General features: G+C 72.1%; 93 protein-coding genes and 1 riboswitch. Of the genes, 51 read left to right on the top strand and 42 right to left on the bottom strand.

From position 1 onward, the window contains the following. Window positions 1-134 precede the first annotated feature (134 nt). The 6 genes from glcE to D3A59_RS11345 form a co-directional block, all read right to left on the bottom strand. A complete protein-coding gene (gene glcE / locus D3A59_RS11370) occupies window positions 135-1,232 on the bottom strand; it encodes a glycolate oxidase subunit GlcE (RefSeq protein WP_119155046.1) in 1,098 nt (365 codons plus the stop codon). Window positions 1,233-1,332: 100 nt separating this feature from the next. Further along, on the bottom strand, window positions 1,333-2,841 hold the full coding sequence (locus D3A59_RS11365) for an FAD-linked oxidase C-terminal domain-containing protein (RefSeq protein WP_119155045.1): 1,509 nt from the start codon (window positions 2,839-2,841) through the stop codon (window positions 1,333-1,335). A 173-nt stretch (window positions 2,842-3,014) separates the two neighbouring features. After that, the gene (locus D3A59_RS11360; protein WP_119155044.1) at window positions 3,015-3,434 is read right to left on the bottom strand and encodes a hypothetical protein; all 420 of its coding nucleotides are present in this window, start codon (window positions 3,432-3,434) and stop codon (window positions 3,015-3,017) included. Window positions 3,435-3,554: 120 nt separating this feature from the next. Beyond that, entirely contained in the window at window positions 3,555-4,763 is a 1,209-nt protein-coding gene (locus tag D3A59_RS11355) for an FIST signal transduction protein (RefSeq protein ID WP_119155043.1), read from the bottom strand. A gap of 100 nt (window positions 4,764-4,863) precedes the next feature. Beyond that, window positions 4,864-5,628 carry a PhaM family polyhydroxyalkanoate granule multifunctional regulatory protein gene (locus D3A59_RS11350; RefSeq protein ID WP_119155042.1) on the bottom strand — a complete coding sequence of 255 codons (765 nt, stop codon included), beginning with the start codon at window positions 5,626-5,628 and terminating at the stop codon, window positions 4,864-4,866. Window positions 5,629-5,708: 80 nt separating this feature from the next. Beyond that, window positions 5,709-6,194: a retropepsin-like aspartic protease family protein gene (locus tag D3A59_RS11345; RefSeq protein WP_157991492.1), complete on the bottom strand. Its 486-nt coding sequence runs from the start codon at window positions 6,192-6,194 to the stop codon at window positions 5,709-5,711. Window positions 6,195-6,414: 220 nt separating this feature from the next. On the opposite strand from D3A59_RS11345, the gene D3A59_RS11340 reads away from it, so the two are divergent. The 8 genes from D3A59_RS11340 (at window position 6,415) to D3A59_RS11305 (ending at window position 15,059) form a co-directional block, all read left to right on the top strand. After that, complete coding sequence (locus D3A59_RS11340; RefSeq protein ID WP_157991491.1) at window positions 6,415-7,560, top strand: DUF3108 domain-containing protein; 1,146 nt, start codon at window positions 6,415-6,417, stop codon at window positions 7,558-7,560. Window positions 7,561-7,637: 77 nt separating this feature from the next. Further along, on the top strand, window positions 7,638-7,922 hold the full coding sequence (locus D3A59_RS11335) for a BTH_I0359 family protein (RefSeq protein WP_119155039.1): 285 nt from the start codon (window positions 7,638-7,640) through the stop codon (window positions 7,920-7,922). 58 nt (window positions 7,923-7,980) lie between these two features. After that, entirely contained in the window at window positions 7,981-9,180 is a 1,200-nt protein-coding gene (locus tag D3A59_RS11330) for an aminotransferase class I/II-fold pyridoxal phosphate-dependent enzyme (protein ID WP_119155038.1), read from the top strand. Then, the gene (locus D3A59_RS11325; protein WP_157991490.1) at window positions 9,177-9,872 is read left to right on the top strand and encodes an alpha/beta fold hydrolase; all 696 of its coding nucleotides are present in this window, start codon (window positions 9,177-9,179) and stop codon (window positions 9,870-9,872) included. Before D3A59_RS11330 ends, D3A59_RS11325 begins: the two co-directional genes overlap by 4 nt. Then, window positions 9,869-10,609, top strand: a complete 741-nt coding sequence (locus D3A59_RS11320; RefSeq protein ID WP_119155036.1) for a methyltransferase domain-containing protein — start codon at window positions 9,869-9,871, stop codon at window positions 10,607-10,609. The genes D3A59_RS11325 and D3A59_RS11320 overlap by 4 nt, the downstream gene beginning before the upstream one ends. Further along, window positions 10,606-11,244 carry a dethiobiotin synthase gene (gene bioD, locus D3A59_RS11315; RefSeq protein WP_119155035.1) on the top strand — a complete coding sequence of 213 codons (639 nt, stop codon included), beginning with the start codon at window positions 10,606-10,608 and terminating at the stop codon, window positions 11,242-11,244. Before D3A59_RS11320 ends, bioD begins: the two co-directional genes overlap by 4 nt. Window positions 11,245-11,248: 4 nt before the next feature. Beyond that, window positions 11,249-12,598 carry an adenosylmethionine--8-amino-7-oxononanoate transaminase gene (gene bioA / locus D3A59_RS11310; protein WP_119155034.1) on the top strand — a complete coding sequence of 450 codons (1,350 nt, stop codon included), beginning with the start codon at window positions 11,249-11,251 and terminating at the stop codon, window positions 12,596-12,598. 145 nt (window positions 12,599-12,743) lie between these two features. After that, window positions 12,744-15,059 carry an ATP-binding protein gene (locus D3A59_RS11305; RefSeq protein WP_119155033.1) on the top strand — a complete coding sequence of 772 codons (2,316 nt, stop codon included), beginning with the start codon at window positions 12,744-12,746 and terminating at the stop codon, window positions 15,057-15,059. 28 nt (window positions 15,060-15,087) lie between these two features. Here the strand turns inward: D3A59_RS11305 and D3A59_RS11300 are convergent, their stop codons facing one another. Genes D3A59_RS11300 through D3A59_RS11285 form a run of 4 tightly spaced genes read right to left on the bottom strand, consistent with a single transcriptional unit; the run spans window position 15,088 to window position 20,323 of the window. Next, window positions 15,088-17,046: a hybrid sensor histidine kinase/response regulator gene (locus D3A59_RS11300; RefSeq protein WP_119155032.1), complete on the bottom strand. Its 1,959-nt coding sequence runs from the start codon at window positions 17,044-17,046 to the stop codon at window positions 15,088-15,090. After that, the gene (locus D3A59_RS11295; protein WP_119155031.1) at window positions 17,039-17,494 is read right to left on the bottom strand and encodes a response regulator; all 456 of its coding nucleotides are present in this window, start codon (window positions 17,492-17,494) and stop codon (window positions 17,039-17,041) included. Before D3A59_RS11295 ends, D3A59_RS11300 begins: the two co-directional genes overlap by 8 nt. Before the next feature lie 7 nt (window positions 17,495-17,501). Further along, window positions 17,502-19,748 carry an ATP-binding protein gene (locus D3A59_RS11290; protein ID WP_119155030.1) on the bottom strand — a complete coding sequence of 749 codons (2,247 nt, stop codon included), beginning with the start codon at window positions 19,746-19,748 and terminating at the stop codon, window positions 17,502-17,504. Then, the gene (locus tag D3A59_RS11285; RefSeq protein WP_119155029.1) at window positions 19,745-20,323 is read right to left on the bottom strand and encodes a biliverdin-producing heme oxygenase; all 579 of its coding nucleotides are present in this window, start codon (window positions 20,321-20,323) and stop codon (window positions 19,745-19,747) included. Before D3A59_RS11285 ends, D3A59_RS11290 begins: the two co-directional genes overlap by 4 nt. Window positions 20,324-20,552: 229 nt before the next feature. Here D3A59_RS11285 and D3A59_RS11280 point away from each other — a divergent pair, with 229 nt between their 5' ends. Then, a complete protein-coding gene (locus tag D3A59_RS11280; RefSeq protein WP_119155028.1) occupies window positions 20,553-21,605 on the top strand; it encodes a homocysteine S-methyltransferase family protein in 1,053 nt (350 codons plus the stop codon). Window positions 21,606-21,655: 50 nt separating this feature from the next. On the opposite strand, the gene D3A59_RS11275 is transcribed toward D3A59_RS11280, so the two are convergent. Then, window positions 21,656-22,318, bottom strand: a complete 663-nt coding sequence (locus D3A59_RS11275; RefSeq protein ID WP_119155027.1) for a YiaD family glycine zipper/OmpA-like lipoprotein — start codon at window positions 22,316-22,318, stop codon at window positions 21,656-21,658. A gap of 184 nt (window positions 22,319-22,502) precedes the next feature. Between D3A59_RS11275 and D3A59_RS11270 the strand changes: the two genes are divergently transcribed. The 4 genes from D3A59_RS11270 (at window position 22,503) to D3A59_RS11255 (ending at window position 29,245) form a co-directional block, all read left to right on the top strand. Then, a complete protein-coding gene (locus tag D3A59_RS11270) occupies window positions 22,503-22,736 on the top strand; it encodes an HP1242/YdcH family protein (protein WP_119155026.1) in 234 nt (77 codons plus the stop codon). A 178-nt stretch (window positions 22,737-22,914) separates the two neighbouring features. Next, window positions 22,915-23,025, top strand: a riboswitch (S-adenosyl-L-homocysteine riboswitch). Between the two features lie 56 nt (window positions 23,026-23,081). Further along, window positions 23,082-25,817 (top strand): methionine synthase, encoded by a 2,736-nt coding sequence (gene metH, locus D3A59_RS11265; protein WP_119155025.1) that lies wholly within the window; start codon window positions 23,082-23,084, stop codon window positions 25,815-25,817. A 109-nt stretch (window positions 25,818-25,926) separates the two neighbouring features. Beyond that, entirely contained in the window at window positions 25,927-27,690 is a 1,764-nt protein-coding gene (locus D3A59_RS11260; protein WP_119155024.1) for a DUF1800 domain-containing protein, read from the top strand. 19 nt (window positions 27,691-27,709) lie between these two features. Then, complete coding sequence (locus D3A59_RS11255) at window positions 27,710-29,245, top strand: DUF1501 domain-containing protein (RefSeq protein ID WP_119155023.1); 1,536 nt, start codon at window positions 27,710-27,712, stop codon at window positions 29,243-29,245. Window positions 29,246-29,257: 12 nt separating this feature from the next. Here the strand turns inward: D3A59_RS11255 and D3A59_RS11250 are convergent, their stop codons facing one another. Next, complete coding sequence (locus D3A59_RS11250; protein WP_119155022.1) at window positions 29,258-30,799, bottom strand: YifB family Mg chelatase-like AAA ATPase; 1,542 nt, start codon at window positions 30,797-30,799, stop codon at window positions 29,258-29,260. A gap of 274 nt (window positions 30,800-31,073) precedes the next feature. On the opposite strand from D3A59_RS11250, the gene D3A59_RS11245 reads away from it, so the two are divergent. From D3A59_RS11245 to D3A59_RS11180, 14 genes are all read left to right on the top strand, one after another. Beyond that, window positions 31,074-31,790 carry a TorF family putative porin gene (locus tag D3A59_RS11245; protein WP_240636030.1) on the top strand — a complete coding sequence of 239 codons (717 nt, stop codon included), beginning with the start codon at window positions 31,074-31,076 and terminating at the stop codon, window positions 31,788-31,790. Window positions 31,791-31,851: 61 nt separating this feature from the next. After that, on the top strand, window positions 31,852-32,190 hold the full coding sequence (locus D3A59_RS11240; protein WP_119155020.1) for a P-II family nitrogen regulator: 339 nt from the start codon (window positions 31,852-31,854) through the stop codon (window positions 32,188-32,190). A gap of 13 nt (window positions 32,191-32,203) precedes the next feature. Continuing rightward, window positions 32,204-33,616: an ammonium transporter gene (locus tag D3A59_RS11235; RefSeq protein ID WP_119155019.1), complete on the top strand. Its 1,413-nt coding sequence runs from the start codon at window positions 32,204-32,206 to the stop codon at window positions 33,614-33,616. A gap of 176 nt (window positions 33,617-33,792) precedes the next feature. Continuing rightward, window positions 33,793-35,088, top strand: coding sequence for a glutamate--cysteine ligase (gshA, locus tag D3A59_RS11230; RefSeq protein WP_119155018.1), 1,296 nt, complete (start codon window positions 33,793-33,795; stop codon window positions 35,086-35,088). 22 nt (window positions 35,089-35,110) lie between these two features. Next, window positions 35,111-35,776: a response regulator gene (locus D3A59_RS11225; protein WP_119155017.1), complete on the top strand. Its 666-nt coding sequence runs from the start codon at window positions 35,111-35,113 to the stop codon at window positions 35,774-35,776. Then, a complete protein-coding gene (locus D3A59_RS11220; protein ID WP_119155016.1) occupies window positions 35,757-37,193 on the top strand; it encodes a sensor histidine kinase in 1,437 nt (478 codons plus the stop codon). The genes D3A59_RS11225 and D3A59_RS11220 overlap by 20 nt, the downstream gene beginning before the upstream one ends. A 97-nt stretch (window positions 37,194-37,290) precedes the next feature. Next, entirely contained in the window at window positions 37,291-38,280 is a 990-nt protein-coding gene (locus tag D3A59_RS11215) for a Bug family tripartite tricarboxylate transporter substrate binding protein (RefSeq protein WP_119155015.1), read from the top strand. A gap of 10 nt (window positions 38,281-38,290) precedes the next feature. Continuing rightward, complete coding sequence (locus D3A59_RS11210) at window positions 38,291-38,767, top strand: tripartite tricarboxylate transporter TctB family protein (RefSeq protein ID WP_119155014.1); 477 nt, start codon at window positions 38,291-38,293, stop codon at window positions 38,765-38,767. Next, a complete protein-coding gene (locus D3A59_RS11205) occupies window positions 38,767-40,278 on the top strand; it encodes a tripartite tricarboxylate transporter permease (RefSeq protein ID WP_119155013.1) in 1,512 nt (503 codons plus the stop codon). The genes D3A59_RS11210 and D3A59_RS11205 overlap by 1 nt, the downstream gene beginning before the upstream one ends. Before the next feature lie 93 nt (window positions 40,279-40,371). After that, complete coding sequence (locus tag D3A59_RS11200; RefSeq protein WP_119155012.1) at window positions 40,372-42,291, top strand: potassium transporter Kup; 1,920 nt, start codon at window positions 40,372-40,374, stop codon at window positions 42,289-42,291. Window positions 42,292-42,370: 79 nt separating this feature from the next. Next, on the top strand, window positions 42,371-43,321 hold the full coding sequence (gene gshB / locus D3A59_RS11195; RefSeq protein ID WP_119155011.1) for a glutathione synthase: 951 nt from the start codon (window positions 42,371-42,373) through the stop codon (window positions 43,319-43,321). Between the two features lie 103 nt (window positions 43,322-43,424). Continuing rightward, a complete protein-coding gene (locus D3A59_RS11190) occupies window positions 43,425-44,531 on the top strand; it encodes an S-(hydroxymethyl)glutathione dehydrogenase/class III alcohol dehydrogenase (protein WP_119155010.1) in 1,107 nt (368 codons plus the stop codon). 136 nt (window positions 44,532-44,667) lie between these two features. Continuing rightward, window positions 44,668-45,528 (top strand): S-formylglutathione hydrolase, encoded by an 861-nt coding sequence (gene fghA, locus D3A59_RS11185; RefSeq protein ID WP_119155009.1) that lies wholly within the window; start codon window positions 44,668-44,670, stop codon window positions 45,526-45,528. A gap of 36 nt (window positions 45,529-45,564) precedes the next feature. Further along, window positions 45,565-47,466 carry an ABC-F family ATP-binding cassette domain-containing protein gene (locus tag D3A59_RS11180; protein ID WP_119155008.1) on the top strand — a complete coding sequence of 634 codons (1,902 nt, stop codon included), beginning with the start codon at window positions 45,565-45,567 and terminating at the stop codon, window positions 47,464-47,466. A 25-nt stretch (window positions 47,467-47,491) separates the two neighbouring features. Here D3A59_RS11180 and D3A59_RS11175 read toward each other — a convergent pair whose 3' ends face one another. The 3 genes from D3A59_RS11175 to D3A59_RS11165 form a co-directional block, all read right to left on the bottom strand. Next, window positions 47,492-48,256 (bottom strand): hypothetical protein, encoded by a 765-nt coding sequence (locus tag D3A59_RS11175; protein WP_119155007.1) that lies wholly within the window; start codon window positions 48,254-48,256, stop codon window positions 47,492-47,494. Window positions 48,257-48,410: 154 nt separating this feature from the next. Beyond that, the gene (locus D3A59_RS25355) at window positions 48,411-48,626 is read right to left on the bottom strand and encodes a hypothetical protein (RefSeq protein WP_157991489.1); all 216 of its coding nucleotides are present in this window, start codon (window positions 48,624-48,626) and stop codon (window positions 48,411-48,413) included. Between the two features lie 256 nt (window positions 48,627-48,882). Beyond that, a complete protein-coding gene (locus tag D3A59_RS11165) occupies window positions 48,883-49,362 on the bottom strand; it encodes a c-type cytochrome (RefSeq protein WP_119155005.1) in 480 nt (159 codons plus the stop codon). A 180-nt stretch (window positions 49,363-49,542) separates the two neighbouring features. On the opposite strand from D3A59_RS11165, the gene D3A59_RS11160 reads away from it, so the two are divergent. From D3A59_RS11160 to D3A59_RS11105, 12 genes are all read left to right on the top strand, one after another. Beyond that, complete coding sequence (locus D3A59_RS11160; RefSeq protein WP_119155004.1) at window positions 49,543-50,214, top strand: cytochrome b/b6 domain-containing protein; 672 nt, start codon at window positions 49,543-49,545, stop codon at window positions 50,212-50,214. A gap of 45 nt (window positions 50,215-50,259) precedes the next feature. After that, window positions 50,260-50,754: a GNAT family N-acetyltransferase gene (locus tag D3A59_RS11155; protein WP_119155049.1), complete on the top strand. Its 495-nt coding sequence runs from the start codon at window positions 50,260-50,262 to the stop codon at window positions 50,752-50,754. A gap of 61 nt (window positions 50,755-50,815) precedes the next feature. Further along, window positions 50,816-51,724 carry an SMP-30/gluconolactonase/LRE family protein gene (locus D3A59_RS11150; protein WP_119155003.1) on the top strand — a complete coding sequence of 303 codons (909 nt, stop codon included), beginning with the start codon at window positions 50,816-50,818 and terminating at the stop codon, window positions 51,722-51,724. Window positions 51,725-52,031: 307 nt separating this feature from the next. Beyond that, window positions 52,032-52,526 carry an ATP synthase subunit I gene (locus D3A59_RS11145; protein WP_119155002.1) on the top strand — a complete coding sequence of 165 codons (495 nt, stop codon included), beginning with the start codon at window positions 52,032-52,034 and terminating at the stop codon, window positions 52,524-52,526. A 12-nt stretch (window positions 52,527-52,538) separates the two neighbouring features. Continuing rightward, window positions 52,539-53,414 carry a F0F1 ATP synthase subunit A gene (gene atpB, locus D3A59_RS11140; RefSeq protein WP_119155001.1) on the top strand — a complete coding sequence of 292 codons (876 nt, stop codon included), beginning with the start codon at window positions 52,539-52,541 and terminating at the stop codon, window positions 53,412-53,414. Window positions 53,415-53,489: 75 nt separating this feature from the next. Continuing rightward, complete coding sequence (atpE, locus tag D3A59_RS11135; RefSeq protein WP_119155000.1) at window positions 53,490-53,741, top strand: F0F1 ATP synthase subunit C; 252 nt, start codon at window positions 53,490-53,492, stop codon at window positions 53,739-53,741. 52 nt (window positions 53,742-53,793) lie between these two features. After that, window positions 53,794-54,264, top strand: coding sequence for a F0F1 ATP synthase subunit B (locus D3A59_RS11130; RefSeq protein WP_119154999.1), 471 nt, complete (start codon window positions 53,794-53,796; stop codon window positions 54,262-54,264). A 2-nt stretch (window positions 54,265-54,266) separates the two neighbouring features. Continuing rightward, window positions 54,267-54,800: a F0F1 ATP synthase subunit delta gene (locus D3A59_RS11125; RefSeq protein WP_119154998.1), complete on the top strand. Its 534-nt coding sequence runs from the start codon at window positions 54,267-54,269 to the stop codon at window positions 54,798-54,800. Window positions 54,801-54,916: 116 nt separating this feature from the next. Beyond that, the gene (atpA, locus tag D3A59_RS11120) at window positions 54,917-56,455 is read left to right on the top strand and encodes a F0F1 ATP synthase subunit alpha (RefSeq protein WP_119154997.1); all 1,539 of its coding nucleotides are present in this window, start codon (window positions 54,917-54,919) and stop codon (window positions 56,453-56,455) included. A gap of 123 nt (window positions 56,456-56,578) precedes the next feature. After that, entirely contained in the window at window positions 56,579-57,448 is an 870-nt protein-coding gene (gene atpG, locus D3A59_RS11115; RefSeq protein ID WP_119154996.1) for a F0F1 ATP synthase subunit gamma, read from the top strand. A 49-nt stretch (window positions 57,449-57,497) separates the two neighbouring features. Beyond that, a complete protein-coding gene (gene atpD, locus D3A59_RS11110) occupies window positions 57,498-58,898 on the top strand; it encodes a F0F1 ATP synthase subunit beta (protein WP_119154995.1) in 1,401 nt (466 codons plus the stop codon). Between the two features lie 95 nt (window positions 58,899-58,993). Then, window positions 58,994-59,410 carry a F0F1 ATP synthase subunit epsilon gene (locus D3A59_RS11105; protein WP_119154994.1) on the top strand — a complete coding sequence of 139 codons (417 nt, stop codon included), beginning with the start codon at window positions 58,994-58,996 and terminating at the stop codon, window positions 59,408-59,410. A 199-nt stretch (window positions 59,411-59,609) separates the two neighbouring features. Here the strand turns inward: D3A59_RS11105 and D3A59_RS11100 are convergent, their stop codons facing one another. The 5 genes from D3A59_RS11100 to D3A59_RS11080 form a co-directional block, all read right to left on the bottom strand. Continuing rightward, complete coding sequence (locus tag D3A59_RS11100) at window positions 59,610-61,457, bottom strand: putative bifunctional diguanylate cyclase/phosphodiesterase (RefSeq protein ID WP_119154993.1); 1,848 nt, start codon at window positions 61,455-61,457, stop codon at window positions 59,610-59,612. Beyond that, a complete protein-coding gene (locus tag D3A59_RS11095) occupies window positions 61,454-62,266 on the bottom strand; it encodes a substrate-binding domain-containing protein (protein WP_157991488.1) in 813 nt (270 codons plus the stop codon). Before D3A59_RS11095 ends, D3A59_RS11100 begins: the two co-directional genes overlap by 4 nt. A gap of 206 nt (window positions 62,267-62,472) precedes the next feature. Beyond that, window positions 62,473-62,994, bottom strand: coding sequence for a TPM domain-containing protein (locus D3A59_RS11090; RefSeq protein WP_119154991.1), 522 nt, complete (start codon window positions 62,992-62,994; stop codon window positions 62,473-62,475). A 19-nt stretch (window positions 62,995-63,013) separates the two neighbouring features. After that, entirely contained in the window at window positions 63,014-63,970 is a 957-nt protein-coding gene (locus D3A59_RS11085; protein ID WP_119154990.1) for a TPM domain-containing protein, read from the bottom strand. Between the two features lie 12 nt (window positions 63,971-63,982). Next, window positions 63,983-64,594, bottom strand: coding sequence for a LemA family protein (locus D3A59_RS11080; protein ID WP_119154989.1), 612 nt, complete (start codon window positions 64,592-64,594; stop codon window positions 63,983-63,985). Between the two features lie 161 nt (window positions 64,595-64,755). Between D3A59_RS11080 and hemE the strand changes: the two genes are divergently transcribed. The 3 genes from hemE to D3A59_RS11065 all read left to right on the top strand — a co-directional run bounded on the left by hemE (window position 64,756) and on the right by D3A59_RS11065 (window position 69,183). Further along, window positions 64,756-65,853, top strand: a complete 1,098-nt coding sequence (gene hemE / locus D3A59_RS11075) for a uroporphyrinogen decarboxylase (protein WP_119154988.1) — start codon at window positions 64,756-64,758, stop codon at window positions 65,851-65,853. A 489-nt stretch (window positions 65,854-66,342) separates the two neighbouring features. After that, window positions 66,343-68,394: a primosomal protein N' gene (locus D3A59_RS11070; protein WP_205665168.1), complete on the top strand. Its 2,052-nt coding sequence runs from the start codon at window positions 66,343-66,345 to the stop codon at window positions 68,392-68,394. 84 nt (window positions 68,395-68,478) lie between these two features. Further along, window positions 68,479-69,183, top strand: a complete 705-nt coding sequence (locus D3A59_RS11065; protein WP_119154987.1) for a response regulator transcription factor — start codon at window positions 68,479-68,481, stop codon at window positions 69,181-69,183. A 3-nt stretch (window positions 69,184-69,186) separates the two neighbouring features. Here D3A59_RS11065 and D3A59_RS11060 read toward each other — a convergent pair whose 3' ends face one another. The 11 genes from D3A59_RS11060 to D3A59_RS11010 all read right to left on the bottom strand — a co-directional run bounded on the left by D3A59_RS11060 (window position 69,187) and on the right by D3A59_RS11010 (window position 82,993). Further along, on the bottom strand, window positions 69,187-70,239 hold the full coding sequence (locus tag D3A59_RS11060; protein ID WP_119154986.1) for a glycosyltransferase: 1,053 nt from the start codon (window positions 70,237-70,239) through the stop codon (window positions 69,187-69,189). 14 nt (window positions 70,240-70,253) lie between these two features. Beyond that, entirely contained in the window at window positions 70,254-71,636 is a 1,383-nt protein-coding gene (locus tag D3A59_RS11055; protein WP_157991486.1) for a glycosyltransferase family 4 protein, read from the bottom strand. Window positions 71,637-71,661: 25 nt separating this feature from the next. Then, entirely contained in the window at window positions 71,662-74,334 is a 2,673-nt protein-coding gene (locus D3A59_RS11050; protein WP_119154984.1) for an ATP-binding SpoIIE family protein phosphatase, read from the bottom strand. 49 nt (window positions 74,335-74,383) lie between these two features. Beyond that, window positions 74,384-74,722 (bottom strand): STAS domain-containing protein, encoded by a 339-nt coding sequence (locus D3A59_RS11045; RefSeq protein ID WP_119154983.1) that lies wholly within the window; start codon window positions 74,720-74,722, stop codon window positions 74,384-74,386. Between the two features lie 64 nt (window positions 74,723-74,786). Further along, window positions 74,787-75,101, bottom strand: coding sequence for an Hpt domain-containing protein (locus D3A59_RS11040; protein ID WP_119154982.1), 315 nt, complete (start codon window positions 75,099-75,101; stop codon window positions 74,787-74,789). After that, window positions 75,082-75,483 carry a response regulator gene (locus tag D3A59_RS11035; protein WP_119154981.1) on the bottom strand — a complete coding sequence of 134 codons (402 nt, stop codon included), beginning with the start codon at window positions 75,481-75,483 and terminating at the stop codon, window positions 75,082-75,084. Before D3A59_RS11035 ends, D3A59_RS11040 begins: the two co-directional genes overlap by 20 nt. Before the next feature lie 17 nt (window positions 75,484-75,500). Further along, window positions 75,501-76,967, bottom strand: a complete 1,467-nt coding sequence (locus tag D3A59_RS11030; RefSeq protein WP_119154980.1) for an ATP-binding response regulator — start codon at window positions 76,965-76,967, stop codon at window positions 75,501-75,503. Between the two features lie 118 nt (window positions 76,968-77,085). Further along, entirely contained in the window at window positions 77,086-79,206 is a 2,121-nt protein-coding gene (locus D3A59_RS11025; RefSeq protein WP_119154979.1) for a putative bifunctional diguanylate cyclase/phosphodiesterase, read from the bottom strand. Between the two features lie 280 nt (window positions 79,207-79,486). Further along, window positions 79,487-80,971 carry a catalase gene (locus D3A59_RS11020; RefSeq protein WP_119154978.1) on the bottom strand — a complete coding sequence of 495 codons (1,485 nt, stop codon included), beginning with the start codon at window positions 80,969-80,971 and terminating at the stop codon, window positions 79,487-79,489. Window positions 80,972-81,179: 208 nt separating this feature from the next. Further along, window positions 81,180-82,160, bottom strand: coding sequence for an AEC family transporter (locus D3A59_RS11015; RefSeq protein WP_119154977.1), 981 nt, complete (start codon window positions 82,158-82,160; stop codon window positions 81,180-81,182). A 65-nt stretch (window positions 82,161-82,225) separates the two neighbouring features. Next, complete coding sequence (locus D3A59_RS11010) at window positions 82,226-82,993, bottom strand: phosphatase PAP2 family protein (protein WP_119154976.1); 768 nt, start codon at window positions 82,991-82,993, stop codon at window positions 82,226-82,228. A 143-nt stretch (window positions 82,994-83,136) separates the two neighbouring features. Between D3A59_RS11010 and D3A59_RS11005 the strand changes: the two genes are divergently transcribed. From D3A59_RS11005 to D3A59_RS10990, 4 genes are all read left to right on the top strand, one after another. Next, a complete protein-coding gene (locus D3A59_RS11005; RefSeq protein WP_119154975.1) occupies window positions 83,137-83,634 on the top strand; it encodes a YsnF/AvaK domain-containing protein in 498 nt (165 codons plus the stop codon). 101 nt (window positions 83,635-83,735) lie between these two features. Then, window positions 83,736-85,298 (top strand): DUF2382 domain-containing protein, encoded by a 1,563-nt coding sequence (locus tag D3A59_RS11000; RefSeq protein ID WP_240636029.1) that lies wholly within the window; start codon window positions 83,736-83,738, stop codon window positions 85,296-85,298. Between the two features lie 285 nt (window positions 85,299-85,583). After that, window positions 85,584-87,650 (top strand): ATP-dependent helicase, encoded by a 2,067-nt coding sequence (locus D3A59_RS10995; protein WP_240636028.1) that lies wholly within the window; start codon window positions 85,584-85,586, stop codon window positions 87,648-87,650. A 242-nt stretch (window positions 87,651-87,892) separates the two neighbouring features. Continuing rightward, window positions 87,893-91,801, top strand: a complete 3,909-nt coding sequence (locus tag D3A59_RS10990) for a PAS domain-containing protein (RefSeq protein WP_170162335.1) — start codon at window positions 87,893-87,895, stop codon at window positions 91,799-91,801. 24 nt (window positions 91,802-91,825) lie between these two features. Here D3A59_RS10990 and D3A59_RS10985 read toward each other — a convergent pair whose 3' ends face one another. The 3 genes from D3A59_RS10985 to D3A59_RS10975 form a co-directional block, all read right to left on the bottom strand. Continuing rightward, window positions 91,826-92,869, bottom strand: a complete 1,044-nt coding sequence (locus D3A59_RS10985) for a 2Fe-2S iron-sulfur cluster-binding protein (RefSeq protein WP_119154972.1) — start codon at window positions 92,867-92,869, stop codon at window positions 91,826-91,828. A 14-nt stretch (window positions 92,870-92,883) separates the two neighbouring features. After that, the gene (gene hcp, locus D3A59_RS10980; RefSeq protein WP_119154971.1) at window positions 92,884-94,554 is read right to left on the bottom strand and encodes a hydroxylamine reductase; all 1,671 of its coding nucleotides are present in this window, start codon (window positions 94,552-94,554) and stop codon (window positions 92,884-92,886) included. Between the two features lie 161 nt (window positions 94,555-94,715). Next, complete coding sequence (locus D3A59_RS10975) at window positions 94,716-95,399, bottom strand: Crp/Fnr family transcriptional regulator (protein ID WP_240636027.1); 684 nt, start codon at window positions 95,397-95,399, stop codon at window positions 94,716-94,718. A 125-nt stretch (window positions 95,400-95,524) separates the two neighbouring features. Between D3A59_RS10975 and kefF the strand changes: the two genes are divergently transcribed. The 3 genes from kefF to D3A59_RS10960 all read left to right on the top strand — a co-directional run bounded on the left by kefF (window position 95,525) and on the right by D3A59_RS10960 (window position 100,120). Next, complete coding sequence (gene kefF / locus D3A59_RS10970; protein ID WP_119154969.1) at window positions 95,525-96,151, top strand: glutathione-regulated potassium-efflux system oxidoreductase KefF; 627 nt, start codon at window positions 95,525-95,527, stop codon at window positions 96,149-96,151. Between the two features lies 1 nt (window position 96,152). Beyond that, entirely contained in the window at window positions 96,153-97,961 is a 1,809-nt protein-coding gene (gene kefC / locus D3A59_RS10965; RefSeq protein WP_119154968.1) for a glutathione-regulated potassium-efflux system protein KefC, read from the top strand. A 65-nt stretch (window positions 97,962-98,026) separates the two neighbouring features. Beyond that, on the top strand, window positions 98,027-100,120 hold the full coding sequence (locus D3A59_RS10960) for a PAS domain-containing protein (protein WP_119154967.1): 2,094 nt from the start codon (window positions 98,027-98,029) through the stop codon (window positions 100,118-100,120). A gap of 57 nt (window positions 100,121-100,177) precedes the next feature. On the opposite strand, the gene D3A59_RS10955 is transcribed toward D3A59_RS10960, so the two are convergent. Together D3A59_RS10955 and D3A59_RS10950 are read right to left on the bottom strand one after the other, a co-directional pair. Then, entirely contained in the window at window positions 100,178-101,680 is a 1,503-nt protein-coding gene (locus D3A59_RS10955; protein ID WP_157991485.1) for a vWA domain-containing protein, read from the bottom strand. A 217-nt stretch (window positions 101,681-101,897) separates the two neighbouring features. Then, complete coding sequence (locus D3A59_RS10950; protein WP_157991484.1) at window positions 101,898-102,893, bottom strand: hypothetical protein; 996 nt, start codon at window positions 102,891-102,893, stop codon at window positions 101,898-101,900. 591 nt (window positions 102,894-103,484) lie between these two features. Between D3A59_RS10950 and D3A59_RS10945 the strand changes: the two genes are divergently transcribed. Further along, on the top strand, window positions 103,485-104,492 hold the full coding sequence (locus tag D3A59_RS10945) for a cytochrome-c peroxidase (RefSeq protein ID WP_119154964.1): 1,008 nt from the start codon (window positions 103,485-103,487) through the stop codon (window positions 104,490-104,492). Window positions 104,493-104,520: 28 nt separating this feature from the next. Here D3A59_RS10945 and D3A59_RS10940 read toward each other — a convergent pair whose 3' ends face one another. Further along, the gene (locus D3A59_RS10940; protein WP_119154963.1) at window positions 104,521-105,909 is read right to left on the bottom strand and encodes an AAA family ATPase; all 1,389 of its coding nucleotides are present in this window, start codon (window positions 105,907-105,909) and stop codon (window positions 104,521-104,523) included. A 94-nt stretch (window positions 105,910-106,003) separates the two neighbouring features. Between D3A59_RS10940 and D3A59_RS10935 the strand changes: the two genes are divergently transcribed. Continuing rightward, window positions 106,004-107,386, top strand: coding sequence for an SLC13 family permease (locus tag D3A59_RS10935; protein ID WP_119154962.1), 1,383 nt, complete (start codon window positions 106,004-106,006; stop codon window positions 107,384-107,386). A gap of 21 nt (window positions 107,387-107,407) precedes the next feature. Here the strand turns inward: D3A59_RS10935 and D3A59_RS10930 are convergent, their stop codons facing one another. The 5 genes from D3A59_RS10930 to D3A59_RS10910 form a co-directional block, all read right to left on the bottom strand. Continuing rightward, a complete protein-coding gene (locus D3A59_RS10930) occupies window positions 107,408-108,163 on the bottom strand; it encodes a DNA/RNA non-specific endonuclease (protein WP_119154961.1) in 756 nt (251 codons plus the stop codon). A 150-nt stretch (window positions 108,164-108,313) separates the two neighbouring features. Then, window positions 108,314-109,810 carry a GntP family permease gene (locus tag D3A59_RS10925; RefSeq protein WP_119154960.1) on the bottom strand — a complete coding sequence of 499 codons (1,497 nt, stop codon included), beginning with the start codon at window positions 109,808-109,810 and terminating at the stop codon, window positions 108,314-108,316. A gap of 10 nt (window positions 109,811-109,820) precedes the next feature. Beyond that, on the bottom strand, window positions 109,821-110,855 hold the full coding sequence (locus D3A59_RS10920; RefSeq protein ID WP_119154959.1) for a patatin-like phospholipase family protein: 1,035 nt from the start codon (window positions 110,853-110,855) through the stop codon (window positions 109,821-109,823). A gap of 121 nt (window positions 110,856-110,976) precedes the next feature. Next, complete coding sequence (locus D3A59_RS10915; RefSeq protein WP_119154958.1) at window positions 110,977-111,546, bottom strand: YceI family protein; 570 nt, start codon at window positions 111,544-111,546, stop codon at window positions 110,977-110,979. A gap of 51 nt (window positions 111,547-111,597) precedes the next feature. Then, window positions 111,598-112,206 (bottom strand): YceI family protein, encoded by a 609-nt coding sequence (locus D3A59_RS10910; protein WP_119154957.1) that lies wholly within the window; start codon window positions 112,204-112,206, stop codon window positions 111,598-111,600. Window positions 112,207-112,236: the final 30 nt, after the last annotated feature.

The raw sequence follows: 112,236 nt of genomic DNA, 5'->3' as shown, positions 1-112,236 counted from the left end.
TTCGGCCGCCTCGCCTTCGGGCGTGCCTTGGAATTCGGGGGCCAGTGCGGTTTGCATGGGAAGAGGAGGTCCGGTCGGTGGGAGGGGGCGATGCGCGGCCCGCGACAGCCGCGGAGCCGCGCCCTGGGGCGGGTTCAGAGGTCCGGGCCGAGCCGTCCGGGGTTGAAGATGCCGGCCGGGTCGAAGGCTCTCTTCAGCTCGCGGTGGATGCGTGCGAGCACCGGCGAGAGCGGCGTGAACACGCCGGCTGCGCGGTCGCGCGCATGCCACAGCGTCGCGTGGCCGCCGAGCGCGCGCGCGGCCTCGCGCACCGCGTCGGCCGGCATGCCCGTGCACAGCCAGCGCTGCGCGCCGCCCCACTCGATCAGCTGCTCGCCCGGGAGCTGCAGCGGCGGTGCGGTCTGAGGCAGCGACAGGCGCCACAGCGCCGCGCCGGCATTCACCGCGGACATCGCGCCAGTGAAGAAGGCGTGCCGCTGCTCTCGCAAGGACAGCCAGAGCGGCGCTGCCTGCGCGGGCCCGAGCGTCTCGCCGCCGAGCTGCGCCACGGCCGAGGCCACCGCCGCCTGCGCGCCGCGCAGCCGCAGCACCAGCGTGCCCTTCCACCAGGCGCTGGCATTGAGCGGCAGCGGGCGGCCCGCCCACTCGTTGAGCGTGCGCAGCGCCGTCGCCTCCTTCATCTCGAAGCGCAGCGTCGCCTCGGCGGGCGCCACCGGCAGCACCTTGAGCGACACCTCCAGGATCACGCCGAGCGTGCCCATCGAGCCCGCGAGCAGGCGAGAGACGTCGTAGCCGGCGACGTTCTTCATCACCTGCCCGCCGAAGCTCATCACATCGCCGCGGCCGTTGAGCAGCGTGGCGCCGAGCACGTAGTCGCGCACCGCACCGACCGCAGCGCGCGAGGGGCCGGAGAGGCCGGCGGCGACCATGCCGCCGACGGTCGCGTCGGCGCCGAGGTGCGGCGGCTCGAAGGGCAGGCACTGGCCCTTGTCGGCCAGCGCCGCCTCGAGCTCGGCCAGCGGCGTGCCGCAGCGCGCGGTCACGACCAGCTCGGTCGGCTCATGGCTGACCACGCCGCGCAGGCGCGTCACGTCGAGCGGCTCGCCCTGCGGCGCCCCGCCGTGGAAGGCCTTGGTGCCGCCGCCGCGGATCTGTAGCGGTGTGCCGTTGGCCGCGGCCTCGTGCACGCGCTCGACGAGGGAGAGCAGAAGGGGATCGATGTCCTGTTTCATGGGGGTCTCACGAGGAGGGCTGAGGTGCGGGGCAAGGTGCGGCAGGCTCAGCCGTGCGTGCGGCGTTCGTGGAGCGGCACCGGCACGGCTTGTCGGCCGCTCAGAATCGCTCCAGCTCGGGGAAGGGCAGCAGGCCCTTCTTCACATGCATCTTTCCGTACTCGGCGCAGCGGTGCAGCGTGGGGATCACCTTGCCGGGGTTGAGCAGCTCGTGCGCGTCGAACGCGCGCTTGAGCGCCATCATCTGCTCGCGCTCGGCGGGCGAGAACTGCACGCACATCGAGCTGAGCTTCTCGATGCCCACGCCGTGCTCGCCGGTGACGGTGCCGCCGAGCGCCACGCTCGTCTCGAGGATGTCGGCGCCGAACAGCTCGCAGCGGTGCAGCTGGTCGGGGTCGTTCGCATCGAACAGGATCAGCGGGTGCAGGTTGCCGTCGCCGGCGTGGAAGACGTTGGCGCAGCGCAGCGCGTACTTCTTCTCCATCTCCTGGATCGCCAGCAGGATGTCCGCGAGGCGCTTCCTCGGGATAGTGGAGTCCATGCACATGTAGTCCGGGCTGATGCGCCCGGATGCCGGGAAGGCGTTCTTGCGCCCGCTCCAGAATTTCAATCGCTGCGCCTCGTTCTCGCTGACCGAGATCGCGGTCGCGCCGCTGTCCTTGAGCACCGCGACCATGCGCCCGATCTCCTCCTCCACCTCCTCGGGCGTGCCGTCGCTCTCGCACAGCAGGATCGCCTCGGCGCTGAGGTCGTAGCCGGCGCGCACGAAGTCCTCGACCGCGGCGGTCATGGGCTTGTCCATCATCTCCAGGCCCGCCGGGATGATGCCCGCGGCGATCACGGCGGCCACCGCGTCGCCGGCCTTCCTCACGTCGTCGAAGCTCGCCATGATGCAGCGCGCCAGTTGCGGCTTCGGCACCAGCTTCACCGTCACCTCGGTGACCACGCCCAGCATGCCCTCGCTGCCGATGAAGACCGCCAGCAGATCGAGCCCCGGTGCGTCGAGCGCGTCGCCGCCGAGCTCGAGCGGCTCGCCTTCCACGGTGTAGCCGCGCACCTTGAGCACGTTGTGCACCGTCAGGCCGTATTTGAGGCAGTGCACGCCCCCGGAGTTCTCGGCGACGTTGCCGCCGATGGTGCAGGCGATCTGGCTGCTCGGGTCGGGCGCGTAGTACAGCCCGTAGGGCGCGGCGGCCTCGCTGATGGCGAGGTTGCGCACGCCGGCCTGCACGAGCGCGGTGCGCGCGAGCGGGTCCACCTTCAGGATGCGGTTGAACTTGGCGAGGCTGAGCGTGACGCCCAGCGCGTGCGGCATCGCGCCGCCGGACAGGCCGGTGCCCGCGCCGCGCGCGACCACCGGCACGCGAAGCTGATGGCAGGTGCGCAGCACGGCCGCGACCTGCTCCTCGGTCTCGGGCAGCGCCACGGCCATCGGGATCTCGCGGTAGGCAGTCAGCCCGTCGCATTCGTAGGGCTTGGTGTCCTCGCCGCGCCACAGCAGCGCGTGCGCGGGCAGCACGCCGCGCAGCGCCGCGACCACCTGGGCCTGGCGCTGCCGGCGTTGTTCTTCGGTGCTGCTCGCAGCAGCGGGGGGCAGGGGTGCGTTCATGGGGAGGCAGCCGGTGGTGCCGGCCCCCGGGGACCGGCACGAGTGAGCGTCGGCCGGCACTGTAACTCCGCCCGGCCCCTTGCCCGGGGTTCCCGCAGGTATGCAGGCGTCATTTCAGTCGTGACCGCGACATGCGCAAAGGCTGCGGCCCGCCGCCGGCGAGCCGCGCAACATCAGCGGCGATGCCCCCCCCGGGCGCCGGGCGGATGCGCCGCGGCGGGCACCATCACCAGCGGAGGCGAAGCCAGCCGCATGCGCTCCATCGCGAGTTCGGCGTCGACGCGCTCGCGGTGCATCACCAGGCGGTTGAGCCGCTCGTTCACCGCATCGTGCGCGGCGCGCAGTTCCGCCCGCCGCGCCGCGGCGACCGCCGGGTCCTCCGCCGGGAAGGTCCAGGTCTGCTCGAGCACGTTGTCCTCGCCGCCGTAGGGGATGCGGTCCGTGAGCAGCAGCGTGCCGTCGGGCTGGCGCTGCTGGTAGACAGTGCGATGGGAGGGGCCGCCCGGGTCGGCCGCCGCCACGCTGCCGCATGCCAGTGCCAGGACGGCACCGGAACACAACAGCGCGCGGGAACGGGTGTGCAGGATGTTCATGCCCCGTGGAGCCCGGGCCCGGTGCGCCGGTTCCTCGGGCAACGGCGTTTCTTCCCAGGCGTTACCGCACTCACACTTCAGTGCGAGAAAGTAACGCCGGGTAACACACGTTTCAGGGGGTCAGGCGGTGAAAACCGTGAGCACGCCGGTGTAGCCGTAGAGGTGGTGGCGCGCGATCTCGCCGCCGGCGAAGAAGCCCACCAGCGGCACGTCGCCGAGCGCATGGCGCACGAGCTGCAGCTCGGCGCCGGGGCTGCCGAAGTGCGGCCCGCCGCGGCCGGAGCAGCTGACGTAGATCGCGCCGGAGATGCCGCGGGCCGGATGCGGCGCGGCATCGGCCCCTTCGCCGGACAGCGCGAGCGCCGTCTCGAGCGGCACCTCCTGCGGCTCGAGCTCCTCGCGGATCTCGGCGCAGATGCGCATCAGGTCGCGCCGCGCCGCGTCGGCGTGGCGGCGGCAGAACGCGAGCTGCATGCCGGGCTCGGGCCGGTCGGCCACCGCGATGCCGTAGCGGTGCGGGTCGATGCCGATCAGGTGCCGCACGCGCACGTCCTCGCCGAACTGGCCGCGCCGGATCGCGCCGTCGTCGCCGCCGTCGAACAGGCCGACGAGCGTGGTCTGCAGCTTCGGCAGCGCCTCGCGCGGCTCGGCCCCCTCGAGGCCGAGGTCGGCGAGCAGGCAGCCGAGCGCGGGCTCGCCGTCGAGCGTGGCGATCACGTTCTGCTCGACCTCGGTGATCGTGCGCGCCGGGCCGACCGGCTGGCAGCCCTGCGTGACGCGCGACAGCAGCGCCACCTCGGGCGAGAACGCGACGCCCGACAGCCCGCCGTGGAAGACCTCGTCGGCGATGTGCAGCGTGCGGGTGCGGGCCGCGGCGAGCCCGCCGAACAGGTAGCCGGTGGCGGTGCGCGTCGCGAGCTCGCCGACGAGCTCGGCCATGTCCGGCGTCGTCGGGTCGGCGTGCACCTGCGCGGTGTGGGCGGCGAAGGAGGGCGGCAGCGGCTGCACGCCGGAGAAGACGCGGAACTGCTCCGCCGGGATGTCGCCGAGCATCAGCGCGAGGCCCGGCTCGTCGAAGTACTCGACACCGTTGGCCGACACGCCGACGCCGACCGTGCCGATCCAGTGCACGCCGGGGTAGTGCGCATGCAGCCGCTCCAGCAGCGCGGGCGCGTGCACCGCGTAGTGGTCGGTCAGGTAGACCCAGCCGATCGTCGGCCTCAGCTGGTAGGGCGGCGCGCGCCGCAGGCCCTCGAGCTGGGCGATGGCCAGCGTGAGCGCCATCTCCCATTGCGGGTGCGTGGCGTGCGCATGCGGAAACAGCGTCATGCACCGAGTGTGCCTCAGCGCTGCGCCCCCCGGGTCGAGGGGCCGGGCCGGGCTCAGGGTCTTGTCGGCCCCCCGGCGTGCCGGCCGGGGAGGTGTCGCCTCACGCCTTGGGCGGGCGGGTCGCGGACTTCGCCGCGGCGGTGGCCTTGCGCGGGGCGGCACGCTTGCGCGCCGCCTCGGGCCCGGCCTCCGCAGGGGCGGGCGTCCCGGCGGCTTCTTCCGGGGGCGGCGCGGGCATCGTCGCCGCCAGGCCCTGGCGCAGCGCCTGCTCGGCGGTGCTGAAGGACTGCTTCACCAGATCGCCGGCGAAGCGGGTGGCGGCCTGGGCGGCGGCCTGCGCGCCGGGGTCCTGCATCGCCTGCGCGGCCAGCGCCGAGAACTGCTGCGACAGCGCGCCCCACCACTGCATCGGGTCGACCATCGGCGGTGCGCTGCCGGGAGGCGTCGCGGCGGCGGGGGCCTCGGCGGCTGCCGGGGCGGCAGCGGGCGCGGCGGGCGTGGCAGCCGCCGGAGCCGCGGCCTGCGGCGGCGTGAAGAAGGAGGCCGCGGCGCTCGCCGCCTGCGGCGGGATCGTCATCGCCTCGCGCAGCGCGTCCATCGGCACGTTCATCGTCTGCAGCGTGCTGAGCGTCATGCGCTGCACCTCCATCGCCTGGATCGTGGTGCCGATCATGCGGGCGTTCTGCTCCAGCCAGAACTGCACCGTGCGCAGCTCGGCGATGCGCTTCTCCAGCTCCGCCGGGTCGAGCGTCGGCGCGACCCACTGGCCGAAGTTCGGCATCGCCGCGTTGGCGTTCTTCATCAGGCTCTGCAGGAAGTCGAAGCCCGGCACCATCTTGCCGAGGTCCTGGAAAGCATCGCTCATGGGTCGGTTCTCCTGGGGTGGCCGTGCGACGCACAGGAACGCGCCGCGGCTGCAGCACATTTTGCACGGCTTGCGGCCCCTCAGGGCGCCCCGCGCGCCTCCAGGCGCAACACGCCGCCGTCCTGGCTCCAGCGCAGCCGCGACAGCACGTCCATGCCGAGCAGCGGCGCATGCAGCCGCTCCAGCACCGCGACCCGCAGCCCGCGCACCTCGACGCCGCCCTCGAGCGAGATGTCGGCCTGCGCGATCGATCCCGTCACCACGCCGCCGGCGGTGCGCGAGCGCACCTGCCCCTGGCTCGGCAGGTCGAGCTCGTCGGCGAGCGCCTGCGGCAGCACCGTCGTCGTGGCACCGGTGTCGACGAGGAACTCCACCTCCCGGCCGTTGACGCGGCCCGGCCAGTGGAAGTGGCCGTCGGGCGCACGGCGGATCTCGATCGCGTCGCCGCGGATCTCGATGCGCGACTGCGCCTGGCGCCGCTCCAGCACCTGGAAGCCGAGGAAGGCCAGCGTGCCGAGCAGCAGCCAGACGGTGAGGATCTTGAGCGTGCCGGGAAAGTCCTGCATGCCGGCCATCCTAGCCGCGCGGAAGGACTCCCGGCCGGCAGGGCGGCACGCCCGATGCTCGTCGGCCCGGGTGTTCACCAATCCCGAGGCGGGCGCCGGGGCAGCGGAAAGTGGTGCAATGGAAAGGCTGCGGGCCGCCCGACGCGGCGCAGGCACCGCGCGGCGGCCGTGCCTGCCATTGCGGAATCCGCCCCGCCCTCCCGCAGCGCCTCACGGACCCATGACCCCGAGAAATCCCGCGCCTTCCCCCCAGGGCCCGCACCGCGGCCCGGCCCGCCTGCTCGTCGTGCTGGTGGTGCTGGCCGCGCATGCGGGACTGATCGCCTGGCTCGCGCGCTCCGGCCGCGAGCCCTCCGCCCCCCGCGCGCCGTCCGCCGCACCGCGCGCCATCGAGACCCGGGTGCTGGCGGGCGTGCCGCCAACCGTCCCGGTCCCCGCGCCGGCGGCCGTGCCCGCCGCGCCGATGCCAATACCGACACCGACACCGACGCCGCCTACCGGAGCGCGTGTGGCGCCTGCGATGCCGCCCGCCGAGACCCCGGCTGCAGAACCGGTGCTCGTCGCGGAGCCGCCTGCCGTTCTCGTTCCCGCGCCCGCGGGGAGCGCCGAGGTCGAGCTGCTGCCGGTCGCGGCCGCCGGCGCCGCCGCATCGGAGCCGGCCGCGTTGCAGCCGGGCACGGCAGCGACGCAGGCGCCGGACGCATCCGTGGTTCCGCTCTATCCGACCCGGCTGCCGCCGGCCTTCACGCTCGCCTACGCGTTCCGCCGCGGGCCGCTCGGCGGCTCGGGCGAGCTGCGCTGGCGCCCGGGGCCGGACTACCTGCTGCAGCTCGAGGGCCGCGCGCCGATCCTCGGCACCGTGATCGCCCAGACCAGCCAGGGCGCGGTCGACGCGCACGGGCTCGCGCCGCAGCGCTTCACCGACCGGCGCCTGCGCCGCAGCGAGCAGGCGGTGAACTTCCAGCGCGACGCCGGGCTCATCAGCTTCTCGGGCCCGTCGACGACCCATCCGCTGGTGCCCGGCGCGCAGGACCGGCTGAGCTGGATGCTGCAACTCGCCGCGATCGGCGAGGCCGCGCCCGGGCGCGTGCGCAGCGGCCGGGTCGAGCTCTTCGTCGTCGGCGCGCGCGGCGACGCCGACGTCTGGTCCTTCCGCAGCGCGGGACAGGAGACGCTGACGGTGGGCGGCCAGCCGCTGCAGACCGTGCAGCTGCTGCGCGAGCCGCGCCGCCCGCACGACACGCGCGTCGAGGTCTGGCTCGCGCCCGACGCCCACCACCTGCCGGTGCGCGCGCGCCTGACCGACAGCAGCGGCGAGGCCTTCGAGCTGATGCTCGAGGCGCTGCCCGCCCAGCTGCGCAAGTGAGCGCGGACCCTCTGTTTTCCGCGGGTGGCTTGAAAGTTGCTCATTCCTCCTCACATGGCAGTCAACGGAGGTATGACATGCAGATGCTCTACAACTCGGACAGTTTCGCGGTGGTCGAATTCGAGGTCCCGGCGGCGAGCGCGGCCGACCAGGACACCGAGGAGGACGCGGGCCTGACCCGCGGCGGCTACGAGATCGTCGACAAGTTCGCGCGCAAGGAGATCTACATCGAGGGCGCGATGGCCGAGAGCTTCAAGGAGGGCGTCGAGGCGCTGATCGAGACCTCGCCGACCGTCGAGGAGATCGACGCCTACATCGAGCGCTTCTCGTCGCTGATGCACCAGCCCGTCGTGCTGCACTGACGCCGGCCGGGGGCAATCGGTTCGCGGCGGGCGCCGGGGTGTATCCTGCGCGCCCGCCATGTCCCAAGAAGTCACTTCTCCCGCACCGTCCGCCCGCGCTCCCGACGACTGCTACGCGGCGCACAGCCTCTCGCTCGAGGCCGCCCACCTCCGGCGGCGCCTGCGGCCCTCGCGACCGCGCGGACTGGTGGCGGATTTCTCCCACAACGACTACCTCGGGCTGGCGCGCTCGCCGGCCCTGGTCGAGGCGGCGGCGCGTGCCGCGGCCGAGCACGGCGTCGGCGCCACCGGCTCGCGGCTGCTGTCGGGCAACCTCGAGATCCACGAGGCGCTCGAGCGAAGCATCGCGCAGGCCAAGGGGACCGAAGCCGCGCTGGTGTTCGCCACCGGCTACCAGGCCAACGCGGCGGTGCTCGCCGCGCTGCTCGACGCGAAGGTGCTCGGCGGCGAGCCGCGCGTCTACACCGACCGGCTGATCCACGCGAGCCTCCACCATGGCCTGCAGCTCGCCGGCGTGCGCCAGCAGCGCTTCCGCCACAACGACCTCGCGCACCTCGCCGAGCTGCTCGAGCGCGACGCGGCGCTGCCCGGCGCGCGCTTCATCGTCAGCGAGACCGTGTTCGGCATGGACGGCGACCTGCTCGACATCGACGCGCTCGTCGCGCTCGCCGACCGCCACCGCGCCTTCCTCTACCTCGACGAGGCGCACGCCACCGGCGTGCTCGGCCCCCGCGGCCACGGGCTCGCGGCCGGCCGCATGCGCGCCGCGGACGGGCGCTCGCGCGGCGTCGCGATGGGCACCTTCAGCAAGGGGATCGGCGCCGCCGGCGCCTACGTCGCCTGCAGCCTCGCGGTGCGCGACTACCTGCTCAGCCGCTGCGGCGGCTTCGTCTACTCGACCGCACCGTCGCCGGCCGTGGTCGGCGCGGTGCAGGCGGCCTGGGAGCTGCTGCCGGGCCTCGACGCCGAGCGCGCGGCACTGCAGGCCGCCGCGGCGGACCTGCGCGAGCGCGTGCGCGCGCTCGGCTACGACACCGGGACCTCGCAGACGCACATCGTGCCGCTCGTCGTCGGCGACGAGGCGCGCGCGCTCGCGCTGCAGGCCTTCCTGCAGCAGCGCGGGCTGCTCGCCTCGGCGGTGCGCCCGCCGACGGTACCCCCGGGCACCGCGCGGGTGCGCATCGCGCTCGCCGCCTCGCACACCGCCGCGCAGGTCGATGCGCTGGTCGCGGCGCTGGCCGAATGGGCTCGGGCATGAGCGCCGCGCTGCGCGCCGATGCGCCCCTGGGCTTCGTGCTGCACCCGGGCTGGGGCTTCGCGGCCGACGCGCTCGCGCCCTGGGCCGGGGCGCTGGCGCGGCGCTGGCCGGAGGCGCCGGTGCTCGCCTGGGAGCGGCCTTATTTCGGCGCGGCGGCGCGGCCCCGGCCCGCGGACGAGGTCCGCTGGATCGGCATCGGCCACTCCTTCGGCCACGCGCTGCTGCGGCAGGCGGAGCTGCCCTGGCAGGGCCTCGTCGCGCTGCACGGCTTCAGCCGCTTCTGCCGCCGCCCGCAGCAGCCGCAGGGCACGCCGCCGCGGCTGCTCGACGCGATGCGCGCGCGGCTGCAGGCCGAGCCGCAGGGCGTGCTGGCCGACTTCCATCGCCTCTGCGGCAGCGAGCGCCAGCCGCCCGGCCTCCCGGACGTCGCGGCGCTCGACGAGGACCTGCTCGCGCTGCGCGAGCTGGACCTGGCGCCGGCGACCGTGCCGCTGCTCGCGCTGGCGAGCCGCGACGACGCGGTGGTGCCGGCCGCCCTGAGCGAGGCCTGCTTCGCGGGCCGCGCCGAGCTGCGCTGGCGCGACGGCGACCACTGCGCCTGGCTGCGTGCGGCCGACGAGGGCGTCGCGCAGCTGGCGGACTGGCTCGCCGGGCTGCCGTCCCGGGACTCGGCCTGCGGGGCGCCGCGATGACGGACCGCGTCGGCCAGCGCTTCGCCGCCGCCGCGGGCCGCTATTCCGAGCATGCCCGCGCGCAGGCCGAGGCCGCGCAGGCCTTCGACGCCTGGCTCGCCTTGCAGGCCGGCGCGGCCGCGCCGCGCCGCATCGTCGAGCTCGGCTGCGGCACCGGCTTCCTGACCGAGCGGCTGCGGCGGCGCCATCCCGGCGCGCGGCTGCTCGCCACCGACATCGCGCCCGGCATGGTGGCGCAGTGCCGCGCGCGGCTCGGGGGCGGCGAGGGCCTGGAATTCGCGGTCTGCGACGCGCGCCGCGCGGCCTTCGAGCAAGCCGACTGGCTCGTGTCGTCCTTCTGCTTCCAGTGGTTCGACGACCTGCCGCAGGTGCTCGCGCAGCTGCTGCCGCAGGCACGCGTGCTCGCCTTCAGCGTGCCGATGGACGGCTCCTTCGCCGGCTGGCGCGACGCGCACCACGCCGCCGGGCTGGAGTGCGGGCTGCGGCAGCTGCCGCGCTGGGACGATTTGCGCGCGGCCTGCGACGCGCTCGGCGCGCGCCGCGTCGTCGCGGAGCGCATCACGATAGACGAGCCGCATGCCGACGGCCTGTCCTTCGCCCGCGCGCTGCGCGCGATCGGCGCCGACACGCCGCGCCCGGACCACCGCCCGGTGCCGCTGCGCGCGGTGCTGCGCGCGATGGAGGAGGGCGGCTACACCGCCAACTACGAGGTCGGCTTCTTCTGGATCGAGCGATGAAACATGTATTTGTCAGCGGCACCGACACCGACGTCGGCAAGACGGTGCTGTCGGCGTGGCTCGCCGCGCAGTGGCCGGCCGACTACTGGAAGCCGGCGCAGAGCGGCACCGTCGACGGCAGCGACAGCGAGCGCGTCGCGCAGCTCGCCGGCGCGCGCTGCCATCCCGAGGTCTGGCGGCTCGCGGCGCCGCTGTCGCCGCACCGCGCCGCCGAGCTCGAGGGCCGCGAGCTCTCGCTCGCCGACGTGCCGCCGCCGCCCGCGGCCGAGCGCCTCGTGATCGAGGGCGCGGGCGGGCTGCTCGTGCCGCTCAACGGGCGCGAGCTGATGATCGACCTGGTCGCGAGGCTGGGGGCGCCGGTGCTGCTCGCCGCGCGCAGCGGCCTGGGCACCATCAACCACACGCTGCTGTCGCTCGAGGCCCTGCGCGCGCGCCGGCTGCCGGTGCTCGGCGTCGTAATGCTCGGCGCGCCGGACGCGGCCAACCGCGCCGCGATCGAGCACCACGGCCGCGTGCGCGTGCTCGCCGAGCTGCCGCGACTCGAGCCGCTGACGGCCGCGCGGCTGCGCGCCGAGCCGCTGCCGGCGGCGCTGCGCGAGGCGCTCGACGCGCTGCCGGGCGTCGTGGAGGCCTGACGCGATGGACTCGCAGGAGCTGCTCGCGCTCGACCGCGCCCACTGCTGGCACCCGTTCACGCAGGCGCAGACCGCGGCCCCCCCGCTGCTGATCGAGCGCGCCGCGGGGGCGCACCTCTTCGCCGCCGACGGCCGGCGCTACTTCGACGCGGTGTCGAGCTGGTGGGTCAACCTGCACGGCCACGCGCACACGAGGATCGCCGAGGCGATCGCGCAGCAGGCGCGGCAGATGGAGCAGGTGATGTTCGCGGGCCTGACGCACGCGCCGGCGATCGAGCTGGCCGCCGCGCTCGCCGCGCGGCTGCCGCCGCCACTGCAGCATGTCTTCTTCAGCGACAACGGCTCCACCGCGATCGAGGTGGCGCTGAAGATGTGCGTGCAGTACTGGGCCAACCGCGGCCGGCCGCGCCGCCGTTTTCTCTCGCTCGAGGGCGGCTACCACGGCGACACCTTCGGCGCGATGGCCGCCGGTCGCTCCTCGGGCTTCTACGGGCCCTTCGCCGACTGGCTGTTCGAGGTCGACGTGCTGCCCTGCGCGCACGGCGCCTGGGACACGCCGGACGCGGATCTCGAGGCCGCCGAGCGTGCGGCGCTGGCCGCGCTCGACGCCTACCTGAGCGCCCACGGCGACGAGCTCGTCGCCTTCGTGCTGGAGCCGCTGGTGCAGGGGGCTTCCGGCATGCGCATGCAGCGCGCCGCGCACGTCGCGGCACTCGTGCGGCGCGTGCAGGCCGCGGGCGTGCCGGTGATCTTCGACGAGGTGATGACCGGGTTCGGGCGCACCGGCACGCTCTTCGCGTGCGAGCAGGTCGGCGTTGCGCCCGACATCATCTGCCTCTCGAAGGGCCTGACCGGCGGCTTCCTGCCGATGGGCGCGACGGTGGCGCAGCCGCATCTCTACGAGGCCTTCCTCGGCGAGTCGGTCGAGCGCGCGCTGCTGCACGGCCACTCCTACACCGCCAACCCGCTCGGCTGCGCAGCAGCACTCGCGTCGCTGCGCGTCTTCGACGAGGAGGCGACGCTCGCGCGCATCGCCGCGCAGGGCGCGCTGCACGAGGAGCTGCTGCGCGAGCTGGCCGCCCACCCGCTCGTGCGCGCGCCGCGGCGCTGCGGCAGCATCGCGGCCTTCGACCTGCGCCTGAGCGACGCCGGCTACGGCTCCTCGGCCGGGCAGTGGCTGCGCGAGCGCATGCGCGAGCGCGGCGTGCTGCTGCGCCCGCTCGGCACCAGCGTCTACTTCATCGCGCCCTACTGCAGCAGCGAGGACGACTTCCGCGCCGCCTATGCCGCGCTGCGCGAGGTGCTCGACGCCTGGCCGCGCGGCGCGCCGGCCGGCGCCAGCGAGCATTTCTGAGGGCTCGGCGGGCTCCGGCCCGCCGTAGCCTGCGTTCGCGGGGCGGGCAGGCCCCCGCGGAAGCCCCCATCTTGCGAAGGCACTCGCTGCTGGTCCAAGATCGCCCCGACTCGCCCCGCCCCGGGGCCCGGATCGGAGGTGTTCGATGTCAGGACTCGCCGCTGACCACCGCGCCGACCCGCAGGGTCGGCTGTCTCCCGGCCTGGCCCATGCGCCGGTGCTCGACCGCATGTGCTCGCACTTCGTGCTGACGCTCACGCTGCGGCAGGCCGGACGCTTCAACCCGCGGCGCGACTGCAATGCGCTGCTGTCCTTCGTCGGCCGCCACCTCGTCTGGCCGCGGCCGGTGCTGTCGCGGCTGCGCGCCTTCCTCGTGCGCCGCTGCGCCGGCAACGAGCACTGGAAGGGCCACGAGCGGCTCGACGACGCGGACTTCCTCGAGCAGCACGGCGTCTGGCGCGGGCCCTACGAGGAGAGCACGCTGTTCTTCTTCCTCGACGAGTACGTGAAGGACGCGCCCAAGGACCTGCTCGCGGTGCTCGGCGCGAGCTGCGACTGGCTCGGCCGCAGCCTGCGCCAGCAGTCCACGCTGGTGCAGAAGAACATCGACGCGCTCGGCGGCCTGCTGCAGCTCAATCCGGCCGAGCGCGCGCTGCTGCTGTACGGCACGCTTGCGCGCTACCAGCGCGAGCTGCGCGGGCTGCTGGTCGAGTTCAAGGTCGCCAACGCGCAGGAGGCCTACGCGGTGCTGGCCGAGGTGGCGGGGGTCGATGCCCGCGAGCTCGGCGAGGCGCTGCGCGCCGGCTCGCGCCTGGAGCGCATCGGCATGATCGAGAACCTGATCTCCGAGCACAACATCACCGACCTCGCCGACCTGATGAAGGTCTCCGACCAGCTGCCGCCGGTGCTGATGCGCGAGTACCGCGACCCGGCCGACCTGATGGCGGTGTTCACGCGCCCGGCCGCGCACACCGAGCTGACGCTGGCCGACTTCGCCTACGTCGCCGAGGACGCTGGCATGCTGGTGGCGCTGCTGAGGAATGCGGTGGCGAGGAAGGAGGCCGGCGTCAACGTGCTGCTCTACGGGCCGCCCGGCACCGGCAAGACCGAGCTCGCGCGCGTGATCGCGCAGGCCGCGGGGCTGGAGCTCTACGAGGTCGAGTACGCCGACCGCGACGGCAACTCGCTGTCCGGCCGCGACCGCTACCGCTCGCTGCAGATCAGCCACGTGTTCCTCAAGGGCAGCCCCAGGGTCGCGCTGCTGTTCGACGAGGTCGAGGACGTGTTCCCGCCGCTGTCGACCGACACCGCGCAGCTGATCGCCCGGCTCGACAGCAGCGACGGGCCGCCGAGCGGCTCGGTCAGCGGCAAGGCCTGGGTCAACCAGATCCTCGAGAGCAACCCGGTGCCGGTGATCTGGGTGACCAACCGCATCGAGCAGATCGACCCGGCCTTCCGTCGCCGCTTCCAGTACCACCTGGAGCTGAAATCGCCGCCGCCGGGCGCGCGCGAGGCGCTGGTGGCGCGCGCGCTCGCCGGCGTGGAGGTCGGCCCCGAGTTCGCGGCCAGGCTCGCGGCGCGCCGCGGCCTGACGCCCGCGCAGATCCGCACCGCGGTGCGCTTCGCGCAGCTCGCGGGCGGCGAGGGCACTGCGAGCGCCGAGGCGCTGATCGAGCGCCAGCTCGGCAACGCCGACCGCGCGCTCGGCGGCGCGAGCCGCGAGCGCGGCGCGCGGCCGGTGGTCACGCGCTACGACCTGGGCCTGCTGAACACCGAGTCGCGCTTCGAGGTGCCGCGCATCGTCGAGGCGCTGCGCCTGCGCGGCCACGGCTGCCTGTGCTTCTACGGGCCGCCGGGCACCGGCAAGACGGCGCTCGCGGAGCACATCGCGCACGCGCTCGGCCAGCCGCTGCTGGTGCGCCAGGCGAGCGACGTGATGAGCAAGTTCGTCGGCGAGACCGAGCAGAACATGGCGCGCATGTTCGCCGAGGCCGAGGCCGAGCAGGCGGTGCTGCTGCTCGACGAGGCCGACAGCTTCCTGCGCAGCCGCCGCCGCGCCGAGCGCAGCTACGAGGTCAGCGAGGTCAACGAGATGCTGCAGGGCATGGAGCGCCACCGCGGCGTCTTCATCTGCACGACGAACCTGTTCGACGAGCTCGACGAGGCGGCGCTGCGTCGCTTCACCTTCAAGATCCGCTTCCGGGCGCTCACGCCCGAGCAGCGCGAGCGCATGTTCGTCGCCGAGGCGCTCAGCGGCGACGCGGCGCGCCTGAGCGACGAGCAGCGCAGCCGGCTGCGCCAGCTCGACGCGCTCACGCCGGGCGACTTCGCAGCGGTGCGCCGCCAGGTCGAGATCCTCGCGGTGGAGTTCGAGCCCGACGAGTTCCTGTCGCAGCTCGCCGCCGAGCACGCGGTCAAGCCCGAGGCGCGCACGGCGCGCGCGGTCGGCTTCCTGCATTGAAGCGGGCGCAGGACCCGCGCGACGAGGCTCAGGCGGCGCGCGACACGCGGCCGGTGAGCTCGAGCAGCGCGTGGTGCAGCGTCATCGGGTCGATCGGCTTGGTCAGGTGCGCGGCGAAGCCCGCCTCGCGGCTGCGGCGCAGGTCCTCGGGGCTGCCGTAGCCGGTCAGCGCGATCGCCGGGCAGCGGCCCTGCAGCAGCCGCACGACGTCGAGCCCGCTGCCGTCGGGCAGGCCGATGTCGCTGACCACCGCGTCGAAGCCGCGCTGCGACAGCCGCAGGCGCGCCGCGGCGACGGTGGCGGCGGTCTCGACCCGGTGGCCGAGCGTCTCGAGCAGCAGCGCCAGCGCCTCGGCCGAGTCGGGGTTGTCCTCGACGATCAGCAGCTCGATCGGCTGCGTGGTGGAGGCCGGCTCGGGCCCGCGCTCGTCCGAGGCGGCACGCTCGGCGGCCTCGCGCACCGGCAGGCGCAGCTCGAAGCAGGCGCCGAGCCCCTCGCCGTCGCTGCGCACCTGCAGCTGCCCGCCGTGGCTGTGCGCCAGGCCCTGGGCGATCGACAGCCCGAGCCCCAGGCCGCCGAAGCGCTTGGACACCCGCGGGTCGGCCTGCTCGAAGGGCGTGAAGATGCGCGGCAGCGCGTCGGCGTGGATGCCGATGCCGGTGTCGCTGCAGCTCAGCACGATGCCGCCCCCGTCGGGATTGCGGCTCGCCAGGCGCACCTCGCCGCCCGCGGGTGTGAACTTGACCGCGTTGCGCACCAGGTTCCAGACCACCTGCTGCAGCCGCGCCTCGTCGCCGAGCACGCCGCTGTGCCGCGCGGCGAGGTCGAGAGAGAGCCTCAGGCCCTTGTCCTGCACGTCGGCGGCGCACATCTCGACCACCGAGCGGACCACGACGTGCAGGTCCACCGGGCGGTGCTCCAGGTGCAGCTTGCCGTGGCCGATGCTGTTGAGGTCGAGCAGGTCGTCGATCAGCCGCGCCTCCAGCGACACGTTGCGCCGGATCATCGCCAGCAGCGGGCGCAGCCGCTCGGGCAGGCCCTCGCTGCGCTCGAGGATCTGCACCGCGGTGCTGATCGGCGTCAGCGGCGTGCGCAACTCGTGCGACAGCACCGCGAGGAAGCGGTCCTTGGCCGCGTTGGCGCGCTCGGCCTCCTGCACCGCCGCCTTCAGCGCCAGCGCCGCCTGCCGCGCCTCGGTGTTGTCGCGCACGATCTTCGAGAAGCCGGTGAGCCGCCCGTCGTCGCCGTAGAGCGCGGTCGTCACGCCGGTGCCGAAGAAGCGGCGGCCGTCCTTGCGCTGCAGCCAGCGGTCGTCGCCGGCGCGGCCGGTCTCGGCCGCCTCCCGCAGCTCGGCCTCCATCGTGCCCGCGGCGCGGTCCTCGAGCGTGTTGATCAGCTGCACCGGCTGGCCGCGCAGCTCGCCGGGCTGGTAGCCGAGGATCTGCGTCGCCGCGCTGTTGCAGTCGCGCACCCGCCCGTCGGCGTCGAGCAGCAGCACCACGTAGTCGCGCAGCGACTCCACCACGCGGCTGTAGGTGCGGTCGGCCTCGCGCAGCGCGCGCTCGACCTGCAGCCGCTGCTGCCGCTCGTGCACCTCGCCCATCGCCCGCTCGATCGCGAGCGGCAGCCGCGCCATGCGCGTCTTCATCACGTAGTCGGTCGCGCCGAGCTTGAGCATGTCCACCGCGTGCTCCTCGCCCATCACGCCCGAGACGAAGATGAAGGGCGTGCCGGACGCGAGGCGCTGCGTGCACGCGAGCGCCTCGGTGCCCGAGAAGTCGGGCAGCGAGAAGTCGGACAGCACGATGTCGAAGACGCGCTCGCGCAGCGCCGCCTCGAAGGACGCGCCGTCCTTCACCCAGTGGACATCGCAGTCGAGGCGGGCGCCGCGCAGCCGCTCGACGAGCAGCTCCGCGTCGAGCGGGTCGTCCTCGAGCAGCAGCACCGCGAGCGGGCCGGCGGGGAGGCGGGTGATCGTTTCAGTCATGGCGACGGACCCGCAGCGAGCCGGGTGGCGGTTCGTTGAGCACGGCCCAGAACATGCCGAGCTCGGAGATGGCGCCGACGAACTGGCGGAAGTCCACCGGCTTGACCACGTAGGCGTTGACGCCGAGCTGGTAGCTGCGCAGCAGGTCCGACTCCTCGTGCGAGGACGTCAGCATCACCACCGGCAGGCTGCGCATCGACTCGGTGCCGCGCACCGCCTCGAGCACCTCCAGCCCGTTGACCTTCGGCAGCTTCAGGTCGAGCAGCACCACCGCCGGGTTGCCCTCGGGGCGGCCGGCGTATTCGCCCTGCCGCGTCAGGTAGTCGAGCGCCTGGGCGCCGTCGCGCGTGACAACCACGTCGTTCGCGAGCTGGCTCTTCTCGAGCGCGTGCAGGGTCAGCTCCAGGTCGCGCGCATCGTCCTCGACGAGCAGGATGGGTTTCAGCATGAGGGGCTCAGGGGGCGGCCGCGGGGCCGTGGAATTTGGGTAGCGTGAAGGAGAAGGTGGCGCCCTGTCCGGGCTCGCCGTGGGCCGACACCGAACCGCCGTGCCGCTCCACCACGCGCCGCACGTTCGCCAGGCCGATGCCGGTGCCCTCGAACTGCTCGGAGCTGTGCAGCCGCTGGAAGACGCCGAACAGCTTGCCGGCGTACTTCATGTTGAAGCCGATGCCATTGTCACTCACCAGGATCCGGTGGAACTGCGCGTCCTCCTCGGCGTGGACGCGCACCACGGCCGGGTCGCGGCCGGCGGTGTACTTCTCGGCGTTGGCCAGCAGGTTGCGCAGCGCGAGCTCCATCAACACCGGGTCGGCCCAGACCGTGGGCAGCCGCTCGATCTCCCAGCGGATCGCGCGCGACGCGCTCTCGCGCCGCAGCTCGCGCACGATCGTGGCGACCACGAGATCGAGGTCGACCATGCTGCGCCGCAGCGACGCGCGGCCCATCTTCGAGAAGCTCAGCAGCCCGTCGACCAGCAGCCCGGCGAAGCGCGCCGCGTCCTGGATGTGCTGCAGGTAGCGGCTCGCGCGCTCGTCGGGGTGCGCCGCCTGCAGCTCGAGCAGCATGTCCGAGTAGCCGGCGATGTGGCGCAGCGGCGCGCGCAGGTCGTGCGAGACGGAATAGGAGAAGGACTCCAGCTCCTTGTTGATGCGCCCGAGCTCGCCCGCCATCTGCGCCATCTCCTCGGCGCGCTTGAGCACGATGCGCAGCAGCGCGTGGCGCAGCTCCTCGGTGGCGTCGCGCTCGGTGGCGAGCCACGGCAGGCTGCGCTCGCGCACCTCCTCGTGCCAGGTGGCGAAGCTCAGGCGCGGGTGCAGCCGCCCGTGGTGCTCGGGCTGCACCGGCTTGCGCGGGTCGCCTGCCCAGTCGATCGTGCGCCGGACCTCGGGGCGGAACCAGATCACGAGGTGGCGGTGCACCTGCGACAGCGACAGGCTCAGCACGCCGCTGGCCTGCGCGACGCAGTCCGCAGCTGCGGGATGCAGCTCGGCCAGCCGGTCGGTGGCGAACACCTCCTCGCCCTGCGCGAGCAGCCAGTCGGCGAGCGCCAGCACCTGCGGCTGCGACGGCGTGTCGCCGACGAGCACGCAGCGCTCGTCGAGCACGATCGCGGCGCCGCCGGCCGAGCCGAAGCGCAGCAGCTCCCGGGGCGCGTCGGCCAGGTGCTCGAGCGAGCCGTCGGTGTCGGCCAGCGCCGCGAGCAGCGACACGACCAGGCCGCGCAGCTCGAGCCGCCGCGCCGCCTGCGCCCGGTCCTCGTGCGCCTCGATCTGCAGCGACACGATCTCGCCGAGGTGCTCGCAGGCTGCGCGCAGCGCGTGCGGCAGGTGCCGCGGCGCGTGGTCGTGGCAGGAGATCAGGCCCCAGAGCCGCCCGCGCACGATCAGCGACACCGACATCGACGCGAGCGTACCCATGTTGCGCATGTACTCGAGATGGACCGGCGAGACGCTGCGCAGCACCGCGTGGGACAGGTCCGTGGGCCGTCCGGTGAGCGGGTTGTCGGCCGGCACGAGCCGCGCCGGCAGGTAGTCGGCCGAGGCGATCAGCCGCATCGGGTTGGCGAGGTAGAGCTCGCGCGCCTGGGCTGGGATGTCGGAGGCCGGGAAGCGGTGCCCGGCGTAGGACGCGTAGCCGGGCGCGCAGGCCTCGGCGAGCACCTCGCCGTGGCCCTCGTCGTCGAAGCGGTACAGCAGCGTGCGCCCGAAGCCGCTGATGCGCTGCATCTCGCGCACCGCGCACTCGCACAGCGCCTCGAGCGTGCCGGCCTCCTTCAGCGCGGTGACGAACTGGCGCACCACCACGTACAGGTCCCGGAAGCCTTCCGTGCCGGGCTCGTCGACCGGCTCGAGCTCGAGCAGCAGCAGGCCGTCGTGCCGGTGCGCCAGCACGTCGTGCGGCCGCCCGCCGAAGGCCCAGCGGCCGAGATGGTGGGGCGTGGTGCCGAGCGGCAGCCGGTCCAGCAGCGCGCGCAGCGCCTGTTCGAGCGCCGCGCCCGGCTCGCCGCCGAGGGCCGTGCCGATGCGCTGCCCGAGCGGCAGCGCACCGGTCCCGCACAGCGCGGCGAGGTTCTCGCTCGCCTGCACGACCGCCAGGCTGGCGGGGTCGAGGCCGAGCAGCACGCCGTGCGGCTGGATCGCGCCGGGGATGCGGATCGGCTCTCGCGCGCAGCTCGCGAGGTCGACGGGCGGCCCGCTCATCCGGCCACGGCCTTGCCGGAGAACACGCCGATCAGGCCGGCGAAGGTCTGACGTGCCGCCTCCGCAGCCTCGTCCCAGGCAGGGCCCGGCGGCAGTTCCGCGAGCGCCTGCCGGAAGTCGCGCCACATCGTGCCGGTGTGCTCGCCATGGCCGGCGAAGTAGCTGCCGCCCGCCTGCGGCGTCACGCCGAGCCCGGCCTGCAGCCGCGGGCCGATGATGCGCGCGCCGAGCGTCGAGCCCTCGATCACGTAGAGCGAGCCGAGCGCGCGCGCCAGCGTGTCCGTCCTCGGCAGCCGCACCGGCGCAGGCGGGAGAGAAGGATCCTCGCCCAGCGCGCGCAGGTCCTGCGCCAGGCGCGCGGCGCGTCGGCGCGCCTCGAAGAAGGGCCGCCACGACGCGGGCAGCCCGGCCGCCATCTGCCGCTCCCAGGGCAGCAGGAAGGCGGCGAAGCCGCGCAGGATCTCCGCGTAGCGCTCGCGGGTCAGCGGGCCGTCGAGCCGCAGCAGGTCCTCGACCTGCCGGTGTGCTTCATGGGTTTCCTGTTTCAGGCGTTCGGGCAGGGACGAGAACGACATCGCTCCGCAGTTCTTCTTGGTACGTCGGGAAGGGGCGGCACTGCGAACGCAGCGGCAGAACCCTGGCGCAGGGGGCGGGTGCCCCGGAGGTCAGGACCCCGCAGGGGCGCAAGCATGCGTGAATTATCGGCAAGGCCTCGGCGTGCCCGCAGCCCGGGGGGGCTATGGGCACGGCCCCGCAGCAGGCCGCCTCCGGCTGCGGGATTGACGCGCTTCCTACAATGGACGGATGAAGCCGACCCCCTACACCCGCGCCACGCAGCTGCCCGAGATCCTGAAGCAACGCATCGCCGTCCTCGACGGCGCGATGGGCACCATGATCCAGCGCTACAAGCTCGGCGAGGCCGACTACCGCGGCGAGCGCTTCCGGGACCATCCGAAGGACCTGAAGGGCAACAACGAGCTGCTGGTGTTCACGCGGCCGGACGTGATCTCCGAGATCCACGAGCAGTACCTGGCCGCGGGCGCCGACATCATCGAGACCAACACCTTCGGCGCGACCTCGGTGGCGCAGGAGGACTACGGGCTCGAGGGCCTCGCGCGCGAGATGAACGTCGTGGCGGCACGGCTGGCGCGCGCGGCCTGCGACAAGTACTCGACCCCCGAGCGGCCGCGCTTCGTCGCCGGCGCCTTCGGGCCGACGCCGCGCACCGCGAGCATCAGCCCCGACGTCAACGACCCGGCGGCGCGCAACGTCGACTTCGACACGCTGCGTGCGTCCTACTACGAGCAGGCCGAGGGGTTGCTCGAGGGCGGCGCCGACCTGTTCCTGGTCGAGACGATCTTCGACACGCTCAACGCGAAGGCGGCGATCTTCGCGATCGACGAGCTGTTCGAGGCGACCGGCGAGCGGCTGCCGGTGATCATCTCCGGCACCGTCACCGACGCGTCGGGCCGCATCCTGTCGGGCCAGACGGTGGGCGCCTTCTGGCACTCGGTGCGGCATGCGAAGCCGATCGCGATCGGGCTGAACTGCGCGCTGGGTGCCGCGCTGATGCGGCCCTACGTGGAGGAGCTCGCGAAGATCGCCGGCGACACCTTCGTGAGCTGCTACCCGAACGCGGGCCTGCCCAACCCGATGAGCGACACCGGCTTCGACGAGACGCCGGAGATCACCGGGGCGCTGGTGGAGGAGTTCGCGCAGGCCGGCTTCCTGAACATCGCCGGCGGCTGCTGCGGCACGACCCCGGAGCACATCGCCGAGATCGCGCGGCGCGTCGGCCGCTACCAGCCGCGCTGCCGCCACGAGGACGGCATGTTCAGCGGGCTGCTGGCGGCCTGAGTCGTGCATGCCGCGGCCGGGAGGCGGCTGCGGCCTCGCCGCGAGGCGCGTCAGCGCTGCGCGGTCTCCTGGCGCTCGCCGACGAAGATCTCGACGCGGCGGTTCTGCGCGCGGCCGGCCGCGCTGTCGTTGCTGGCGATCGGCTGGCGCGCGCCGCGGCCCTCGATCGCGATGCGCTGCGCCGGCACGCCGCGCGCCACCAGGTAGTCGCGCGTGCTCGCGGCACGGTCGACCGACAGCGGGTTGTTGACCGCGTCGCTGCCGGTGCTGTCGGTGTGGCCGACGATGCGCACGTCGGTGGCCGGGTTGTTGCGCAGCGAGGCGGCGAACTGGTCGAGCACGGGCGCGAAGTTCGACTTGATGTTGGAGCGGCCGACGTCGAAGGAGATGTCGCTCGGGATGTTGAGCTTCAGCTGGTTGTCGGGCGTCTGCGTCACCTGCACGCCGGTGCCTTGCGTGGCCTGCTCCATGCGGCGCTTCTGCTCCTCCATGCGCTGGGACCAGATGTAGCCGCCGAGCGCGCCGACGCCGGCGCCGATCACCGCGCCCTTGGCGGCCGTGCTGCGGTTGCCGGTGACCGCGCCGAGCACCGCGCCCGCGGCCGCGCCGACGCCGGCGCCCTTGGCGGTGGTCTGCTGGGTTTCGGACATGTTGGCGCAGCCGCTGGCTGCGATCGCCACCGCGAGGGTGGACACCACGAGGATCTTCTTCATTTCACTTGCTCCTGAGCAGGACAGGGATGCATTTTGCAGGGCAGGCATCGTGCCTGCGCTTGGCGTTTCACTCCGTTCAAGTATGTAACCCATTGTCCCGAGCGTCGAGGCGCGCTTTGACTCCGCTCAAGCGGGCAGGGCGGGGCGGACGCTACAAACAGCCTGTCCTTCCCCAGGAGACCTCATGATCGTCGAGCCCCATTCCCTCTCCCGCGACTTCCCCGAACTCAAGGAGCGCATCCACTCGCTGAAGTCGGACGCGCACTTCGCGCGGCTCCAGCAGGAGTACGAGACGCTGGACCGGCAGATCTGCCGCTTCGAGGAGGGCATCGAGCATGCCTCCGACGAGGAGGTCGAGCGCCTCAAGATGCGCCGCGTGCACCTGAAGGACGAGCTCTACGGCCTGCTCAAGGGCTGAGGCCCGCGCCCGGGGCAGGGCGGACACCTTTCGGTCCTTCGGCCCCTTCTCCCTTCCTCTGCGGCAGTTCCCTGCCTTCGAGCCGCGCGGGCCGCGCCGCCGAAGGCGCCTGGAAGACCCGACGCCCCGCGGGCCCGCCCCGGCGGCGCCTGCGCCGCCGCCTCTTACAATCGGGGCCCCGTCCAAGGAGCGTTGCGACGGGAGGCGCCCCCCCGCCTCCCTGCCAGGCTTGGACCGGCCGGCGGCGCCCCCGAAGCCCCGCCTGCATCGACAACGACGCTCACCCCGCATCCTTTTCCCAGGTGCCACGGGTGAGCCGTGGCCCGCATTGACCCGCCGCAGGCCATGTCCGAGACCTCCACCGCAGTCGTTCCCACCCCGCCGCCGATGCGCCTGTCCGGCCTGGAGCCGGTGTCGATCGGCGAGGGCCATCTCTTCGTCAACGTCGGCGAGCGCACCAACGTCACCGGCTCCAAGGCCTTCGCGCGCATGATCCTCGCCGGCGAGTTCGAGCAGGCGCTGAGCGTGGCGCGCCAGCAGGTCGAGAACGGCGCGCAGATCATCGACGTCAACATGGACGAGGCCATGCTCGACAGCAAGGCCGCGATGGTGCGCTTCCTGAACCTGATCGCCTCCGAGCCCGAGATCGCGCGTGTGCCGATCATGATCGACTCGTCGAAGTGGGAGGTGATCGAGGCGGGCCTCAAGTGCATCCAGGGCAAGGGCATCGTCAACTCGATCTCGCTCAAGGAGGGCGAGGCCGAGTTCCGCCGCCAGGCGAAGCTGATCCGGCGCTACGGCGCCGCCGCCGTCGTGATGGCCTTCGACGAGAAGGGCCAGGCCGACACCTACCAGCGCAAGATCGAGATCTGCGAGCGCGCCTACCGCCTCCTCGTCGACGAGGAGGGCTTCGCGCCCGAGGACATCATCTTCGACCCGAACATCTTCGCGATCGCCACCGGCATCGAGGAGCACGACAACTACGCCGTGGACTTCATCGAGGCCACGCGCTGGATCAAGCAGCACCTGCCGGGCGCGAAGGTCTCCGGCGGCGTCTCCAACGTCTCGTTCAGCTTCCGCGGCAACGAGCCGGTGCGCGAGGCCATCCACACCGTCTTCCTCTACCACGCGATCAAGGCGGGGATGGACATGGGCATCGTCAACGCCGGCATGGTCGGCGTCTACGACGAGCTCGACGCGGAGCTGCGCGAGCGCGTCGAGGACGTGGTGCTCAACCGCCGCCCCGATGCCGGCGAGCGCCTGATCGAGATCGCCGAGCGCGCCAAGGGCGCCGCCAAGGACGACAGCGCGCGCCTGGCTTGGCGCGCCGGCACGGTGGAGGAGCGGCTGTCGCATGCGCTCATCCACGGCATCACCGACTTCATCACCGAGGACACCGAGGAGGCCTGGCAGGCCATCAGCGCGCGCGGCGGCCGTCCGCTGCACGTGATCGAGGGCCCGCTGATGGCCGGCATGAACACCGTCGGCGACCTGTTCGGCGCCGGCAAGATGTTCCTGCCGCAGGTGGTCAAGAGCGCGCGCGTGATGAAGCAGGCGGTCGCGCACCTGGTGCCCTACATCGAGGAGGAGAAGCGCCTGCTGCAGGCCGCCGGCGGCGACGTGCGCCCGAAGGGCAAGATCGTCATCGCCACCGTCAAGGGCGACGTGCACGACATCGGCAAGAACATCGTCACGGTGGTCCTGCAGTGCAACAACTTCGAGGTCGTCAACATGGGCGTGATGGTTCCCGCCCGGGACATCCTCGCCAAGGCCAAGGAGGTCGGCGCCGACATCATCGGCCTGTCCGGCCTGATCACGCCGAGCCTCGAGGAGATGCAGCACGTGGCGCGCGAGATGCAGCGCGACGAGTACTTCCGCTCGCGCCGCATGCCGCTGCTGATCGGCGGCGCGACCACGAGCCGCGTGCACACCGCCGTCAAGATCGCGCCGCACTACGAGGGGCCGGTGGTCTACGTGCCCGACGCCTCGCGCTGCGTCGGCGTGTGCTCGGAGCTGCTGTCCGAGGAGCGTTCCGGAAGGTACGTCGAGGAGCTCGACGCCGACTACGAGCGCGTGCGCCAGCAGCATGCGAACAAGAAGACGACACCGCTGGTGAGTCTGGCGCAGGCGCGCGCCAACAAGGCGCCGATCGACTGGGCCGCCTACCGGCCGACGAAGCCGAAGTTCATCGGCCGGCGCGTGTTCCGCAACTACGACTTGGCCGAGCTCGCCCAGTGCATCGACTGGGGCCCCTTCTTCCAGACCTGGGACCTCGCCGGCCGCTATCCCGACATCCTCGACGACGCGGTAGTGGGCGACTCCGCGCGCAAGGTCTTCGCCGACGCGCAGGCGATGCTCAAGCGGATCATCGACGGCCGCTGGCTCGGCGCCAGCGCGGTGATCGGCCTGTACCCGGCGCGCCAGGTCAACGACGACGACATCGAGCTCCACGCCGACGAGGCGCGCACGCAGCCGCTGATGACCTGGCACGGCCTGCGCATGCAGTCCGAGCGCCCGGTGGTCGACGGCGTCAGGCGCCCGAACCGCTGCCTGTCGGACTTCGTGTCGCCCCACGGCGACGACTACGTGGGCCTGTTCGCCGTGACCGCCGGCCTCGGCGTCGAGAAGAAGGAGCAGGAGTTCCTCGCGCAGCTCGACGACTACTCGGCCATCATGTTCAAGGCGCTCGCCGATCGGCTTGCCGAGGCCCTGGCCGAGCGCATGCACCAGCGCGTGCGCACCGAGTTCTGGGGCTACGCGGCCGACGAGCGCCTCTCCAACGAGGAGCTGATCGCCGAGAAGTACCGCGGCATCCGCCCGGCGCCCGGCTACCCGGCCTGCCCGGACCACCTGGTGAAACGCGACATGTTCCGCGTGCTCGACGCGGGCGAGATCGGCATGGGCCTGACCGAGAGCCTGGCGATGACGCCGGCGGCCAGCGTCAGCGGCTTCTACCTCGCGAACCCGCAGTCCACGTACTTCAACGTCGGCAAGATCGGCGAGGATCAGCTCGCCGACTGGGCGGCGCGCTGCGGCGTGACGCTGGACGAGGCACGGCGGGCGCTGGCGCCGCTGCTCTGAACGCGGGAGCGCGGGGCCGCCTCCCTCCCGGAGCCGGGTGCCCCGGATGCCGGCCCCCGGGCTGACGGTGCACACTGCAGGAAGGGGTGGGGACGAGAGGAGGAGGGCGATGGAGCTGCTGTCGGGTCGGCTGCGTGCGAGGCGGGTTCTGGCGGGAGCCTGCACCTTCGCCGTGGCGGTCTTGCTCTCCGGCTGCGCCGCCCTCGGCGAGCGGGCGTCCGAGCAGGTGTCCGAGAGACCGCCATCGCGCACCGACGCGGCGCGCTTCCTCACCCAGGCCACCTTCGGCCCCACCGAGGCCGAGGTCGAGCGCCTCATGGCCATCGGCTACCGCGCCTGGATCGACGACCAGTTCGCACGGCCGGCGAGCCGCCACCGGGTCGTGTGGGAGTCGCGCGACGCCGCGATCAAGGCGGCCGACCCGCGCAAGGCGGCAGGGCCCAACGAGGTGCTCCACGTCTTCTGGAAGTCCGCGCTGGCAGGCGAGGACCAGTTGCGGCAGCGCGTGGCCTATGCGCTGTCGCAGATCTTCGTCGTCTCGATGGCGGACGGCAGCGTGCGCGAGAACCCGCGCGGCGTGGCGGCCTACCTCGACCTGCTGGCCGACAAGGGGCTCGGAAACTACCGCGAGCTGATCGAGGCAGTGTCACGCCATCCGGTGATGGGGGCCTACCTGTCGCACTTGCGCAACCAGAAGGAAGACCCCCGGACCGGGCGCGTGCCCGACCAGAACTACGCGCGCGAGGTGATGCAGCTCTTCTCCATCGGGCTGCACGAGCTGAACCCGGACGGCTCCCTGCGGCTGGAGGCGGGACGGCCGATCGACACCTACGACGCCGACGACGTGCTCGGCCTGTCACGGGTCTTCACCGGCTTCAGCTGGGACGGGCCCGACAAGGACAACAACCGCTTCCACGGCAACGCGCAGGACTTCCAGGACGCGGAGCGGAACTGGCGGCCGATGCAGGGCTACACCCAGTACCACTCCCGGCTCGAGAAGCGCTTTCTCGGCACCGTGGTGAGCGAGCAGGCGCGCGCCGACCCCGACGCCAGCCTCGCCGCCGCGATGGAGACGCTCTACCGCCACCCGAATGTCGGGCCCTTCATCGGCCGCCAGCTGATCCAGCGGCTCGTCACCAGCAACCCGAGCCCGGCCTATGTCGCGCGCGCGGCGGCGGCCTTCGACGGCGATGGCCGGGGCGTGCGCGGCGACATGAAGGCGGTGATCCACGCGGTGCTGCTCGACCCCGAGGCACGGGATCCGGATCGGGCGAAGGACGGACGTTTCGGCAAGCTGCGCGAGCCGGTACTGCGCCTGTCGGCCTTCCTACGCGCCTTCGGCGTGCGCTCGGATTCGGGCGACTTCCTGCTCGACGCCACCGACGACCCCGGCACGCAGCTCGGGCAGTCGCCACTGCGCGCGCCCTCGGTCTTCAACTTCTACCGGCCGGGCTACGTGCCGCCCGGCACGCGGGCGGCGGCGGCCGGGCTGGTGGCGCCCGAGATGCAGATCACGCATGAGACCTCGGTCGCCGGCTACGTCAACTTCATGCGCGAGGCGGTGGCCTCGGGCGTGGGGCGACGGGGCGGGGAGGGGCCGAGGCGCCGGGACCTGCAGCCCGACTACGCTCCCGAGCTGGCGCTCGCCGCACAGCCAGCCGCGCTGGTGGACCGGATGGATCGGCTGCTGACCGGCGGGCAGATGTCCGCGGCGCTGAAGGCCGAGATCGGCGCGGCGCTGGCCTCCCTGCCGGTGCCGGCTGCGAGGCCGGACGGCAGCAACGCGGCGGCAGTGGAGCGCGCGAAGCGCACGCGCGTGCAGGCGGCGCTGCTGCTGACACTGGCCTCCCCGGAATTCATCGTGCAGAAGTGAGTGAGGGAGCCGCGTTCCGATGAGCCTGCGCACTGCCCAGTCCCGCCGCGAATTCCTGCGCCGCGCGGGCGCCTTGTCGATGCTCGGCACGCCCGGAGCGTCGCTGGCGCTCGAGCTGGCCGCGCTCGGCCATGCCGCCGCACCGGGCGCCACCGACTACAAGGCGCTGGTCTGCGTGTTCCTGCATGGCGGCAACGACGCCTACAACACGGTGCTCGCCACCGACCCCGAATCCTGGTCGCACTATGGCGCGGCGCGGGGGCAGGGGCCGTCGCCGATCGCGCTGCAGGCCCCCGGCACCGTGCCTGATCTCTCCGCGGCGATCGACTCGACCGCCCGGCTCGGCGGAGTGCTGCCGCTGCGACCTGCGACGCCGGCGGGCGGGCGCAGCTTCGCGCTGCATCCCTCGCTCGCGGCGCTGGCGGAGCTCTTCAACGTGCAACGGCGGCTCGCGGTCGTGTCCAGCGTCGGCCCGCTGATCCGCCCGACCACCAAGGCCCAGTTGCGCGACCCGCGGCACCCGAGGCCGCCCAAGCTCTATTCGCACAACGACCAGCAGTCGGTGTGGCAGGCGGGCGCGCCGGAGGGGGCGACTGTCGGCTGGGGCGGCCGCATCGGCGACCTGCTGGCCGGGCACAACGGGGAGGCGGCGATGTTCACCTGCGTGTCCGCCGCCGGCAACGCGCTGTGGCTCGCCGGACGGCAGGTGCGACCCTACCAGGTGAGCCCGAACGGCGCGATCCGCATCGGCGTCGACGACCGGGGCCGGGTCTTCGGCTCGGAGGACGTGGGGCAGGCGCTGCTGCGCATCGTCGGCGACGGCCGCGCGCTGCACCTGTTCGAGGCCGACCATGCCGCCGTCGTGCGGCGCTCGATCGAGGCCGAGCGGCGCCTTGCCGCGGCGCTGCCTGCCGCCGGCAGCCCGCCCTACGGCTCAGTCGCGCCCGGCACCGATCCCCGCTTGCAGTACACCCGCCCCGAGGGGCGGACCGAGCCGAACGAACTGGCCCGCCAACTCCAGATCGTCGCCCGCATGATCGGCGCAGGACAGGTGCTGGGACTGAAGCGCCAGATGTTCTTCGTCAGCCTGGGCAGCTTCGACACGCACGACCGGCAGAACCTCAACCATGCCCTGCTGATGCTGCGGCTGTCGCATGCGATGGCCTATTTCGACGAGGTGCTCGGCGGCCTGGGGCTGCGCGACAGCGTCACCACCTTCACCGCCTCGGAGTTCGGCCGCAGCTTCACGAGCAACGGCGACGGCACCGATCACGGCTGGGGCGGGCACCATTTCGTGATGGGCGGCGCAGTCCGCGGCGGGGCGCTCTACGGCCGCTTTCCCGAGTACGCCGGCAACGAAGGCCGGCGCTTCGCGAGCCCGGACCTGCTCGATGGCAGCGGGGCGATGCTGCCCGCCATTTCGGTGGACCAGTACCTCGCGACGCTCGCGCGCTGGTTCGGCCTCGGCGGCACGGAGATCCTCGACCTCTGGCCGCAACTCGCGGACTGGGACGCAGGCGAGCGCGATCTCGGCTTCCTGCCCGCGAGCAGCTGAACGGGGCCGGGCTCAGGCCCTGCCCAGCGCCCGCCGCAACTGGATCGCCTCGGCGACCTGGGCGGTCTCGATGCGCGCGCTGCCGGCGAGATCGGCCACCGTGCGCGCCACTCTCAGCACGCGGTGGTAGCTGCGCGCCGACCAGCCGAGCCGCAGCGCCGCGGCCTGCAGCAGCTCGGCGGCGGCCGGCGCGAGCGTGCAGTGCCGGTCGAGCGCCTCGCCTTCGAGCCGCCCGTTCGGGAGACCCTGGCGCTGCAGCTGCCGCTCGAGGGCGGCCGCCACCCGCGCGGCGACCGCCGCGCTCGGCTCGCCGTCAGGCGCGCCGGCCAGCTCCGCCGGCATGACCGCGGGCACCTCGATGCGCAGGTCGAGCCGGTCGAGCAGCGGGCCGCTGAGCCGGCCCTGGTAGCGCGCGACCGCCTCGGGCGAGCAGCGGCAGGCCGCCAGCGGCGAGCCGAGGTGGCCGCAGGGGCAGGGGTTCATTGCGGCGATCAGCTGGAAGCGCGCCGGGAACTCGGCCTGCCGCGCCGCGCGCGACACGACGATGCGGCCGGTCTCCAGCGGCTCGCGCAGCGCCTCGAGCGCGCTGCGCGGGAATTCCGGCAGCTCGTCGAGGAACAGCACGCCATGGTGGGCGAGCGAGATCTCGCCCGGCCGCGGCGGCGAGCCGCCGCCGACCAGCGCCACCGACGAGGCGCTGTGGTGCGGGCTGCGCAGCACGCGCTGGCGCCAGCGCGCGGCGTCGAAGGCGCCGACGAGGCTCAGCACCGCGGCCGATTCGAGCGCGGCGCCGGTGTCGAGCGGCGGCAGCAGCCCGGCGAAGCGCTGCGCCAGCATCGACTTGCCGCTGCCAGGCGGCCCGACGAGCAGCAGGTGGTGCATGCCGGCCGCGGCGATCTCCAGCGCCCGCTTCGCGAGCGACTGCCCCTTCACGTCGCGCAGGTCCGGGACCTCTGCCGGCCGGGATGCCGGCTGCGCCTGCACGCGCTGCCAGCCCCCGTCCTCCTCCGCGGCGGCCCCCTCGGGGCGCTCGCCCGGCAGCAGCGCGCGCACCACGTCGAGCAGGTGGCGCGCCCCGTAGACGCAGGCCTCCGCCAGGAGTGCGGCCTCCCGCGCGCTCGCCGGCGGCAGCACCAGGCCGCGCGCCCGGCCCTGCGCACCCTGCAGCGCCAGCGCCATCGCGAGCGCGCCGCGCACCGGCCGCAGCTCGCCCGCCAGCGACAGCTCGCCCGCGAACTCGAAGGCGTCGAGCCGGGCCGCGTCGAGCTGGCCGCTCGCCGCCAGGATGCCGAGCGCGATCGGCAGGTCGAAGCGACCGGACTCCTTCGGCAGCTCCGCCGGCGCGAGGTTCACCGTGATGCGCTTGTTGTGCGGGAACTCCAGCCCGCTGTTGAGCAGCGCGGCGCGCACGCGCTCGCGCGCCTCCTTGACCTCGGTGTCGGGGAGCCCCACCAGCGTGAAGCTCGGCAGGCCGTTGGCGAGATGCACCTCGACGGTGACTTCCGGGGCGTGCAGCCCGCTCAGGGCGCGGCTGTGGACGATCGCGAGCGACATGGGCGGCAGTGCGGCGGAGGGCAAGGGCGCGTTCCCGCATTCTGTGCCGCCCTCCCGCGAATGGGCAGGGTGCGGCACCGCGGCGATGTTGCGATGCCACAAGCCGGCTTCGAAAGCGTGCATGGCGCGCGCGATGCACCAAGAAGATGCGCACAACGCGGTGCGCGCTTCCCGCTGCGCCTTGTCGTGGTGCAGGGCCGTGCAGGAAGGCCGTGGCATGGATCATGCAGACGATGGCCCCGTCCCTTCTCTAAAACCACGGATGGAGCCCCAGATGAAAAGAACCCTCGTCTCCGCAGCCCTGCTGGCCTTTTTCGCGGGTGGCGTGTTCGCCCAGGAAGTGGGCATCACCGGCAACGTCGCGCTGACCACCAACTACAAGTTCCGCGGCCAGGACCAGGGCAACAACAAGCCGGCGGTCCAGGGCGGCTTCGACCTGAGCCATGGCGGCTTCTATCTGGGCAACTGGAACTCGAGCGTCGGCAGCCTGATGAATGCGGCCAGCGGGCTCGAGGCGGATGTCTACGGGGGGTACAAGGGGGAGCTGAGCGGCGTCGGCTACGACGTGGGCGTGCTGCGTTACCAGTATCCCGGCAACAGCGTCGCCAACACCACCGAGCTGTACGGCGCCGTGAGCTACGGCATGGTCAGCGCCAAGTACTCGCACACGGTCTCGAAGGAGTACTTCGGCATCACCGAGGGCCGCAGCACCGGGTATCTCGACCTGGCGGCGAACTACGAGCTGGTGCCGGGCCTGACCCTCAACGCGCACCTCGGCTTCACCAACTTCGCCAGCGATGCCGAGCGCGCCAACCCGCTGCTGGCCAAGGACTACACCGACTACAAGCTCGGCGCGACCTACGCGCTGGGCAAGGACGTGTCGCTCGCCGGCGCGATCGTCGGCGCCACCGAGCGCGACTTCTACCGGGCCGCCGCCGGCCAGGACCTGAACCGCGCGCGCTTCATCGTCACGCTGAGCAAGGCGCTCTGAACCTCCCCCTCCCCGGGCCGCACCGGCAGCGGCCGGCCCGCCAGATCAAAGGACAGTCCAAATGAAGATGATCACCGCCATCGTCAAGCCCTTCAAGCTCGACGAAGTGCGCGAGGCCCTCAGCGCGATCGGGGTGCAGGGCATCACCGTGACCGAGGTGAAGGGCTTCGGCCGCCAGAAGGGCCACACCGAGCTGTACCGCGGCGCCGAGTACGTGGTCGATTTCCTGCCCAAGGTCAAGATCGAGGCGGCCGTCGACGAGGCGGTGGTCGATCAGGTCATCGAGGCGATCGAGGGCGCGGCGCGCACCGGCAAGATCGGCGACGGCAAGATCTTCGTCACGCCGCTGGAGCAGGTGGTGCGCATCCGCACCGGTGAGACGGGCAAGGACGCCCTCTGAGGAGCGACGAATCATGAAGAAACTGCTTGCAACCCTGGCGCTGAGCCTCGCCGCCTTCGGCTTCGGCGGCACGGCCCTGGCACAGACCGAGCCGGCCGCCGCGCCCGCAGCCGCCGTCGCGGCACCCGCGGCCGAGGCCGCGGCGCCTGCGGCCGCCGCAACTGCCGAGACCGCCGCCCCCGCGACCCCCGAGGCGACCGTCAACAAGGGCGACGTCGCCTGGATGATGACCGCGACGCTGCTCGTCATCCTGATGGTCCTCCCCGGCCTGGCGCTGTTCTACGGCGGCCTGGTCCGCTCGAAGAACATGCTGTCGGTGCTGATGCAGGTCTTCGTCGTGTTCTCGCTGATCGTCGTGCTGTGGGCCGTCTACGGCTACAGCCTGGCCTTCGGCGGCGGCGGCGAGTTCATCGGCACGCTCGACAAGATCTTCCTCAAGGGCGTCACGGTCGATTCGCTGGCCGACACCTTCAACCCGGCCGCCAAGATCCCCGAGTACGTGTTCGTCGCCTTCCAGTCGACCTTCGCGGCCATCACCTGCGCGCTGATCGTCGGCTCCTTCGCCGAGCGCATCAAGTTCTCCGCGGTGCTGCTGTTCATCGTGCTGTGGTTCACCTTCAGCTACCTGCCGGTGGCGCACATGGTCTGGTTCGCCGAGGGCTACCTGTTCAAGGACGGCGCGCTCGACTTCGCCGGCGGCACCGTGGTGCACATCAACGCAGGCGTCGCGGGCCTGGTGGGCGCCTACCTGGTGGGCAAGCGCATCGGCTACGGCCGCGAATCGATGGCGCCGCACTCGCTGACGCTGACGATGGTCGGCGCCTCGCTGCTGTGGGTGGGCTGGTTCGGCTTCAACGCCGGCTCCGCGCTCGAGGCCAACAGCACCGCCGCGCTCGCCTTCGTCAACACGCTGCTGGCCACCGGCGCGGCGACGCTCGCCTGGATCGGCGGCGAGTCGCTCGCCAAGGGCAAGGCCTCGATGCTCGGCGCCGCCTCCGGCGCGGTCGCGGGCCTGGTCGGCATCACCCCGGCCTGCGGCACCGTCGGCCCGATGGGCGCGATCGCGATCGGCCTGATCTCCGGCCTGGTCTGCCTGTGGGGCGTCAACGGCTTGAAGCGCATGCTCGGCGCCGATGACGCGCTCGACGTGTTCGGCGTGCACGGCGTCGGCGGCATCGTCGGCGCGCTGCTGACCGGCGTGTTCACCGCGCCGGCCCTCGGCGGCACCGGTGCCGAGGACTTCTCGATCGCGCACCAGCTGTTCGTGCAGGCCAAGGGCGTCGTGATCACGATCGTGTGGTCAGCCATCGTCTCGGTCGTCGCCTACAAGCTCGTCGATCTGGTGGTCGGCCTGCGCGTCCCCGAGGAAGCCGAGCGCGAGGGCCTGGACATCACCTCGCACGGCGAGACCGCCTACCACCGCTGAGCCGTCGCCGGCCGTCCCGCGGGCACGCTGCGTGCCCGGCGGGCCGGCCCGCACCGGGGGCCTCCCGAGGGAGGCCCCTTTCCATTTGGCCCGCGCATGGCGGCGCAGGCGCGTCAAATGCCTAGAATGCTCTGCCGGGCCGCGCGCGGCCGCTCTCCCATTGCACAGGCATTTCCATGGTCCCTCATCTCATCACGGCACTCAACGGCCCCATCAACGAGTTGGAGCAGCGCATCCTCGAGTCGATGCCGGCGATCGAGCGTTGGTTCCGGCTGGAGTGGATGGAGCATACGCCGCCGTTCTACACCTCGGTGGACGTGCGCAACGCGGGCTTCAAGCTCGCGCCGGTGGACACCAACCTGTTCCCGGGCGGCTTCAACAACCTGACCGAGGAGATGCTGCCGCTGGCCGTGCAGGCGGCGATGGCGGCGATCGAGAAGATCTGTCCCGAGGCGAAGAACCTGCTGCTGATCCCGGAGCGGCACACCCGCAACAGCTTCTACCTTGCAAACGTGCAAAGGCTGGTGCAGATCTTCACGCAGGCCGGGCTCAACGTGCGCCTGGGCACGCTCGACGAGACCGTCACCGGGCCGAGCGACATCACGCTCGCCGACGGCTCGACGCTCACGCTCGAGCCGCTGCTGCGCACCAAGCGGCGGCTCGGCCTCAAGGACTTCGACCCCTGCACGATCCTGCTCAACAACGACCTGTCGGCGGGACTGCCGAAGGTGCTGGAGGACCTGCACGAGCAGTACCTGCTGCCGCCGTTGCATGCCGGCTGGGCGGTGCGGCGCAAGTCCAACCACTTCCAGGCCTACGAGGAGGTGGCCAAGAAGTTCGCCAAGCTGCTCGGCATGGACGCCTGGCTGATCAACCCGATGTTCACGCGCTGCGGCGAGATCGACTTCCACGAGGGCAACAACATCGAGGCGCTGCAGAGCCACGCCGACGCGCTGCTCGCGAAGATCCGGCGCAAGTACAAGGAGTACGGCATCCAGGAGAAGCCCTTCGTGATCGTCAAGGCCGACGCCGGCACCTACGGCATGGGCATCATGACGGTGCGCGACGCGAAGGACCTCGCCGAGCTCAACCGCAAGACGCGCAACAAGATGAGCGTCATCAAGGACGGCCAGGAGGTCTCGGAGGTCATCATCCAGGAGGGCGTGCCGACCTACGAGCGCGTCGAGGACAAGGTGGCCGAGCCCGTGGTCTACATGATCGACCGCTACGTGGTCGGCGGCTTCTACCGCGTGCACGGCGAGCGCGGCATCGACGAGAACCTGAACTCGCCCGGCGCGAGCTTCGTGCCGCTGGCCTTCGCCGAGCCGGCGCAGCTGCCGCAGCGCGGCGCCAAGCCGGGCGCGAGCGCGCCGAACCGCTTCTACATGTACGGCGTGATCGCGCGCCTGGCGATGCTCGCGGCGAGCTACGAGCTCGAGGCCACCGACCCGGACGCCGAGGTCTACGACTGAGTCGGCCCGCCCGCCGTCGCTCATGCGCGTCCTGCTGGCCGAAGACGAACATGCGCTGGGGCAGTGGCTGTCCCGCGCGCTCGAGCACGCGGGCTTCCGCGTCGACTGGGTCGACGACGGGCGGCTCGCCGAGCGCTCGCTGTCCGAGTACGACTACGACGCCCTGATCCTCGACCTCGGGCTGCCGGGGCAGGGCGGGCGCGAGCTGCTGCAACGCCTGCGCGCGCAGGACCGGCGCCTGCCGGTGCTGATCCTGACCGCGCGCGACTCGCTCGCCGAGCGCGTCGGCACGCTCAACGAGGGCGCCGACGACTTCCTCGCGAAACCCTTCGCGCTCGCCGAGCTCGAGGCGCGGCTGACCGCGCTGATCCGCCGCGCGCGCGGCGTCGAGCACCCGCGCTTCGCCTGCGGGCCGCTCGCCTTCGACACCGTCACGCGCCAGTTCACGCTGCACCAGGAGCCGCTGGCGCTGTCGCCGCGCGAGCAGGCGGTGCTGCGTGCGCTGATCCAGCGCAGCGGCGAGCCGCTGTCCAAGCAGCAGATCCTCGACCGCGTCTTCTCCGACGAGGACGACGTGCAGCCCGAGGCGATCGAGGTGCTGGTGCACCGGCTCAGGAAGCGCCTGGAGGACAAGGGCGTGCGCATCGTCACCTTCCGCGGGCTGGGCTATGCGCTGGAGGCGGCCTGAGCGCGGCGGCGCGGCGAGCCTGCGACGCACGCTGCTGCTGCTGCTGATCCCCACCGTCGCGCTCGTCACCGTGGCCGAGCTGTGGATGACGCAGCGCCAGGCGCTGGCCGCGGCCAACGCCGCCTACGACCGCTCGCTGCTCGGCGCGATCCGCTCGATCGACGCCAACGTCTCCACCGCCACCGGCGGCCTGTCGGTCGAGCTGCCCTACCGGCTGTTCGAGTTCTTCCAGCTCACCGCCGACGGCCGGGTGTTCTTCCGCGTCGCCACCGCCGACCGCCTGGTCGAGGTGGGCAACGCCGACCTGCCGCTGCCGCCGCGGCCCCTCGAGCTCGAGCAGCCGGTCTTCTACGACACCGTCTACTTCGGCGAGCCGCTGCGAGTGGGCGCCTACCTGCGCGAGCTCGACCGGCCGCTGACGCGCAGCGAGGCCGAGCACCTGGTGATCCAGGTGGCCGAGACCACCGAGTCGCGCGCCCGGTTCACGCGCGAGTTCGTGCTGCGCGCGGCGCTGCGCGACGCGCTGCTGCTGGCGATGATGGCGCTGGCGGTGGCGGCGGTCGTCGCGCTGGCGCTGCGGCCGGTGTCGCGGCTCGCGGCGCAGGTGCGCGAGCGCGCGGCGAGCGACCTGACGCCGCTGGCCGCGGGCGACCTGCCGGCCGAGATCGAGCCGCTGGTCGCGGCGGTGAACCAGCAGATGGCGCGCAGCCAGCAGCTCGCGGGGCAGCAGCGCCAGTTCCTCGACGACGCCTCGCACCAGCTGCGCACGCCGCTGGCGACGCTGCGCACGCAGGTGGACTACGCGCTGCGCGAAGCGGACCCCGAGGCGCGGCGCCAGACGCTCGAGGCGGTGTCGCAGCAGATCGACCACGCGATCCGCGCCACCAACCAGCTGCTGGCGCTGGCGCGCAGCGACACCGCCGCGGTGCGCGTCGAGCCCTTCGAGCTCGGCGCGCTGCTGCGCGAGGTGGCGGTCGACCTGCTGCCGCGCGCGCGCGCGCGGCGCATCGACCTCGGCATCGACGAGCCGCCGCGGCCGCTGCCGGTCGAGGGCGACCGCGGGCTGCTGCGCGAGGCGCTTGCCAACCTCGTCGACAACGCGATCCGCTACGTGCCCGAGGGCGGCGTCGTGACGCTGTCGGCCGCCGCCGACGCGCTCGGCGCCAGTGCGACGGTCGAGGACGACGGCCCGGGCGTGCCCGACGAGGAGAGGGACCTGCTCGGGCAGCGCTTCGTGCGCGGCCGCGGCAGCGTCGCCGGCGGCTCGGGGCTCGGCCTCGCGATCGCGCGCTCGATCGCCGAGCGCCACGGCGGCGTGCTGCGCCTGGAGCGCGCGTCGGACGCCGGCGGCCTGCGCGCGGCGCTGTGGTGGCCGCGGCGCGGCGATGCCGCGAACGGGTCATTGAAAGCCGACTGAAAGCGGCGGTTTCCTACAGTCGCGCCACCCCAAAGCCTGATGGGGTCGCACCGGCGCGACTTGCCGGCACGCCACTCATTCGATCTGGAGACGCTCCATGAAGAAATTCCTCCCGGCCTTCGCCGGCGCCCTCGGCCTGCTCGCCGCACTGCCCGCCGCCGCCAACCCGCTGCACAAGACCGAATGCATCGCGCCGGCCAAGCCCGGCGGCGGGTTCGACCTGACCTGCAAGCTCGCGAACTCGATGCTGCAGGACGCCAAGCTGATCCAGGACCCGATGCGCACCACCTTCATGCCCGGCGGCATCGGCGCGGTGGCCTACAACTCGATCGTGGCGCAGCGCCCGGGCGAGCCGAACGTGATCGTCGCCTTCTCCGGCGGCTCGCTGCTGAACCTCGCGCAGGGCAAGTTCGGCCGCTACAACGAGAACGACGTGCGCTGGGTCGCCGCGATCGGCGCCGACTACGGCGCGGTGCTGGTGAAGAAGGACTCGCCCTTCAACACGCTCAAGGACCTGGAGGCCGCGCTCAAGAAGGAGCCCAACAAGGTGATCTTCGGCGCCGGCGGCACCGTGGGCAGCCAGGACTGGATGAAGGCGGCGCTGACCGCGCGCGCCGCGGGCCTGGACTACAAGGGCATGCGCTTCGTCGCCTTCGAGGGCGGCGGCGAGGCGATGACGGCGCTGATGGGCGGCCACGTGCAGGTCTACGCGGGCGACGCCTCGGAGGCCGCACAGCAGATCGAGGCCGGCGCGCCGGTCAAGATCCTCGCGGTGATGTCCGACAAGCGCCTGCCGGGCAAGCTCGCGTCGGTGCCGACCGCCAAGGAGCAGGGCTACGACATCAACTGGCCCATCATCCGCGGCTTCTACGTCGGCCCCAAGGTCAGCGACGCCGACTACAAGACCTGGGTGGACGCCTTCAACAAGGCGATGGCCGCCCCCGGCTATGCGCAGCTGCGCGAGCAGCGCGGGCTCTTCCCCTACACGATGACCGGCGCCGAGCTCGACGCCTTCGTGAAGAGCTCGACGCAGAGCTACCGCAAGCTCGCCGAGCAGTTCAACCTGAACGTCACCAAGCAGCAGTAAGCGAGCGAACATGAGCGACCGACTGTTGGGCGCGGCCGGCCTGGCGCTGGCCGGCGCGATGGCCTGGATGGCCCGCGACTACGCGCCCCCCTTCTCGTACGAACCGGTGGGACCGCGCGCCGTCCCGCTGCTGCTGGCCGGCGGCATCGCGCTGTGCAGCCTGCACCTGCTGCTCAAGCGGGGCGCCGCCGCGGCGGCGCCGGCCGGGGCCGGGGAGGGCGGTCGCTTCGCCGGCCACTCCACCGTGCTCGCCTGCATCGGCGGTCTCTTCGTCTTCGCGCTGCTGTTCCAGTGGCTGGGCTTTCCGCTGGCCACCGCGCTGATGGCGCTGCCCGTGGGCCGCGTCTTCGGGGGCACCTGGAAGCAGAGCGCGCTGACCGGCGCGGGCCTGGGCGTGGGACTGTGGTTCATGTTTGACAAGCTGCTCGACGTGCTGCTGCCGCTGGGCCTGCTCGCGCCGCTCGGTCGCCTGCTGGGAGTCGCCTGATGTCCGTGCTCGACCACCTCGCCACCGGCTTCGGCGTCGCGCTGCAGCCGGTCAACCTGATGATCGCCGCCTTCGGCGCCTTCATCGGCACCGTCGTCGGCCTGCTGCCGGGCCTCGGGCCCATCAACGGCGTCGCGATCCTGCTGCCGCTCGCGTTCGCGCTGAAGCTGCCGCCGGAGACCGCGCTGATCCTGCTCGCCGCGGTCTACCTCGGCTGCGAGTACGGCGGGCGGATCTCCTCGATCCTGCTCAACGTGCCCGGCGACGCCGCGGCGATCATGACCGCCACCGACGGCTACCCGATGGCGCGCAAGGGCCTCGGCGGCGTGGCGCTGTCCATCTCCGCCTGGAGCTCCTTCGTCGGCGCGGTCATCGCGACCGTCGGCCTCGTGATCGCGGCGCCGCTGCTGGCGCGCTGGGCGCTGGCCTTCGGCCCGGCCGAGTACTTCGCGCTGATGGTCTTCGCCTTCGCCTGCCTCGCGGGTCTGATGGGCGACGCGCCGGTCAAGGCGGCGATGGCGGCGCTCATCGGCCTGTCGCTCTCGACTGTGGGCATCGACGCCAACTCCGGCGTCTACCGCTTCACGATGGACTCGATCCACCTCGCCGACGGCATCCAGTTCGTCGCGGTGGTGATCGGCCTGTTCTCGGTCAGCGAGATCCTGCTGATGCTGGAGCACCAGGCCAAGGGGCTCACGGTCATCAAGGCGACGGGGCGCAAGCTCTTCACCCTGAAGGAGATGGCGCACACCTGGTGGGGCACGGTGCGCTCCGGCGTCGTCGGCTTCTTCATCGGCGTGCTGCCCGGTGCGGGTGCCACCGTCGCCTCGGCGATCACCTACTCGATGGAGAAGCGCCTCAACGACAAGGACGGCACCTTCGGCCACGGCGACATCCGCGGCGTGACCGCGCCCGAGGCGGCCAACAACGCCTCGGCCACCGGCTCCTTCGTGCCGATGCTCACGCTGGGCGTGCCGGGCTCCGGCACCACCGCGGTGATGGTGGGCGCGCTCTCGCTCTACAACATCACGCCGGGGCCGGCGCTGTTCGAGCAGCAGCCGGGGCTGGTGTGGGGCCTGATCGCGTCGCTGTTCATCGGCAACGTGATGCTGCTGGTGATGAACATCCCGATGGTGGGCCTGTTCACGCGCATGCTGTCGGTGCCGAACTGGGCGCTGGTGCCGGGCATCATCGCGGTGAGCGCCGTGGGCGTGTACGCGGTGCACGCGACCACCTTCGACCTCGTGCTGATGACGGTGCTCGGCGTGGTGGGCTACCTGCTGCGCAAGGCCGGCATGCCGATGGCGCCGCTGATCCTCGGCTTCGTGCTCGGCGACATGATCGAGCAGAACCTGCGCCGCGCGCTGTCGATGACCAACGGCGACCCGGCCATCCTGTGGGAGAGCCCGATCTCGGTCGGCCTGTGGATCGGCGCGGTGCTGATGGTCGCGGTGCCGATCGCGCTGCGCGGCTGGCAGCGCCGCAAGGCCGCGGCGCTGCAGCCCGCCTGAGGCGCCCGGCGCACCTCCACTCCCGCAGGGGACGCCGCCGCGAGGCTGCGTCCCCTGCGCTTTTGCCACCGGCACTCGCCGCGAAGGAGCAAAATGCGCGGCTTGCAGGTTCCGCCGGCTCCGCCCGGCACCGTCCTCGTGACCCAATCCTCCTCGAACTCCAAGCTGGCCGCGCTGACGCTCGGCGCCCTCGGCGTCGTGTACGGCGACATCGGCACCAGCCCCCTCTACGCCCTCAAGGAAGTCTTCCACACCGGGCAGGTGCCGGTCTCGCCCGAGAACGTGCTCGGCGTGCTGTCGCTGATCTTCTGGACGATGACGATCATCGTCTCGCTGAAGTACGTGCTGCTGATCCTGCGCGCCGACAACAACGGCGAGGGCGGCCTGATCGCGATGCTGGCGCTGGCCACCACCGCGGTGAAGGACCGGCCGCGGCTGCGCCAGGTGCTGATGGTCGTCGGCATCTTCGGCACCGCCGTGTTCTACGGCGACGGCGTCATCACGCCTGCGATCTCGGTGCTCTCCGCGGTCGAGGGGCTGGAGGTCGTGGCGCCCTCGCTGCACGCCTACGTGATCCCGGTGACGCTCGTGGTGCTGACCGCGCTGTTCGCGGTGCAGCGCTTCGGCACCGGCGGCATCGGCCGCTTCTTCGGGCCGATCACGCTGCTGTGGTTCGCGGTGCTGATCGCGCTCGGCCTGCCGCACGTGCTCGCCAACCCCGAGGTGCTGCGCGCGCTCAACCCGCTCTACGCGGTTGGCTTCTTCGCCGAGCACCGGGGGCTCGCCTTCATCGCGCTCGGCGCGGTGGTGCTCGTCGTCACCGGCGGCGAGGCGCTCTACGCCGACATGGGCCACTTCGGCAAGACCCCGATCCGCCTCGCCTGGTACGGGCTGGTGATGCCGGCGCTGGTCATCAACTACTTCGGCCAGGGCGCGATGCTGCTGGACAACCCCGAGGCGATCGAGAACCCCTTCTACCGCATGGCGCCGGGCTGGGCACGGCTGCCGCTGGTGTTCCTCGCCACCGCCGCGACCGTGATCGCGTCGCAGGCGCTGATCTCGGCGGCCTTCTCGGTGACCAAGCAGGCGATCCAGCTCGGGCTGCTGCCGCGCATGCACATCAAGCACACCTCGGTGCGCGACACCGGCCAGATCTACGTGCCCTTCATCAACTGGGGGCTCTACGTCTTCATCGTGCTGGCGGTGGTGCTGTTCGGCTCGTCGACGGCGCTCGCCTCGGCCTACGGCATCGCGGTGACGCTGGACATGACGATCACCACCGTGATGACCTTCTTCGTGATCCGCTACGGCTGGAAATACCCGCTGTGGCTGTGCGTGGCCGCCACCGGCTTCTTCTTCGTCATCGACATCGCCTTCTTCGCGTCGAACCTGCTCAAGCTCTTCATCGGCGGCTGGTTCCCGCTGGTGATCGGCGCGGCGATGTTCACGCTGATGATCACCTGGAAGGAGGGGCGCTCGCTGCTGTCGGACAAGCTGCGCGAGGAGTCGATCGAGCTGCGCCTGTTCCTCGAGTCGGTGTTCATGTCGCCGCCGATGCGCGTGCCCGGCACCGCAGTGTTCCTGTCGGCCGAGGCGGGGGTGACGCCGAACGCGCTGCTGCACAACCTGAAGCACAACCGCGTGCTGCACGAGCGCAACCTGTTCGTCACGGTGCGCCACCACGAGGTGCCGTGGATCGGCTTCGACCGCCGCATCTCGATCGAGCCGCTCGGCCACGACTGCTGGCAGGTGACGCTGAACTTCGGCTTCAAGAACGACCCGGACGTACCGGAGGCACTGAAGCTGCTGCGCCAGCGCGGCATCGAGCTCGACGACATGCAGACTTCCTACTTCCTGTCGCGCGAGTCGATCGTGCCCAGCGTCGGTGGCGGCATGGCGTCGTGGCGCGAGAAGCTCTTCGCCGGCATGCACCGCAACGCCGAGGCGGCGGCAGACTACCTGGGGCTGCCCGCCAACCGCGTGGTCGAGCTCGGCTCGAAGGTCACGATCTGAGGGGGTCGATCGGGAGCCCGACCCGGGGACTGCACGGAATCCGACCCCGTGCAACACTTGCGCTCCCAGGAGACTGCCGATGAAACTGCTGTTCGTGGCCGACGCGCTGGCGTCGTTCAAGACCTACAAGGACACCACCTTCGCGATGATGCGCGAGGCCGCCGCACGCGGCCATGCGCTCTACGCCTGCGAGCCGCGCGACCTGCACTGGCAGCGCGGCGGCTGCGTCACGGCGCGCGCGCGAGGCATCGAGCTCACCGGCGACGCGCAGGACTGGTATCGCGCCGCGCCGGTCGCGCCGCTGGCGCTCAAGGACGCCGACGCGGTGCTGATGCGCAAGGACCCGCCCTTCGACAGCGAGTACTTCCACGCCACGCACCTGCTCGAGCAGGCCGAGCGCGAGGGCGCGCGCGTCTTCAACAAGCCGCGCGCGCTGCGCGACCACCCCGAGAAGCTCGCGATCCTGGAGTTCCCGCAGTTCATCGGCCCGACGCTGGTGACGCGCGAGCCGGCCGAGATCCGGCGTTTCCACGCCGAGCAGCGCGACATCATCCTCAAGCCGCTCGAGGGGATGGGCGGCATGGGCATCTTCCGCGTGCGCGAAGACGAACTGAACCTCGGCTCGATCATCGAGACGCTCAACGACCACGGCGCGCACACGGTGATGGCGCAGCGCTACCTGCCCGAGATCGTGCACGGCGACAAGCGCGTGCTGCTGATCGCCGGCGAACCGGTGCCCTATTCGCTGGCGCGCATCCCGCAGGGCAGCGAGGTGCGCGGCAACCTCGCCGCCGGCGGCAAGGGCGTCGCGCAGCCGCTGTCGGCGCGCGACCGCGAGATCGCCACCGCGCTCGGGCCGGTGCTCGCCGCGCGCGGCCTGCTGCTCGTCGGCCTCGACGTGATCGGCGACAGCCTCACCGAGATCAACGTCACCAGCCCCACCTGCTTCCAGGAAATCATGCAGCAGACCGGCTTCGACGTGGCCGGCATGTTCGTCGACGCGCTGGAGGCGGCCCTGCGCGCCGCCTGAACGTTCCGCCTCCCCCCGGCAGCGCCGGCACGCCGGTCGCTGCGCTCATGAGGGCCCTGTCAGGGCCCTCTCCATCTTCCGCATCCCCGAAGGAGACCCCCCGATGAAAACCAAAGCCGCCGTCGCATGGCAAGCCGGCCAGCCGCTGACGATCGAGGAAGTGACGCTCGACGGCCCGCGCGAGGGCGAGGTGCTGGTCGAGATCAAGGCCACCGGCATCTGCCACACCGACTACTACACGCTGTCGGGCGCCGACCCCGAGGGCATCTTCCCGGCCATCCTCGGCCACGAGGGCGCGGGCGTGGTGGTGGACGTCGGCCCGGGCGTGACGATGCTCAAGCCCGGCGACCACGTGATCCCGCTCTACACGCCCGAGTGCCGCCAGTGCAAGTTCTGCCTGTCGCGCAAGACCAACCTCTGCCAGGCGATCCGCGCCACGCAGGGCAAGGGCCTGATGCCCGACGGCACCAGCCGCTTCTCGCTCGACGGCAAGCCCCTGTTCCACTACATGGGCACCTCGACCTTCTCGAACCACATCGTGGCACCCGCGATCGCGCTGGCCAAGATCCGCGAGGACGCGCCCTTCGACAAGGTCTGCTACATCGGCTGCGGCGTGACCACCGGCGTCGGGGCCGTGATCTTCACCGCGAAGGTGGAGGCGGGCGCGAACGTCGTCGTGTTCGGCCTCGGCGGCATCGGGCTGAACGTGATCCAGGGCGCGAAGATGGTGGGCGCCGACAAGATCATCGGCATCGACCTCAACCCGGCGCGCGAGGCGATGGCGCGCAAGTTCGGCATGACGCACTTCATCAACCCGAAGGACGTGGACAACGTCGTCGACGCCATCGTGCAGCTCACCGACGGCGGCGCCGACTACAGCTTCGAGTGCATCGGCAACACCACGACGATGCGCCAGGCGCTCGAGTGCTGCCACAAGGGCTGGGGCCAGAGCATCATCATCGGCGTGGCCGAGGCCGGCGCCGAGATCAGCACCCGCCCGTTCCAGCTCGTCACCGGGCGCGAGTGGAAGGGCTCGGCCTTCGGCGGTGCGCGCGGCCGCACCGACGTGCCGAAGATCGTCGACTGGTACATGGACGGCAAGCTCAACATCGACGACCTGATCACGCACACGCTGCGCCTCGACCAGATCAACGAGGGCTTCGATCTGATGAAGCGCGGCGAGTCGATCCGCTCGGTGGTGGTGTACTGACACCCCTGCACGTGGCCCGCGGCCGGGCGTGCAACTTGCACGGTGGGTTTCGGCCCGCCGCGCATGCTTCGACAACTCCCCGGCGTCGGGCCGGAACCGGCCTTACGAAACTGCAAACCTCGCGAGTTTCTTCAGCATGTCCACCCTCGAACTGCTCAGCGAGCACGCCTGCTTCGGCGGCGTGCAGCGCTTCTACCGCCACGACTCGGCCCAGATCGGGCTGCCGATGCGCTTCGGCCTCTACCTGCCGCCGCAGGCGCTGACGCCGCGCGCGGCCAAGCCGGTGCCGCTGCTGGTCTACCTCGCGGGCCTGACCTGCAACGAGGAGACCTTCGCGATCAAGGCCGGCGCGCAGCGCGTCGCGGCGCGCTACGGCGTCGCGCTGCTGACGCCCGACACCAGTCCGCGCGGCGCCAACATTCCCGGCGAGGCCGAGTCCTGGGACTTCGGCGTTGGCGCCGGCTTCTACCTCGACGCGGTGCAGGCGCCGTGGAGCCGGCACTGGCGCATGGAGAGCTACATCGTCAAGGAGCTGCTCGCGCTGGTCGCCGAGCAGCTGCCGGTGGACCGGGCGCGCGCCGGCATCTTCGGCCACTCGATGGGCGGGCACGGGGCACTGACGCTGGCGCTGCGCCACCCGGGCGTGTTCCGCTCGGTGTCGGCCTTCGCGCCGATCGCGGCCCCCCTGCGCTGTCCCTGGGGCCAGAAGGCCTTCAGCGGCTACCTGGGGCCCGAGCGCGAGCGCTGGCGCGGCCACGACGCGAGCGAGCTGATGACGACGCACCGCCAGCCGCCCTACCCGAACGGCATCCTGATCGACCAGGGCCTGGCGGACAAGTTCCTGCTCGAGCAGCTCTACCCGGAGGCCTTCGAGGGCGCCTGCGGCGCGGTCGACCAGCCGCTGATGTTGCGCCGCCACGCCGGCTACGACCACGGCTACTACTTCATCCAGACCTTCGTCGAAGACCACATCGCGCATCACGTCGAGCGCCTGTAGCGGGGGCGGAGGGCCGGCGTCGCGGACAATCGCGCCATGGCTGTCCTCTCCCTCTCCAATGCGTCGCTCGCCTTCGGCCACGTCGCGCTGCTCGACCACGCCGCCTTCTCCCTCGAAGAAGGCGAACGCCTCGGCCTGATCGGCCGCAACGGCACCGGCAAGTCCTCGCTGCTGAAGATCGTCGCCGGGCTCGAGAAGCCCGACGACGGGCTGCTGCAGCTCACCCAAGGGCTGCGCATCCGCTACGTGCCGCAGGAGCCGGTGTTCGACGCGCAGATGAGCGTGTTCGACGCGGTCAGCGAGGGCGTCGCCGAGGCGCGCGAGCTGCGCCGCCGGTACGAGGAGCACGCCGAGGGGGTCGACCTCGACGCGCTGCAGACGCGCATCGAGGCGCTCGACGCCTGGAACTGGGAGCAGCGCGTCGAGACCACGCTCGACCGGCTGCACATCGACGGCAGCCGCCGCGTCGGCGAGCTCTCGGGCGGCATGAAGAAGCGCGTCGCGCTCGCGCAGGCGCTCGTCGCCGTGCCCGACGTGCTGCTGCTCGACGAGCCGACCAACCACCTCGACCTCGACTCGATCGCCTGGCTCGAGGAGCTGCTGCGCGGCTTCAAGGGCTCGGTGATGCTGATCACGCACGACCGCGCCTTCCTCGACAACGTCGCCACCCGCATCATCGAGCTCGACCGCGGCCAGATCCGCAGCTATCCCGGCAACTTCAGCGCCTACGAGCGCATGAAGGAGGAGCAGCTCGCGGCCGAGGCGCTCGCCAACGCGCGCGCCGACAAGCTGCTCGCGCAGGAGGAGGTGTGGATCAGGAAGGGCGTCGAGGCGCGCCGCACGCGCAGCGTCAGCCGCATCGCGCGGCTGCAGACGCTGCGCGCCGAGCGCGCCGCGCGGCGCGAGTCGCTCGGCCAGGTGCGGCTGGAGGTCGACACCGGGGCGCAGAGTGGCAAGATCGTCGCCGAGCTGCAGAAGGTGAGCATCTCCTTCGGCGGCCGGCCGATCGTCAGCGACTTCAGCGCCACGATCCTGCGCGGCGACAAGGTCGGCCTGATCGGCCCGAACGGCGCCGGCAAGACCACGCTGCTGAAGCTGATCCTCGGCGAGCTGCAGCCCGACAGCGGCAGCGTGCGGCGCGGCACGCAGCTGCAGGTGGCCTACTTCGACCAGATGCGCGCCGGGCTGAACCTGGACGCGACGCTCGCCGACACGATCAGCCCGGGCAGCGAGTGGATCGAGATCGGCGGCGCGCGCAAGCACGTGATGAGCTACCTGAGCGACTTCCTGTTCTCGCCCGAGCGCGCCAATTCGCCGGTGCGGACGCTGTCGGGCGGCGAGCGCAACCGGCTGCTGCTGGCGCGCCTCTTCGCGCTGCCGGCCAACGTGCTGGTGCTTGACGAGCCGACCAACGACCTCGACATCGACACGCTCGAGCTGCTCGAGGAGCTGCTGGGCGGCTACAAGGGCACCGTCTTCCTCGTCAGCCACGACCGGCGCTTCCTCGACAACGTCGTCACCAGCACGATCGCGTGGGAGGGTGACCAGCGCGCGGGACAGTGGCGCGAGTACGAGGGCGGCTACGAGGACTGGAAGCTCCAGTCGCAGCGCAGTGCCGCTGCCTCTGCCGCCGCGCAGGCGCCGGCCGCCCCGGCGCCGAAGGCCGCCCCGGCCCCCGCGCCGGCGGCGAGCGCGCCCGCCGCGGCACCGGGCGCCGCGAAGCCGCGCAAGCTCAGCTACAAGGAGCAGCGCGAGCTCGACGCGCTGCCGGCGCGCATCGAGGCGCTGGAAGCGGAGCAGAAGCTGCTGGGCGAGCAGCTCGCCGACCCGGATCTCTACCGCCGGGAGCCGCAGCGCGTCGCCGCGCTGCAGGCGCGCTACGACGAGGTGGAGATGGAGTTGCTCGAGCTGCTGGAGCGCTGGACCGCGCTCGGCTGAGTCCCGGCAAGACGAAGGCGCGGCCTCAGCCGCGGCGCCAGCGCAGCGACGGCAGCCAGCTGCCGCCCAGCTTGGCTGCGGCGAGCGCTGCCGGCAGCGTGCGGCTGATGATCAGGCCCGACTGCAGGTACAGGCCGTTGAGCAGGCGCGCCGCGCTGTCGGGGTCCATGGCCGGCAGCTCGGCGAGTTCGCGCAGCGTCACGGGATGGGTGTGCATGCGGTGCAGCGCCGCATGATGCCCGCGGCGCAGGTGCAGGCTCTCGAAGGGGATGCCGGGCGCGGTGCGGTAGCAGGCCGGGCCCGCGATCTCGGGCAGCAGCTCGCTGCGGCAGCCCTCCATCGCCAGCTCCCACAGCAGCGGCCCGATCGCGTGGTAGCTGTCCGGGGACGCGATCAGCTGCTTCTCGTCGTCGCCGGGGGGCCGCAGCACCGCCCCTTCCACGCGCAGCACCTTCAGCAGACCGAAGCGCTGCTGCAGGAAGTCGCGGGGCGACACCGGGCAGTGGTAGAGCCGCTCGCGCGGAAACACCGTCAGCGGCAACACGAAGCCGCCGGCGTCGAGCTGCACCGCCGCGCTGTGCGCATGCCGCAGGCAGGCCGCCAGCACCTCCAGCACGTCGGCGCCCTGCGGGCGATGCACGAAGCGCTGCAGGTCGGCCCTCAGCGACGGGCTCAGGTCCGACAGCGCGCCGGTGATCGCTCCACCGCCGGCCACCTCCTCCACAGCCTGGAGATAGGTGCTTGACCTCAGCAGTTCGGGTTCGCCGAAAGGAATGGTCGGTTCGTACATGAGGGTACAGAGGGGTTGAAGCGGCTGCGATGCAGTCTGGACGGGATGGATGCTGCTATGAAACCAAGGTGGCAGGGAGACGACCCCACTTTACGACTGGTTGCATTCCGTCGCAAAAGAGGGGGCGAGATGCCCACTCGCAACCCGGGCATGCTCAGTCCCTGTCGCTTCCTTCCTGGAGGGCGCATCGGCAGCGATTGAACAAGGTCCAGAATGCAACGTCCTGGGTGCCCACCTGATTGATTCGCATCAAGGAGATCGGCGGGCGCTGCGCTCGGAAAAGCAAGCCCGGCGCGAGCAGCACCTCGTGCTCGAGCATGCCTTGTACGAGGCGGTCGCTGTCCACACCGGCGTCGATCCATCCGGACATGCCGGGGTCGCACGTGAAGCGGCACCCGGCCTCTCCCGTGCCCGCCGGACGCTGCGCAAGCGCGCCTGTTCCAGGCAGAGCGCCAGCGCCTGCTCGAACAGCGCCGGCAGCGCCGCGCTTGCGGCGGCCTTGCAGCAGCGCGGGCGCTGGCGCGGCAAGGTGGTGGGGCTGGCGCTCACAGGCCGCAACGTGGACGAGGTGCCGTTCGCGCGCGTGCTTGCCAGGCCAGGGGCCGCGGGTATGAAGCCCCCGCGCCTCAGCCGCCGGAGCGCTGCTCGGTGCGGAAGTTGTCGTGGCAGGCCTTGCAACTCTGCGCGGCGCCGCCGAAGGCGGCCTTGAACTGGTCGATGTTGCCGGACTTCGCGGCGGTGCCGAGCTTGGCCACCTCGGCCTGCATGCGCTCGGCTCCCTGCCTGAACTTGGCGCTGTCGCTCCAGACCGCGGGCGCGGCGCGGTGCGGGGCGCCCTTGTCGGTGCCCTCGCCGAAGGCGGACCAGGGCAGGCGCGACAGCGTCTCGACGACCTCCGCGTGCTCGGCGGCGGCCTTCGCGTTGAAGGGCACGCGGCCGTTGGCCATCGCGCCAAGGCGCGAGAAGTGCGCGCCCATCACGTTGAAGGCGCCCTGGCGGTAGCGGATCGCATCCTCCGCCTTCGCAAAGGACAGGGTCTGCGCCCCGGTGGGCATCGCGCCCAGCGCGGCGAGGGTGGCGGCGAGGGCGAGCATCTGGCGTTTCATGGATTCTCCTGGGGTTCTTCTCCGCCGTGCGCCGGCGGCGCACCATGGTGCCTTCGTGCCGCGAACGGGCGGCCGCAGGGGCGGAACACCACAGCCGCCGGCTGGGAAATGTCTCCTCGCGTTTGCGCTTATCCTTGCCGGCCCATGGCCCCCTTCGTGCATCAGAGGAGATCGCGAGAGATGAAAGTGCGCATCTGGGACCTGCCCACGCGGCTGTTCCACTGGCTGCTCGCCGCCGCGGTGCTCGGCCTGTTCGTCTCCGGCAAGGTTGGCGGCAACGCGATGGTGTGGCACTTCCGCTTCGGCTACGCGGTGCTGGCGCTGCTGCTGTTCCGAGTGCTGTGGGGGCTGGTCGGCGGGCGCTGGTCGCGCTTCTCGTCGTTCAGCCTCGGTCCGGCGGCAATCTGGGCCTACCTGAGGGGCCGTGCCGGCCTGCTGCAGACGGTCGGACACAATCCGCTCGGCAGCCTGTCGGTGCTCGCCTTGCTCGCCCTGCTCGGCGCGCAGGTCGGCAGCGGCCTGTTCGCCGACGACGAGATCTTCAACGCGGGGCCGCTCGCGCCGCTGGTCGCGAGCGAGACCAGCCAGCGCCTGACCGCCTGGCACACCGGCCCCGGCGAGCTGCTGGTGATGGGCTGGATCGCGCTGCATGTCGCGGCGATCCTGTTCCACCGCCTGCACGCGGGTCGCAACCTGCTCGGCCCGATGCTGCGCGGGGACAAGGAACTGGCGCCGGAAGAGGCGCGGCAGGTGCCGGCGTCCGCCGACACGCCCGCCACGCGCGCGCTCGCGCTGCTGCTGCTGGCCGCATCCGCGGGCGCGGTGATGTGGCTGGTGCGCCTGGGCAGTTAGACTCGACGCCTGTCCTGCGTGAACCGGCCGCCGATGGCCGCTGCGATGGATTCCCCCCAGATACAACTGATCAGCCCCGACACCCCCGAGCTGCTCGACGCGGCGCGCGAGATCCTTCGCGAGTACGCGCAGACGCTGCCGGAGGATCTGCTGGCCTTCCAGGACTTCGGGCACGAGCTCGCCACGCTGCCCGGGGAGTACGCCGCGCCGCACGGCCAGTTGCTGCTGGCCTTCGTCGACGGCGAACTCGCCGGCTGCGGCGCGTTCCGGCCGCTGCCCGACGTGGACTATGCCAACGCCTGCGAGATGCGGCGCCTGTTCGTGCGCCCGGTGTTCCGCCGCTTCGGGCTCGGGCGCGTGCTGGCGCAGGCCCTGATCGACGGCGCGCAGCAGGCCGGCTACTCGGTGATCCTGCTCGACACGCTCGACGAGATGGAGGCGGCGCGCAGCCTGTACGCCACGCTCGGCTTCGAGAGCATCCCGCCCTACTACTTCAACCCGCTGCCGGGCGCGCACTACCTGAAGGTGGAGCTGGACTGAGCCCGCCCCGGGCCCCGGTCCACCACGGTGCGCGGCGGCACCCACCCTTGCGAGGAAGTCGATGAACGCCACGCCCCCCGTGAAACCGCTCGCCGCCCCGCATTGCGAGCTCGGCGAGTCGCCGTTCTGGCACCCCTCGGAGCAGGCACTGTATTGGTGCGACATCCCGGCCGCCCGGCTCCACCGCTGGCAGGCCGAGGGCGGCGCGCTGGCGCAGTGGGATTTCGACAGCGAGCTCGCCTGCGCCGCGCCGGCGCGCGATGGCGGCCTGCTGCTGGCGATGCGCAACGGCATCTGGCGCTTCGACCCGGGCCGCGGCGCGCGCGCGCTGCTGGCCGCCGCGCCCTACGACCCGGCATGCGAGCGCTTCAACGACGGCAAGTGCGACCCGGCCGGGCGCTTCTGGTGCGGCACGCTCTACGAGCCGCGCCGCCCGCCGCTGGCCGCGCTCTACCGGCTCGGCACCGACGGCGTGCTCAGCCGAGAGGCCGACGGCATCACCGTCTCGAACGGACTGGCCTGGAGCCCGGACGGCCGCACGATGTACTGGAGCGACACCACCAGCCACAGCATCTTCGCGCTCGACTTCGACCCGGCGAGCGGCCGCGCGTCGAACCGGCGCGTGTTCGCGCAGTTCGAGCCCCGGCGCGACGGCCAGCCGCTCGACGAGTACGGCGGGCGGCCCGATGGCGGCGCGGTCGACGCCGACGGCAACTACTGGGCGGCGATGTACGAGGGCGGACGGCTCGTGCAGCTGTCGCCAGCGGGCGAGCTGCTGCGCGAGATCCGGCTGCCGGTGCGCTGCCCGACGATGCCCTGCTTCGGCGGTCCCGGGCTGAAGACCCTCTATGTCACGACAGCGCGGCAGAAGCGCCCGGCCGAGGAGCTCGCGGCCCAGCCCTGGGCCGGACAGGTGCTGCAGATCGAGGTGGGGGTCGCCGGCCTGCCGGCAAGCGGCTACGCCGGCTGAACGAAACATTCCCGGGCCTCCGCCGCCGCATTGCATCCCTGCGGCGCAAAACTGAACGCCGCTGCGCGCACAAATGAGGCAGCGAGCCGTTGCAATTCGGCAACGGCCCGGTGTGTCTTCCCAGTGACAGCTCCGGGTTCACCCCAGGGGCGCAAGGCAACTGCAAGCCAAAGGCCCCAAGCTCGCGCCCGCCTTCGACAAGGCAACGCACCGGGACGGGGCGCTCGCGACAAGCGCGGGTAGGCCGGATCGGGTTTCCACGTATATAATCCCGCGGTTTGCCGGAATCCAGTAGTTACGCACCACGATGAGCCACGAACCCGATCGTGATGTGTACGAGGATGGGGCCGAGGAAGCGCCTTTCAAGCCTCTGACGCGAGAAGAAGCGCAGGCCTTGCGGGCAAAGCACCCGCCGCTCTCGCCCTGGCGGGTCGTCATGGCGCAGGCCGTGGCGGGCCTGGTGGTCGCCGCCGTCTGGTATGCGATCACCGGCAATGGCGGGGCGGCAGGGTCGGCGCTTTACGGCGCCGCCGCCGTGGTGGTGCCCGGGGCCTTGTTTGCCCGGGGCATCGCGAGACAGACGAACAGAGCCAACCCGGGTGCCGCGGTGTTCGGTTTCATGCTCTGGGAGTTCGTGAAGATTGCGTTGACGGTCGCCATGCTGGCGGCCGCGATGAAAGTTGTGCCCGACCTGAGCTGGCCAGCGTTGCTGGTCGCGATGGTCGTGTGCATGAAGGTGAACTGGCTGGCCCCGCTCTGGTGGGGTCGGGTGAAAAACAACGTCGCACGCGACAACCGTTGACGAGAAGAGACGATGGCTGCCGAAGGACACGGACCGACCCCGGGTGAGTACATCACTCACCACCTGACCCATTTCCAGAACCACAAGCCGGGCGGCATTGCGGACTTCTCGGTCATCAACTACGACTCGCTGTTCTGGTCCGTGGTGCTCGGCGTGCTCGCCGTGCTGGCCATGATGGCCGTCGCGCGCCGCGTGACCTCGGGCGTGCCGGGCCGCATGCAGGCCGCCATCGAGATCCTGGTCGAGATGGTCGACACGCAGGCCAAGGGCATCATCCCCAACGAAAGCTCGCGCCGCGCCGTGGCGCCGATCGCGCTGACCGTGTTCGTCTGGATCTTCCTGATGAACGCGATGGACCTGCTGCCGGTCGACCTGATCCCGCGCATCTGGGAAGCGGGCTACGCCGCCGCCGGCCAAGATCCGCACCACGCCTACATGCGCGTCGTGCCGACCGCCGACCTGTCGATCACGCTGGGCATGTCCACCTTCGTGCTGCTGATGGTCCTGTACTACAGCGTCAAGGTGAAGGGCCTGGGGGGCTGGATCAAGGAGCTGTTCACCGCTCCGTTCCACGCCCACAACCCGATCGCCGCGCTGGTGCTGGCTCCGGCCAACTTCATCCTGAACCTGATCGAGTACGCTGCCCGCACCATCTCGCTCGGCATGCGACTGTTCGGCAACATGTATGCAGGCGAGCTGATCTTCATGCTGATCGCCCTGCTGGGTGGCGCTGCGGCCATGTCCCTCGGCGGCTCGCTGCTGTGGCTGGGTCACATCATCGCCGGTTCGATCTGGGCCATCTTCCACATCCTGGTGATCACCCTGCAAGCCTTCATCTTCATGATGCTGACCCTGGTGTACGTGGGTCAGGCGCACGAGAGCCACTGAGCCCCGTCGTCGTAAGCAGTACTCTTAATAGTTTCCCTTTCCGTCCGTCAACTCACTTATCTCTTAGGAGCAATCATGGAAAACGTTCTGGGTCTCGTCGCTCTGGCTTGCGGTCTGATCATCGGTCTGGGCGCCATCGGTGCCTGTATCGGCATCGCCCTGATGGGTGGCAAGTACCTCGAAGCTTCCGCTCGCCAGCCCGAGCTGATGAACGAGCTGCAGACCAAGATGTTCCTGCTGGCCGGTCTGATCGACGCCGCCTTCCTGATCGGTGTCGGTATCGCCATGCTGTTCGCGTTCGCCAACCCGTTCGTCATCGCCGGCTGATCGCGCCTGTCTCGCAGCAGTTCTTTTTGACTCACCGAGAAAGGTCCGAGCCGTGAATCTGAACGCAACGCTGCTGGCGCAGCTTGTCGTCTTCGGGATTCTGGGCTGGTTCACGATGAAATTCGTGTGGCCGCCCATCACGAAGGCGCTCGACGAGCGCGCCAGCAAGATCGCCGATGGTCTTGCCGCCGCCGACAAGGCCAAGTCCGAGCTGACCCTGGCGAACAAGCGCGTCGAGGAACAGCTCGCCCAGACCCGCGACGAATCCACCCGCCGCATCGCCGACGCCGAGAAGCGTGCCCAGGCGATCATCGAGGAGGCCAAGAAGCGGGCCGACGAGGAGGGCGCCAAGATCATCGCCGCTGCCAAGGCCGAGGCCGAGCAGCAGTCGATCGCGGCGCGCGAGGCCCTGCGTGCGCAGGTGGCCGCTCTCGCCGTCAAGGGCGCCGAGCAGATCCTCAAGCGCGAAGTCAACGCCGGCGTCCATGCCGAGCTGCTGACCCGCCTGAAAACCGAGCTTTGATCATGGCCGAGCTCGCAACCATCGCACGTCCCTATGCCGAGGCGCTGTTCCAGGTGGCCCGACAGGGGGACCTGAACCAGTGGACGGCCCAGGTCGACGAGCTGGCCGCGGTCGCGTCGAACGCGCAGCTGCGCCAGTTCGCCGAGAACCCGAAGGTCAGCGGCGACCAGGTGTTCAACCTGATCACCTCGGTGGTCAAGGTGCCGCTGTCCGACCCTGCCAAGAACTTCCTCCGCACGCTGATCGACAATGGTCGCCTGGCTGCCCTGCCGGAGATCGTCGAGCAGTTCCACGTGCTGAAGAACGCCCAGTCGGGCGTGTCGGACGCGAAGGTCTACAGCGCCTTCCCGATCGACGCGGCCCAGTTGGCCGAGCTCGTCTCCAGTCTCGAGAAGCGTTTCGGTCGTCGGCTGCAGGCCACGGTCGAGGTCGATCCCGAGCTCATCGGCGGCGTGCGCGTGGTGGTGGGCGACGAGGTGCTAGACACCTCGGTCAGGGCGCGCCTGGAACGCATGAAGGTGGCGCTGACCGCCTGAGGCGGCCGGCACCGCTCGCAGTGAACGAACCGGGGGCTCGACGCACCCGGGGATCAGCATAGTTCAGGCACCGGACGCCTCCCCGTCCGGGCCCTGCAAAGAGATTGGGGAACGCAATGCAACTGAATCCCGCAGAAATTTCCGAACTGATCAAGAGCCGTATCGAGGGACTCGGTGCGGGCGCGGACATCCGCAATCAAGGCACCGTGGTGTCGGTGACGGACGGCATCTGCCGCGTCCACGGCCTGTCTGACGTGATGCAGGGCGAAATGCTCGAATTCCCGGGCAACACCTTCGGCCTCGCGCTCAACCTCGAGCGCGACTCCGTCGGCGCGGTGGTTCTGGGCGACTACGAGCACATCCGCGAAGGCGACACGGTCAAGTGCACCGGCCGCATCCTGGAAGTGCCGGTGGGTCCCGAGCTGGTGGGCCGCGTGGTCAACGCGCTCGGCCAGCCGATCGACGGCAAGGGCCCGGTCAACGCCAAGCTGACCTCCCCGATCGAGAAGATCGCCCCGGGCGTGATCGCGCGCCAGTCGGTGTCGCAGCCGATGCAGACCGGCCTGAAGTCGATCGACTCGATGGTGCCGATCGGCCGTGGCCAGCGCGAGCTGATCATCGGCGACCGCCAGACCGGCAAGACGGCAGTCGCGATCGACGCGATCATCAACCAGAAGGGTCAGAACATGACCTGCATCTACGTCGCGATCGGCCAGAAGGCTTCGTCGATCAAGAACGTGGTGCGCGCGCTCGAGCAGGCCGGCGCGATGGAGTACACCATCGTCGTCGCGGCTTCCGCTTCCGAGTCCGCCGCGATGCAGTTCGTGTCCGCCTACTCCGGCTGCACGATGGGCGAGTACTTCCGCGACCGCGGCGAGGACGCGCTGATCGTCTATGACGACCTGTCCAAGCAGGCCGTCGCCTACCGCCAGGTCTCGCTGCTGCTGCGCCGCCCGCCGGGCCGCGAAGCCTTCCCCGGCGACGTGTTCTATCTCCACAGCCGCCTGCTCGAGCGCGCTGCCCGCGTGAACGCCGACTACGTCGAGAAGTTCACCAACGGCGAAGTCAAGGGCAAGACCGGCTCGCTGACCGCGCTGCCCGTCATCGAGACCCAGGCCGGCGACGTCTCCGCGTTCGTGCCGACCAACGTGATCTCGATCACCGACGGCCAGATCTTCCTGGAAACCAGCCTGTTCAACGCCGGCATCCGCCCCGCCATCAACGCCGGTATCTCGGTGTCGCGCGTCGGTGGCGCCGCGCAGACCAAGCTGATCAAGGGCCTGTCGGGCGGCATCCGTACCGACCTGGCGCAGTACCGCGAGCTGGCCGCGTTCGCGCAGTTCGCCTCGGACCTCGACGAGACCACCCGCAAGCAGCTCGACCGCGGTGCCCGCGTGACGGAACTGCTGAAGCAGGCCCAGTACTCGCCGCTGCCGGTCAGCCTGATGGGCGCGACGCTGTACGCGGTCAACAAGGGCTACATGGACGACGTGGACGTGAAGCGCATCCTCGCGTTCGAGAGCGGCCTGCACCAGTTCCTGAAGACCAGCCACGGCGGCCTGCTCAAGAAGCTCGACGACACCAAGGCGCTGGACAAGGACTCCGAGGCCGAGCTCAAGGGCGCGATCGAGGCGTTCAAGAAGTCGTTCGCCTGAAAACCCGTGCACCGCTGAGCGTGCACACCCCGCGTGCCGGCCGACGGCCGGGCGCGGGCGCCTCTCGGCGGACACGAGACGGCTTTCTGACTTCTTCGCACTGCTGAACAAGGAGCAGCCTTCATGGCGGCAGGTAAGGAAATACGCGGCAAGATCAAATCGGTGGAGAACACCAAGAAGATCACCAAGGCCATGGAGATGGTTGCCGCCTCCAAGATGCGCAAGGCGCAGGATCGCATGCGTTCGGCCCGTCCGTACGCCGACAAGATCCGCAACATCACGGCCAACCTCGCGCAGGCCAACCCCGAGTACCGGCATCCCTTCATGCTGCGCCAGGACGGCAGCAAGAAGGTCGGCATCATCGTCGTGACGACCGACAAGGGTCTGTGCGGCGGCCTGAACACCAACGTGCTGCGCGCGACCACCACCAAGCTCAAGGAGCTGGAAGCCCAGGGCCTCAAGGCCCAGGCAGTGGCGATCGGCAACAAGGGCTTCGGCTTCCTCAACCGCATCGGCGCGCAGGTCGTGTCGCACGTGGTGCAGCTCGGCGACACCCCGCACCTCGACAAGCTGATCGGCCCGGTCAAGGTGCTGCTCGACGCCTACGCCGAGGGCCGGCTCGACGCGGTCTACATCAGCTACACCCGCTTCATCAACACGATGAAGCAGGAGCCGGTGGTCGAGCAGCTGCTGCCGCTGTCGGCCGAGCAGATGCAGGCCGACAAGGGCACGCACAGCTGGGACTACGTCTACGAGCCCGATGCGGCCGCGGTGATCGACGACCTGATGGTGCGCTACGTGGAAGCGCTGATCTACCAGGCCGTGGCCGAGAACATGGCGTCCGAGCAGTCGGCGCGCATGGTGGCCATGAAGGCCGCGACCGACAACGCCGGCAACGTGATTGCCGAGCTCAAGCTCGTCTACAACAAGACGCGTCAGGCGGCGATCACGAAGGAACTCTCCGAGATCGTGGCCGGTGCGGCCGCCGTCTGACCGGCGCCGTCTTGCAAGCATCAACGAATACTGATTGAAGGAACGAAAAATGGCTGAAGGCAAGATCGTTCAGTGCATCGGCGCCGTGGTGGACGTGGAGTTCCCGCGCGACTCGATGCCCCGGGTGTACGACGCGCTCAAGATGGAAGGCTCGGCGCTGACGCTGGAAGTCCAGCAGCAGCTCGGCGACGGCGTGGTGCGCACGATTGCGCTGGGTTCGTCCGACGGCCTGCGCCGCGGCATGATGGTGAGCAACACCAACGCGCCGATCACGGTGCCGGTAGGCAAGGCCACGCTCGGCCGCATCATGGACGTGCTGGGCAACCCGATCGACGAGCGCGGCCCGGTCTCCGGCGAGCTCTCCGCCTCGATCCACCGCAAGGCCCCGGCCTATGACGAGCTGAGCCCGTCGCAGGAACTGCTCGAGACCGGCATCAAGGTGATCGACCTGGTCTGCCCGTTCGCCAAGGGCGGCAAGGTGGGCCTGTTCGGCGGCGCCGGCGTGGGCAAGACCGTCAACATGATGGAGCTCATCAACAACATCGCCAAGGCGCACTCGGGTCTGTCGGTGTTCGCAGGCGTCGGTGAGCGCACCCGCGAGGGCAACGACTTCTACCACGAGATGGCGGAGTCGGGCGTCGTGAAGCTGGACAACCTGGCCGAGTCGAAAGTGGCCATGGTCTACGGCCAGATGAACGAGCCCCCGGGCAACCGTCTGCGCGTGGCGCTGACCGGCCTGACGATCGCCGAGTCCTTCCGCGACGAAGGCCGCGACGTGCTGTTCTTCGTGGACAACATCTACCGCTACACGCTGGCCGGCACGGAAGTGTCCGCGCTGCTGGGCCGCATGCCTTCCGCCGTGGGCTACCAGCCGACGCTGGCCGAGGAGATGGGCCGCCTGCAGGAGCGCATCACCTCCACGAAGATCGGCTCGATCACCTCGATCCAGGCCGTGTACGTGCCGGCGGACGACCTGACCGACCCGTCGCCCGCGACCACCTTCGCGCACCTGGACTCGACCGTCGTGCTGTCGCGTGACATCGCGGCGCTCGGCATCTATCCCGCCGTGGACCCGCTCGACTCGACCTCGCGCCAGCTCGACCCGAACGTCGTGGGCGAGGAGCACTACACCACCGCCCGCGCGGTGCAGGGGACGCTTCAGCGCTACAAGGAACTGCGCGACATCATCGCGATCCTGGGCATGGACGAGCTGGCACCGGAAGACAAGCTGATCGTGGCGCGCGCGCGCAAGATCCAGCGCTTCCTGTCGCAGCCCTTCCACGTCGCCGAGGTGTTCACCGGCGCGCCGGGCAAGTACGTGCCGCTGAAGGAAACCATCCGCGGCTTCAAGATGATCGTGGCTGGCGAGTGCGACGCGCTGCCCGAGCAGGCCTTCTACATGGTCGGCACCATCGACGAGGCCTTCGAGAAGGCGAAGACGCTGCAGTAAGCCGTTTTTCATGATCGCGGCGCCCGGCTCCGACGGGCGTCGCGTCGTGAAAGCAGCTTGTCCGCACCGTCCCACCCGCTTTAGGAGCATTCCCGATGGCAACCATTCACGTCGACGTCGTCTCCGCCGAAGAGTCCATCTTCTCCGGCGAGGCGAAGTTCGTCGCCCTGCCGGGCGAGGCGGGTGAGCTGGGCATCCTGCCCAAGCACACGCCGCTGATCACCCGCATCAAGCCGGGCGCGGTGCGCATCGAGCGTGCCGACAACGGCGAGGAAGAGTTCGTGTTCGTCGCCGGCGGCATCCTCGAGGTGCAGCCCGGCACCGTGACCGTGCTGGCCGACACCGCCATCCGCGGCCACGACCTCGACGAGGCCAAGGCCACCGAGGCCAAGCGCGCCGCCGAGGAGGCGATGAAGAACGCCAAGAGCGACATCGACTTCGCCAAGGCGCAGAGCGAGTTCGCCGCGATGGCCGCGCAGATCGCCGCGCTGCGCAAGTTCCGCAAGAAGTAAGCGCCTCGGCGCCTTCCCCGCGAAAAGCCCGCCCATCCCGGCGGGCTTTTTTCATGGTGCGCCGCTGGGGCATGCCCGCCGAATCGGCGCGGCACACCGCGCCCGTTGCCGGCTGCACGCAGCCCCGCACCCAGAGGTTGACCGGCCGATGGCGGGGGCGGGACGCGCCGGGCTTGCCGGAGACGCCCCGGAGCGTGTGTCAGGCGGCGTCGGACAGCGGGGCCAACGGCGCGGCGAGGAACTGCTGCTCGATCTCCTGGGCCGACACCGGGCGGCTGAAGTGGTAGCCCTGCATCTCGTCGCACTCGTTGTCGTGCAGGAAGACGCGCTGCTGCTCGGTCTCCACGCCCTCGGCGACGACCTTCAGCTTCAAGCGGTGGCCGAGCGCGATCACCGCCATCGCGATCGAGCAGTCGTCCTCGCTGTCCGGCAAGCTGCGCACGAAGGACTGGTCGATCTTGAGCCGCGCCACCGGGAAATGCTTCAGCGAGCTGAGGCTCGAGTAACCGGTGCCGAAGTCGTCGATCGAGAGCTGCACGCCCATCTCCTGGAGCGTGTTCATGATCTCGATCGCGCGCTCGACGTCCTCCATGATCAGGCTCTCGGTGATCTCGAGCTCGAGGTACTTCGGGTCGAGCCCGGTCTCGGCCAGCACCTGTGCGACGGTCGCGGTCCAGGACTTCTCCTTGAACTGGCGCGGCGAGACGTTCACCGAGACCTTCACCGGCGGCAGCCCCTGCTGCTGCCAGGCCTTGTTCTGGCGGCAGGCGGTGCGCAGCACCCACTCGCCGATCGGCACGATCAGGCCCGTCTCCTCGGCCAGCGGGATGAAGCGCGCCGGCGGCACGAGGCCGAACTCCGGGTGCTGCCAGCGGATCAGCGCTTCGACGCCGACGGTCTGGCCGGTGCGGGCGAGGATCTGCGGCTGGTAGACGAGCCCGAACTCCTCGTTCTCGAGCGCGCGCAGCAGGCCCTGCTGCAGTGACACGCGCTCCTTGAGCTTGCTGTTCATTTCCGCGGTGTAGAACTGGAAGTTGTTGCGTCCCAGCTCCTTGGCGCGGTACATCGCGGCGTCGGCGTTCTTCAGCAGCGTGTGGCTGTCGCGCCCGTCGTGCGGATAGGTCGCGAGGCCCATGCTGCAGGTCACGCGCAGCGTGTGCCGGCCGATCGACATCGGTGTGGCGACCTGCTCGCGGATGCGTTCGATCGTGCCGGTGATCGTCTCGGCCTTTTCCGGCTGGTCGAACAGCACGATCACGAACTCGTCGCCGCCCATGCGCACCACCGTGTCGGTGCGCCGCACTGCCTGCGTCATGCGCTGCGCGGTCTGGCGCAGCAGCTCGTCGCCGACGTCGTGGCCCAGGCTGTCGTTGATGGTCTTGAAATTGTCGAGGTCGATGAAGACCAGCGACACGAAGCGCTCGTAGCGCTGCGCATAGAAGATCGCCTGGTTGAGCCGGTCCTCGAGCAGCGCACGGTTCGGCAGCCCGGTCAGCACGTCGTGGTGCGCCATGTGCTCCAGCCGCTCCTGCGACTGCCGCAGCGCGCGAAGCGGCAGCGAGCGCAGCGGGAAGACGATCAGCAGCGCCAGCAGCAGCCCGCCGGCGGCGAACAGCAGGTTCTCGTGCAGCAGGTCCCGCAGCGAACGCTCCACGCGGTAGTAGCCCACCGGGCGGGTGGCATCGTAGAGCACCATCTCGCTGGTGATGCGCGGCCACGCGAGGGCTTCGCCGGCGCTGCTGGCCAGCGGCTGGCGGTCCGTGTCGAGAATGCGGTGGACCGTGGCATGCTGCCGGTCCGGCGCGCGGTCCTCGACCATCCCCTGCAGCTTGTGCTCCTCGAAGCGCCACATCACCGGGTTCTTGTTGATGGCGCTCGTCACCAGCGAGCCGTGGATGCGGCTCAGCGTCTCGACCTCGGCGAGCTCGTGCTGGTAGTTGATCAGCAGGTGCAGTGCCGGCAGCGACAGGCCCGCCACCAAGGCCACCGTGCCGGCGGCCTTGCTGATGAGGCGGGTGAGCTTCTTGTCCGAGTGCGGCCGGCTCATTGGCCCGCGCCCGTCGGGACGTTGCCGGTCTGCACGAGCACCTTCGCCCCGGCGGCGGAGCCGACGAACTCGGCGAAGGCCTGCGCGAGCGCCGACGGCGCGGCCGGGGCCACCAGGTAGATCGACTTCAGGTAAGGGTAGCGCGGGTTGACCTGGCCGGCGGCGAGCGGCTGGATGCCATCGACCGCCAGGATCTTCAGCGCCCGGCCCTCGGCGCGGATGAGCGTGAGCGTCGAGCTGCCGAAGGAGCCGGGAATGCGCTCGAGCTCGTCGGCGGTGTCGGTGTCGGTGATCGCGATGTTCTTGCCGGCATGCGCGTGCGCGGTCTGCAGGGCCTGCTCCAGCGCCGGTGACATCGCCCGCACCATGTGGGTGTCGATGTCATCGAGCGGCCGCAGCACCGGGCGCACCAGCGAGCCGTCGGACCACTGCGAGGTCTTGCCGCTGTAGAGCGCGGCGATCTGCTCCAGCGTCAGGCTGCTCACGGGCGTCTTGAGCCCGGTGGCGAACACCAGCGGCGTGCGCGCGATCTCCTTCGCGCTGGCGCCCTTCTGGCGCTCGTCGTCCTTCAGCGGCCGCGAGCTCACGCTCAGCGTGAGCCGGCCCGCAAGCAGCGCCTTGATGCCGCCGCCGCTGCCCAGGCTCGGCAGCACCTTGAACTGCACCGCCGGATGGGATTTGCGGAACTCCTCGCCCAGCTTCTGCATCAGCCCCAGCGCCGCGCCGGTACCCCCGATAGTCAGTTCGCCGGACAGCGGGGCCGGATTGGCGACGGCGGCCGAGGCGCTCCAGGCCAGCGTCAGCGCCACTGCGACTTGCAGTATTTTTTTCCGTTTTTGACCAGTTTCCTGCATGTTTTCCATGCCTACAGCCTTCTGAACAGTTGCGAGTGTCGAGCTGCGCAGATATTGCAAGAAACGTGTTGATCTATGACATTCTGTGAGCCATTGTTGCGACAAGTCGCGCCCCGCGTGAACGAGTTCACAAACTGCGCGGCGGCGGTCGCGGCCGCCGCTCAGATCAGGTGCGGCGCGTTCGGCAGCTCGTCCGGGTTGCGCTCGCCGGGCGCGAGCGGGAAGTGCCGGTCGAGCAGGGCGGAGACGGTGTCGATGGCACGGCCGAGGCCGCCCTCGTAGTCGCCGCGCCGGAAGGCCGCGCCCATCTCCTGCACCAGCGCCTGCCACTGCGCCGGCGGCACGTGGCGCGCCAGGCCGCGGTCCGCGATGATCTCGATGCGGTGCTCGACGAGCAGCAGGTAGATCAGTACGCCGTTGTTGTTCTCGGTGTCCCAGACGCGCAGCTTGCCGAACAGCGCCAGCGCGCGCTCGTGCGCGACAACCTCGATCGGCTCGTCGCGCCACAGGTAGCTCAGCGGCAGCCCGGCCTCGATGCAGATGCGCAACTCGCCGCTGTGGCTCGCCTCGCCGGCCGCTACCCGCCGGCCCAGCCGCTCGAGCACCGTGTCGCCGATGGTGCGGCGCGCATCCTCGGCGTCGGTCCAGCAGTGGCGCAGCAGGCGCAGCAGTTTCCTCGTCATCGCGCGTGGCTCCTTCCGTTCACCAGTTCCCGGAAGCGCCGCCGCCGCCGAAGTCGCCCCCGCCGCCGGACGAGAAGCCGCCCCCGCCGCCGAAGCCGCCACCGCCCCAACCGCCGCCCCCGCCGCCCCAGATGATCGGGGGCGCATGCCCGATGTGCCGGCGCCGGGCGCGGCGGCCGCCGGCGCCAATGCCCAGCAGCAGGATCAGCACCAGCCCGAGCAGCCCCGCGGCGATGCCCAGCCCGAGGCTGCCGGTGATCGAGGTGCCGATCGCGCCGACGCCAAGCCCGGTGGCGAGCGATCCGAGCTTGCGTCCGAACAGCCCGGTGAGCACCGCACCGACCACCGGCACGCCGACGAACAGGAACACCGCCAGGTCCTGCAGAGCGAAGCCGAGCCGTGGCGCCGCGGTGCGATCACCGGACCCCGGCGCCGGCAGGCCTTCGCCTCGCACCAGGCCCATCAGGCGCTCGAGCCCGGCGTCGATGCCGGCGGCGAAGTCGCCGGCGCGGAAGGCCGGCACCATCGTCTCGTTGATGATGCGGCTCGCCGCGAGGTCGGGGATCGCACCCTCGAGCGTCTTGGCGACCTCGATGCGCACGCGCCGGTCGTCCTTCGCCACCAGCAGCAGCAGCCCGTCGCCGACCTCGCGCCGCCCGATCTTCCAGCTGTCGGCCACCCGGTGGGCATAGGCGGCGATGTCCTCGGGCAGCGTGCTCGGCACCATCAGCACGGCGATCTGCGTGCCGTGCGCGGCCTCGAAGCGCGCGAGCTTGTCCTCGAGCGCCCGTCGCTGCGCGTCGTCCAGCGTCGCGGTGCGGTCGATCACGCGCGCGCTCAGCGGCGGCACCGGCTGCAGCTCCTGCGCCTGCAATGCGGGCAGGGCACTCGTCAGCAGCAGCGCCACGAGCCACAGGCCGGTGCGTCGGCACAGCGCCGCGACGCGCAGCAGCAGCGGGGGGAGCCGTCGTGCCATGTGAGGCGCTGCTCAGCGCGAGGCGGGCACGCCGCCGAAGTCCACCCGCGGCGGCGTCGAGATCTGCGCCTCGTTGGCGACGGTGAAGTTGGGCTTCGTGCTGTAGCCGAATGCCATCGCGGTCAGGTTGGTCGGGAAGCTGCGCACCTTGACGTTGTATTCGCGCACAGCCTGGATGTAGCGGTTGCGCGCCACGGTGATGCGGTTCTCGGTGCCCTCGAGCTGCACCCGCAGGTCCTGGAAGCCCTGGTTGGCGCGCAGCTGCGGGTAGTTCTCGCTCACCGCGAGCAGCCGCGACAGCGCGCCGGAGAGCTCGCCCTGCGCCTGCTGGAAGCGCTCGAAGGCCTGCGGGTCGTTGATCAGTTCCGGGGTGGCCTGGATGCTGGTGGCGCGCGAGCGGGCCTCGATGACGCGCGTGAGCGTCTCCTGCTCGAAGTTCGCCTCGCCCTTGACGGTGTTCACGATGTTGGGGATCAGGTCGGCGCGGCGCTGGTACTGGTTCAGCACCTCGGCCCAGGCGGCCCCGGTCTGCTCGTCGAGGCGCTGGAACTCGTTGTAGCCGCAGCCGGGGAGCGCCGTGGCGAGGGCCAGGGCGCCCAGCAGGGAGAACAGGCGTCGCAGCATGTGCATCCTTTCCATTCTTCTTCGTTGCAGGAACCGGCCGGCGGCAGCGGGCGCCGCGGGACTGCGGCGCGCTGCCGCAGGCGGATCGCTTCGACTGTAGCGCGGGCCGGGCCTTGCGCCAGATGGACCTGCGCCGCGGCGGGCTCTGAGACAATCCCGGCATGCAATTCCCTCCGCTCCAGAACGACACCTTCCTGCGCGCGCTGATGCGCCAGCCCACCGACTACACGCCCGTGTGGCTGATGCGCCAGGCGGGCCGCTACCTGCCGGAGTACTGCGCGACGCGCGCGAAGGCGGGCAGCTTCATGGGGCTGGCGACCAACGTGGACTTCGCCACCGAGGTGACGCTGCAGCCGCTGGAGCGCTACGCGCTCGACGCCGCGATCCTGTTCAGCGACATCCTGACGGTGCCCGACGCGATGGGCCTGGGCCTGAGCTTCGCGGCGGGCGAGGGGCCGCGCTTCGCGACGCCGGTGCGCGACGAGGCGGCGGTGGCGGCGCTCGCGGTGCCCGACATGGGGCGGCTGCAGTACGTGTTCGACGCGGTGACGAGCATCCGCCGTGCGCTCAACGGCCGCGTGCCGCTGATCGGCTTCTCCGGTAGCCCCTGGACGCTGGCCTGCTACATGGTCGAGGGCGGCGGCTCGGACGACTACCGGCTGGTGAAGTCGATGATGTACCGCCGTCCCGACCTGATGCACCGCATCCTCGCAATCAATGCCGATGCGGTCGCCGCCTATCTGAACGCGCAGATCGAGGCAGGGGCGCAGGCGGTGATGATCTTCGACAGCTGGGGCGGCGTGCTCGCCGACGGCGCCTTCCAGCACTTCAGCCTCGCCTACACGCGTCGCGTGCTCGCCCAGCTGAAGAAGGAGCACGAGGGCGTGCGCATTCCGCGCATCGTCTTCACGAAGGGCGGCGGGCTGTGGCTGGAGCAGATCGCCGCGAGCGACACCGAGGCCGTCGGGGTCGACTGGACGGTCAACCTGGGCGAGGCGCGCGCGCGCGTCGGCGACCATGTCGCGATCCAGGGCAACCTCGACCCGAACGTGCTGTTCGCCGACCCCGACCAGATCCGCGGCGAGGTGGCGCGCACGCTCGAGAGCTTCGGCGTGCCGACCAACGAGGACGGCAGCTGCGCCGGCCACGTCTTCAACCTCGGTCACGGTATCAGCCAGTACACGCCGCCCGAAAGTGTTTCGGTGCTGGTCGATGCGGTGCACGAGTACTCGCGCCGCATGCGGGCACAGCACCGCTGAGCCGCCCGGCTCGTCGCGAACGCACGGCGGGCCTGCGTCACCGGATGCGAGGCGGCACCTGGCGTCGCGGCGTGTCGCGCGCGCGGCGTTCCCGTCCGGGCCGGCCTGCCCGCCAGAGGTCATGCGAAGGGGGCCGGGCACCTGCGCCCGTCCCGCCAGGAAGGCAAGCCGAGAGCTGTTTTTGCCAGGAAATCGCAGGCCTGCCCTTGACTTATCCCCAAAATCGGAGATGCACCCCCAGCCTATACACATGGTTGCTTTTATGCGTCTCAATCCCAAGGTTCCGCTCTAAGCCCTTGATTCATAAGGAAAAGAATTTTTTCTTCGAAAATCTGCCGAGCCGGCTGCAGTCCAACCGATCGGGGACTTGACAGAGCTGGCCCGTTCTTTCCCACAAAGTTATCCACAGGATGGCGGGGCTTGTGAATTGCGAGTTCCATCAAGGACTTGGCGCGGCAAGATGAAGGTTTGGCGAGGTATCCGCTGCAAGTGAACTGCCTGCACGTTGTTGTAGATGCGCCGCAGTACAGCGCGCTGCGCGGCGCCCTGAGCTATCGCAGTGCCGAGGCCCTGCCGCCCGGCACGCTCGTGCAGGTGCCGCTCGGGCGGCGCACGGTCTGCGGCATCGTCTGGCCGGGCGAGGCGGCCGTCCCGGAGGAGGGCGTCGAGTTGCGCGAGGTGATCTCGGCGCTGCGCGGCCTGCCGCCGCTGCCGCCGAGCTGGTGCAAGTTGCTTGCCTTCGCCGCCGCCTACTACCAGCGCTCGATCGGCGAGGTCGCGCTCGGCGCGCTGCCGACCGAGCTGCGCCGGCTCGACGAGGCGCAGCTCCTCAAGCGGCTGACGAAGGCGCAGCGGCTCGCCCCGGCCGCGCCCGCGATCCCGGCCGAAGCCGATCGCGGCGCGCCGCCGCTCACCCCCGAGCAGCAGGCCGCGCTCGACGCGCTGGAGGCCGCCGGCACGCCCGCGCCGGTCGCGCTGCTGTGGGGCAGCACCGGCAGCGGCAAGACCGAGGTCTACCTGCGCGCGGTGGAGCGGGCGATCGCCGCCGGGCGGCAGGCGCTGGTGCTGGTGCCCGAGATCAACCTGACGCCGCAACTCGAGGCGCGCTTCGCGGCGCGCTTCGCCGGCCGCGTCATCGTCTCGCTGCACAGCGGCCTCACCCCAGCACAGCGGCTGAGGCACTGGCTCGCCGCGCACCTGGGGCATGCCGACATCGTGCTCGGCACCCGCATGGCGGTGTTCGCGCCGCTGCCGCGACCGGGCCTCATCGTCGTCGACGAGGAGCACGATCCCTCCTACAAGAGCCAGGAGGGCGCGCGCTACTCGGCGCGCGACCTCGCCGTCTACCGCGGTCGCGTCGAGGCCGTGCCGGTGCTGCTCGGCTCGGCCACACCCTCGCTCGAGAGCTGGCATCACGCCGAGAGCGGGCGCTACCTGAAGCTCGCGATGCCGAGCCGCATCGGCGGCGGCGCGCTGCCGCGCGTGCGGCTGGTGGACCTGAACCACGTGCCGAAGGACGCCGCCTACCAGGAGGCGCTGAGCCCGCCGCTGCTCGAGGCGCTGCGGGCGCGGCTCGCGCGCGGCGAGCAGAGCCTGGTGCTGCTCAACCGCCGCGGCTATTCGCCGGTGCTGCACTGCGGCGAATGCGGCTGGAAGAGCGGCTGCCCGCACTGCAGCGCCTGGAGGGTGTTCCACCGCGTCGACCGCACGCTGCGCTGCCACCACTGCGGCTTCACCGAGCGCGTGCCGCGCGCCTGTCCGGACTGCGGCAACCAGGACATCCAGCCGCTCGGCCGCGGCACCGAGCGGCTCGAGGAGCAGCTCGTGGCGGCGCTGCCGGACGCGCGCGTCGCCCGCATCGATGCCGACACCACGCGGCTCAAGGGCACTCTCGAGTCGCAGCTCGCCAGCGTCCATGCCGGCGAGGTCGACATCCTCGTGGGCACGCAGATGGTCGCCAAGGGGCACGACTTCCGGCGCATCACGCTGGTCGCCGCGGTGAACCCGGATTCCGCGCTCTTCTCCAGCGACTTCCGCGCCGGCGAGCGGCTGTTCTCGCTGCTGATGCAGGCGGCGGGCCGGGCCGGGCGCGATGCCGGGGCGGCCGAGCGCAGCGAGATGTGGGTGCAGACCTGGCATCTCTCGCACGCGCTCTACCAGACCCTGCGCAGCCACGACTACGCGGCCTTCGCCGCCAGCCAGCTCGCCGAGCGCCGCATGGCCGGCCTGCCGCCGTTCGCGCACCTGGGCCTGGTGCGCGCCGAGGCGCGCACGCAGGAGGCGGCGCAGGAGTGGCTGAGCGCGGCCGCGGAGCTGGCGCTCGCGCTCCCCGAGGGCGAGGCGGTGACGGTCTACCCGGCGGTGCCGATGTCGATCGCTCGCGTCGCGGATGTCGAGCGGGCGCAGATGCTGGTCGAGGCTGCCGAGCGGCGCGCGCTGCAACGCTTCCTGGCGCGCTGGCTCGACGAGCTGCATGCCCGCCGCGGCGAGCTGCCCGCCGTGCTGCGCTGGGCCGTGGATGTGGATCCCTTGACGATCTGAGGGCGCCGACTGCCCCTCAGCCATCCTGCGCCCTTAAAACATCTGGATACAATCCTCGAAGTTCGTTCAACCCTGGCCTTCTTCATGTACACCGCTGTCCTCGAGGACGATCCAGACCAGTTGGAATTGATGAAGCTGTGGCTGGGCGCCGGAGGGCACGAGGTGTGCGGGTTCTCGCGGATGGCGACCTTCCTCGAGGCGCTCCGGAAGGAGCGCTTCGACCTGCTGGTGATCGACTGGAAGCTGCCCGACGGCGACGGCACCGAGGTGCTGCGCTGGGTGCGCCAGCATCTCGGCTGGGAGGTGCCGCTGCTGGTGGTCACCTCGATGGAGGACGAGGCCACCACCGTCGCCGCCCTGCGCGAGGGCGCCGACGACTACGTCGTGAAGCCGCCCAAGCCGAGGGAGTTGCTGGCGCGCGTCGAGGCGCTGGTGCGCCGCAGCCGCGCGGGTGCCGGTGCCGGGCTGCCGGTGCTCCGGCTGGGGGCCTACGAGGTGGACGTCCAGCGCCACCGTATCGCGCTGCGCGGCCAGCCGGTGGCGCTCACGCAGAAGGAGTTCGACCTCGCGGTCTACCTGTTCCAGAACCCCGGCAAGCTGATGTCGCGCGACCATCTGCTCGACCGCATCTGGGGCATCAATGCCGAGGTGGACACCCGCACCGTCGACACGCACGTCAGCCGCCTGCGCAAGAAGCTGCAGTTCACCGAGGCCAACGGCTGCAAGCTGTTGCCGGCCTACGGCTACGGCTACCGGCTCGAGCGGATCGACCTCGCTCCCCGCGGCTGATCGTCACCAGGGGCGCGGCGGGGAGACCCGCCCGCCGAGCGTGTCGGTCCAGGCGTGGCGCAGTTGCGCCGTCAGCCAGTGCGCCTCCTCCGCCTCCGCCGGGCGCTGCCGCCGCCGGTGATGCCAGGCCAGCAGGGCGTGCCATGCGCGTGCCGTGCGGTTGACGAGCCAGGCTGCGGCCCAGCCATGGTGCTTGCGGAAGTAGAGCAGGCGGCTGCGGATGTGCCAGCGCGCAAGGGGCGACCGGGCCGCGGGCGTGACACCGCTCGCCGGCTCACCGCCAGGCGAGGGCACCTGCGGCGGGACCGTTCCCTGCTGCGGCTGCGCCCGCTTCGGGGCGAGGGGCCGGGCACGCAGGGCCCGCCAGTGGCAGACGCGCCAGCCCGCCTGCCTGGCGCGGCGGCACAGGTCGACGTCCTCGTAATACTGGAAGAAGCGCTCGTCGAAGCCCCCGAGCGCGCGGAAGGCGCCTGCGTGCAGGAACAGCAGCGGGCCGGACACCCAGGGCGCATCGGCCTGGGGCCCGGGCTCGCCGCCTTCGCCCGCGAAGCGGCCGAAGAGGCTGCCGGGACGCGGCGTCGCGAGCCCGGCGAGTGCCAGCGCCTTGGCCAGCCGCAGCGTACCGGTGCGACGGGCGGGCGGGCGGGCGGGGCGCGGCAGGACGAGGCAGCCGCCGGCGACCGCCACGTCCGGATGCGCCTGCATCTTCGTCAGGCCGATGTGCAGGCTGCCGGGCGCCGGCAGCGCCTCGGGGTGCAGCAGCAGCAGCACCGGGGCGCTGGCCAGGCGCGCGGCAAGGTTCGTCGCGACGGAGACGCCGAGGTTGATCAGGCAGCAGCGCAGCGTGACCCAGTCGTGATCGCGCTCGATCAGCGCGGGCGTGCCGTCGCTCGACGCGTTGTCCAGCACGATCACCTCGGCGCCGATCTGCCGGCACTCGGCACGGATACCGGCGAGCAGCCGGCCGATGTACGCCGTGGAGTCCCGGGTGACGATCAGCACCGACAGCGCCGGCGTCGCGGGCACCGGCGCTTCCCTGCACGGCGGTTGCTGCATGTCGCGCAGGCGGCTCAGGCCAGCCCCGGCATGCAGCAGTGCTTCGGGCGCGCCAGCGCGGCATAGACGCGGTGCGCCTGCTCGACCGCGGCCTCCCAGGTGTAGAACTGCTCGACGCGCCGGCGCCCCTGCAGTCCGCGCTCGGCCCAGACGTCGGGATGCCGCCAGGCGTCGCACAGCGCCTGTGCGAGGCCGGCGACCGCCGACGCCGTGTCGGTCGCATGCACCCGGCGCCCGACGAGCTCGTCCACCAGTTCGGCCGGGCTGCCGAGATCGGTGCCGACCACAGGCCGGCCGCAGGCCATCGCCTCCAGCAGCGCCGTGCCGCCCGACGCGCCGAGCGAGGGCAGGCAGAACAGGTGCGAGTCGCGCACCGTCTGCGCGCAGCGCTCGGGCGTGAGCTCGCCGAGGAAGCGGACCTGCGGCGCGAGGCCGAGCCGCTGCGCCAGCGCGCTCCACTCGCGGCGCATCGGCCCGTCGCCGACGACCGAGAGCTCCACCTCCACGCCCTGCTCGCGGGCAAGCCGCATCGCCTGCAGCAGCAACTGCAGCGCCTCGGGGGGCGCGAGTCGGCCGACGCAGGACACCTGCAGCGGCCGGCCCGGGCCGGGCGGCGGCAGCGGTGCGGCGAGCGGGTGGCGCTGCAGGTCGATGCCCCCGTCGATGAACTCGATGCAGCGCTCCCGGTGCGCCGCGGGCACGGCATTCCAGGTCGCGCGGCTCGCCACCAGGATGGCGGCGGTGTGCCGCAGCGAGCCGCCCAGGCTCTGGGCGCGCTCCAGCAGTGCCCCCACGCGCGCCCGGATTCCGCCGCGGCTGGCGGGGACGGCATCCGCGCCGTCGGGTGCCGGCACCCAGCTCAGGGGCCCGTGCACGAGCGGCAGGCCGAGGCGGTGCAGCCGGGTCGGAAACATCGTCGGGGTGGCGAGGTGCAGCACCCGCCAGGCCGCGCCGTCGCGCAGGCGGGCGCGCAGCAGCCGCAAGGCGCCGCGGTCGAACAGGAAATGGTCGAGCCGGGGCAGCAGCGCGGCGGCGTCCGGCAGCCGCGCGGCAAGGCGCGACAGCGGCGCGGCGAGACGCTCGGTGTCGACGTAGAGGATCTCGGCGCGGATCGGGCGCTCGGGCGAGGACTTGATCGCGCCCCGGTTGCGCAGATGCGTGACCAGCGTCACCGGCCCGCGCTGCGCCAGCCGGATGAACCACTCCCAGGCCTTGCCCGACACCGGCCCCGTGCCGGGGGCACACTGGTAGGCCACGAGCAGCAGCGGGATGCGCATCAGCACGCCCTCCCAGGGGCAAGGCTCGCGGCGCTGCAGCGCGCGGCGCGGTGCAGGAGGAGGCAGGCGACTGGTTTCATGGGGCGGGCGCTCGGCGGGTTTCAGCGGTCCGCATTCCACCCCGCGAATCGGGGAGGTTTGTGAACTAAGTGCAAACTCTGGTTGCGGCCTTGACTTTTCTCAACCGGGCTCCTTGCTTGTACAGCCGCAGCATGTTCACGCCCTCGTGGTGGCGGTAGTCCACCCGTTCGCAGCAGTGGCGCATGATGTAGAGCCCGAAGCCGCCTTCGCTGCGGCCGCTGAAGTCCGGCTCGGCCGCGCCGCGGGGATCGAAGGGCTCGCCCAGATAGCTCAGCTCGACGAGACAGTGATCCTCGCCCGGGCCGACAAGGATCTCGATCGGGGCCGCCGGCAGCGGCGAGACCGCATGGCGGATGACGTTGGTCGCCGCCTCGACCACGGCAAGCTCGAGCGCGGCGAGCTCCTCGCCCTCGAGGCCGCAGCGGCCCGCGGCCTCCCGCACGAAGCCGCGCAGCTGCGGCAGCCGCTCCGCGTCGCGCTCGAACTCCATCCGCGCGAAGGCCGGCGCACCGTCGCCCGGCGGCACGCGCAGCAGCAGCATCGTTACGTCGTCGCGCTGCGTGGCACCCGCCTCGAAGTCGCGCATCTCGCAGCGCATGCGCTGCAGGCAGCTCGTCACGCCCGGGTGCTCGGAGACGAGGCGCTGCAGCGTCGCCCTCATGCGCTCGCTGCCCCAGCGTTCGCCGGCCGGGTTCACCAGGTCGACCACGCCGTCCGACGACAGGAACACCGCGTCGCCGGGCTCGAGCGGCACGCAGGACTCGACGTACTCCTCCCGGTCGAGGATGCCCAGCGGCGGATGCTGGTTCGGCAGCGCCTCGACGCCGCCGTCGCGCCGCAGCACCAGCGTCTCCTCGTGCCCGCAGCCGATGTAGGTGAGCTGGCGGCGGCGCAGGTCCAGCCGCAAATAGCACAGCGTCACGAAGCTGCCGAGCGACTGCAGGTCGGGCGTCATCGCGCGATGCACCGCCGCGACGATGCGGGCCGGGGCCGGCGGCCCCGCCCCGGCGTCGCGACGCGCGGTCAGCTCCGCGATCGAGCGGCTGAACTGCATCTTCGTCGCCGCGCCGACCAGCGCGGCCGGCACGCCCTTGCCCATCACGTCGGCGATGATCAGGTCGACGCAGTGCTCGTCCAGGTGCAGCACGTCGTAGAAGTCGCCGTCGATGCCGAGCGAGGGCTCGCTGTGGCTGCTGATCCACCAGCCGCGCGCCTGCGGGCGCGGCGGGCCGGCCAGCAGCGTCTTCTGGATGTGCGAGCCGGTCTCCAGCTCCGCGCGGCGGGCCTCGGCCAGCGCCGTCTCGGCCTGCTTCTGCGCGGTGATGTCGGTCTGCACCGAAACGTAGTGCTGCCCCTCGCCTTCGACCCCGCCCATCGGCACGACGGTGCACGCCACCCAGTAGAGCGAGCCGTCGCGGCGGCGGTCCGCCAGCTCGCCGTGCCAGACGGCACCCCGGCCGATCGTGCGCCACAGCTCCTCGTAGACCGCCGGCTCGTGCAGGCCGGCCTGCAGGATGCGGTGCGTGCGGCCGAGGAACTCGTGGCGCGCGTAGCCGGTCAGCTCGGCGAGCTTGCGGTTGGCGTAGGTGATGCGGCCCTGCGCGTCGGTAATGCAGACGATGGCGTGCTCGTCGAGCGCGAGCTTCAGCCGCTCGAGCCGCCGCGACAGCCGCCGATAGCTGCGCAGCAGGCGCTCGCGCTCCTCGCTCTGCCGCCGCTGCTCGCCGAGCTCGCGCATGCACACGCCGAGGTAGCGGCGCCCGCCCTCGCCGGCCGGCGCGAGGCCGATGCGCACGGGGATCGGGGTGCCGTCGGCGCGCAGCACCTCGAGCTCGAGCACGGCGCCCTCGTCCGCCTCGCGGTGCCCGCTCGGCAGGATCGTGCCGGGCAGCGGCTTGCCGAGCACCTCGGCGCGAGGGTAGCCCAGCATCGTCTCGGCGGCCTGGTTGAAGTCCAGCACCCGGCCCTCGTCGTCGAGCGTGATCGCGGCGTCGTGCGCGGCGTCCAGCACGCCGCGCAGCCGGGCGCGGAGCTCCTGGAGCGCGGCGCGCTCCCCGGCCCGCTGCCGCACGAGCGCGTTGAGCGTGCGGTTGAGCGCGCGGATCTCGCGCGGACCCCGCGTCTCGGGCAGGCAGGAGGGGGGGCCGTCCTCCGCCGGCTCGCCCGCCAGCCGGGCTGCGGCGCGCAGCGCGCGCGAGGTGCGTGCTGCCCCCAGGCGCAGCGTCAGCAGCACCAGCAGCAGCGTGGCGAGCGCGCCGAGCGCGGCGCCGCGCTCGATGCGGGCGACCGCGGCGTCGAGCCGGGCGGCGTCACGCTCGACGTGCAGCCAGCCGGGCACCGCGTCCCCGGGCAGCCGCACCCAGCTCGCCAGCACGGCGCCGCCGGGAGGGGCCTGCGCCGGCGGCTCGCCCCCGGACCCCTCGAGCGGCGGCGGCGGGGACGGCTGCGGCGCGGTGCGGCGCCCTTCGTCGTCGAGGCGCAGGGCCAGCAGCACGCGGCCCCCGGCGTCGTGGAGGGTCAGCTGCCTGAGCGCCGCCGCCCGCGCCAGCGGCAGCGGATCCGGCGCGTGCGGCCCGGCCAGCAGCGCCGCCAGCGTCCGCGCGGTGGCGTGCAGCTCCTCGGCGGCCTGCAGGCGCAGCCCGCGCGCCGCCCACGCGCCGGCGGCGAGCACCGCCAGCGCCGCGAGCACGGCGGCGAGCAGCGACCCGACGGCACCGAGGCGGGGCGCGCGGCTCATGCGGGGCGGGGCAGGCGCAGGGGCCTCGTGTCGCGGCGCGGCCGGGCGCTCATGCGAAGGCGCGCACGGCCTCGTCGCATGTCTCGTGGATGTCGAACACCCGGTGCATGCGCATCAGCTCGAACAGCGAGCGCACCGGCTTGCTCGGCGCGCAGAGCTTGAACGCGCCCTGGCGGGCGCCGGCCTGGCGCAGGCAGAAGAGCAGCGCGCCGAGCCCGGAGCTGTCGACGAAGCGCAGGCGGGCCATGTCGAGCACGATCCGCGCGCCGTCCTGGACCAGCGGCTGCATCGCGTCCTTGAACGCCGCGGCGTTGCTGGCGTCCAGGTGCTCCTCCAGGATCGAGATCACGAGGATGTCCTGGCCTTCGCGGTGCGTTTGCAGTTTCATGTCGTCTTCTTCGGGGATGGGCGGGCCGCCGCGGGGCGGCGGCCGGAGTCGGAGGCGGGGCGTGTCATGCGGGCGGCATTCCCTGCGCCCGGGCCGCGGCGGCCTGCAGCGCGTCCAGCGCCTGCCGCAGATGCGGCTCGCGCGCGGGGCCGGGGGCCTCGAGCGCCGCCTGCTCGGCGCGCCGGGCCGCAGCGCCGAGGGCTGGGAAGCCGAAGCTCGCCGCGGCGCCGGCGAGCCGGTGCAGCGCGGCGGCAAGCGGCTGCACCTCGCCCCCGGCCTGCGCGGCGGCGATCTCCCCCAGCCGCGCCGGCAGCCCGGCGAGGAAATGCGCCTGCAGCGCGGCGAACTGCCGCGCCAGATCAGGCGGAAGCGCATCCACGGCCGTGCTCCCAGTAGATCTTCACGTCCCGTGGCAGGCGCATCGGGTCGAAGGGCTTGACGATCACGCCGGTGGCGCCGAGCTCGAGGATGTCCTCGACCTCTTCGAGCAGGGCCTTGGCGGTCAGGAAGACCATCGGCACGCCGCGCAAGGCGGGCATGCCGCGCAGCGCCGCCAGCGTCTCCGGGCCGCTCATGCCCGGCATCATCACGTCCAGCAGCACCAGCTGCGGCGCGAAGGCCACGGCCTGCGCGAGCGCGCTCGGCCCGTCCGGGCACATCAGCAGCTCGTAGCCGCCGACGCGCCCGAGGCTGAACTGCAGCACCAGCCGGATGTCGGGGTCGTCCTCGACGCACAGGATGCGGCGCAGGGCTTCTTCCACGGGATTCCTTCCTCTTCTCAGGACATGCGGGCGTGCGGCGGCTCGCACGGCGGCAGCTGCACGTGGAAGGCCGCGCCGCGACCCGGCTCGGACTCCACCTCGATGCGCCCGCCCATGCGCTCGACGAAGGCGCGCGTGATGTAGAGCCCGAGCCCCGTGCCGCCGCGGCCGCGCCGGTCCGACGCGTCGGCCTGCGAGAAGCGCTCGAACAGGCGGGCGCGGAATTCCGCCGGGATGCCCGGCCCCCGGTCCCGCACCGTCAGGCGCAGCGCGTCCCGCGCCGGGTCCGCGGCGAGGCCGAGCTCGACGACGGCGCCGCACGGCGAATGCTTGATCGCATTGGACAGCAGGTTGGCCAGCACCTGCGCGAAGCGGTCGGCGTCCACCTTCGCGCGGGCCGCGGCGGCCTGCGGCTGCACCTGCAGCGACAGCGTCACGCCCGCTTGGCGCGCCTGCCCCTGCTGGGCCGCGAGCGCCTCCTCGAGGAGCGGTCGCAGCGGCTGCGGCCGCAGCACGAAGCCCAGCCGGTTCGCCTCGAGCTTGGTGAGGTCGAGCACGTCGTCGATCAGGCGCCCCAGCCGCTCGCCGTTGCGCTGCGCCACCTCGGCGAGCTCCTGCGCGGCCGCCGGCAGCTCGCCCGCCGCGCCGCCGGCGATCAGGCCGAGCGCCCCCAGCACCGAGGTCAGCGGCGTGCGCAGCTCGTGGCTCACGGTGGCGAGGAACTCGTCCTTCATGCGCTCGATGCGCCGGCGCTCGCTCACGTCGGCCAGCACCAGCGTGGTGTAGGTGCTGCCGTCCTCCTCCTGCCAGGCGCTGGCGCGCAGCTCGGCCGGAAAGCGGCTGCCGTCGGCGCGTGGCAGCTCGAGCTCCCGCGCCTGCACCGCCTCGGCCAGCGGCCGGCCCAGCAGCGGCTCGAGCGGCTGGCCGCGCAGCGGCGCGCCGCCGGCGAGCAGGCGGGCGGCGGCCGGGTTGGCCTCGTGGATCACGCCCGCGGCATCCACGGTCAGCACCGCGTCCACGACGTTGTCGTTGATCGCCTGGTGGCGCCGCGCCAGGCCCTGCAGGTGCTCCTGCAGCGACAGCACGCGCGCGAAGTGGCGCAGCTTGGCCGCCAGCAGCCCCTGGCTGACCGGCCGGGAGAGGCAGTCGTCGGCGCCTTCGCCGATCGCCTGCACGAAATGTTCGTCGCCCTCGAGCGCCGAGACGACGATCACCGGAATCCAGCGCGGCACCTCGGCCTTGATGCGGCGGGTCGCCTCGAAGCCGTCCATGTCGGGCATCAGCAGGTCCATGATCACCAGGTCCGGCGCGAGGCTGCGCGCCGCCTCCAGCGCCTGCCTGCCGCTCGCGGCCTCGAGCGCGCGGTGGCCGGCCCGTGCCACGCCCTCGCACAGCACCCGCCGCGAGGCGGCGATGTCGTCCACCACCAGCACGCACAGCGGCCGCTGCAGGGGCGGCAGGACGGAGCCGGGCCGCATGCTCATCGCACGGGTCTCCAGCGGGGCGAAGCAGGATGTTGCATGGCGCGGATGTTAGCCGGCTGCGCTCCGCCGCCCCCGGCGCCCGGTCAGGCCCGGCCGAAGGCCGGCTGCGACCCGGTGCTCACGGCGCCAGCGGCGCGAAGTCGGACATCGCGTCGAGCGTCAGCAGGTTGATGTCGAGCCCGTCCGCGGACTGCTGCAGCAGGCGCTCGGTGAGTTGCGCCGCCGGCATCGCGGCCGCGAAGCGCAGGCCCTGGAGCTCGTCGCAGCCGAGTGCCATCAGGATCTCCTGCTGCCGCTGCGTCTCGACGCCCTTGGCCACCACGCGGATGTCCAGCGTGTGCGCGAGCCGGATCACTGCATCGACGATCGCCAGCGCGTCCTCGCTCGACTCCAGGTTCGACACCAGCGAGCGGTCCATCTTCACCTCGCGCGGCCGCAAGGTGCGCAACTGCTGCAGGCTGCAGGTGTGGCCGAAATCGTCGATCGAGCCCGGCATGCCGATCTCGCGCAGCGCCGCGAACAGCCGCTCGGCCGCCCGCGTCCCCGACATCAGCACCGGCTCGCCGACGTCCAGCGCGAGCCGCCCGGGCGGGATGCCGTGGCGGCGGTGCGCCTGCGCCAGCTGCGCGGCCAGCCCCGGCATGCGCGCCTGGTCCAGGCAGGCGTTCACCGACACCCGCAGGTCCAGGCCCATCGCGGCCCAGGCCGCCGCCTGCCTCGCGGCCTCCTCGAGCACCCATTCGGCGATGGCCGACGCGAGGCCGAGGCGCTCGGCGGCCGGCAGGAAGTGGGCGGGCGCGAGCAGGCCGCGCAGCGGGTGGCGCCAGCGGATCAGCGCCTCGATGGCGCAGGGCCGCAGGCTGCGGCTGTGCACGATCGGCTGGTAGTGCAGCTCGAACTCGCCGCGCTGCAGCGCCAGCCGCAGCTCCTGCTGCAGCGCGAGCGTCTGCGGCAGCCCGGGATGCATGCCGGCCTCGTGCAGGCGGAAGGTGCTGCCGCCGGCGCGGCGCGCGTCGAGCATCGCGGCGCGCGCCTCGACGAGCAGGCACGCGGGCGACTTGCCCGCGGCGGAGACCGCGATGCCGATCGAGCAGCCCAGGCGGGCCGCGCCCTGCGGCGTGTCCAGCGGCCGCCCGACCGCGTTGACGAGGCGCTGCGCCGCCGCGCCGAGCGCCGGGGACGATACCGCCCCGCTCATCAGCACCGCGAACTGGTCCCCGCCGATGCGGGCCGCGATGCCGCCGCTGCCGACCGTCTCCGCGATCCGCGCGGCGACCTGCTGCAGCACCCGGTCCCCGGCGGCCGATCCCCAGGCCCCGTCGAGGATGCGGAAGTCGTCGAGATTGGCGCACAGCACCGCGACCGGCGCGCCGCCCGCCCCGGCGGCTTCCAGCGCGCGGGCCAGCCGCTCCTCGAAGGCCGGCCGGTTGAGCAATCGCGTCAGCGGATCGTGCTCCGCGGCGAAGGCGAGCTGCGCCTGCGCGTCGCTCAGCGCTGCGTCCAGCACGCGCACGCGCGTCTGCGGGTCCGCGTCCGCGAGCGAGGCGCCCAGCAGCAGCGCCAGCATCGTGCACAGCGAGGCGACCACGGGAACCCACAACCACTCGCCGGCCGCAGGCAGGGCCCCGGGGCGGGCCGGCTCGGGCAGCGCGAGCAGCAGCAGGGCGAGGCCGGCGCCCAGCAGCACCGACGCGAGGAGCCGCCGCTGCGGCACGGTACGCCCGGGCAGCACGGTGGCATCGCGCCACAGCAGGAAGGCGGCGGGCAGCGCCGCCAGTGCCAGGGCCGTCGCGCCGGCGCCGCCCGGCCCCGGCAGCCTCCAGCCCGGCGCCGAGCCGCCGCCGAGCGCGAACAGGCCCAGTGCGCCGCTTGCGAGCGCGGCGGCGGCGGCCAGCAAGCCGCCGCTGGCCGCGGCCACGGCAGGTTGGCGCAGGCGGTGTGCGGCCTGGACCGCCGCGACCGACAGCGCGATGCCGGCCGCGAGCGAGGCCAGCGCGTAGTGGAGATCGAGGCCGAGCGGCACGCCGGCGCTGCGCAGGGCCAGTGCGGCGGCGAAATGGCTGCCCCAGGCCCCGGCACCCAGCGCCAGCCCGGCGCACACCAGCCAGGGATGCGGACGCGTGCCGGGCAGCTGCGCCCGGTCGGCCAGCCGCAGGGCCGTCAGCGCCGCCAGCATCGCCAGCGCGACGGGCAGCACCAGACCGGCCGGCGGGAGGGGAAGGAAGGGGACGCTGTTCAAGAAGGGGCTTTCCGCCGCGGAGTCTCGTGCCGCATCTATCGCGGCTCCCGGCGAACGGATTGTCCCTGCTCAAGCTTTCAGCGCCGTGTCACGAGGCAGGCGAGCCGGCCTTGCGCCTCGGGTCGCGGGAATGCTTCACGGCAAGGCGTCGCGGACGAACCCGCACGCGGCACCAGGCCCGGGAAGGAAGGGCGGCGGGCAGCGCCTTCGTGAGGCCGTCCCTCCGCACGAGGAGGCCGGGGCGGGATCGCCGCCGCCGTGCCTCTCGGTCCCCGCGTCCTCAGGCGCCTGCCGCTTCCGTGACGGCCGACGGCTGCGCCACGCCGAGCTTGCGCGCCACCGCGGCGCCGTAGCGCGGATCGGCGGCCGCGAAGTGACGCAGCTGGCGCTCGACGATCGAGCTCGGCACGGTGCGCATCGCGCCGGCGATGTTGTCGGTCAGCCGCTCCTGCTCGTCGCGGCTCATCAGGCGGAACAGGTCGCCGGCCTGCGTGTACGGGTCGTCCCCGTCACGGTGGTCGTAGCGGTCGGCGTCGCCCGAGATCGCGAGCGGCGGCTCCCTGTACTGCGGCGCCGCCACGGGCGTGCCGGCGATGCTGCTGGGCTCGTAGTGCGGGCTGCCGCCGCCGTTGCCGTCGAAGCGCATCGCGCCGTCGCGCTGGTTAGTGTGGTAGGGGCACTGCGGGCGGTTCACCGGCAGGTGCTGGTAGTTGGTGCCGACGCGGTAGAGGTGCGCGTCGTGGTAGGCGAACACCCGGCCCTGCAGCATGCGGTCGGGCGACAGGCCGATGCCCGGCACCACGTTGGCCGGCGAGAACGCCGCCTGCTCGACCTCGGCGAAGTAGTTCTGCGGGTTGCGGTTGAGCTCCAGCACGCCGACCTCGACGAGCGGGTAGTCCTTGTGCGGCCAGACCTTGGTGACGTCGAAGGGGTTCCAGCCGGTGCGCCGCGACCAGGCCTCGGCCTCGCGCTCGGGCATGACCTGCACGCACACGCGCCACTGCGGGAAGTCGCCCGCGACGATCGCGTTGAACAGGTCGCGCTGCGCGTAGTCCGGGTCCTCGCCGGCGATGCGCACCGCATCGGCCGCGGAGAGGTTGCGGATGCCCTGCCTCGACTTGAAGTGGAACTTGACCCAGAAGCGCTCGCCGCCGGCGTTGACGAAGCTGAAGGTGTGGCTGCCGAAGCCGTGCATGAAGCGGTAGCCGTCGGGCGTGCCGCGGTCCGAGAACAGGATCGTCACCTGGTGCAGCGACTCGGGCGACAGGCTCCAGAAGTCCCACATCATCGCGGGCGACTTGAGGTTCGTCTGCGGGTCGCGCTTCTGGGTGTGGATGAAGTCGGGGAACTTGCCCGGGTCCTTGATGAAGAACACCGGCGTGTTGTTGCCCGCGACGTCCCAGTTGCCTTCCTCGGTGTAGAACTTCACCGCGAAGCCGCGCGGGTCGCGCTCGGTGTCGGCCGAGCCCTTCTCGCCGCCGACGGTCGAGAAGCGCAGGAACACCGGCGTCTGCTTGCCCACGCGCTCGAAGAGCTTCGCGCGGGTGTACTTCGTGATGTCCTGCGTCACCGTGAAGGTGCCGAAGGCGGCCGAGCCCTTGGCGTGCACGACGCGCTCGGGGATGCGCTCGCGGTTGAAGTGCTGCAGCTTCTCGAGCAGGTGGAAGTCCTGCAGCAGCACCGGGCCGCGCGGGCCGGCGGTGAGCGAGTTCTGGTTGTCGGCGACGGGGATGCCGGACGCGGTGGTGAGGATCGGACGGGACATGGGGCTCTCCTGCTGCAAGGACCAGGGGGGTGACGGCTTCAGCAGGACTGGCCCCAGGCGGCCAACCAGTCGAGGACGAATTCGGCAAGCATCGCGGTCTCCTGCTAAAAGCTATCGGCTTCTGAAATCTCATTGCTGAGATTGATCGAGAGCTTATGCGTCCACGTCGAGCAAAGGAAGAAAATCGAATGTATTTGTTCTATAGTCTTTAGCTATTGAACCCTTGCAGCAGGCCGCGCGTCACCAGCGCCACCGCGAACGAGAAGCTCAGGAAGGCGAGCGTGGTCGAGCCGAGGATGATGTGCGCAATGCGGCCGTTGTCGGCGCCGTAGCGCTCGGCCAGCAGCGAGACGTTGCTCGCCGAGGGCAGCGCCGCGGCGAGCACCAGCACGCCGAGCGCGAAGTCATCGAGCGGCACGCCCGCCGCGCGCAGCGCGAGCCCGGCGCCGAGCACCAGCAGCGGGTGCAGCAGCAGCTTGATCGCCACCACCGGCACCACGTGCTTCAGCGGCGTGAGGCCGTGCGCGGCCTGGTTGGCCCGCCACAGCACCGCGCCGATCGTGAACAGCGCCACCGGCGTGGCCGAGTCGGCGAGCAGCTTCACCACCTGCGCGAGCGGGCCCGGCAAGGCGAAGCCGGTGGCCGAGGCCAGGCCGCCCAGCGCGATCGACCAGGCCAGCGGGTTGGACAGCACGCCGCGCAACGAGCGCCCGACGCTCTGCCACAGACTCTGACCGCTACCGCCGTGCAGCTGCGCGATCGCGAGGCAGACCGAGCTCGTGATCACCATGTCGGCGAGGATGGTGACGATCACCGGCGCGGCGGCGCGCTCGCCGAGCAGCGCCACCAGCAGCGGCACGCCCATGAAGCCGCTGTTCGGGAAGGCGGCCACCAGCGCGCCGAAGGAGGCGTCCTTCAGGTTCAGCCCGAGCGCGCGCGACTGCGCGATCGCGACGAAGACGATCAGCATCGCGCAGGCGAGGTAGAGCCCCAGCCAGACCGGGTGCACCAGCTGTCCGAAGGGCGTGCCGGAGCCGAAGCGGAACAGCATGCACGGCAGCGCGAAGAACAGCACGTAGGCGTTGAGCCCGGGGATCGCCGCCTCGGGCAGCACGCGCCGCTGCGCGGCGAGGTAGCCGCACAGCACGAGCGCGAAGAAGGGCAGCGTGACGTTGAAGATGGCTTGCATGGGGCGCGAAGTATCGCCGCCGGCCGCGGCTCCTGCCGGCGGTGCGCCGCTCGCGGCGCGCTCGCTCAGTCCGCCCCGGCGGCAGGCGCGTCGCGCTGCCCGGCCGGCAGGACGTGCCGGCGCAGCCACTGCGAGCCCAGCAGGCACAGCAGCGCCCACGCGGTGCCGAGCGCCCAGCCGGCCAGCACGTCGCTCGGCCAGTGCACGCCGAGGTAGACGCGGCTCGCGCCCACCAGCACCGTCAGCGTCGCCGCGACCGCCATCGCGTGCAGCCGCGCGCGCCGCGTGCGCTGCAGGCTCGCGAGCAGCGCGCCGAGCGTCAGGTAGACCACCGCCGACATCGTGGCGTGGCCGCTCGGGAAGCTCAGCGTGAGCACGTCCACGGCATGCGGCACGAGGTCGGGGCGCGGGCGCTCGATGAAGCGCTTGAGCCCGTAGGTCAGCAGCATGCCGCCGCCCACCGACACGCCGACCATCAGCGCCGTGCCCCACTTGCGCAGCACCAGCAGGTGGCTGGTCGCGAACAGCCAGACCAGCCCCACCACCGGAGTGCTGCCGAGCGCGGTGAAGTCGGCCATCATCAGGTCGAACCACCAGGGCCCGATCGGGTCGGCGGGGTCGGCCGGCTCGCGCAGCGCGAGCAGCAGCATGCGGTCGAGCGCGAACTCGTCGCCCTCCATCACGTCCTCGGCCAGCTCGACGAACAGCGCCGCGGCGCCGAGCGCCAGCAGGCCGAGCAGCAGCGAGCCGGTGAGCGCGCGCCGGCGCAGCCAGTCGAGCACCTGCTGCGGCAGCGGGACTGCGGATCGGGCGGGCGGGGCGGGCGGCTTCATGCGGCCCGATTCTGCGGCACCCGGGCCTGACCCGGAATTGCACCGCAGTGCAATTGCTGCATCGTGCGGCCGGCGCCCGCGCCGAGTGCGCCTTCCCGGCCGGGGCCCGGCCGCGCGGGCACCCCGCTTGCCGAACTCCTTCCATGTCCCAGCCTGTCGATGCCCGTTCCGTCGCGGAGTCCTCGCCGCCGCAGCCCTCGCGGACCGAGGCGGTGCTGCCCCTCGTCGAGGAGCGGCTGGAGGTCTCGCGACAGCAGCAGGAGACCGGCGCCGTGCGGGTACGGATCGAGGTGCAGGAAACGACCGAGACCGTGCCCGTGGAGTTGCTGAGCGAGCAGGCCGGCGTGCGCCGCGTGCCCGTCGGCCGCGAGGTCCCGGAGCGGCAGCCGCCGCACCAGGACGGCGACGAGTGGGTGGTGCCGGTGTACGAAGAGGTGCCGGTGGTCGAGATGCGGCTCGTCCTGAAGGAGGAGATCCGCCTCTCGCGCCAGGCGATGCGCGAGACCCGCGAGCAGCAGGTGCGCCTGCGTCGCGAGGTCGCCGTGGTCGAGCGCCGGCAGCCCGACGGCAGCTGGCAGCCCGAGCCCGAGAGCACCGCGCCCGGGGCCGGACAGGAGACGCCGCCGCCCGGCGCGGCGTGAAGACGGACATCGACAGGCAGGACGCAGGTGTGGGCACGGCTTTGCCCGCAAAGGACCGCTCGCCCTCCGTGGCGCCGGTCGGGAACGCAAAGGAGCTTGAAATGAGACAGACCGTCGTGGGTGCATTCGACGAGTACAGCGCCGCGCAACGGGCCGCCGACTACCTGGCCTCGCAGGGTATCGAGCGCGACCACATCCACGTGCAGGCGACCGAGGAGGCCGACAGCGGCTACCGCACCTCCGGCAGCGATGCCGGCGACACGCACGGCAGCCCCGGAGTGATGTCCAAGGTGCGCAGCTTCTTCTCCGAGGTCTTCGGTCCCGACCGGGACCACGAGGACCTGGGCCACTATGCCGAGACGATCAAGCGCGGCGGCGCGGTGGTGGCGGTGGACGTCGACGAGGAGACGCAGGTCACCGAGGTGTGCCGCCAGCTGAAGAACGCCGGCGCGATCGACCTCGACCAGCGCGTGAGCGAGTGGCGCTCGACCGGCTGGAGCGGCTTCGACGAGGGCGTGAGCCCGGCCTACTCCGCCGACCGTGTCAGCACCACCTCCGGGAGGCGCGGCGACACCGGCGACAGCGCGATGGCGGACGGCACCACGATGGGCACGACCGGGACGGCGATGGGCGGCGGCATGAGCAGCGGCACGACCGGCATGAGCAGCGGCACGACCGAGATGCGCAGCGACATGGCCGACATGCGCGGCGATACCGCGGGCCGCACGATGCAGGAGAACGTCGTGCCGGTGGTGCAGGAGGACCTCGAGATCGGCAAGCGCATGGTGGAGCAGGGCGGCGTGCGGGTCTACACCCGCGTCGTCGAGCAGCCGGTGCACGAGTCGGTCGACCTGCGCAGCGAGCGCGCGGTCGTCGAGCGCCGCCCAGTCGATCGCCCGCTGGGCGATGCCGATGCCGATGCCGCCGCGTTCCAGGATCGGACCATCGAGGTGCGCGAGACCGCCGAGAAGGCCGTCGTGAGCAAGACCGCGCACGTGGTCGAGGAAGTGGTGGTCGGCAAGGAGGTGCGGCACGACACGCAGGAGATCAACGACACGGTGCGCCACACCGAGGTCGAGGTGCAGCGCATGGACGGCGCGGGCCTTGCGAACGGCATGCGCGGCGACGCTGACTACGACGCCGACGCGCTGCGCTACCGCGAGCACTGGAACCAGCACTACGCGTCGATGGGCGGCAGCTACGACGACCACGACCCGGCCTACCGCTACGGCCACTCGCTGGCGCGCGACGAGCGCTATCGCGGGCGCGACTGGGCCGCGATCGAGCCCGAGGTGCGCCGCGACTGGGAGACGCGCCACCCCGGCAGCACCTGGGACCGCATGAAGGACTCGGTGCGCCACGCCTGGGAGCGCGGCACGGGCGGCGGCCTGGACCGCAGCCACGACACGCATGCCTCCGCCTACCGCGACCACTTCGACCGCAACTACTCGCACATGGGCGCGGTCTACGACGAGTACGAGCCGGCCTACCGCTACGGCAGCCACATCGCCACCGACTCGCGCTACAAGGGCCAGGACTGGGACACCATCGAAACCAGCGCGCGCAGCGACTGGGAACGCCAGCATGCCGGCAGTGCCGGCGGCAGCACCTGGGAGCGCGTGAAGGGTGCGGTGCGCCACGCCTGGGAGCGTGCCAAGAGCTGAAGAGGAACACGCGAACCGGATTGACGCTGACGTCAGGGTGACGTCTTCGACGGGCCGCGAGGCCCGTCTTTTTTTGCGCCGCCGTGGCACAGATCACGCGCGGGCGCAAGCCGTCGGCGCGCGCCGGCCGCGCGGGCCGGCATCCCGCGCCGCGCCGGGCGGGCCTTCGCTATCATGGCCGCCCGTCCGGACCGCCCGCCCCCGGCGCGGCCGGCCCCGCGCCGTTCCCGCGGCGTCGCGCCCGCGCGGCCGGCGTCCCCCCGCCTTCCTCAGCCTCCGCCCCCCGTGTCCTCCGCCTCGCTCAATACCGCCCAGCTCCAGGCCGTGCACTACCTGCAGGGCCCCTGTCTCGTGCTCGCCGGCGCCGGCTCCGGCAAGACGCGCGTCATCACCACCAAGATCGGCCGCCTGCTCGACGCCGGCTACGCGCCGGCGCAGATCGCCGCCATCACCTTCACGAACAAGGCCGCGCAGGAGATGCGCGAGCGCGCCAAGGCCCTGGTCGGCGCGCGCGCCGCGCAGCACCTCGTCATCTCCACCTTCCACTCGCTCGGCGTGCGCATCCTGCGCGAGGACGGCCACCGCCTCGGGCTCAAGGACAAGTTCTCGATCCTCGACAGCGACGACGTGCTCGGCATCCTGCGCGAGGCCGGCGGCACCAGCGACGCCGCGACCGCCCGCCGCTGGCAGTGGACCATCAGCCTGTGGAAGAACCAGGGCCTCACCGCCGAGCAGGCCGAGCGGGGGGCCTCCAACGACGACGAGGTGGTCGCCGCGCGCGTGATGCAGCGCTACCAGGAGCGGTTGAACGCCTACCAGGCGGTGGACTTCGACGACCTGATCGGGCTGCCGACGGCGCTGCTCGCGCGCGACGCGGAGGCGCGCGAGAAGTGGCAGCGCACGCTGCGCTACGTGCTGGTCGACGAGTACCAGGACACCAACGCGACGCAGTACGAGCTGCTCAAGCTGCTGGTCGGCGAGCGCGCGATGTTCACCGCGGTGGGCGACGACGACCAGTCGATCTACGGCTGGCGCGGCGCCACGATCGACAACCTGCGCCGCCTGCCGCAGGAGTACCCGCAGCTGCAGGTGATCCCGCTGGAGCAGAACTACCGCTCCACCGGCAACATCCTGCGCGCGGCGAACAACGTCATCGCCGCGAACCCGAAGCTGTTCGACAAGAAGCTCTGGAGCGAGTACGGCGACGGCGAGCCGGTGCGCGTGGTCGAGTGCGACAACGAGGAGCACGAGGCCGAGCGCGCGGTCGCGCGCATCCAGGGCATCCGCGGCGCAGGGCCCACCGGCGCCGACGGCGCGGCCAAGCCGGTGGAGTGGAGCGACTTCGCGATCCTCTACCGCGCCAACCACCAGGCGCGCATCTTCGAGCAGGCGCTGCGCCGCGCGCAGATCCCCTACAAGGTCTCGGGCGGACAGAGCTTCTTCGACCGCGCCGAGATCAAGGACCTGTGCGCCTGGCTGCGCCTGCTCGTCAACCACGACGACGACCCCGCCTTCCTGCGCGCGGTCACCACCCCGAAGCGCGGCATCGGCCACCAGACGCTCGGGTCCCTGGGCGAGTTCGCCGGCAAGTGGAAGGTGAGCCTGTACGAGGCGCTGTTCGCCGACTCGCTGGCCTCGGTGCTCAAGGACCGCGCGCTCGGCTCGCTGCACGAGTTCGGCCGCTACGTGAACGACCTCGAGTACCGCTTCCGCCACACCACGGGTTCCGAGGCCGCCAAGCCGGTGCTGCTCGAGTGGCTCAAGGACATCGGCTACGAGCAGCACCTCTACGACAGCGAGGAGAACGAGAAGCTCGCCGCGAGCCGCTGGAGCAACGTGCTCGACTTCATCGACTGGGTGGCGCGGCGCTGCGGCGGCGAGATCGAGAACGACGGCGGCATGACGGTGCAGACCGAGACCAAGAGCGTGCTCGACGTCGCGCAGAGCATCTCGGTGATCCTGAGCCTCGCCGAGCGCGGCACCGAGCAGAACGTCGTGACGCTCTCGACGCTGCACGCCTCCAAGGGGCTGGAATGGCCGCACGTGGTGCTCGTCGGCGTCAACGAGGGGCTGCTGCCCTTCAGGAGCGAGGACGACGAGATGACGCCCGAGCGGCTCGAGGAGGAGCGGCGGCTGATGTACGTGGGCATCACGCGCGCGCGCCAGACGCTCGCGGTCAGCCTGCTCAAGCGCCGCAAGAAGGGCCGCGAGTTCGTGCAGGGCGTCCCGAGCCGCTTCATCAAGGAGATGAAGCTCGACGAGAAGACCGCCAAGGAGGACCCGCGCGAGAAGCTCAAGGCGCTGCGCGCGGAGTTCGCGGCGCGCGCAGCGGCGGCGAAGCCCGCGGGCTGAGCCCGGGCCGGCACGGCGCGTTCGCGTCCCGGGACGGGCCGGGCCGGGCCGGGCCGGGAACTCGATCGTTTCTTCTTGTAACTTATCCGGGTTGCCTCGCGATTTGAAGGGAAAAATTTACGGTAGAGTTGCCGAAAAAGCTGTTTGATCTACATCAAAGCAGCTCGGCAAGGACTGGTTCACACGGCTTTTCCGGCGCAGCGCCCCTTGCCTCTTCCCCAGACCTGCGACTGGAAAAGATCGTGCAGCAAACCGAAACGCGCGACAGCGGAATCGATCTCCAATTCGACGCGGCCTTCGCGGCCCTGCCGGTGGGCGTGGCGCACGTGAGTTGCGATGGCCGCCTGCTGCGCGTCAATGCCCGGTTCTGCGAGCTCAGCGGCCGCGAGCAGGGCGAGCTTCTGGGGCTGTCCGCGGAGCGCGTCGTGCCCCGGGACGACCTGTTCCTCCTCTCCCGCCAGTCGTTGCGGCTGCTGAGCGGGGAGCGCGCGCGCTGCGCGATGGAGATGCGACTGGTGCGCCCGGGCGGCCGGGCGGTCGCGACCCGCCTGTCGCTCAGCCTGCATCGCAATGCCGCGGGCCGGCCCGAGCACTTCGTCGCGGTGGTCGACGAGTCCGGCGGGCACGGGCACGACGAGGCCGCGCTGCTGCGCCGCCAGGAGGGCCGGCTGCGCCGGGCCCTGCAGGCGGCGCGCATGGAGGTGTTCGAGTACGAGCCCGCGAGCGGGCAGGTGAGCCGCCAGGGCTACCTGACGCGCCTGCTCGGCCTGCCGGCCGATGCGCCGAGCAGCGAATTCCTCGAGCGCGTCCACCCGCAGGACCGGCAGGCCCTCATCTCGGCCATGGAGGCGCTGCGGCCGGAGCAACCCGCCTACAGCCTCGAGTTCCGGGTCTGCCTGCCGGAGGGCGGCGAGCTCTGGCTGCTCGACCAGGCCCGCGGCCAGTTCGACGAGCGCGGGCGCCTGGTGCGCGTCGTCGGCGTCTGCACCGACATCACGTCGCGCAAGGAGGGCGAGCTCAGGCGCGCGCGCGAGCGCGAGCTGCTGCAGCGCACGCTCGACAGCATCCCGATGATGCTGTCGCTGTACGACCCGAAGGGCGGGACCTTCACGCTCAACCGCCATTTCGAGACCGTGCTCGGCTGGAACTCGGCCGAGGCCAACGAGGGCGACTTCCTCGCGCGGCTCTATCCCGACCCCGTCGAACGCGGGGAGGTGCTGGCCTTCGGCCGGTCCTGCGAGCCCGGCTGGCGCGAGTGGAGCGCCACCGCGAAGGACGGCACGCGCATTCCCTGCGAATGGACGCGCGTGCACCTGTCGGAGGACATGCGGCTCGGCATCGGCTGGGACCTGCGGCAGCGCCGCGCCAGCGAGGAGCGGCTCGCGCGGCTCGCCGAACGCCAGGCGCTGCTGCTCGAGCTCAGCTCCAGCATGCTGCAGACCAACCAGGACGAGGCCTCGCTCGCCCGCGCCGTCTTCGAGCGCATCGCCGCGCACCTGGACGCCGACATCTGCTTCAACTACCGCGCCGATACGCCGGCGGGCGTGCTGCACCTGGTGGCCGGCTTCGGCATCCCGGCCGGGCTGCGGGAGACGATGCGGCCGCGCAAGTTCGGCGAAGCGCTGTGCGGGGCGGTGGCCGCCACCTCCCGGCCCCTGTCGGTCGGGGCGGCGCATGTCGCGCAGCACGAGGACGCGGCCTTCCTGCGCTCGATCGGCGGCCGAGCCTACATGGGCCAGCCCCTGCTCGGGCGCAACGGTCGCCTGCTCGGCACCTTCGCGCTGGCCAGCACCCGGCGCGAGGCCTTCACGCCCGACGAGGCCGAGTTCTTCCAGACCGTGTGCCACTTCGTGTCGCTCGCCTGGAAACGCCTGCATTTCGAGCGGGAGCTGAGCCGCCGCGAGGAGCAGCACCGCATGGCGCTCGATGTCGGGCAGCTCGGCAGCTGGCGGCGCGAACTGCTGGACTCGGACATCTACCACCTCGACGAGCGGGCCCAGACCCTCTACGCGCTGGACCGGGCCGACGTGCCGGTCGCGGCCCTGCTGGAGCGAGTGCATCCCGAGGACCGCCCCCGCGTCGAGCACTACATCGCCGGCGCGAAGCACCAGCGCATCGGCAGCGAGGGGCAGCGCATCGAGTACCGGGTGCTCGATCCCGGCGGGCGCGTGCGCTGGCTCGCGGTGCAGACCCGGCTCGTGATCGAGCAGCGCGACGGCGCCTCGGTGCTGGTGCGGCACGGCCTCATCGCCGACATCACCGAGCGCAAGGCCACCGAGCAGTCGCTGCAGGACACGATGTCCGACCTGCGCCGCGCCCAGGCGGTCGCCCGCGTCGGCAGCTGGCGCTTCGACGTGCGCCGCCGCCTGCGCCACTGGTCGGACGAGACCTACCGCATCCTCGGCATGCGGCCCGGCCGGCCGCTGAACCACCGCGGCTTCCTGGCGCGCGTGCATCCCGAGGACCGGGAGCGCGTCGATGCCCGCTGGCGTGCCGCGGCGGCCGGGGGCGAGCCCTACGACCTCGAGCACCGCGTCGTCGTCGGCTCCCAGGTGAAGTGGCTGCGCCAGAAGGCCGAGCTGGAGTTCGACGCGCGCGGCGAGCTCGTCAGCGGCTTCGCCACGGTGCAGGACATCACCGAGCAGAAGCGGGCGGAGGCGGCGCTGCGCGAGAGCGAGGCGCGCCTGCGTGCGCTCGCCGACGCGATGCCGCAGCTGGTCTGGCAGGCCGACGCCGCCGGCAACATCGACTACTGCAACTCCCGGCGCGAGCTCCTCGGCGGCCTCTCGCAGGACGAGAGCGGGCGCTGCCGCTGGTCGGACGCGCTGCACCCGGAGGACCGCGAGCGCAGCCGGGACCGCTGGGCGCAGGCCGTGCGCGCCCAGCAGCCCTACGAGACCGAGCACCGGCTGCTGCAGGCCGACGGCGACTACCGCTGGCACCTGAGCCGCGCGGTGCCGGTGCCGGGGGCGGACGGCCGCGTGGACCGCTGGTACGGCACCTCGACCGACATCCATGCGCTCAAGCAGGCCGACGCGGCGGTGCAGGCCTTCCTCGCGACGCTCGGGCACGAGCTGCGCAACCCGCTCGGGCCGCTGCGCAACGCCGCGCAGCTGCTGCGCTTCCAGGGCCTGGGCGAGGCCCACCTCGCCTGGAGCGCGCAGGTGGTCGACCGGCAGGTGCGCCATCTCGCGCGCCTGATCGACGACCTGCTCGACCTCAGCCGCGTGACGCAGAACAAGCTCGAGCTGCGCCGCCAGCGCGTCACGCTGCGCGAGCTCGTCGACGGCGCGGTCGAGGGCAGCGTGGCGCTGATCGAGCGTCACCGCCACCGGCTGGAGCTGGCGCTGCCCGAGGCCGAGATCGTGCTCGACGCCGACCCGGTGCGACTGGTGCAGGTGCTGCAGAACCTGCTGGACAACGCGGCCAAGTACACGCCGCCGGGCGGGCGGATCCGGCTGAGTGCCGACGTCGACGCCGCGGGGCTCGCGATCTCGGTGCAGGACGACGGCATCGGCATCGCGCCCGCGGGCAGCGAGCGGCTGTTCGAGATGTTCTACCAGGCCGACCGCGGCGACGAGGGCGGGCGCAGCGGCCTGGGCATCGGCCTGACGCTGGTGCGGCGCCTGGTGCAGATGCACGGCGGCTCGGTCGAGGTGCACAGCGAGGGCGAGGGCCGCGGCAGCACCTTCGTCGTGCGCCTGCCGCTGCCCGGCGCCGGGCCGGCGGCCGGCGCGGAGGTCCCGCCCGCCGCGGCCGGCGCCGCGCTGCCGCGCCTGCGCCTGCTGGTGGTCGACGACAACGTCGACGCGGCCGAGAGCACCGCGCTGCTGCTGACGCTCGCCGGGCACGAGGTGCATGTCGCGCACGACGGCGCGCAGGCGGTGCGCGAGGCCGAGCGGCTGCGCCCGGACCTGGTGCTGCTCGACATCGGCATGCCGGTGCTCGACGGCTGCGGGGCGGCGCTGCGCATCCGTGCCAGCGACTGGGGCCGCTCGATGCCGCTGGTGGCGCAGACCGGCTGGGCGCAGGAGGAGGACCTGCGGCGCACGCGCGAGGCGGGCTTCGACGCCCACCTCGTCAAGCCGGTCGCGCTCGAGGCGCTGACGGCGCTGATCGCCGAGCTGCTGGGCCCGCGCCCGGCGGCCTGAGGCGCGCCGGGCCGCGGGAAGGCTTCAGCCCGCTGCGGCTGCAGCGACGAAGCGCTCGCTGATCAGCCGGCTGTCCGGCACCCCGAGCTCGCGCGCGGCCGCCTGCGCGGCGTCGATCAGGCCCGGCGGGCCGCAGAGGTAAATGTCCGGTGCGCCCTGCGCGCCGGCGAGGTCGCGCCGCAGCGCGTCCACCGGCGTGCCCGTGAAGCCGGACCAGCGCGCATCGGGCTGCCGCACGCACAGCGTCACCTGCAGCCGCGGCAGCTCCGCGCGCAGCGCCTCGATCTGCGCCAGCGCGAACAGGTCCGCCGCCCGCTCGACGCCGAAGTACAGCCGCGCCTCGTGCGGCTCCTGGAACTCGGCCATGCGCCGCAGCATCGACAGCATCGGCGCGAGCCCGGTGCCGCCGGCGACGAACCAGCGCGGGCTCAGCCCGTTCTCGCGCAGCCCGAAGGCGCCCTGCGGGCCGTGCACGACGAGCGTGTCGCCGGGGCGCGCGCGCGTGCCGAGCCAGCCGGAGAAGCGCCCGCCCGGCTGCAGCCGGATCAGGAACTCGAGCTCGCCGGCCCAGTTGGCGGTGTTGGCGAGCGAGTAGGCGCGGCGCAGGCCCTCGCCGGGCAGCTCCAGCTCGGCGAACTGCCCGGGCTCGAACTCGGCCGTCGCGCCGTTGCCGTCCGCATCGGGCTTCAGGCGCAGCAGCAGCCGCACCGTGCCCTCCGACAGCGGCTCGAGCGCGGCGATCTCCGCCTCGCGCCGCGCGACGCCGCCGCGCCCGATGCGCGACGCCTCGCAGGGCAGCGCCACCGCGAGGTCGCTGCGCGGCTGCGTGCGGCACATCAGCACCGCGCCCGCGCCCGCCGACAGCGCCTGCGGGCTGTGCTCGCCGAGCAGGTAGTCGCCGCGCGTGACATGCGCGTGGCAGGCGCCGCAGCTGCCCGAGCGGCATTGCGAGGGCAGCAGCAGCCCGGCGCCGGCCGCGGCGTCGAGCAGCGTCTGCTGCGGCGCGCAGCCGAAGCGCAGCGACTGCCCGTCCTGCGTCGTGAGTTCGATCGCGTGGGTCGTGCTCATCGCGTGCGCGGCCCTCAGGCGGCCTGGCGGGCGAGCGCCGCGTCGATGTCGGCCTGCGCCTCGGTGATCGGCTGGATGCCGAACTCCTTGACGAGCACGTCGAGCACGCCCGGGGTCAGGAAGGCCGGCAGCGTGGGGCCGAGGCGGATGTTGCGCACGTTGAGCGCCAGCAGCGTCAGCAGCACCGCGGCGGCCTTCTGCTCGAACCACGACACCACCAGCGTCAGCGGCAGCTCGTTGATGTTGCAGTCGAACTCGTTGGCCAGCGCGTTGGCGATGCGGATGGCCGAGTAGCTGTCGTTGCACTGGCCGATGTCGAGCAGGCGCGGAATGCCGCCGATCGTGCCGAACTCGTGCCGGTTGAAGCGGTACTTGTTGCAGCCGAGCGTCATCACCACCGTGTCCTGCGGCGCCTGCGTGGCGAACTCGGTGTAGTAGTTGCGGCCCGGGGCGGCGCCGTCGCAGCCGCCGACGAGGAAGAAGTGGCGGATCGCGCCGGAGCGCACCGCGTCGATCACCTGCGGCGCGACGCCGAGCACCGCGTGGCGGCCGAAGCCGACCGTGACGGTCTGCGCCTCGGGCGCGTCCTCCCTGAAGCCGGGCAGCGCCTGCGCGGCCTGGATCAGCTGCGCGAAGTTGTGGTCGGCGAGGTGGCGCACGCCGGGCCAGCCCACCGGGCCGGTGGTGAAGATGCGCTGGCGGTAGGCGGGCAGCGGCTCGATGATGCAGTTGGACGTCATCAGGATCGGGCCGGGGAAGTTGGCGAAGTCCAGCTGCTGGTCCTGCCACGCGCCGCCCCAGTTGCCCGCCAGGTGCGGCCAGGCCTTGAGCTTGGGGTAGGCGTGCGCGGGCAGCATCTCGCCGTGCGTGTAGACGTTGATGCCGAGATCCTTCGTCTGCTCCAGCAGCGCGTGCAGGTCGCCGAGGTCGTGGCCGGAAACGAGGATCGCCTTGCCCTTGACGGGCGTCACGCGCACCTGCGTCGGCTGCTGCGCGCCGAAGTTGCCGGTGTTGGCCGCGTCGAGCAGCTCCATCACCTTCAGGTTCAGGCCGCCGAGCGCGAGCGATTCCTGCAGCAGGCGCGGCACGTCGGCCGGCTCGCCGGCGAGGAAGTCCAGCGCCGCCTCGACGCCGGCGTAGACGCCCTCGCTCTCCTGGCCGAGCACCTGCGCGTGGTGCGCGTAGGCGCAGATGCCCTTGAGGCCGTAGAGCACCAGCGCGCGCAGCCCGATCACGTCCTCGCCGACGAGCTCGGCGCCGGCACGGATGCCGACCGCTGCGGCCTGGCGCAGCAGCCCGTCCATGTCGGTGGCGGGCTGCCACGCGGCGGGGCCGCCGAGCGTCTCGGGCGTGCCGCCCTGCGCGCGCACCGCGGCCTCGTAGCCGGCCTTCACGCGCTCGCGCACCTGCGCCGCCTGCTGCAGCAGCGCGACGAAGCGCGCGGCGTTGAAGTTGACGTTGGTCAAGGTCGTGAACAGCGCATGCAGCAGGAAGCGGGCGGCCTCGTCGTCGGGGGCGTCGAGCGCGCGGGCGCGGCTCGCGTACTGCGCGATGCCCTTGCAGGCGTGGATCAGCAGGTCCTGCAGGTCGGACGTCGTCGCGTCCTTGCCGCACGAGCCGCGCGCCGTCGCGCAGCCTGCCGTCGCGCCGTTGCGCTGGGTCTGTTCACACTGGTAGCAAAACATGCCGTCTCCTCGCTGGCCTGGTTCGGTGGTCGATCAAGCCGCGAAGGGTGGAGGAGGCGGCGCCGGCTTTCCTTGATCGCACTCAAGAAATCCGGGGCGAGGGGCGGGGGTGGCGGGGCGCTTGATGACGGTCAAGCGGCGAGTGCGGCCTCGTGCACGGCTCAGGGCTCGAACTCGCGCAGCCGCCGCAGCGACGCGACCGCGATCGTGCGTCCCTGCACCTCGATCAGGCCGGCGCGGCTGAGCTCGGCGAACACGCGCGACAGCGTCTCGGGCGTGAGGTTCAGCCGCGACGCGATCACCTGCTTGGCGGTGGGCAGCTCGATCGACAGCGCCGCATCCGCGGCGCCGTCCTCGCCCGCGTGCTGCAGCAGGTAGCCGATCACGCGCTGCGCGCTCGAGCGCAGCGAGTAGGTCTCGACGTCGCGCAGCAGCGAGTGCAGCCGCACCGACAGGCCCGCGAGCATGCGCCGCGCGAAGGACGGGTCCTCGGCGAGCAGGCGGTCGACCGCGTCGCGGTCGATGCGCAGCAGCAGCGAGTCCTCCAGCGCCTCGGCCGTGACGGGGAAGGGCTTGCCGAGGAACATCACCGCCTCACCGAGGCTCTGGCGCGGCCCGATGATCTCGACCACCTTCTCGGCGCCCTGCGGGCTCGGGATCGCGAGCTTGACCTGCCCGTAGGCCACGCCGTAGAAGCAGTTGGCCGGGTCGCCGCGGCGGAACAGGCATTCGCCCTTGGCGAGGCGGCGCTCGGAGACGCTGCCGAGCAGCGAGGCGAGCTGCTGCGGGGAGACCGACTGGAACAGCGGCAGGTGCGACAGCAGGTTCAGCAGGGCGGCGGACACGGGCGGCGCTTTCGGCTTCGGAACGGGGCCGCCAGCATGCGCCGCGGCCCGCCGGATGCGGCGCCTGCACGGCCGCGGCGCGCCTTCCATAATGGCCCTGCCGTCCCGCCGCACCCCCGCCTCCGATGCCCCACGTCCTCGTGCTCGCCGCCCATCCCGACCTGCGCGTGTCGCGCGTCAACCGCCGCCTGCTCGCCGCGGCGCGCTCGATCGCCGGCGAGCGGCCGCAGCGGCTCGAGGTGCGCGAGCTCTACGCGCTCTACCCGGACTTCGCGATCGACGTCGCCGCCGAGCAGGCGGCGGCCGCGCGCGCCGACCTGATCGTCTGGCAGCACCCGATGCAGTGGTACGCGATGCCGGCGCTGATGAAGCTGTGGGTGGACGAGGTGCTCGCGCACGGCTGGGCCTACGGCCGCGGCGGCAGCGTGCTCGCGGGCAAGGACCTGTGGCCGGTGCTGTCCACCGGCGGCAGCGAGCGCGCCTATCGGCCCGACGGCTACAACCGCCATTTCTTCGACGCCTTCCTGCCGCCCTACGAGCAGACCGCCGCGCTGTGCGGGATGCGCATGCTGCCGCCGATGGTGCTGCACGGCGCGCACGCGGCGGACGACGCAGAGATCGCCAGCCATGCCGCGGTCTACGCCGAGCGGCTGCGCAGCTATCCGGACTGGCCGGAGATCGAGTCGCTCGACCCCTGTCCGCAGTGCGACGTGCCCGCCGCCGACCGGCCCGCCTCCCCCGCGAAGGCCTGAGATGGACCACGGCAACGGCTGGCTGCTGACGAGCCTCGTCTTCTTCGCCGCGGGCGTGATCGCGGTGCCGATCGCGCAGGCGCTCGGCCTCGGCTCGATCATCGGCTACCTCGCCGCCGGCATCGTGATCGGGCCGGCCGGCCTCGGGCTCGTCGGCGACCCGCAGACGGTGCTGCACATCGCCGAGTTCGGCGTCGTGCTGATGCTCTTCCTCGTCGGGCTGGAACTGGAGCCGAAGCGGCTGTGGGCGCTGCGCCGGCCGATCTTCGGCTGGGGCGCGGCGCAGCTGCTCGGCTGCGCGGCGGCGGTGGGTGGCGCCGCGCTCGCCTTCGGCGTGCCCTGGCGCTGGGCGCTGGTGGCGGCGCTCGGCCTGGCGCTGTCGTCCACCGCGATCGCGCTGCAGGTGATGGAGGAGCGGCGGCTGATGGCGACGAGCTCGGGCCAGGCCGCGCTGTCGATCCTGCTGTTCCAGGACGTCGCGGCAATCCCGATCCTCGCGCTGATCCCGCTGCTCGGCAGCAGCCGCGCCGCGAGCGCGCACCCCGGCGAGGAGGCGCTGCGCGCGGTGGCGGTGGTGGTCGGCATCGTGCTGATCGGGCGGCTGCTGCTGCGCCACGCGCTGCGCTGGATCGCGCGCAGCCGCACGCCCGAGATCTTCACCGCCGCCTCGCTCGGGCTGGTGGTGGGGCTGGCGGTGCTGATGGAGGCGGTCGGGCTGTCGATGGCGCTCGGCGCCTTCCTCGGCGGCGTGCTGCTCGCCGAGAGCGAGTACCGGCGCCAGCTCGAGACCGACGTCGAGCCCTTCAAGGGCCTGCTGCTCGGGCTGTTCTTCATGGCGGTCGGCATGTCGGTGGACTTCGCCGCGCTGCGCGCCCACCCGTGGCTGGTCGCGGGCGTGCTCGCCGGCTTCTTCGCGGCCAAGGCGCTGGTGATCTGGGGCCTGGCGCGCGCGATGCGCCTGCCGTGGCAGGAGCGGCCGGTGTTCACGCTGCTGCTCGCGCAGGGCGGCGAGTTCGCCTTCGTCGTGTTCCAGCAGGCGACGGGCGCCGGCGTGTTCGGCGACGAGGTCGGCTCGGTGCTGCTCGGCGCGGTGGCGCTGTCGATGCTCGCGACGCCGCTGCTGATGGTGGCGGTGCAGCGCCTCGGCCCGCGCCGCGCGGCCGCCGAGCCGCCGCCGCCGGAGGCGGGCGACGAGCCGCAGGAGGCGCCGGTGCTGCTGTGCGGCTTCGGCCGCTACGGGCAGATCGTCGGCCGCCTGCTCTACGCCAACGGCCTCAAGGCCACCGTGCTCGACCACAGCGCCGAGCAGATCGAGGCGATGCGCCGCTTCGGCTTCCGCGTGCACTACGGCGACGCGACGCGGCTGGACCTGCTGCGCCGCGCCGGCGCCGCGTCGGCGCGCGTGATCGTCGTCGCGGTCGACGGCGTCGAGCCGAGCCTGCGCATCGTCGACCTCGCGCGCGAGCACTTCCCGCAGGCGACGCTGGTGGCGCGTGCGCGCAACGTGCAGCACTACTACGCGCTGCGCGACCGCGGCGTGACGCTGATCGAGCGCGAGACGCTCGACTCGGCGCTCAGGAGCGCGCGCAGCGTGCTCGAGACGCTCGGCTGGCAGCCGCACCGCGCCTGGCAGCTCGCGACGCGCTTTCGCCGCCACAACGTCGCGCTGGTCGAGCGCATGTGGCCGCACCACCGCGACGAGGCCCAGCTGATCGCGGTCGCCAAGCAGGGCCGCCAGCAGCTCGCCGAGCAGTTCGCACAGGAGCGCGAGCAGCTGCGCAAGCACCGAGGCGGGGACTGGGAGGATTAAGCCCGCCCTTTCAGGGGGGTTGGGCGCGGCGCCCGGCCCGCCCGTTTTCCCGACAATCGGAAACGATGACGGAAGTCCTTTCGCTCGACAGCCAGGCCGCGCCCGCCTTCCTCGCCGGAGGCGGGGAGATGGGTGCGCGCATGCGCGAGCACGACTGGTCGGACTCGCCGCTCGGCGCGCCCCGCGACTGGCCGTCCTCGCTGCGCACCACCGTCGGCCTGATGCTCAACTCCGGCTTCCCGATGTTCGTCGCCTGGGGGCCGGAGCTGGCCTTCCTCTACAACGACGCCTACCGCGACATCCTCGGCGCCAAGCACCCGCGCGCGCTCGGGCGGCCCTTCCGCGAGATCTGGGCCGAGATCTGGGCCGACATCGCGCCGCTGGTCGACGCGGCGCTCGCCGGCGAGGCCAGCTTCCGCGAGAACCTGCCGCTGACGATGCGCCGCCGCGGCTACGACGAGGCGACCTGGTTCACCTTCTCCTACTCGCCGGTCCATGACGAGGACGGCGTGGTGCGGGGCCTCTTCTGCGCCTGCACCGAGACCACCGCGCAGGTGCTGGCCGAGCGGCGCCGCGGCGCCGAGCTCGAGCGGCTGCAGCAGCTGTTCGAGCAGGCGCCGGGCTTCATGTGCGTGCTGCGCGGCCCGAACCATGTCTTCGAGCTGGTCAACGCGGCCTACCGGCAGCTCGTCGGCCACCGCGACTTCGTCGGCCGTTCGGCGCGCGAGGCGCTGCCGGAGGTCGCCGAGCAGGGCTTCTTCGAGCTGCTCGACCGCGTCTACGACAGCGGCGAGCCCTTCCTCGGCCGCGGCGCCAAGCTCGAGGTCCAGCGCGAGCCCGGGGGGCCGGTCGAGGAACGTTTCGTCGACTTCATCTACCTGCCGCTGCTCGGGCCGCACGGCGAGGTGAGCGGCATCTTCGTGCAGGGCCACGACGTCACCGAGCAGAAGCGCGCCGAGGCGGCGCTCGTGCAGCTCAACGAGACGCTCGAGGAGCGCATCGCCGAGGCGCTGGCCGAGCGCGAGTTCGCGCAGGAGGCGCTGCGCCAGGCGCAGAAGATGGAGGCGATCGGCCACCTCACCGGCGGCATCGCGCACGACTTCAACAACCTGCTGCAGGCGGTGCAGGGCAACCTCGAGCTGCTGCGCCGCCACCCGGGCGACGCGCAGAACGTGCAGCGCTGGGCCGAGAACGGGCTGCGCAACGTGCAGCGCGGCGCGCGGCTGACCGCGCAGCTGCTGGCCTTCTCGCGTTCGCAGCAGCTCGAGCTGCGGCCGGTGCTGCTCGACGAGCTGGTGCGCGGCATGGCCGAGCTGCTCGCGCGCACGCTCGGCGCGGGCATCGAGGTCGAGCTGCAGCTCGACTGCCCCGGCGTGCCGGTCGTCGCCGACGCCACGCAGCTCGAGATGGCGGTCCTGAACCTCGCGATCAACGCGCGCGACGCGATGCCGCAGGGTGGCCGCCTGGTGCTGTCGAGCCGGCGCTGCCGCGTCGACGCCGACCCGCAGCTCGACACGGGCGACTACGCCGAGCTGGGCGTGAGCGACAGCGGCAGCGGCATGCCGGCCGACGTGCTCGCGCGCGCCTTCGATCCCTTCTTCACCACCAAGGGCGTCGGCAAGGGCACCGGGCTCGGGCTGTCGCAGGTCTACGGCTTTGCGCGCCAAGCCGGCGGCATCGCGCGCATCCGCAGCGCGCCGGGCGAGGGCAGCACCGTGTCGCTGTGGCTGCGCCTCGCGTCGGACCTGCCGGGCGAGCGCTCGCGGGACGCCGGCGCGGCCGGCGCGGCGGGGCTGAACGTGCTGGTGATCGACGACGACGCCGAGGTGCGCCACCTCGTGAGCGACCTGCTGCACACGCTCGGCCACCGGGCGGTGGCGGCGGCGGACGGCCCCGCCGGCCTCGCGCTGATCGAGGAGGAGGTGCCGGACCTGGTGCTGCTCGACTTCCTGATGCCGGTGATGAACGGCGCGGAGGTCGCCAGCGCGATGCGCCGGCGCTTCCCGCGCATGCCGATCGTGCTGGCCAGCGGTCACGCCGACAGCGCCGAGATCCGGACCGTGCTCGGGCCCGGCGTGCGCATGCTGCGCAAGCCCTTCGGCATCGAGGAGCTGGCGGCCGCGATCGAGCGGGTGCGCGCCGAGACGGCGGCAGGCTGAGCGCCCCGGGCGCGCGCGGCGGCCTTCCCGCCCGCAGGGGCCTTGCGCCGTCGCGCCTCAGCCCCCGGCGCGGCGGCGTGCGCGCTCGCTCAGCGCGTTGGGGAAGTACAGCGCCGTCAGGCTGCGGCTGTGCACCGGCGTGAAGCCGTCGGCATAGGCCTCGCGCGCGTCGGTGGCCCAGCGGCGCCAGTCGCGCACCCAGTGGACGTGGTCGCAGACCTCCAGCAGCCCGAGCGTCTCGCGGTCGCCGATCAGCACGCCCTGCACGCGCAGGCCGAACCGTTCGCGCGCGGCGTCGAGCCGCTCGAGCGTCGCGGGCGTGACGCCGAACTCGCCGTCGCTCGCGATCAGCAGGTCGGCGCTGCGCCACTGCGACTCGTGCACGCGCTCGATCGCGCGCTCGAGCGGCGTCTGCACGTCGGTGCCGCCGTCGAAGGCCTGGCCCATGAAGGCGAGCAGCGCGTCGAGCCCGGCGCGGCCGGCGCCGAGCCGGTGCTCGATCAGCTCGCCCGGGCCGCCGAAGGCGATCAGCAGGCAGGCGCGGCCCTGCGCGTGCGCGGTGCGCAGCGCCTGCAGCACCACCGCCTTGGCCAGGTTCTCCGGCGCGCCGCGCATCGAGCCCGAGGTGTCGACGCAGACGATGATCGGCCCGTGCGCGAGCGGGGCCTCGGCGCGGGCAGCGCGCTGGCGCGGCGGGGACGGCGCGGGCTGCCACTCGTGCAGCAGCGCGGCGTCCTCGAAGGTCAGCAGCCGCTGCTCGACGAAGCGCGCGCGCCACAGCTTCTTGAGCACCGGGTGGCGCAGCTGCGCCGCCTCGCCGGCGAGCATGCGCGAGAGCTGGCCCGAGCGGCGCACGCCGCGCACCTCGCCGGGCGCGTCCGGCAGCGGCACGACGCGGGGCTGCAGCTCGGCCGGCTCGTGCGCGGGCCGCGCGGACGGGTCGGGTTGCCGTGCGGGGAGCGCCTGCGGCCGGCGCTGCTCGCGGCCGAGCCGCTCGATCAGCGCGGCGAGCGCGGGCAGCTGCGCCAGCAGCGCGCCGATGCGCTGCGTCTCGCGCCACTCGCGCGAGCCGAGCCGGCCGCGCAGCTCGTCCCAGCGCAGCTCGCCGAGCTCGCCCAGGCCCTGCAGCAGCGCCAGCGCCTCCTCGACGCCGGCGCGCTCCTGCTGCCATTCGGCGCGGAAGTCCTGCGCGGCCTGCGCCGCCGCCTCGGCGCGGCCGAGGCGGGGCTGGTGGTCGACGATGCGGTCGAGGTGCCACAGCAGCGTGCGCAGCACCTGCAGCGCGAGCGCCGGCGTGCCGCGGCACAGCGCCGGCAGCCCGAGCTCGCCGATCGCGGCGCGCATCGGGTCGAGCGCCTCGGCATCGCCGAAGTCGGCGCCGGGCTCGGGCAGCTCGCCGGCCAGCAGCGCGTCGCGCCAGCGCGCGAGCTCGGCGAGCCGCCGCGGCGTGCGGCCTGCGGAGGCGACGAGCGCCGGCAGCCACAGCTCGCGCGGCAGCGGCTCGAGGTGGTGCCAGGGGGCGTCGACCGGGCCGGGCGCGGCGTCCTTGGAGGAATGCATGCGGCGATTCTCGATCTGCCCGCCCACGCAGGGCAAGCCGCCGGGGCGGCTCGCGGCGGGCCATTTCCCTCCCCTCCCCAATGCAAGGAGCCCCGGGCTGCACGCAGTCTCCGCTACAGGGCGGGGACTGCCGTGAAGCTCACGGGGCGGGGAGATCGACGGGCCGGTGTGGCACGCCCTTGCAGGCGCCCGGCCGGTCCCGTCGTGGCGCCCGGGCTTACTGCTGCGGCGCGTCCGCCAGCAGGACCTGCGCGAAGACCGTCGCCTGGGTCTGCCCGGCGTTCGCCGCCACCAGGTGGAAGCGATTCTCGACCGGCTGTGCGTTGCGCGTCGTGGCCACCGTGCTCTTGAGGAAGGCGGCGCCGGTGAGCGTCGTGCCGGACGGATAGGGGCAGTTGCCGGCACCGAAGGTGAGGTTGGCGTCGAACACCCGCATGTCGGTGCGCGGCGTCAGGGAGCCGGAGACCTGGCAGGAGGGAGCCGCCGCCCTGGAGCTCAGCGTTCCATCGGTGCCGACCACCAGTTGCACCTCCGTGCGGATCGAGCCGCCATTGGGATTGGCGGTATAGAAAAAGCCCTGGATGCTGCGCTGGCTCGGGTTGTTGAAAACATTATCCAGGTCGCCGAGGCTGGCGGCGCCGTTATAGCGCGGGGCGTAATTGCTGGTGAAATTACGGACGGGCGTTTCCGGAGAGGTGATGCTGCCGTTGAGGGTGTTCTGGGACGTGTAGGACGCGCTCAGCGAAGCAGGGCGCTCGCGCCATTCCGGCGTGACGTCCTCGAACGGGAAATCACGGCCGTTCTCGAACGAGTAGCTCCCGTTCGCCGCGGTTCCCTGGCCCACCACCACGCCGCCGATCAGGTTGCGCTCCGGCGCGTTGGTGGTGGTGGAGGTATAGAACTCCGAGGTCATCGTGAGGGAGCGGCCATTCTCCAGCGCGACGGTGGTGGTGTCCCAGATCAGCGCGCGGGGGCCGACTTGCGAGGTGGTGGTGCCGGTCCAGACGCCCTTGATCGCGTCGCCGGGTTGCGCGTTGCCGCCGGTGCCGCCGCCGGTGCCGCCGTCCGTGCCTCCGCCGGTGCCGGTGCCGCCCCCGGTCTGGCTGCCTCCGGTCGGCTCGTTGTTCGGGGTATCGCCGCCGCCACCGCCGCCGCAGGCAGCCAGCATGCAAGCCGCGATTACCGCAGCGGAAAGAGTCTTGATGCCGTACATAAAAAACCTCCCATGAATGTGACGGGTTAAGTCATTTTGATGAGGGGACCTTTGATGTAACTCCCCGGTTCTCGGGGGCATCAGATGGTTTCGAAAACAGAGACCCGGCGTGTCGTCTGATATTTTCTGTAGGGCCTTGAAATTCGGGAGGGAAGGCGGAAAAACCTGCCGTTCATTCTGCGCCGCCAGGGGGCCGCACCGGGCGCCCTGTCCTGGGAATAAAGGCCACGGGACTTTTCAGGCCAAGCGGGCGGCCGCGAAAAAGCATTTGCCGTGCGCCCCTCCCGTGAATGTGGGGCGGCATCCGGGAAGGAAAAAAGGGCCGACTGCAAACTCCCCTGCCGCAGGGGGGCGGGCATGAAAAAAGATCGCCGACGCCGCGTGCCTTGGGTTGCGTCAAGTCCTGCGGGTCTTGCCCGCGCCAGGGGCGCCGGCTTGTTGACGTGCGGCAAGGTCGCGGCGGGGGCCGCGCCGGAACAATGCATTCCCGCCCGCCCCCGCGGGCGGCAACCGGGCTCGCGGCCGGCCGCCCCTGAGAAGACGCGGCGCGGCGCCGGGCCGGCGTCCTCAACCCCCCATGGAGAACAAGCAATGAAGCTGAGCACTGCAGCCGCGGCCCTCGCCGGCGTGCTGATGGCGCTGTCGCCCGCGATCGGCAGCACGGCCCCGGCCGCCAAGGAACCGATCAGCCCCATCCAGCCCGCCAAGGGGCAGGACGCCCGGCTGGTCGAGCTGGGCAAGAAGCTGTACTTCGATCCGCGCCTGTCCAAGTCCGGCTTCATCTCCTGCAACTCCTGCCACAACCTGAGCATGGGCGGCAGCGACAACCTGCGCACCTCGATCGGCCACAACTGGCAGAAGGGCCCGATCAACGCGCCCACCGTGCTGAACTCGAGCCTGAACCTGGCGCAGTTCTGGGACGGGCGCGCGAAGAACCTGAAGGAGCAGGCGGGCGGTCCGATCGCCAACCCCGGCGAGATGGCCTTCACGCACGAGCTCGCCGTCGAGGTGCTCGCCTCGATCCCGCAGTACCGCGCCGAGTTCCGGCAGGCCTTCGGCAGCGACGCGATCGACATCGACCGCATCACCCGCGCGATCGCCGAGTTCGAGGAGACGCTCGTGACGCCGAACTCGCGCTTCGACAAGTGGCTCAAGGGCGACAAGACCGCGCTGAGCCCGAACGAGCTCGCCGGCTACAGGCTCTTCAAGGAGAGCGGCTGCGTCGCCTGCCACAACGGCCCGGCGGTGGGCGGCAACTCCTTCCAGAAGATGGGCGTGGTCGAGCCCTACCAGGCCGCGAGCGACGCCAAGGGCCGCTCCGAGATCACCGGCAAGGACGCCGACCGCTTCAACTTCAAGGTGCCGACGCTGCGCAACGTCGAGCTGACCTACCCGTACTTCCACGACGGCGGCGCCGACACGCTCGAGCAGGCGGTCAACACGATGGGCCGGCTGCAGCTCGGCCGCGTCTTCACCTCCGACGAGAACGCGAAGATCGTCGCCTTCCTGAAGACGCTCACCGGCGATCAGCCGAGCTTCAGGCTGCCGATCCTGCCGCCGTCAAGCAACGCGACGCCGCGGCCGATCCCCTTCGACTGAGAGCCGCCGCGCCCCGCTCGCCCCCGGCTCAGGCCGCGTCGCGGGCGAGGGCCACCGCCTGCGGCGCGACCGCGGGCAGCGCCGCGTCCTGCGGCAGCGCGGCAAAGCCCGCGCGCACCGCGTCGAGCCGCGCGGCGAGCGCCTGCACCGTCGCGAGCGCCGCCGCCAACCGGTCCTCGACGAGCCGTGCCAGCGCCGGCGGCAGCCAGACCCGGCCCGTCAGCGCGGCGCGCGTCGCGTCGAGCCGCGCCTGCTGCGCGGCGACGAATTCGCGCGCGCCGACGAGTGCCTCGTCGACCTGCGCGACGCGCGCGGCCACGTGCACCGGGCTGTAGCGGCGGCGCAGCCGCTCCTCGAGCGTCGCGGCGACGATGCGGGTGATGCCGGTCTCGGCGCTGCCGGCGATGCTGCGCGCCAGCGCCATCTTGCCGGCGGCCTGGTCCCCCTCCTGCCGCGCGCTGCGCTCGAGCTCCAGCTGCTTCTCGAAGGCCTCCACCGCGCGGGTCAGCCAGGGCGCCTCGACCGTCGTCTCCGCCCCGGCCACGCCGTCGACGAACCAGGCCTGCAGGGCCGGCAGCTGCGCCGGCTCGCTCGCGACGCAGTAGGGCACCAGCCACAGGTCCCAGGCGTCGACCGCGTCGCGGCCCTCGCTCAGCGCCGCGGTCTTCAGCAGCCCGACGGTGTGGCGCCAGCGCCGGTCCGACACGGCGATGCGCCGCTCGGCGGCGAGCGCGCGCAGCGCACGCAGCTGCGCCACCACCGGCTCGGGCAGCCGCACCGCGTCGCGGCCCTCGCGCAGCGCCGCGATCTCGGCGGGGCGGATCGGCTCGGGCAGCGCCGGCATGCGCGGCGGGCGCATCTGCAGCAGTTGCGCGAAGCTGTCCTCGCCCACCGGGGCGATCGGCACGCGCAGCAGGAAGCGGTCGTAGAAGGCCGTCAGCGCCTCGTCGGACGGCACCTCGTTGGTGGCGCCGACAACGCAGACCAGCGGCGTCGGCACGCGCTCGCGGCCGTTGTCGAACTCGCGCTCGTTGAGCAGCGTCAGCAGCGCGTTGAGGATGGCCGAGTTGGCCTTGAACACCTCGTCGAGGAAGGCGATGCCCGCGGTCGGCAGGTAGCCCTCGGTCAGCCGCTCGTAGCGGTCCTCCTCCAGCGCGGCGAGCGACAGCGGCCCGAACAGCTCCTCCGGCACCGAGAAGCGCGTGAGCAGCCGCTCGAAGTAGCGCGCGCCGTCGAGGGCGTGGCGCAGCCGCCGCGCGAGCTCGCTCTTGGCGGTGCCGGGCGGCCCGATCAGCAGCAGGTGCTCGCCGGCGAGCGCCGCGAGCAGCGCCAGCCGCGCCGCGGCCTCGCGTTCGAGCAGGCCGGATTCGAGGGCGGCGACGGCGGCGCGCAGGCGGTCGGGGTGGGGGAGCTGCATGCGGCAATGTCATCACAGCGCCCCCGGGCGGTCAATCTCGCAGCGCCGTGCGGGCACCGCCCCTTGATCCCCGGCAAGCTCCTATGCTCGGGCCATGAGCCCCGACGATGCCGATGCGGACCGCCGCCCGCCCCCGTCCCCCGCGGTGTCGCGCCTGCCCTGGCTGGCGCTGTGCGCCGTGCTCGCCGCGCTGACCTGGGCGTTCGGGCCCGAGCAGCCGCAGCTGCGCACCGGGCTGACGCTGTTCGTGCTGATCGCGAGCCTGTGGCTCACCGAGGCGCTCGACCTGACCGTCACCGCGCTGCTGGTGCCGCTGGCCTGCGTGCTCGCCGGGGTGTTCACCACGCGCGAGGCGCTGGCCTCGTTCGCGAACCCGATCATCTTCCTGTTCCTCGGCGGCTTCGCGCTCGCGAGCGCCCTGATCCGCCACGGGCTGGACCGGCTGCTCGCCGCCGCCGTGCTGCGGCTCGCGGGCGAGCGGCTCGCGGTCGCGGCGCTGCTGCTGTTCGCGATCACCGCGCTGCTGTCGATGTGGATCAGCAACACCGCCGCCGCGGCGATGATGCTGCCGCTCGCGCTCGGCCTGCTCAACAGCGGCGCGACGAGGCCCGGGCCGCGCGCCTACGTCTTCGTGCTGCTCGGCCTCGCCTACGCGGCAAGCATCGGCGGCATCGGCACGCTGGTGGGCAGCCCGCCGAACGCGATCGCCGCGGCGCAGGCGGGCATCAGCTTCGCCGAATGGCTGCGCATCGGGCTGCCGCTGGTGGCGCTGCTGCTGCCGCTGATGGTGGGCGTGCTGTGGCTGGTGCTGCGCCCGCCGCTGGCCGGGCGCATCGAGGTGCCGCCGACGAGGTTCGAGTGGAGCCGCGGGCGCGCGATGGCGCTGCTGATCTTCGCGCTGACGGTGGCGGGCTGGGTGGGCGGCGGGCCGCTGTCGGCCGCGCTCGGCATCGCGGGCGACTTCGACTCGGTGGTGGCGCTCGCGGCGATCTTCGCGCTGTGCGTCACGCGCACCGTCTCCTGGCGCGACATCGAGGAGGGCACGCACTGGGGCGTGCTGCTGCTGTTCGGCGGCGGGCTGGCGCTGAGCCAGATGATGGGCTCGACCGGCGCGAGCAAGTTCCTCGCGCAGCAGCTCGTCGGCTGGGTGCAGGGCGCCTCGCTGCTGGTGCTGCTGCTGGCGGTGGTCGCCTTCGTCGTGATGCTCACCGAGCTTGTCAGCAACACCGCGAGCGCGGCGCTGCTGGTGCCGATCTTCGTCAGCGTCAGCGCCGAGCTGGGGCTGCCGCCGGTGCTGCTGTCGGCGGCGATCGCGGTGAGCGCGTCCTGCGCCTTCATGCTGCCGGTGGCAACGCCCCCCAACGCGATCGCCTACGGCACCGGGCAGGTGCCGCAGCGGCTGATGATGCGCTGCGGGCTGGTGCTCAACCTGGTGTGCATCGTCGTCGTCACCGGCGTGATGCGCGCGGCGATGTGAGCGCGCCGCCGCCCGGGCGCCTCAGTGGCGCACCTTCAGCCCGGGCAGGAACTCGATGCCGGTGCGCCGCACCAGCTCCTCGTAGGAGATCGGCTTGCCGGCCTTCGCATGGTCGGTGTTCTCGATCCAGTGCGCCCAGGCGCGGTTCTCGCGCGCGTCGTACACCAGCTTGAACAGGTGCGTCGGCACCCAGACCCGGCCGGGGCCGATGGTCTGCGGCGGCTGGCTCGCGAAGACCGGGCCGCTGAACACGTGGACCGGGCCGGCGGCGCGCATCGCGTAGCTGCGCGTGGCGCGCTCGATGCCGGCCCAGGCGCGCTGGTTGTTGACGCGCGACTGCGGCACCATGTTCGCGAGCGAGAAGCTCTGCGCCATCGCCCGCGCGGTCGGCATGTCGGCCGCGGGCGCCATGTGGCCGCGGTCGTAGCCGCTGCCCTTGTAGTCCTCGAGCTGCGCGCGTTCGGCCGAAGGCAGCCGCGCGTCGGCGAAGAAGCGGTTGGTGCGCTTCTCGTCGTCGGCGTCGAGCAGCTGCTCGCGCGTCAGGCGCTCGACGACGTAGACCGGCGTCTTGCTCTGGCCGGAATGCAGCACCGCGAAGGCGTCGTAGCAGAGCTCGCGCGGCTTGTGCACCTTCGCGGCCGTCAGGCGCGGCGGCTCGCCGGGGAAGAACTGCCGGCAGTCCGCGAAGCCGGCGGCATGGGGGGTGGTCGACGCGGCGAGCAGGAAGGCCGCGACCGCGGCGCGCAGGCTGCGGACGGCAAGGGGCGCAAGAGTCATTCGTGGTGCAACAGCTGTTTTCTCGGGGCGCCAGCCGGACGGACGCCGGGCGGGCGGCGGGCCCGCATGCTAGCGGCGGGCCGCCACGGCCACGCCCGGCTTGGCCCGTGGCCGTGTGGGGCCTTCCCCCGGGCCGGGGGGCGCGGCGGCTCAGAACGAGCCGAAGACGGTGCCGAGCGCGACCACCGCCGCGAGCGCGGCGATCGGAATCAGCACCGCCACGACGAGGATGTCCGCGTAGGAATCGCGGTGCGTCATGCCGCAGATCGACAGCAGCGTGATCACCGCGCCGTTGTGCGGCAGCGCGTCGAGCCCGCCGGTGGCGATCGCCGTGACGCGGTGCAGCAGCTCGGGCGAGATGCCGGCCTGCTGCGCCAGCGCGAGGTAGTTCGCGCCGAGCGTCTGCAGCGCGATGCTCATGCCGCCGGAGGCCGAGCCGGTGATGCCGGCGAGGAGGTTGACCGCGACCGACAGCGAGATCAGCGGGTTGCCGGGCGCGATGCCGAGCACCGCGTCGCGGATCAGCGCGAAGCCAGCGAGCGAGGCGATCACCGCGCCGAAGCCGACCTGCGACGCGGTGTTGAAGATCGGCAGCACCGCGGCGCTGGCGCCCTCGTCGAGCGCGGCCTTCAGGTCCTCGATGCGGCGCCGGTTCAGCGCGACGAGCACGACGATCGCGACCGAGAGCGCGGCGATGATCGCCCATACGCCCAGCACCTGGTCGAGCCGCGTCGGGCCGTAGGGCGCCGCCGCCAGGTAGGCGGTGTCGAGCGCCGGCAGCACATGGGCCGAGAAGAGGTAGTTCAGCGCGATCACGAGCACGATCGGCAGCAGCGCGAGCGAGAGCGGCGGCAGCGACGGCGCCTCGCCGGCCCCGTCCGTGCGCACTGCGCCGGCAGCCCCCGCCGCAGGGGCGTCCGACTCGGCGCCGGCGGGCGCCAGCACGTGCGCGCCTTCCGTGACCGACCCGCGCGCTGCCGCGCCGGGCCCGGCAGGGGCCGTGCCGCCGTAGCCCTCGCCGGCGCGGGCCGCCGCCGCCGCGCGGCGCATCAGCCACAGCGTGCCGAACACCGCCATCACCGCGCCGCCGATCAGCCCGAGCCCGGGCGCGGCGAAGGGCGTGGTCTTGAAGAAGGGCATCGGGATCGCGTTCTGGATCGCCGGCGTGCCGGGCAGCGCCGTCATCGTGAAGGTGAAGGCGCCGAGCGCGATCGTCGCCGGGATCAGCCGCTTCGGGATGTCGGCGGCGCGGAACAGCGCCGCGGCGATCGGGTAGACCGCGAAGGCGACGACGAACAGCGACACGCCGCCGTAGGTCAGCACCGCGCAGGCCAGCACGATCGCCAGCAGCGCGCGCTCGCGGCCGAGCAGCGCCGCGAAGCCCTGCGCGATCGACTGCGCCGCGCCCGACACCTCCATCAGCCGGCCGAACACCGCGCCGAGTAGGAAGAGCGGGAAGTACAGCACGATGAAGCGGCCGAGCGCCGGCATGAAGACCTGCGTGTAGCTCGCCAGCAGCGGCGCGCCCGGGCTCAGCAGCACCGCCAGCAGCGCGGTCAGCGGCGCGAGCACCAGCACGCTGAAGCCGCGGTAGGCGAGCCAGATGAGCAGCAGCAGCGCGACGAGGATGGCGAGGATTCCGGTCATGGAGGGGCGGTCAGTCGGTGAGGTACTCGGCGAGGTCGAGCGTGGCGCGCCGGCCCAGGTCGCGGCCGTGCCAGTGCAACCAGGCGTCGGCGGCGCTGCGGCCGATGTCGAAGAGCTGGCACAGGAAGTCCCAGCTCGTGCGCAGCTTGCTCGCCGGCCCCAGCCCGAGCAGCGCCGACTCGCCGTGGATGCGGTGCGTGCGCAGCCGCTCGACCTGCGCGAAGAGCGGGCTGCGGTAGTCCTGGCCCGGACGTCCCTCGCTCTCGATGAGCTGCTTCATCAGCGCGAGCGTGCGCATCTCGCGCAGCAGGCTGGCGTTGAAGCTGATCTCGTTGATGCGATCGACGATGTCCTGCGCGCGCGTGGGCACCGCCGCGCTGTGCACCGGGTTGATCTGCACCAGCAGCAGGTCGTGCGCCGGGCTCTCGGCCACCAGCGGCATCACCGGCGGGTTGCCGGCGTAGCCGCCGTCCCAGTAGGCCTCGCCGTCGATCTCGACCGCGCGGAACAGCAGCGGCAGGCAGGCCGAGGCCATCACCGCCGCCGCGCTCAGCTCCTCGTGGCGGAACACCTTCAGCCGGCCGCTGCGCACGTGCGTCGCCGACACGAACAGCCGCAGCCGCGTGTCGCGGCGCAGCCGCTCGAAGTCGACCTCCTCGGCGAGGATGTCGCGCAGCGGGTTCAGGTCGAAGGGGTTGAGCTGGTAGGGCGAGACGATGCGGCTGAGCGCGTCGAGGTAGAGGTGCGCCGCGTCGGCGCCCCAGGGCGTGAAGAGGGCGCTCCAGGCGCCGAAGGGATGCGGCGCGGCCGCGCGGCTCACGCGGGTCCAGAAACGCCGCAGCGCCGCGCGCGCGCCCTCGCGGCCGCCCTCGAGCAGGCCCGACGCGAACACCGCGGCGTTCATCGCGCCGGCGCTCGCGCCGGCGAGCGCGACGATCTCGAGCCGCTCCTCGTCGAGCAGCCGGTCGAGCACGCCCCAGGTGAAGGCGCCATGCGAGCCGCCGCCTTGCAGGGCGAGCTCGATCGGCAGGGGACGGCGGGGCATGGCGGGAACGGGACGGCGCAAAGGCAAAACCCCGCAGCCTAGCGCCCCGCCGCCCGGGAGCGGGCAACGTCCGACGGTGAGCCGCGGTTATCCCCGGGGCCGCGGCGACCGGGCAGCGCGCTTACTGCCGCACGCCCTCGGCCTGGATGACGAGGCGCACGGCGTCGGGCATGCCCATCTTCAGGCCCCAGTCCATGCCCCACTGGCTGCGCTGCAGCGTGGCCTCGAAGTCGCCGCCGCAGACCTCGCGCTTGAGCATCGGGTTCTGGTAGCAGTTGAAGCGCGTGGCCTTGAGCGTCAGCGGCTGCGTGCGGCCCAGCAGCGTCAGCTGCCCCTGCACCTCGCTGAGCCTGCCGCCGTCGAAGACCAGCTTGTCCGACACGAACTTCGCGCTCGGGTGCTGGGCGGTGTTGAAGAAGTCGGCGCTCTGCAGGTGCTTGTTGAAGGGGGCGGTGCCGGTGTTGATCGAGCCGGTGTCGATCGTGACCTCGAGCCGCCCGGTCTTGGCCTCGCGGTCGAGCTGCACGCTGCCTTCCTTGCGGTCGAAGCGGCCGCGGTTGGTGGAGGTGCCGAAGTGGTCGATCTCGAAGGTGACGAAGGTGTGCGTCGGGTCGAGCGCGTAGGTGGCCGGGGCGGCGTGGGCCGAGGCGGCGGCGGCCGACAGCGCGGCGATCAGCAGGGTCTTCTTCATGGAGGAGGGTGTCGTCGTGTGGAGGAAGGAAAAAGGGGGGAGAGAAAACTTTCAGCGCGCGGGCACGCCGGCGAGCGCGAGCTTGAGCCGCACCTGCACGTCGTTGGCGACCATCGAGGTGTCGGCCCACTCGTTCTCGCCGATGCGGAACTCCAGCCGCTTGAGCGTGAAGCTGCCGCTGGCGACGGTGGCGCCGCCCGATCCAGGAGCAAGCGTCACCGGCACCACGACGTCGCGCGTCTGGTTCTTGATCGTCAGCCGCCCGGCGACCTCGAAGCGGTCGGCGCCGAGCGGCTTGACGGTGGTCGAGGTGAAGCGCGCCTGCGGGAACCTGGCGGTGTCGAACCACAGGGGCTTGACGAGCTCGGCCTCGGACTCGGCCGAGCCGAGCCAGGCGCTGCCGAGATCGACCGTGAAGTCGATCCTCGCGGCCTGCGGGTTCTTCGGATCGAAGGCGACGCGCGCGTCGAACTTGCGGAACTTCCCCTCGACCGGCACGCCCATCTGGCGGCTGGTGAAGGCGATCTCGCTCTGCGCGGGCAGCAGCTTCTGCGCGGACTGCGGGGGCGGCGCGGCAGCGGCCTGCGCCAGGGCGGGGAGGGGGAGGGCGACGGCCAGCGCGAAGGCGGCGGCGGCGAGCGGCGCGGGAAGGAGCTTCATGGGCGAGGGCGGTTCCAGAGAAGAAGGGAC

This window comes from Caldimonas tepidiphila (assembly GCF_003569765.1).
In the GTDB taxonomy this organism is placed as follows: domain Bacteria; phylum Pseudomonadota; class Gammaproteobacteria; order Burkholderiales; family Burkholderiaceae_C; genus Caldimonas; species Caldimonas tepidiphila.
This window is presented reverse-complemented; position numbering and strand designations above follow the sequence as displayed.

Bases quoted from the DNA above. Each gene is read 5' to 3' on its own strand.
- glcE (WP_119155046.1), bottom strand. From the start codon at position 1,232: ATGAAACAGGACATCGATCCCCTTCTGCTCTCCCTCGTCGAGCGCGTG.
- D3A59_RS11365 (WP_119155045.1), bottom strand. From the start codon at position 2,841: ATGAACGCACCCCTGCCCCCCGCTGCTGCGAGCAGCACCGAAGAACAA.
- D3A59_RS11360 (WP_119155044.1), bottom strand. From the start codon at position 3,434: ATGAACATCCTGCACACCCGTTCCCGCGCGCTGTTGTGTTCCGGTGCC.
- D3A59_RS11355 (WP_119155043.1), bottom strand. From the start codon at position 4,763: ATGACGCTGTTTCCGCATGCGCACGCCACGCACCCGCAATGGGAGATG.
- D3A59_RS11350 (WP_119155042.1), bottom strand. From the start codon at position 5,628: ATGAGCGATGCTTTCCAGGACCTCGGCAAGATGGTGCCGGGCTTCGAC.
- D3A59_RS11345 (WP_157991492.1), bottom strand. From the start codon at position 6,194: ATGCAGGACTTTCCCGGCACGCTCAAGATCCTCACCGTCTGGCTGCTG.
- D3A59_RS11340 (WP_157991491.1), top strand. From the start codon at position 6,415: ATGACCCCGAGAAATCCCGCGCCTTCCCCCCAGGGCCCGCACCGCGGC.
- D3A59_RS11335 (WP_119155039.1), top strand. From the start codon at position 7,638: ATGCAGATGCTCTACAACTCGGACAGTTTCGCGGTGGTCGAATTCGAG.
- D3A59_RS11330 (WP_119155038.1), top strand. From the start codon at position 7,981: ATGTCCCAAGAAGTCACTTCTCCCGCACCGTCCGCCCGCGCTCCCGAC.
- D3A59_RS11325 (WP_157991490.1), top strand. From the start codon at position 9,177: ATGAGCGCCGCGCTGCGCGCCGATGCGCCCCTGGGCTTCGTGCTGCAC.
- D3A59_RS11320 (WP_119155036.1), top strand. From the start codon at position 9,869: ATGACGGACCGCGTCGGCCAGCGCTTCGCCGCCGCCGCGGGCCGCTAT.
- bioD (WP_119155035.1), top strand. From the start codon at position 10,606: ATGAAACATGTATTTGTCAGCGGCACCGACACCGACGTCGGCAAGACG.
- bioA (WP_119155034.1), top strand. From the start codon at position 11,249: ATGGACTCGCAGGAGCTGCTCGCGCTCGACCGCGCCCACTGCTGGCAC.
- D3A59_RS11305 (WP_119155033.1), top strand. From the start codon at position 12,744: ATGTCAGGACTCGCCGCTGACCACCGCGCCGACCCGCAGGGTCGGCTG.
- D3A59_RS11300 (WP_119155032.1), bottom strand. From the start codon at position 17,046: ATGACTGAAACGATCACCCGCCTCCCCGCCGGCCCGCTCGCGGTGCTG.
- D3A59_RS11295 (WP_119155031.1), bottom strand. From the start codon at position 17,494: ATGCTGAAACCCATCCTGCTCGTCGAGGACGATGCGCGCGACCTGGAG.
- D3A59_RS11290 (WP_119155030.1), bottom strand. From the start codon at position 19,748: ATGAGCGGGCCGCCCGTCGACCTCGCGAGCTGCGCGCGAGAGCCGATC.
- D3A59_RS11285 (WP_119155029.1), bottom strand. From the start codon at position 20,323: ATGTCGTTCTCGTCCCTGCCCGAACGCCTGAAACAGGAAACCCATGAA.
- D3A59_RS11280 (WP_119155028.1), top strand. From the start codon at position 20,553: ATGAAGCCGACCCCCTACACCCGCGCCACGCAGCTGCCCGAGATCCTG.
- D3A59_RS11275 (WP_119155027.1), bottom strand. From the start codon at position 22,318: ATGAAGAAGATCCTCGTGGTGTCCACCCTCGCGGTGGCGATCGCAGCC.
- D3A59_RS11270 (WP_119155026.1), top strand. From the start codon at position 22,503: ATGATCGTCGAGCCCCATTCCCTCTCCCGCGACTTCCCCGAACTCAAG.
- metH (WP_119155025.1), top strand. From the start codon at position 23,082: ATGTCCGAGACCTCCACCGCAGTCGTTCCCACCCCGCCGCCGATGCGC.
- D3A59_RS11260 (WP_119155024.1), top strand. From the start codon at position 25,927: ATGGAGCTGCTGTCGGGTCGGCTGCGTGCGAGGCGGGTTCTGGCGGGA.
- D3A59_RS11255 (WP_119155023.1), top strand. From the start codon at position 27,710: ATGAGCCTGCGCACTGCCCAGTCCCGCCGCGAATTCCTGCGCCGCGCG.
- D3A59_RS11250 (WP_119155022.1), bottom strand. From the start codon at position 30,799: ATGTCGCTCGCGATCGTCCACAGCCGCGCCCTGAGCGGGCTGCACGCC.
- D3A59_RS11245 (WP_240636030.1), top strand. From the start codon at position 31,074: ATGAAAAGAACCCTCGTCTCCGCAGCCCTGCTGGCCTTTTTCGCGGGT.
- D3A59_RS11240 (WP_119155020.1), top strand. From the start codon at position 31,852: ATGAAGATGATCACCGCCATCGTCAAGCCCTTCAAGCTCGACGAAGTG.
- D3A59_RS11235 (WP_119155019.1), top strand. From the start codon at position 32,204: ATGAAGAAACTGCTTGCAACCCTGGCGCTGAGCCTCGCCGCCTTCGGC.
- gshA (WP_119155018.1), top strand. From the start codon at position 33,793: ATGGTCCCTCATCTCATCACGGCACTCAACGGCCCCATCAACGAGTTG.
- D3A59_RS11225 (WP_119155017.1), top strand. From the start codon at position 35,111: ATGCGCGTCCTGCTGGCCGAAGACGAACATGCGCTGGGGCAGTGGCTG.
- D3A59_RS11220 (WP_119155016.1), top strand. From the start codon at position 35,757: ATGCGCTGGAGGCGGCCTGAGCGCGGCGGCGCGGCGAGCCTGCGACGC.
- D3A59_RS11215 (WP_119155015.1), top strand. From the start codon at position 37,291: ATGAAGAAATTCCTCCCGGCCTTCGCCGGCGCCCTCGGCCTGCTCGCC.
- D3A59_RS11210 (WP_119155014.1), top strand. From the start codon at position 38,291: ATGAGCGACCGACTGTTGGGCGCGGCCGGCCTGGCGCTGGCCGGCGCG.
- D3A59_RS11205 (WP_119155013.1), top strand. From the start codon at position 38,767: ATGTCCGTGCTCGACCACCTCGCCACCGGCTTCGGCGTCGCGCTGCAG.
- D3A59_RS11200 (WP_119155012.1), top strand. From the start codon at position 40,372: ATGCGCGGCTTGCAGGTTCCGCCGGCTCCGCCCGGCACCGTCCTCGTG.
- gshB (WP_119155011.1), top strand. From the start codon at position 42,371: ATGAAACTGCTGTTCGTGGCCGACGCGCTGGCGTCGTTCAAGACCTAC.
- D3A59_RS11190 (WP_119155010.1), top strand. From the start codon at position 43,425: ATGAAAACCAAAGCCGCCGTCGCATGGCAAGCCGGCCAGCCGCTGACG.
- fghA (WP_119155009.1), top strand. From the start codon at position 44,668: ATGTCCACCCTCGAACTGCTCAGCGAGCACGCCTGCTTCGGCGGCGTG.
- D3A59_RS11180 (WP_119155008.1), top strand. From the start codon at position 45,565: ATGGCTGTCCTCTCCCTCTCCAATGCGTCGCTCGCCTTCGGCCACGTC.
- D3A59_RS11175 (WP_119155007.1), bottom strand. From the start codon at position 48,256: ATGTACGAACCGACCATTCCTTTCGGCGAACCCGAACTGCTGAGGTCA.
- D3A59_RS25355 (WP_157991489.1), bottom strand. From the start codon at position 48,626: ATGTCCGGATGGATCGACGCCGGTGTGGACAGCGACCGCCTCGTACAA.
- D3A59_RS11165 (WP_119155005.1), bottom strand. From the start codon at position 49,362: ATGAAACGCCAGATGCTCGCCCTCGCCGCCACCCTCGCCGCGCTGGGC.
- D3A59_RS11160 (WP_119155004.1), top strand. From the start codon at position 49,543: ATGAAAGTGCGCATCTGGGACCTGCCCACGCGGCTGTTCCACTGGCTG.
- D3A59_RS11155 (WP_119155049.1), top strand. From the start codon at position 50,260: ATGGATTCCCCCCAGATACAACTGATCAGCCCCGACACCCCCGAGCTG.
- D3A59_RS11150 (WP_119155003.1), top strand. From the start codon at position 50,816: ATGAACGCCACGCCCCCCGTGAAACCGCTCGCCGCCCCGCATTGCGAG.
- D3A59_RS11145 (WP_119155002.1), top strand. From the start codon at position 52,032: ATGAGCCACGAACCCGATCGTGATGTGTACGAGGATGGGGCCGAGGAA.
- atpB (WP_119155001.1), top strand. From the start codon at position 52,539: ATGGCTGCCGAAGGACACGGACCGACCCCGGGTGAGTACATCACTCAC.
- atpE (WP_119155000.1), top strand. From the start codon at position 53,490: ATGGAAAACGTTCTGGGTCTCGTCGCTCTGGCTTGCGGTCTGATCATC.
- D3A59_RS11125 (WP_119154998.1), top strand. From the start codon at position 54,267: ATGGCCGAGCTCGCAACCATCGCACGTCCCTATGCCGAGGCGCTGTTC.
- atpA (WP_119154997.1), top strand. From the start codon at position 54,917: ATGCAACTGAATCCCGCAGAAATTTCCGAACTGATCAAGAGCCGTATC.
- atpG (WP_119154996.1), top strand. From the start codon at position 56,579: ATGGCGGCAGGTAAGGAAATACGCGGCAAGATCAAATCGGTGGAGAAC.
- atpD (WP_119154995.1), top strand. From the start codon at position 57,498: ATGGCTGAAGGCAAGATCGTTCAGTGCATCGGCGCCGTGGTGGACGTG.
- D3A59_RS11105 (WP_119154994.1), top strand. From the start codon at position 58,994: ATGGCAACCATTCACGTCGACGTCGTCTCCGCCGAAGAGTCCATCTTC.
- D3A59_RS11100 (WP_119154993.1), bottom strand. From the start codon at position 61,457: ATGAGCCGGCCGCACTCGGACAAGAAGCTCACCCGCCTCATCAGCAAG.
- D3A59_RS11090 (WP_119154991.1), bottom strand. From the start codon at position 62,994: ATGACGAGGAAACTGCTGCGCCTGCTGCGCCACTGCTGGACCGACGCC.
- D3A59_RS11085 (WP_119154990.1), bottom strand. From the start codon at position 63,970: ATGGCACGACGGCTCCCCCCGCTGCTGCTGCGCGTCGCGGCGCTGTGC.
- D3A59_RS11080 (WP_119154989.1), bottom strand. From the start codon at position 64,594: ATGCTGCGACGCCTGTTCTCCCTGCTGGGCGCCCTGGCCCTCGCCACG.
- hemE (WP_119154988.1), top strand. From the start codon at position 64,756: ATGCAATTCCCTCCGCTCCAGAACGACACCTTCCTGCGCGCGCTGATG.
- D3A59_RS11065 (WP_119154987.1), top strand. From the start codon at position 68,479: ATGTACACCGCTGTCCTCGAGGACGATCCAGACCAGTTGGAATTGATG.
- D3A59_RS11060 (WP_119154986.1), bottom strand. From the start codon at position 70,239: ATGCAGCAACCGCCGTGCAGGGAAGCGCCGGTGCCCGCGACGCCGGCG.
- D3A59_RS11050 (WP_119154984.1), bottom strand. From the start codon at position 74,334: ATGAGCCGCGCGCCCCGCCTCGGTGCCGTCGGGTCGCTGCTCGCCGCC.
- D3A59_RS11045 (WP_119154983.1), bottom strand. From the start codon at position 74,722: ATGAAACTGCAAACGCACCGCGAAGGCCAGGACATCCTCGTGATCTCG.
- D3A59_RS11030 (WP_119154980.1), bottom strand. From the start codon at position 76,967: ATGAGCATGCGGCCCGGCTCCGTCCTGCCGCCCCTGCAGCGGCCGCTG.
- D3A59_RS11020 (WP_119154978.1), bottom strand. From the start codon at position 80,971: ATGTCCCGTCCGATCCTCACCACCGCGTCCGGCATCCCCGTCGCCGAC.
- D3A59_RS11015 (WP_119154977.1), bottom strand. From the start codon at position 82,160: ATGCAAGCCATCTTCAACGTCACGCTGCCCTTCTTCGCGCTCGTGCTG.
- D3A59_RS11010 (WP_119154976.1), bottom strand. From the start codon at position 82,993: ATGAAGCCGCCCGCCCCGCCCGCCCGATCCGCAGTCCCGCTGCCGCAG.
- D3A59_RS11005 (WP_119154975.1), top strand. From the start codon at position 83,137: ATGTCCCAGCCTGTCGATGCCCGTTCCGTCGCGGAGTCCTCGCCGCCG.
- D3A59_RS11000 (WP_240636029.1), top strand. From the start codon at position 83,736: ATGAGACAGACCGTCGTGGGTGCATTCGACGAGTACAGCGCCGCGCAA.
- D3A59_RS10985 (WP_119154972.1), bottom strand. From the start codon at position 92,869: ATGAGCACGACCCACGCGATCGAACTCACGACGCAGGACGGGCAGTCG.
- hcp (WP_119154971.1), bottom strand. From the start codon at position 94,554: ATGTTTTGCTACCAGTGTGAACAGACCCAGCGCAACGGCGCGACGGCA.
- kefF (WP_119154969.1), top strand. From the start codon at position 95,525: ATGCCCCACGTCCTCGTGCTCGCCGCCCATCCCGACCTGCGCGTGTCG.
- kefC (WP_119154968.1), top strand. From the start codon at position 96,153: ATGGACCACGGCAACGGCTGGCTGCTGACGAGCCTCGTCTTCTTCGCC.
- D3A59_RS10960 (WP_119154967.1), top strand. From the start codon at position 98,027: ATGACGGAAGTCCTTTCGCTCGACAGCCAGGCCGCGCCCGCCTTCCTC.
- D3A59_RS10955 (WP_157991485.1), bottom strand. From the start codon at position 101,680: ATGCATTCCTCCAAGGACGCCGCGCCCGGCCCGGTCGACGCCCCCTGG.
- D3A59_RS10950 (WP_157991484.1), bottom strand. From the start codon at position 102,893: ATGTACGGCATCAAGACTCTTTCCGCTGCGGTAATCGCGGCTTGCATG.
- D3A59_RS10945 (WP_119154964.1), top strand. From the start codon at position 103,485: ATGAAGCTGAGCACTGCAGCCGCGGCCCTCGCCGGCGTGCTGATGGCG.
- D3A59_RS10940 (WP_119154963.1), bottom strand. From the start codon at position 105,909: ATGCAGCTCCCCCACCCCGACCGCCTGCGCGCCGCCGTCGCCGCCCTC.
- D3A59_RS10935 (WP_119154962.1), top strand. From the start codon at position 106,004: ATGAGCCCCGACGATGCCGATGCGGACCGCCGCCCGCCCCCGTCCCCC.
- D3A59_RS10930 (WP_119154961.1), bottom strand. From the start codon at position 108,163: ATGACTCTTGCGCCCCTTGCCGTCCGCAGCCTGCGCGCCGCGGTCGCG.
- D3A59_RS10925 (WP_119154960.1), bottom strand. From the start codon at position 109,810: ATGACCGGAATCCTCGCCATCCTCGTCGCGCTGCTGCTGCTCATCTGG.
- D3A59_RS10920 (WP_119154959.1), bottom strand. From the start codon at position 110,855: ATGCCCCGCCGTCCCCTGCCGATCGAGCTCGCCCTGCAAGGCGGCGGC.
- D3A59_RS10915 (WP_119154958.1), bottom strand. From the start codon at position 111,546: ATGAAGAAGACCCTGCTGATCGCCGCGCTGTCGGCCGCCGCCGCCTCG.
- D3A59_RS10910 (WP_119154957.1), bottom strand. From the start codon at position 112,206: ATGAAGCTCCTTCCCGCGCCGCTCGCCGCCGCCGCCTTCGCGCTGGCC.